At 61.7% G+C, this 97,025-nt stretch carries 94 protein-coding genes and 3 pseudogenes; 41 read left to right on the forward strand and 56 right to left on the reverse strand.

From position 1 onward, the window contains the following. Positions 1 to 155 precede the first annotated feature (155 nt). Both EYW42_RS20035 and EYW42_RS18380 read right to left on the reverse strand, forming a co-directional pair. The gene (locus EYW42_RS20035; protein WP_202613968.1) at positions 156 to 305 is read right to left on the reverse strand and encodes a hypothetical protein; all 150 of its coding nucleotides are present in this window, start codon (positions 303 to 305) and stop codon (positions 156 to 158) included. A 29-nt stretch (positions 306 to 334) separates the two neighbouring features. Further along, positions 335 to 1,369: a CapA family protein gene (locus EYW42_RS18380; protein ID WP_135536904.1), complete on the reverse strand. Its 1,035-nt coding sequence runs from the start codon at positions 1,367 to 1,369 to the stop codon at positions 335 to 337. A gap of 352 nt (positions 1,370 to 1,721) precedes the next feature. Here EYW42_RS18380 and EYW42_RS18385 point away from each other — a divergent pair, with 352 nt between their 5' ends. From EYW42_RS18385 to EYW42_RS18395, 3 genes are all read left to right on the forward strand, one after another. Further along, positions 1,722 to 1,991 (forward strand): hypothetical protein, encoded by a 270-nt coding sequence (locus EYW42_RS18385; protein ID WP_135536905.1) that lies wholly within the window; start codon positions 1,722 to 1,724, stop codon positions 1,989 to 1,991. A gap of 348 nt (positions 1,992 to 2,339) precedes the next feature. Next, a complete protein-coding gene (locus EYW42_RS18390) occupies positions 2,340 to 2,963 on the forward strand; it encodes a hypothetical protein (RefSeq protein ID WP_135536906.1) in 624 nt (207 codons plus the stop codon). A gap of 223 nt (positions 2,964 to 3,186) precedes the next feature. Further along, positions 3,187 to 3,849 (forward strand): helix-turn-helix domain-containing protein, encoded by a 663-nt coding sequence (locus tag EYW42_RS18395; protein WP_135536907.1) that lies wholly within the window; start codon positions 3,187 to 3,189, stop codon positions 3,847 to 3,849. Between the two features lie 162 nt (positions 3,850 to 4,011). Here EYW42_RS18395 and EYW42_RS18400 read toward each other — a convergent pair whose 3' ends face one another. Further along, entirely contained in the window at positions 4,012 to 5,064 is a 1,053-nt protein-coding gene (locus tag EYW42_RS18400) for a DUF2249 domain-containing protein (protein WP_135536908.1), read from the reverse strand. 231 nt (positions 5,065 to 5,295) lie between these two features. On the opposite strand from EYW42_RS18400, the gene EYW42_RS18405 reads away from it, so the two are divergent. After that, positions 5,296 to 5,769, forward strand: a complete 474-nt coding sequence (locus EYW42_RS18405; RefSeq protein WP_135536909.1) for a redoxin domain-containing protein — start codon at positions 5,296 to 5,298, stop codon at positions 5,767 to 5,769. 48 nt (positions 5,770 to 5,817) lie between these two features. On the opposite strand, the gene EYW42_RS20655 is transcribed toward EYW42_RS18405, so the two are convergent. Together EYW42_RS20655 and EYW42_RS18415 are read right to left on the reverse strand one after the other, a co-directional pair. Further along, positions 5,818 to 6,069 (reverse strand): glutaredoxin family protein, encoded by a 252-nt coding sequence (locus EYW42_RS20655; protein WP_135536992.1) that lies wholly within the window; start codon positions 6,067 to 6,069, stop codon positions 5,818 to 5,820. Positions 6,070 to 6,283: 214 nt separating this feature from the next. Next, a complete protein-coding gene (locus EYW42_RS18415) occupies positions 6,284 to 6,625 on the reverse strand; it encodes a HalOD1 output domain-containing protein (protein WP_135536910.1) in 342 nt (113 codons plus the stop codon). 305 nt (positions 6,626 to 6,930) lie between these two features. Between EYW42_RS18415 and EYW42_RS18420 the strand changes: the two genes are divergently transcribed. Further along, complete coding sequence (locus EYW42_RS18420) at positions 6,931 to 7,383, forward strand: hypothetical protein (protein WP_135536911.1); 453 nt, start codon at positions 6,931 to 6,933, stop codon at positions 7,381 to 7,383. Positions 7,384 to 7,722: 339 nt separating this feature from the next. Continuing rightward, the gene (locus EYW42_RS18425) at positions 7,723 to 8,565 is read left to right on the forward strand and encodes an aldo/keto reductase (RefSeq protein WP_135536912.1); all 843 of its coding nucleotides are present in this window, start codon (positions 7,723 to 7,725) and stop codon (positions 8,563 to 8,565) included. 12 nt (positions 8,566 to 8,577) lie between these two features. On the opposite strand, the gene EYW42_RS18430 is transcribed toward EYW42_RS18425, so the two are convergent. Then, complete coding sequence (locus EYW42_RS18430) at positions 8,578 to 9,003, reverse strand: hypothetical protein (protein ID WP_135536913.1); 426 nt, start codon at positions 9,001 to 9,003, stop codon at positions 8,578 to 8,580. Continuing rightward, a complete protein-coding gene (locus tag EYW42_RS18435; RefSeq protein WP_202613969.1) occupies positions 8,996 to 9,820 on the reverse strand; it encodes a ParA family protein in 825 nt (274 codons plus the stop codon). Before EYW42_RS18435 ends, EYW42_RS18430 begins: the two co-directional genes overlap by 8 nt. Before the next feature lie 565 nt (positions 9,821 to 10,385). Between EYW42_RS18435 and EYW42_RS18440 the strand changes: the two genes are divergently transcribed. After that, positions 10,386 to 10,805, forward strand: a complete 420-nt coding sequence (locus tag EYW42_RS18440) for a hypothetical protein (protein ID WP_135536915.1) — start codon at positions 10,386 to 10,388, stop codon at positions 10,803 to 10,805. A 10-nt stretch (positions 10,806 to 10,815) separates the two neighbouring features. On the opposite strand, the gene EYW42_RS18445 is transcribed toward EYW42_RS18440, so the two are convergent. Further along, positions 10,816 to 11,040 (reverse strand): winged helix-turn-helix transcriptional regulator, encoded by a 225-nt coding sequence (locus EYW42_RS18445; protein WP_135536916.1) that lies wholly within the window; start codon positions 11,038 to 11,040, stop codon positions 10,816 to 10,818. An 84-nt stretch (positions 11,041 to 11,124) separates the two neighbouring features. Continuing rightward, a complete protein-coding gene (locus EYW42_RS18450) occupies positions 11,125 to 11,712 on the reverse strand; it encodes a DUF420 domain-containing protein (protein WP_135536917.1) in 588 nt (195 codons plus the stop codon). A 294-nt stretch (positions 11,713 to 12,006) separates the two neighbouring features. Between EYW42_RS18450 and EYW42_RS18455 the strand changes: the two genes are divergently transcribed. After that, positions 12,007 to 12,201 carry a DUF7501 family protein gene (locus EYW42_RS18455; protein ID WP_135536918.1) on the forward strand — a complete coding sequence of 65 codons (195 nt, stop codon included), beginning with the start codon at positions 12,007 to 12,009 and terminating at the stop codon, positions 12,199 to 12,201. A gap of 42 nt (positions 12,202 to 12,243) precedes the next feature. After that, positions 12,244 to 12,669 (forward strand): acyl-CoA thioesterase, encoded by a 426-nt coding sequence (locus tag EYW42_RS18460; protein ID WP_135536919.1) that lies wholly within the window; start codon positions 12,244 to 12,246, stop codon positions 12,667 to 12,669. Between the two features lie 48 nt (positions 12,670 to 12,717). Here EYW42_RS18460 and EYW42_RS18465 read toward each other — a convergent pair whose 3' ends face one another. From EYW42_RS18465 to EYW42_RS20240, 4 genes and pseudogenes are all read right to left on the reverse strand, one after another. Beyond that, complete coding sequence (locus tag EYW42_RS18465) at positions 12,718 to 13,233, reverse strand: gamma carbonic anhydrase family protein (RefSeq protein ID WP_135536920.1); 516 nt, start codon at positions 13,231 to 13,233, stop codon at positions 12,718 to 12,720. Between the two features lie 204 nt (positions 13,234 to 13,437). Beyond that, positions 13,438 to 14,856, reverse strand: a complete 1,419-nt coding sequence (locus tag EYW42_RS18470; RefSeq protein WP_135536921.1) for a winged helix-turn-helix transcriptional regulator — start codon at positions 14,854 to 14,856, stop codon at positions 13,438 to 13,440. A 96-nt stretch (positions 14,857 to 14,952) separates the two neighbouring features. Beyond that, positions 14,953 to 15,969, reverse strand: a complete 1,017-nt coding sequence (locus EYW42_RS18475; protein WP_135536922.1) for a hypothetical protein — start codon at positions 15,967 to 15,969, stop codon at positions 14,953 to 14,955. Between the two features lie 681 nt (positions 15,970 to 16,650). Then, positions 16,651 to 17,110 (reverse strand): annotated as a pseudogene (locus EYW42_RS20240) (transposase); the annotation flags it as partial. Between the two features lie 401 nt (positions 17,111 to 17,511). On the opposite strand from EYW42_RS20240, the gene EYW42_RS18485 reads away from it, so the two are divergent. Together EYW42_RS18485 and EYW42_RS18490 are read left to right on the forward strand one after the other, a co-directional pair. Next, entirely contained in the window at positions 17,512 to 18,387 is an 876-nt protein-coding gene (locus EYW42_RS18485) for an ABC transporter ATP-binding protein (protein WP_135536923.1), read from the forward strand. Between the two features lies 1 nt (position 18,388). After that, a complete protein-coding gene (locus EYW42_RS18490; RefSeq protein ID WP_135536924.1) occupies positions 18,389 to 20,044 on the forward strand; it encodes an ABC transporter permease in 1,656 nt (551 codons plus the stop codon). Between the two features lie 201 nt (positions 20,045 to 20,245). Here the strand turns inward: EYW42_RS18490 and EYW42_RS18495 are convergent, their stop codons facing one another. The 3 genes from EYW42_RS18495 to EYW42_RS18500 all read right to left on the reverse strand — a co-directional run bounded on the left by EYW42_RS18495 (position 20,246) and on the right by EYW42_RS18500 (position 21,622). Then, positions 20,246 to 20,683 (reverse strand): TRAM domain-containing protein, encoded by a 438-nt coding sequence (locus tag EYW42_RS18495; RefSeq protein WP_135536925.1) that lies wholly within the window; start codon positions 20,681 to 20,683, stop codon positions 20,246 to 20,248. Between the two features lie 76 nt (positions 20,684 to 20,759). Beyond that, positions 20,760 to 20,921 carry a hypothetical protein gene (locus EYW42_RS19585; RefSeq protein ID WP_161972982.1) on the reverse strand — a complete coding sequence of 54 codons (162 nt, stop codon included), beginning with the start codon at positions 20,919 to 20,921 and terminating at the stop codon, positions 20,760 to 20,762. Positions 20,922 to 21,064: 143 nt separating this feature from the next. Then, on the reverse strand, positions 21,065 to 21,622 hold the full coding sequence (locus EYW42_RS18500) for a DUF5806 family protein (protein ID WP_135536926.1): 558 nt from the start codon (positions 21,620 to 21,622) through the stop codon (positions 21,065 to 21,067). 467 nt (positions 21,623 to 22,089) lie between these two features. Between EYW42_RS18500 and EYW42_RS18505 the strand changes: the two genes are divergently transcribed. Together EYW42_RS18505 and EYW42_RS18510 are read left to right on the forward strand one after the other, a co-directional pair. Continuing rightward, positions 22,090 to 22,509: a hypothetical protein gene (locus EYW42_RS18505; RefSeq protein ID WP_135536927.1), complete on the forward strand. Its 420-nt coding sequence runs from the start codon at positions 22,090 to 22,092 to the stop codon at positions 22,507 to 22,509. A gap of 77 nt (positions 22,510 to 22,586) precedes the next feature. Then, complete coding sequence (locus EYW42_RS18510; protein WP_135536928.1) at positions 22,587 to 23,870, forward strand: hypothetical protein; 1,284 nt, start codon at positions 22,587 to 22,589, stop codon at positions 23,868 to 23,870. A gap of 106 nt (positions 23,871 to 23,976) precedes the next feature. Here the strand turns inward: EYW42_RS18510 and EYW42_RS18515 are convergent, their stop codons facing one another. The 3 genes from EYW42_RS18515 to EYW42_RS18525 form a co-directional block, all read right to left on the reverse strand. Further along, a complete protein-coding gene (locus EYW42_RS18515) occupies positions 23,977 to 25,329 on the reverse strand; it encodes a glycosyltransferase (RefSeq protein ID WP_135536929.1) in 1,353 nt (450 codons plus the stop codon). A 54-nt stretch (positions 25,330 to 25,383) separates the two neighbouring features. Next, positions 25,384 to 25,695 carry a HalOD1 output domain-containing protein gene (locus EYW42_RS18520; protein WP_161972983.1) on the reverse strand — a complete coding sequence of 104 codons (312 nt, stop codon included), beginning with the start codon at positions 25,693 to 25,695 and terminating at the stop codon, positions 25,384 to 25,386. A gap of 85 nt (positions 25,696 to 25,780) precedes the next feature. Then, positions 25,781 to 28,243 (reverse strand): GAF domain-containing protein, encoded by a 2,463-nt coding sequence (locus EYW42_RS18525; RefSeq protein ID WP_135536930.1) that lies wholly within the window; start codon positions 28,241 to 28,243, stop codon positions 25,781 to 25,783. 710 nt (positions 28,244 to 28,953) lie between these two features. On the opposite strand from EYW42_RS18525, the gene EYW42_RS18530 reads away from it, so the two are divergent. Then, positions 28,954 to 29,382 (forward strand): universal stress protein, encoded by a 429-nt coding sequence (locus EYW42_RS18530; RefSeq protein ID WP_135536931.1) that lies wholly within the window; start codon positions 28,954 to 28,956, stop codon positions 29,380 to 29,382. Further along, a complete protein-coding gene (locus EYW42_RS18535; protein ID WP_135536932.1) occupies positions 29,379 to 30,212 on the forward strand; it encodes a hypothetical protein in 834 nt (277 codons plus the stop codon). The genes EYW42_RS18530 and EYW42_RS18535 overlap by 4 nt, the downstream gene beginning before the upstream one ends. Before the next feature lie 46 nt (positions 30,213 to 30,258). Here EYW42_RS18535 and EYW42_RS18540 read toward each other — a convergent pair whose 3' ends face one another. Next, positions 30,259 to 30,633 carry a DUF5789 family protein gene (locus EYW42_RS18540; protein ID WP_135536933.1) on the reverse strand — a complete coding sequence of 125 codons (375 nt, stop codon included), beginning with the start codon at positions 30,631 to 30,633 and terminating at the stop codon, positions 30,259 to 30,261. Between the two features lie 166 nt (positions 30,634 to 30,799). Between EYW42_RS18540 and EYW42_RS18545 the strand changes: the two genes are divergently transcribed. Together EYW42_RS18545 and EYW42_RS18550 are read left to right on the forward strand one after the other, a co-directional pair. Then, positions 30,800 to 31,504 carry an NADH-quinone oxidoreductase subunit B gene (locus tag EYW42_RS18545; protein ID WP_135536934.1) on the forward strand — a complete coding sequence of 235 codons (705 nt, stop codon included), beginning with the start codon at positions 30,800 to 30,802 and terminating at the stop codon, positions 31,502 to 31,504. Next, positions 31,501 to 33,168, forward strand: a complete 1,668-nt coding sequence (locus tag EYW42_RS18550; protein ID WP_135536935.1) for an NADH-quinone oxidoreductase subunit D — start codon at positions 31,501 to 31,503, stop codon at positions 33,166 to 33,168. Before EYW42_RS18545 ends, EYW42_RS18550 begins: the two co-directional genes overlap by 4 nt. A gap of 73 nt (positions 33,169 to 33,241) precedes the next feature. On the opposite strand, the gene EYW42_RS18555 is transcribed toward EYW42_RS18550, so the two are convergent. The 7 genes from EYW42_RS18555 to EYW42_RS18585 form a co-directional block, all read right to left on the reverse strand. Then, positions 33,242 to 33,928 carry a hypothetical protein gene (locus EYW42_RS18555; protein ID WP_135536936.1) on the reverse strand — a complete coding sequence of 229 codons (687 nt, stop codon included), beginning with the start codon at positions 33,926 to 33,928 and terminating at the stop codon, positions 33,242 to 33,244. Between the two features lie 211 nt (positions 33,929 to 34,139). After that, a complete protein-coding gene (locus EYW42_RS18560; RefSeq protein ID WP_135536937.1) occupies positions 34,140 to 34,685 on the reverse strand; it encodes a uracil-DNA glycosylase in 546 nt (181 codons plus the stop codon). After that, positions 34,682 to 34,855: a YHS domain-containing protein gene (locus EYW42_RS18565; RefSeq protein ID WP_135536938.1), complete on the reverse strand. Its 174-nt coding sequence runs from the start codon at positions 34,853 to 34,855 to the stop codon at positions 34,682 to 34,684. Before EYW42_RS18565 ends, EYW42_RS18560 begins: the two co-directional genes overlap by 4 nt. Positions 34,856 to 34,906: 51 nt before the next feature. After that, positions 34,907 to 35,488, reverse strand: coding sequence for a DUF7553 family protein (locus EYW42_RS18570; protein WP_135536939.1), 582 nt, complete (start codon positions 35,486 to 35,488; stop codon positions 34,907 to 34,909). Positions 35,489 to 35,543: 55 nt separating this feature from the next. Beyond that, entirely contained in the window at positions 35,544 to 35,927 is a 384-nt protein-coding gene (locus EYW42_RS18575) for a hypothetical protein (protein ID WP_135536940.1), read from the reverse strand. Between the two features lie 39 nt (positions 35,928 to 35,966). Further along, positions 35,967 to 36,161 (reverse strand): hypothetical protein, encoded by a 195-nt coding sequence (locus tag EYW42_RS19590; protein ID WP_161972984.1) that lies wholly within the window; start codon positions 36,159 to 36,161, stop codon positions 35,967 to 35,969. A gap of 278 nt (positions 36,162 to 36,439) precedes the next feature. Continuing rightward, positions 36,440 to 37,009 (reverse strand): hypothetical protein, encoded by a 570-nt coding sequence (locus EYW42_RS18585; RefSeq protein WP_135536942.1) that lies wholly within the window; start codon positions 37,007 to 37,009, stop codon positions 36,440 to 36,442. A 151-nt stretch (positions 37,010 to 37,160) separates the two neighbouring features. Between EYW42_RS18585 and EYW42_RS18590 the strand changes: the two genes are divergently transcribed. The 3 genes from EYW42_RS18590 to rdfA are packed head-to-tail and all read left to right on the forward strand — an operon-like array spanning position 37,161 to position 39,700. Beyond that, on the forward strand, positions 37,161 to 38,456 hold the full coding sequence (locus tag EYW42_RS18590; protein WP_135536943.1) for a cation:proton antiporter: 1,296 nt from the start codon (positions 37,161 to 37,163) through the stop codon (positions 38,454 to 38,456). A 43-nt stretch (positions 38,457 to 38,499) separates the two neighbouring features. After that, a complete protein-coding gene (locus EYW42_RS18595; protein WP_135536944.1) occupies positions 38,500 to 39,042 on the forward strand; it encodes a hypothetical protein in 543 nt (180 codons plus the stop codon). A 49-nt stretch (positions 39,043 to 39,091) separates the two neighbouring features. Continuing rightward, on the forward strand, positions 39,092 to 39,700 hold the full coding sequence (rdfA, locus tag EYW42_RS18600) for a rod-determining factor RdfA (RefSeq protein ID WP_135536945.1): 609 nt from the start codon (positions 39,092 to 39,094) through the stop codon (positions 39,698 to 39,700). Between the two features lie 289 nt (positions 39,701 to 39,989). On the opposite strand, the gene EYW42_RS18605 is transcribed toward rdfA, so the two are convergent. Both EYW42_RS18605 and EYW42_RS18610 read right to left on the reverse strand, forming a co-directional pair. After that, positions 39,990 to 40,304 carry a HalOD1 output domain-containing protein gene (locus tag EYW42_RS18605; protein WP_135536946.1) on the reverse strand — a complete coding sequence of 105 codons (315 nt, stop codon included), beginning with the start codon at positions 40,302 to 40,304 and terminating at the stop codon, positions 39,990 to 39,992. Positions 40,305 to 40,435: 131 nt separating this feature from the next. Continuing rightward, entirely contained in the window at positions 40,436 to 40,801 is a 366-nt protein-coding gene (locus EYW42_RS18610; protein ID WP_135536947.1) for a DUF7344 domain-containing protein, read from the reverse strand. Between the two features lie 225 nt (positions 40,802 to 41,026). Here EYW42_RS18610 and EYW42_RS18615 point away from each other — a divergent pair, with 225 nt between their 5' ends. The 9 genes from EYW42_RS18615 to EYW42_RS18655 all read left to right on the forward strand — a co-directional run bounded on the left by EYW42_RS18615 (position 41,027) and on the right by EYW42_RS18655 (position 53,382). Further along, entirely contained in the window at positions 41,027 to 41,479 is a 453-nt protein-coding gene (locus tag EYW42_RS18615; RefSeq protein WP_135536948.1) for a hypothetical protein, read from the forward strand. Between the two features lie 132 nt (positions 41,480 to 41,611). After that, positions 41,612 to 42,742: an alpha-D-ribose 1-methylphosphonate 5-triphosphate diphosphatase gene (locus EYW42_RS18620; RefSeq protein WP_135536949.1), complete on the forward strand. Its 1,131-nt coding sequence runs from the start codon at positions 41,612 to 41,614 to the stop codon at positions 42,740 to 42,742. Between the two features lie 745 nt (positions 42,743 to 43,487). Further along, positions 43,488 to 44,087 (forward strand): DUF7344 domain-containing protein, encoded by a 600-nt coding sequence (locus tag EYW42_RS18625; protein WP_202613970.1) that lies wholly within the window; start codon positions 43,488 to 43,490, stop codon positions 44,085 to 44,087. Positions 44,088 to 44,352: 265 nt separating this feature from the next. Beyond that, positions 44,353 to 46,170 carry a glutamine--fructose-6-phosphate transaminase (isomerizing) gene (gene glmS, locus EYW42_RS18630; protein ID WP_135536950.1) on the forward strand — a complete coding sequence of 606 codons (1,818 nt, stop codon included), beginning with the start codon at positions 44,353 to 44,355 and terminating at the stop codon, positions 46,168 to 46,170. 22 nt (positions 46,171 to 46,192) lie between these two features. After that, positions 46,193 to 46,438, forward strand: a complete 246-nt coding sequence (locus EYW42_RS18635) for a hypothetical protein (protein WP_135536951.1) — start codon at positions 46,193 to 46,195, stop codon at positions 46,436 to 46,438. A gap of 88 nt (positions 46,439 to 46,526) precedes the next feature. Continuing rightward, positions 46,527 to 48,143 (forward strand): right-handed parallel beta-helix repeat-containing protein, encoded by a 1,617-nt coding sequence (locus EYW42_RS18640; RefSeq protein ID WP_135536952.1) that lies wholly within the window; start codon positions 46,527 to 46,529, stop codon positions 48,141 to 48,143. A gap of 454 nt (positions 48,144 to 48,597) precedes the next feature. Beyond that, a complete protein-coding gene (locus tag EYW42_RS18645; protein WP_135536953.1) occupies positions 48,598 to 51,234 on the forward strand; it encodes a hypothetical protein in 2,637 nt (878 codons plus the stop codon). A 10-nt stretch (positions 51,235 to 51,244) separates the two neighbouring features. After that, positions 51,245 to 51,478 carry a hypothetical protein gene (locus tag EYW42_RS18650; protein ID WP_135536954.1) on the forward strand — a complete coding sequence of 78 codons (234 nt, stop codon included), beginning with the start codon at positions 51,245 to 51,247 and terminating at the stop codon, positions 51,476 to 51,478. 374 nt (positions 51,479 to 51,852) lie between these two features. Beyond that, the gene (locus EYW42_RS18655) at positions 51,853 to 53,382 is read left to right on the forward strand and encodes a flippase (protein ID WP_135536955.1); all 1,530 of its coding nucleotides are present in this window, start codon (positions 51,853 to 51,855) and stop codon (positions 53,380 to 53,382) included. 64 nt (positions 53,383 to 53,446) lie between these two features. Here the strand turns inward: EYW42_RS18655 and EYW42_RS18660 are convergent, their stop codons facing one another. The 4 genes from EYW42_RS18660 to EYW42_RS18675 form a co-directional block, all read right to left on the reverse strand. Next, positions 53,447 to 54,628 carry a glycosyltransferase family 61 protein gene (locus EYW42_RS18660; RefSeq protein ID WP_161972985.1) on the reverse strand — a complete coding sequence of 394 codons (1,182 nt, stop codon included), beginning with the start codon at positions 54,626 to 54,628 and terminating at the stop codon, positions 53,447 to 53,449. A gap of 103 nt (positions 54,629 to 54,731) precedes the next feature. Next, the gene (locus EYW42_RS18665; protein ID WP_135536957.1) at positions 54,732 to 55,709 is read right to left on the reverse strand and encodes a UDP-glucuronic acid decarboxylase family protein; all 978 of its coding nucleotides are present in this window, start codon (positions 55,707 to 55,709) and stop codon (positions 54,732 to 54,734) included. Continuing rightward, on the reverse strand, positions 55,706 to 56,698 hold the full coding sequence (locus EYW42_RS18670) for a sugar phosphate nucleotidyltransferase (protein ID WP_135536958.1): 993 nt from the start codon (positions 56,696 to 56,698) through the stop codon (positions 55,706 to 55,708). The genes EYW42_RS18665 and EYW42_RS18670 overlap by 4 nt, the downstream gene beginning before the upstream one ends. A 96-nt stretch (positions 56,699 to 56,794) precedes the next feature. Further along, positions 56,795 to 58,615, reverse strand: coding sequence for an MFS transporter (locus EYW42_RS18675; protein ID WP_135536959.1), 1,821 nt, complete (start codon positions 58,613 to 58,615; stop codon positions 56,795 to 56,797). 198 nt (positions 58,616 to 58,813) lie between these two features. Here EYW42_RS18675 and EYW42_RS18680 point away from each other — a divergent pair, with 198 nt between their 5' ends. After that, entirely contained in the window at positions 58,814 to 59,743 is a 930-nt protein-coding gene (locus EYW42_RS18680) for a hypothetical protein (protein WP_135536960.1), read from the forward strand. A 4-nt stretch (positions 59,744 to 59,747) separates the two neighbouring features. Here EYW42_RS18680 and EYW42_RS20740 read toward each other — a convergent pair whose 3' ends face one another. The 3 genes and pseudogenes from EYW42_RS20740 to EYW42_RS18690 all read right to left on the reverse strand — a co-directional run bounded on the left by EYW42_RS20740 (position 59,748) and on the right by EYW42_RS18690 (position 62,091). After that, positions 59,748 to 60,353, reverse strand: coding sequence for a glycosyltransferase family 4 protein (locus EYW42_RS20740; protein WP_449271878.1), 606 nt, complete (start codon positions 60,351 to 60,353; stop codon positions 59,748 to 59,750). After that, positions 60,333 to 60,812 (reverse strand): annotated as a pseudogene (locus EYW42_RS20745) (glycosyltransferase); the annotation flags it as partial. The gene EYW42_RS20740 and the pseudogene EYW42_RS20745, both read right to left, overlap by 21 nt. A 52-nt stretch (positions 60,813 to 60,864) precedes the next feature. Beyond that, complete coding sequence (locus tag EYW42_RS18690; protein WP_135536962.1) at positions 60,865 to 62,091, reverse strand: prenyltransferase/squalene oxidase repeat-containing protein; 1,227 nt, start codon at positions 62,089 to 62,091, stop codon at positions 60,865 to 60,867. A 353-nt stretch (positions 62,092 to 62,444) separates the two neighbouring features. Between EYW42_RS18690 and EYW42_RS18695 the strand changes: the two genes are divergently transcribed. Both EYW42_RS18695 and EYW42_RS18700 read left to right on the forward strand, forming a co-directional pair. Then, the gene (locus tag EYW42_RS18695; RefSeq protein WP_135536963.1) at positions 62,445 to 63,566 is read left to right on the forward strand and encodes a DUF354 domain-containing protein; all 1,122 of its coding nucleotides are present in this window, start codon (positions 62,445 to 62,447) and stop codon (positions 63,564 to 63,566) included. Between the two features lie 44 nt (positions 63,567 to 63,610). Continuing rightward, the gene (locus EYW42_RS18700) at positions 63,611 to 66,211 is read left to right on the forward strand and encodes a PKD domain-containing protein (protein ID WP_135536964.1); all 2,601 of its coding nucleotides are present in this window, start codon (positions 63,611 to 63,613) and stop codon (positions 66,209 to 66,211) included. 203 nt (positions 66,212 to 66,414) lie between these two features. On the opposite strand, the gene EYW42_RS18705 is transcribed toward EYW42_RS18700, so the two are convergent. The 8 genes from EYW42_RS18705 to EYW42_RS18740 are packed head-to-tail and all read right to left on the reverse strand — an operon-like array spanning position 66,415 to position 74,438. Continuing rightward, on the reverse strand, positions 66,415 to 67,419 hold the full coding sequence (locus EYW42_RS18705; protein ID WP_135536965.1) for a GNAT family N-acetyltransferase: 1,005 nt from the start codon (positions 67,417 to 67,419) through the stop codon (positions 66,415 to 66,417). 25 nt (positions 67,420 to 67,444) lie between these two features. Further along, a complete protein-coding gene (locus EYW42_RS18710; RefSeq protein WP_135536966.1) occupies positions 67,445 to 68,350 on the reverse strand; it encodes a polysaccharide deacetylase family protein in 906 nt (301 codons plus the stop codon). Further along, entirely contained in the window at positions 68,343 to 69,404 is a 1,062-nt protein-coding gene (gene wecB, locus EYW42_RS18715) for a non-hydrolyzing UDP-N-acetylglucosamine 2-epimerase (protein ID WP_135536967.1), read from the reverse strand. Before wecB ends, EYW42_RS18710 begins: the two co-directional genes overlap by 8 nt. An 8-nt stretch (positions 69,405 to 69,412) precedes the next feature. Next, positions 69,413 to 70,444: a glycosyltransferase family 2 protein gene (locus EYW42_RS18720; RefSeq protein WP_135536968.1), complete on the reverse strand. Its 1,032-nt coding sequence runs from the start codon at positions 70,442 to 70,444 to the stop codon at positions 69,413 to 69,415. A 2-nt stretch (positions 70,445 to 70,446) separates the two neighbouring features. Further along, the gene (locus tag EYW42_RS18725) at positions 70,447 to 71,811 is read right to left on the reverse strand and encodes a nucleotide sugar dehydrogenase (RefSeq protein ID WP_135536969.1); all 1,365 of its coding nucleotides are present in this window, start codon (positions 71,809 to 71,811) and stop codon (positions 70,447 to 70,449) included. Further along, the gene (locus EYW42_RS18730; RefSeq protein ID WP_135536970.1) at positions 71,811 to 72,785 is read right to left on the reverse strand and encodes a Gfo/Idh/MocA family oxidoreductase; all 975 of its coding nucleotides are present in this window, start codon (positions 72,783 to 72,785) and stop codon (positions 71,811 to 71,813) included. Before EYW42_RS18730 ends, EYW42_RS18725 begins: the two co-directional genes overlap by 1 nt. Further along, a complete protein-coding gene (locus tag EYW42_RS18735) occupies positions 72,778 to 73,857 on the reverse strand; it encodes a DegT/DnrJ/EryC1/StrS family aminotransferase (protein WP_135536971.1) in 1,080 nt (359 codons plus the stop codon). Before EYW42_RS18735 ends, EYW42_RS18730 begins: the two co-directional genes overlap by 8 nt. Next, on the reverse strand, positions 73,854 to 74,438 hold the full coding sequence (locus EYW42_RS18740) for an acyltransferase (protein WP_135536972.1): 585 nt from the start codon (positions 74,436 to 74,438) through the stop codon (positions 73,854 to 73,856). Before EYW42_RS18740 ends, EYW42_RS18735 begins: the two co-directional genes overlap by 4 nt. A gap of 391 nt (positions 74,439 to 74,829) precedes the next feature. Here EYW42_RS18740 and EYW42_RS18745 point away from each other — a divergent pair, with 391 nt between their 5' ends. The 3 genes from EYW42_RS18745 (at position 74,830) to EYW42_RS18755 (ending at position 78,444) form a co-directional block, all read left to right on the forward strand. Beyond that, positions 74,830 to 75,381, forward strand: coding sequence for a DUF7344 domain-containing protein (locus tag EYW42_RS18745; RefSeq protein WP_135536973.1), 552 nt, complete (start codon positions 74,830 to 74,832; stop codon positions 75,379 to 75,381). Positions 75,382 to 75,663: 282 nt separating this feature from the next. Beyond that, positions 75,664 to 77,286, forward strand: coding sequence for an alkaline phosphatase family protein (locus tag EYW42_RS18750; RefSeq protein ID WP_135536974.1), 1,623 nt, complete (start codon positions 75,664 to 75,666; stop codon positions 77,284 to 77,286). 153 nt (positions 77,287 to 77,439) lie between these two features. After that, positions 77,440 to 78,444, forward strand: coding sequence for a lipid II:glycine glycyltransferase FemX (locus EYW42_RS18755; RefSeq protein WP_135536975.1), 1,005 nt, complete (start codon positions 77,440 to 77,442; stop codon positions 78,442 to 78,444). An 80-nt stretch (positions 78,445 to 78,524) separates the two neighbouring features. Here the strand turns inward: EYW42_RS18755 and EYW42_RS18760 are convergent, their stop codons facing one another. The 3 genes from EYW42_RS18760 to EYW42_RS20750 all read right to left on the reverse strand — a co-directional run bounded on the left by EYW42_RS18760 (position 78,525) and on the right by EYW42_RS20750 (position 80,617). After that, a complete protein-coding gene (locus EYW42_RS18760; protein ID WP_135536976.1) occupies positions 78,525 to 79,106 on the reverse strand; it encodes a metal-dependent hydrolase in 582 nt (193 codons plus the stop codon). Beyond that, complete coding sequence (locus tag EYW42_RS18765) at positions 79,106 to 80,143, reverse strand: DUF1616 domain-containing protein (RefSeq protein ID WP_135536977.1); 1,038 nt, start codon at positions 80,141 to 80,143, stop codon at positions 79,106 to 79,108. The genes EYW42_RS18760 and EYW42_RS18765 overlap by 1 nt, the downstream gene beginning before the upstream one ends. Before the next feature lie 285 nt (positions 80,144 to 80,428). Beyond that, complete coding sequence (locus tag EYW42_RS20750) at positions 80,429 to 80,617, reverse strand: DUF7563 family protein (protein ID WP_135536978.1); 189 nt, start codon at positions 80,615 to 80,617, stop codon at positions 80,429 to 80,431. A gap of 649 nt (positions 80,618 to 81,266) precedes the next feature. On the opposite strand from EYW42_RS20750, the gene EYW42_RS18775 reads away from it, so the two are divergent. Next, positions 81,267 to 81,548 (forward strand): ArsR family transcriptional regulator, encoded by a 282-nt coding sequence (locus EYW42_RS18775; RefSeq protein ID WP_135536979.1) that lies wholly within the window; start codon positions 81,267 to 81,269, stop codon positions 81,546 to 81,548. 851 nt (positions 81,549 to 82,399) lie between these two features. On the opposite strand, the gene EYW42_RS20400 is transcribed toward EYW42_RS18775, so the two are convergent. Further along, positions 82,400 to 82,720 (reverse strand): HalOD1 output domain-containing protein, encoded by a 321-nt coding sequence (locus tag EYW42_RS20400; protein ID WP_259371306.1) that lies wholly within the window; start codon positions 82,718 to 82,720, stop codon positions 82,400 to 82,402. 1,506 nt (positions 82,721 to 84,226) lie between these two features. On the opposite strand from EYW42_RS20400, the gene EYW42_RS18785 reads away from it, so the two are divergent. From EYW42_RS18785 to EYW42_RS18805, 5 genes and pseudogenes are all read left to right on the forward strand, one after another. Then, entirely contained in the window at positions 84,227 to 85,438 is a 1,212-nt protein-coding gene (locus tag EYW42_RS18785; RefSeq protein ID WP_135536981.1) for an orc1/cdc6 family replication initiation protein, read from the forward strand. Between the two features lie 536 nt (positions 85,439 to 85,974). Next, positions 85,975 to 86,643: a halocyanin domain-containing protein gene (locus EYW42_RS18790; protein ID WP_135536982.1), complete on the forward strand. Its 669-nt coding sequence runs from the start codon at positions 85,975 to 85,977 to the stop codon at positions 86,641 to 86,643. A 234-nt stretch (positions 86,644 to 86,877) separates the two neighbouring features. After that, entirely contained in the window at positions 86,878 to 88,698 is a 1,821-nt protein-coding gene (locus EYW42_RS18795) for a DEAD/DEAH box helicase (RefSeq protein ID WP_135536983.1), read from the forward strand. Between the two features lie 136 nt (positions 88,699 to 88,834). Further along, positions 88,835 to 89,404, forward strand: a complete 570-nt coding sequence (locus tag EYW42_RS18800; protein WP_135536984.1) for a HalX domain-containing protein — start codon at positions 88,835 to 88,837, stop codon at positions 89,402 to 89,404. Positions 89,405 to 89,767: 363 nt separating this feature from the next. Beyond that, positions 89,768 to 90,392: pseudogene (locus tag EYW42_RS18805) on the forward strand (RAD55 family ATPase). Positions 90,393 to 90,731: 339 nt separating this feature from the next. Here the strand turns inward: EYW42_RS18805 and EYW42_RS18810 are convergent. The 8 genes from EYW42_RS18810 to EYW42_RS18840 all read right to left on the reverse strand — a co-directional run bounded on the left by EYW42_RS18810 (position 90,732) and on the right by EYW42_RS18840 (position 96,998). Further along, entirely contained in the window at positions 90,732 to 91,412 is a 681-nt protein-coding gene (locus EYW42_RS18810) for a TOBE domain-containing protein (protein WP_135536986.1), read from the reverse strand. A 160-nt stretch (positions 91,413 to 91,572) separates the two neighbouring features. Further along, complete coding sequence (locus EYW42_RS18815) at positions 91,573 to 92,319, reverse strand: amino acid ABC transporter ATP-binding protein (protein WP_375137138.1); 747 nt, start codon at positions 92,317 to 92,319, stop codon at positions 91,573 to 91,575. 17 nt (positions 92,320 to 92,336) lie between these two features. Next, the gene (locus EYW42_RS18820; RefSeq protein WP_135536988.1) at positions 92,337 to 93,086 is read right to left on the reverse strand and encodes an ABC transporter permease; all 750 of its coding nucleotides are present in this window, start codon (positions 93,084 to 93,086) and stop codon (positions 92,337 to 92,339) included. Next, complete coding sequence (locus EYW42_RS18825; RefSeq protein ID WP_135536989.1) at positions 93,083 to 94,009, reverse strand: substrate-binding domain-containing protein; 927 nt, start codon at positions 94,007 to 94,009, stop codon at positions 93,083 to 93,085. Before EYW42_RS18825 ends, EYW42_RS18820 begins: the two co-directional genes overlap by 4 nt. Before the next feature lie 162 nt (positions 94,010 to 94,171). Continuing rightward, entirely contained in the window at positions 94,172 to 94,426 is a 255-nt protein-coding gene (locus EYW42_RS18830) for a hypothetical protein (protein WP_135536990.1), read from the reverse strand. A 125-nt stretch (positions 94,427 to 94,551) separates the two neighbouring features. Beyond that, positions 94,552 to 95,571: an aldo/keto reductase gene (locus EYW42_RS18835; RefSeq protein ID WP_135536991.1), complete on the reverse strand. Its 1,020-nt coding sequence runs from the start codon at positions 95,569 to 95,571 to the stop codon at positions 94,552 to 94,554. A gap of 213 nt (positions 95,572 to 95,784) precedes the next feature. After that, a complete protein-coding gene (locus EYW42_RS20040) occupies positions 95,785 to 95,934 on the reverse strand; it encodes a hypothetical protein (RefSeq protein WP_202613968.1) in 150 nt (49 codons plus the stop codon). Between the two features lie 29 nt (positions 95,935 to 95,963). Then, positions 95,964 to 96,998 carry a CapA family protein gene (locus EYW42_RS18840; protein WP_135536904.1) on the reverse strand — a complete coding sequence of 345 codons (1,035 nt, stop codon included), beginning with the start codon at positions 96,996 to 96,998 and terminating at the stop codon, positions 95,964 to 95,966. Positions 96,999 to 97,025 lie beyond the last annotated feature (27 nt).

Consider the following 97,025-nt stretch of genomic DNA (forward strand, 5'->3'; position numbering starts at 1 on the left):
CCTCTCTGCGCTGTCTCGCCTTTTCGTTCCTCCCTCTGTCGGTCCCGGTTCGGTTCTCTCTTCCGGCCTTTACTCCCCGTCCGCCGAATTCGCGTCACCTCTCTTTCGACTTCTACTCCTCGTCCGCTGAATTCGCGTCACCTCTCTTTCGACTTCTACTCCTCGTCCGCCGAATTCGCGTCATCCTCTTCCTCGTCCGGTTCCTCCTCGTCGCCACGGTCTTGTTCTTCCTGTATCTCCCGTTCGCGCTGGCGTTGCTCCTCGTCGCGGGCCTGTTTCTCTCGCCCTTCCTTCGTGTCGCCCATAGTCCATCGATCTACCCCAACTGGCTTAATCATGTACCGTCGTTAGGCTCACCTGACGCGTCGCCGTCGACCGCCGTCACCAGTGCATCGCCGTCCCGATCGAACGTCGTACCGAACGGCGCGGAGAGATCACGCATCCGCTCGCGGCTCCAGTCGGCGGTTTCGTCGTCCGCCCGGTTGACCGTACAGTTCTCGATCTCGATCGGCTCGAGTCGCAGTTCACGCGGGTTCCCCTCCGGGGAGTCGACCAGTACTTCGAACAGGAAACTCCGGTCGTTACGCAGCGTCCGGTCGACGGCGTAGTCGTCGACGAAATCACCCGCGTCGTAGATGATCGGTGCGCCGTCGTACAGTTCGACCCCGTGGAAGACGTGCGCGCTGTGGCCGTGGATCAGGTCGACGCCGCGGTTGACGAGCCATCGGCCGAATTCACGGAACGACTCCGGCGGTTCCTCGACCATGTTCGGTCCCCAGTGGAGCGACGCGACGATCAGGTCCGGGTCCGCCGCGCGTGCGCGGTCGAGCGATTCCGTCACGAGACGACGGGTTCGATCGTCGTCAACGTCTATCTCGACGCGCGCCGTCCCGGGGCTGTCTTCGTCCGCAGCGTACTCCGGCGTGTTGTCAGTGAACGCGACGACGGCAACGGTCAACTCTCCGAGAGAGACTGTCGCGGGGTCCAGCGCTTCGGACCGAGTCGGGCCTGCGCCGGAGTGTCCGATACCGGCGGCGTCGAGTTCGTCGAGCGTGTCTCGAAGCGCCGACTCCTCGAAGTCGAGGACGTGGTTGTTGGCGAGACAGGCGTAGTCGACGCCGGCGGCTTCGAGGGCCCTGACTGCCCAGTCCGGATCCGCTCGGAAGTGGAAGGGGCGACGCGTACGGGTCCATCGGGTACCACGGCCCGAGAGACAACACTCGAGGTTGATACAGAGCGCGTCGAACGAGCGCAACTGTTCGAGCGTATCGCCCCACACTGCCGTCGCATCACGTCCGCGCTGGCGCTCGTTCACCTTTCGACCCAGCATCACGTCGCCGGTCAGACCCAATCGGCGGTAACGGGTCATAGTTCCACGTACGTTCGGTCAAAGCAAAACGACTCGGACACCTGTCCACACGCTGAGCAGTCGCTTCGACCGGACGGCGTTGCGGTCTGGACAGCGTCTGACCAGTCCGGCGTCTGATCGGTTCCACTGACGAGCGATATGCCCGGTGAAGTAACGAATATTTCATTTCGGCTTCGATCGGGTATTGCGGCCTTAGATGGGGTTATGAATTGTTAGAGGGTTTCTGAGGCTGTTATAAAACGACTAATACACTCTCTATTCTGGTAAATTCGTTCGAAATGGTCCGAAGCCTCGCCCCGTTATATGATGGTGTAGTGTCTACGGTTGAGTACACTCACCGAGGTGTCACACTATGTCCGCCCCCTCCGCACACAACGACAACATCGCCGCTGACGGCGACGCGACTCGATCCGTCCCGTCGCTGCTCGCACAGCTTGACGAACACACCCTCACCACGCCGTTCCAGATGCTCGCGTTCTGGTCGGCTATCGCTCTCCCGTTCTTGCACGTTCCCCTGCTCGCGACGGGGCTCTCCAACCCCTCCGAAACCGTGACGTTTCTCGCGTTGCTCGGGCTGAATCTGGTTATGCTCCTGATCGGCCACTCCCACAAACGCGAGTAGTGACGCACAGACCTTTCGCTCCCGCGCGTCACAGCCCTCCCTGCGCGGCTTATTCCCTTCTCGCGGCTCATCCCTTTACATCCGGTAGCCACCCCCCCCCACACGGCCCAGTCCTCTTCTCATTTGTTTCCTCTCTTCACGCGGCTATCTCCTCTCACGCGATCCGCCTCCCCGCACGCTGCCGTCTCCTCTCATTGGCTCGTCCGAAGCACGACATGGCCCTGGGGAAGTTGGGTTAGTTTTATACCGGGGCGGATGTGACTCGAACTGAGGGCTGTCCGTCAGTGTCTCTCGCCCGCGAATATCTCCGGCAACAGTAGTACCCCGATTGGCGGTTTATACCCGTGTATGCCGACCATTCCGTCCCCGTTCGGAGGGAACGACGACACGCTGTTCGATAGCTACGACGAGTTCGTCCCCGACAACGCTCCGAGGCCGGAGCGGTTTCTCGAGGGTCACGCCGTCCTCGAAGGGAGGGATCACGTCGCGTTCCACCGGTTGACTCGCGAGTTGTTCGAAGAACGGAAAGTCTACGACATGACGTTCAACTACAATCTCGCGCGGTTGAACCTCGATACGCGCCACAGGAACGCCGGATATCGTTACGCCGTCGAACGGGACGAAGTCGACGACGCCATCGACGAAGCCGGGTTCGACCGCGTGTTGCGCGCGGAGTTCACGCCGACGACGCCGTTTTGCCCGCAGACCCATACGCTGACGATCGGGTCGTTTCGCGCCTGGAACGGCCTCGCCGACCGCCACGAGTACGATCTCGTCCGAGTCCGCGCGGCACCCATGCACCACCAGAGCGATGCGATCAACGACCAACTCGCGGAACTCGAGGAGATGTATCTGGCGACCGGCGACGTGTCTGCCGACCCAGCGGACAGCGCAGCAGTCGGCTCTAATCCGATGGAGCGAGCCAGGGAGAACGAAAGCACTAGTCGGGGATCGCCGGACGCCCCGTTTTGAGATCCTCGGGAGAACCCGTTCTCGTACTGTGAGGGGGAATTGGACATCGAACCGGGACCGACAGATAGGACACTGAACTGAGGACGACGAGTGTGACGCAGTACTTCAAACAACCCCGAAGATATTCCCATCAATATATTTTTAGGCCGACCGAAAACCCGAGGGTGAAGGGAATCGGACCGACTCGACGGCGGACGGTCCGAGGACCGAAATACACGATACCATGCCTTACACAGAACTCGGGATTACGATCCCGGACTCCATATGGATCGGTGAGGTCTCTCGGGCGAATCCGGACACCGGATTTCGCGTTCTCGCGGCGACCGCAAACACCGCGACTAGAGTCGCACGGATCGAAATACTCGGGGACGACCCTACCACCATCTGCGAAGCGATCCGGGGGTACGACTCGGTGATCGATCTGACGGTATTTGAGGCCGACGCCGATAGCAGACGGATACAGGTCGAAACGACCGTTCCGCTGTTGATGACCTCGCTCCAGAGCTCTGGCGTTCCGCTAGATATGCCCTTCGAGGTCCGAGACGGCGAGATGACGCTCGAAGCAACGATCCCGCAGCAGAACCTCTCGGAACTCGGAGAAACGCTCGATGATTTCGGGATCGCGTACACCGTCGAACGGATCCAACAGGAGGTGGAGTCGGACTCGCTCCTGACCGACCGCCAGCTGTGGTTGCTTGACGAAGCGATCGACCGCGGGTACTACGACACACCGAGACGGACTTCCTTGGTGGCGCTCGCAGACGACTTGGACATCGCGAAATCGACGTGTAGTGAAATCCTCCATCGGGCCGAAGAACGCGTCCTGAAAGAGTACATGACTGACGTACGGGAGATCCAGCCCGGTGGCGCAGCGACTTCCGATTGATCACGCGAACGTGGTCTCCACGACTGACCTCCCTATCTGACTCTCCGTGCGTGGTGGACCCATCGGTTCCTCGACTTGTTTGGCCAGCGACTGCCGAGAGGCGAACGCGCTGTCGACCGTTCGGATCCGGGTCGACAGCGGTCCGAGTCGCTTCGGCTGCGGTTAAAACGGTGCGTTGGGGCTCTCGTTTCTGTCCGTCTCAGACTCGTTCGCTTCGTCTTTTCCGACCAAGACTCTGAACTCACCGGACTCTTGCTGTTGATACTCCCACCTGAACTCGTCACCCGTCTCCGCATCGAACTGGTGATAGAGTGGCTTCGGGTCGTGGTCGTTCACGAGAACGAACGCTTCACCGGACTGGAGGCTGTCATACTGTTCAAAGATCTTCTCGTGGCGCTGAGCGGGTGGCAGATCGCGAACGTCCAACTCCGTTTTCACGGTTAGCGAGCGATGCGGTGCCGACGATGCACTGCTTTCGTCCGTAGTTTCGGTTTCCGCGTCTCCGTCTTTGGTGATCTGTACGCGACAGCGGCCAGGCTCGTTCGCGACTACCACCCAGGTGAACGATTCTCCGTACCGGTCCCGAAACTCACCGCGTAACGGCCGCGGTTCGTGCGGAGCGACGATCTCCATCGTCTCTCCAACCGGTATCATCCCGTATCGGTGATGAATCGTCGGGTGACGCTCCTGTTTCGGAATCTCGCGCACGTCAAACTTCGTGATCACGTCATCGTCAGCCGGGTCCGACGGCTCCGTCTTGAGGATCTTGACCCGCCATTCCTGCGGTTCTCGGCTCAAATACTCCCAGTCGAACGTCTCTCCACGGGTTGACCGCAGTTCGTGATACAACGGTTTGGGGTCGTGGTCGTTCACGAGGACGAACCCCTCGTCCGGGTCGAGAGCGTCGAACGTATCGTTCAGGGTCTCGTGGCGGCGTTGCGGTGGCATCTCCCGAACGTCGAACTCGGCCAGTTCTGTTTCACCGATCCGGTCCGCTTTCGTGACCCGGATCTCTCCCGTTTCAGTAGCTGTTTGGTTCGTCTGCCACTCTAACCGGCACCCGCGTTTGATCTGGTACCAGTGGAGATACACATCCGTCTCCTGGCCTCCAACGATTGCCGCCGAATCACCGCTGTCGATGCCGTCAAGGGCATCAAATATCTGCTCACGGTGTTTTGCTTGCGGCTGATCGCGGAGATCGAGGTCGGTGGACATCGTCTTTTTGTTTCCGAGGGGACCCGAATAGGATCTTTGGCGAACCTCTTCGTGAGGTCTGTTCGCTTACGCCCGACTCGTCGAACAGGGGACATAGCAGTCGAGGTGCTTCTCCCGTCGCTCGTGTGCTGCCGGTGTTGGTCGATGACTTCAGACGAAAGGTTGGGAAAACAAACGGTGATATCATGTTCGTGTCCGACTTTAACTGGTACCGGAACGTACTCTCGGACGATGCTCTCCACCGGCGATTCCGCACCCGTATTTTCGGCGACGAAAGGAACGAGCGATCACGAGGACTTCGACCTCAGTGAGCACCTCGGCGACGGCCCGGTCGTCCTCGCGTTCTTCCCGGGCGCGTTTACGCCGCCGTGTACGAACGAGATGGTCGCGTTTCAGGAGCGCCTTGACGACTTCGAAACGGCCGGCGCGACCGTACTCGGCGTGAGCACGGATTCACCGTTCTCACAGGGGGCGTTCCGTGACCAACACAGCATCGAGTTCGACCTCGTCAGTGACATGAGCGGGGAAACGATTCGGGAGTACGACCTCGAAACCGACATCCCGGAACTCGGCCTGTTCGGAATTGCGAACCGGGCCGTGTTTATCCTCAATGACGAGGGTACTGTCACGTACTCGTGGGTCGCTGACGATCCGACGAACGAACCTCCCTATGAAGACGTGTTGGACGCCGTGAAGGCGGTGTAGGAAGGGCTAAAGCGATGTATTCGGCCTGACCTACTGCGCGTCAAACCCCTACGGATCCGAGAGTACACCGCGTAACTCCGACTCATCGACCCGGTATTTGAACTTCGGCGTCCCGTCGACCAGCACGTACGGGACGCGGTCCCCGTACTCCTCTCGGAGGTCAGCCCGTTCGTCGACGTTGACGACGTCTATCGTGACGGTTCGGGGGACCGACTCGGCGACGGATCGGACCGTCGTCAGCGCTTCCTCACAGAGATGACAGTTCTCGCGCGTGTACACCGTGACCGTCGACGCTGCCATGTAACAGCCATTCGACCGCGACCACCTTACAAACCGCGACTCGTTGACTTCGGCCGTTCGGGGTTCGGTGGACGAGACGTGCGCGAACAACGGCGTCCCGGTCTCGGACAGTAGCCGTCCTTTCCCGATTCCATCCGTGGGAACCGTCATCAGTTCCTATTTCATCCGCGGTGACTGTCATCCGTTCCTGTTCACTCCGTAGTGACTGTGCCAGCTACACGAGCGACGGGGGACTGCTGCCGTCCGGAAGGTTGCTCACGTACAGACGGCCGTCGCCGTGGATCCGGACCTGACACCCCTCGTGGACGAACGACAGGCACCCATCAGACCGAGCGCGGCCAGTCGCTCGGTCCGCGAACATCTGTTGGAGCGCATCGACGTCGACGCGATTGTGTAGCGGTTGCATCTCTTCGGGTCGTTCCCCCAAGAGCGCGGAGACAGCCAAGACGATCTGTTCGGTCAGTTCCTCCGGCTCAGCCGGATCCCAGCGATTGCAGTACACGCCCGGTTCCGGGTACGGTTCCCAGTTGTCGATGTCGTCCTCACCGTTTATCATGCGTTTTCCTCCGGTCCGTGTCGCAGTGCCGTGCGAACACGTGGAAGTATTCTCAAGACGGCCAATACATTAAACCCCTGTCAGACAGTAACAGGGGCGTTGTCGGACACTCCGAGTGAGAACTCAGCGCTTGCAGCGTCTCCGGACCTGTTCCCCGTAAGACATCCCGCCGTCCGTCGATTTCCGAGGGGAAACTCTCTCCGTATGGGGGATCGATCGTTCGAAACAACGCGCCGTGCGGTCGAGGCGGTCGCATGACGCGCGCTCGGGTAGATTAATTACTGACGAGTGTAACCGTACTGACCATGAAGAGCATCGAGGTGACCGACGAGCAGTACGAGGAACTCGACGCGTTACGCGAGTCCCTCGCGGCGGATGTCACGTACGGCCACGTCAGGCCCAGGGACGCCCTCCAGTACCTTCTGGATGCCGCCGAGGACGATAGTCTCGACGCCACCGCAGCGGCGGACGGAGTTCAGGGGGACGATGCTGACGAACCGGACGGTCACGACGCGAACGAGACGGGTGGATCGTCGACCGACGCTTCCGCCGACGAGGAAGTGGCCGACGACGATGCGTCCGAGGACGGCGGCGACGACAAACTCTCTGCGATGATGAACCTCCTCGATACGCACGACGACAAGTGGGAACGGGCCGACTCGGAGGAGACGCGGTACGTCGTCGACCTGCCCGACGGTGGTTCGGAAGAGGTACAGACTAAAGACGACGTGAAAGCCATCCTGTTCAAGAAGTACTGACGCAGAGGGCGGGTCGCCGCGTTTCCGGTCTGTTGTCGTCGGGGTTGTCCCAGTCGGCGAACGACTCCGTTGTTCATCTCCATGCCCGTCGACCGAATGGGTGTGCGGTCGCTCTCGTGCGAGCGTTTTCAGGCGCTCACTGACGAAGTGCGCGACCGAACTGCCGAAGTGCGCGACCGAACTGACGACGTAATCGTCCAGCAGTCTCCCGGCGGACGAGCGCGCCTTTCCGACGGGCCGGTGTACGCGACGCTCATACTCGGGCCCGGAACGCTTACCAGGGCCGCACTCCCTTCCGGTACTCCTAGGTCTTTTGCCGTGCGGTACTTCCCGGTGAACATGGTCGAAAACAGAAGCGACACGTTCGACGTCGGCGGCGAGTTCACTGTCCGCCGCCTCGGGTTCGGCGCGATGCGACTGACCGGCGAAGATATCATCGGCCCGCCGGACGACGAGGAGGCCGCGAAAGACGTGCTAGAGCGCGCCGTCGATATCGGCGTCGATATCGTGGATACCGCCGACTCCTACGGCCCGGGCGTCAGCGAACGCCTCATCGGCGAGGCCCTCGGCGACAGGGACGACGTCGTAGTTGCAACGAAAGGCGGCCTCCTTCGAAACGTCGACGGTGACTGGCTACCCCACGGCGACCCGGACTACCTGCGCAACGCCGTCCTCGCGAGTCTGGACCGCCTGCGAACCGACACTATCGACCTGTACCAGCACCACCGACCGGACCCGGACACGCCGTTCGAAGACTCCGTGACCGCGCTGGCCGAACTCAAAGACGAGGGCCAGATCCGTCAGGTCGGTCTCAGCAACGTGAGCGTCGAGCAACTTGACCGGGCCCGCGAAATCGTCGATGTCGCGACGGTACAGAACGAGTACAACGTCGGAAACCGCGAGAACGAAGACGTGCTCCAGGCCTGCCAGGAGTACGACATCGGGTTTATCCCGTATTTCCCGCTCGGCGCGGGCGACCTCGGCGAGAAAGAGTCTGTCGTCGACGATGTCGCGGCGGCGCACGACGCCACCACCCAACAGATCGCGCTGGCGTGGCTACTCGAACACTCGGATGTGACGCTCCCGATCCCCGGCACGTCGAGCGTCGACCACCTCGAACAGAACGTAGCCGCCACCGAGATAGACCTCACGGACGAGCAGTACGAACGCCTGACGGAGTAGGACGGCAGTCGGCTATTTTTCGCGCATCCGCAGAATACGCTCGACGAGGCGGTCAGTGTCGTCGGCAGCCTCCGCAAACACTGCGTCGAAAAACTCCCGCCGGGTGAGGTTTTTGACCTCGTGGTCAGTTCGCAACCGGGCGTCGACGAGCGCTTCGGCGTCCTCTAGCGCCTCGAACGTCTCCGACCGGACGTACACTGACTTCTGAACGGTGTCGTCGAACTCGAACGCGACGGGGCCGTCCGGTGTAGAGGCGTCGTCTGCCGACGCATCGCCCGACGGCGACTCCCCATCTATCGAGTCGTCTTCGGACGAGCGACCGCCGGCCACGTCGCTTTCGGCGGTCGATGACTCGTTTTCTTCCCCGGCCGCGCCGCTCCCGTCGCCCTCGTTCTCGACCGCGTCGGCGATACCCGCGAACCGGTTCTCGTCAGGCATCCGTCGTCCCCTCCTCGACGATGGCTGCGAGACGGTCGAACCGTTCGAGCATGTCGCTCTCGGAGTCGTACGCGGCGAGGGGCTGACCGTCCCGCCAGGCGCGTTTCAGCGCCACACGCTTGCGAATTCCCGGACCGGGCGACGACGGGTCGTCGAAGTGGTCGGAGCGTGCGAACGCCGGCAGCAGGTCGCCGAACTGCGATTCCTCGAGGTCCGCGATGATCCGCTTTTCCTCGTTGTCGCCCTCCAGCACGTTCGGAACGACGGCGAGCACGTCCAGTTCCATCTCCTGGCGAATCGGCGCGACCTGCTGCGTGAACATGCGCTCGAACCCGCTCGCGCTCTGTTCGCTCATCCGCATCGGCACGACGACGTTCTGGGTCGCGATGAGCGACGCGTCGGAGAGCGGTCCCATGTCCGGGGGCGAGTCGACGACGACGTAGTCGTAGTCCCCGCCGACGGCCGGTTCGACAACCTGGTTACGGATCCACAGTGCGCCGAAGGTGTTGCTCCGGATCGTGTTTTCCACCTCGTCGAGGTCGGCGTTCGCCGGTAGGACGTCGAACGCGTCCGTGGTTCGGATGATATCACCGAGCGTCGTCGGATCGTCGTCGTCGAGGAGATGACCCAGATGACGTTCGGCCTCGTACGCGTCCGCCAGTCCGACGCCTTCGGTCGCGTTACCCTGCTGGTCGAGGTCGGCCAACAACACCTCGTTGCCCCTGTTCGCGAGACGCTCGGCCAGGTTGATCGCTATCGTCGTTTTGCCGACGCCGCCTTTCTGCAGGGCGACGCTGACTGCGTTCGTCCCTACCATCGTGGACCCCCGCTCCGGCCATCTACACATTGTGGACTGTGTGGAGTGTTTAGAACGTGTGAACAGTCTGCACCGTGGGAAACGTTCGGAGTGTACGGACCGTCCAGCGCATTCAGGCGAGGTTTCATACGCCGTATTCACACATTCTGGGTATTTTAAACCACCGAGAATGTTAAGAAATTGTAGAATGTGTGGAAATTGTTGACTGGCCGGGGCGGTCTAACGAGAGAGGGCAAAACGCGTCGAAGTGGACTCCAGTCGGAGGATGCAGCCACACAGTTCTCAGAGTATAGGCAGTGGACAGTGTTTGGACTGTATAAAATGTTTGGAATGTGTGCACTGTCTAAGATGTGTACAATGTTTAAACTGTGCTCAATGCTCAAGTCTGCGTGGAATTCTCACACGGCTCTGGCGCACAGTGTGTACACTGTTCGGACGGCTCGGGGAAACCTGAGAGCACCCACAGAGCCAGGAACCGGGGAACCCGGTAGAGCGCGAATTCCGAACCGCCGTCCGGGCAACCACTTCCGTGAATCTGAACTACCTGCGGCGCGGATCGACAGGCATGGCGTCAGACGACCCGACAGCGATCCGTTCGATCGCCATCACTCGGGAGGACATCGTCGCCGCGCTGGAAGCGACGTTGCGGAGCCCACGAACGGTCGTGCTCCGAGTGACGCCGCCGTTTAGCGGTCGGATGCGAGCCCGGGTCCACGAATCCGATGCCGCCGAGTTCGTCGGCGAGGGCGATCCCGTCCATCTCGACCCGAGAGACATCGTCGCCGAGGTACCCCCGTATCCGAAACCCGAGGAGACGGAAGACGAACTCCGCGCGGCGGACGACGTCGAGTACACGCCGGACCGCCACCGGGACCGACACGTCGAAGCGGTCGAGGAGTGGCGGTCGGCGATAACGATGCTCGACCGCGTCACGCTGGAGACTGAGGACGGACCGCACGCCGTCGAACTGAAGCGGTTAGGGTAGTGCGGACGGGCTACTGTAAGTTGTACAGACGCTGTCTCGCGTCCGCGAAGTGGATCTGTTCCTCGACGACCTCGTTCGACTCGAGTTCCGAGAGCGCGTGGCGGACGGTGCGGTCGGGGAGCAGCGACTCCTCGGCGATCTGCTGCTGGGTCAGTTGGCCGTTGTGTTCGAGAACTTTGTAAACCAGTTTCGCGCTCGGAGCGAGGTCGGCGACGTCGTCGTTTGACTGACTCATTAGCAGATGTTCATTCGGATGCCACTAAACCACACCGCGGACGTGTCGCGAACGCACACGACCACCGCAGCAGACGAATTTCGCCTACGACGGGACGAACGTCGCGTCGTAGACGTGGTTGAGCATCACGTACGTGACAACGCCGAGAACGAGGCTGAGTATCCACGTTCCAGCCGCGATTCGTCCGACCCGGGCGTGAGGTGTCTCCCGGAGTTCTCTGGGAGAGTGAGTCAGTCCCAACACCACTGCGTAGATCACTACCGGGACCGAAACGGCGGACAGTACGATGTGAATAGCGAGCATGATCAGGTACGCGAGACGCACCGTCTCGGGCCCGACGAAGTGTTTCTCACCGCCTCCCCCGACCTTCGGCAGGTACAGCATGAGAAACAGGAGGATGAGGACGAACGCCGAAAGCATCGCCGCTCGGTGTTTCCGCACCTCGCCCTGACGGATCCAGTACCACCCGAGCACGAGCGACGCAGTCGCAAGCGTGTTGACGACGGCGATGGCGTGCGAGAGCAGATCGACGGTTTCGCGGCCGATGTCGGGGAAGATGGGGACGGCACCGGCAAACGCGCCGATCACGAGCGCGTATCCGAGAGCGGACAGGAGCGCCGTGACGACGAGCGGTCGTTCCTTCGCTCGCTGTCGAGCGCGGACAGTTGACATGACCACAACTTCGGACGGCGACAGGTAGGGGTTTTCGATCTGGATACAGGAACGACGAGAGCGTGCCTTCCGGTATCGGGTCGATCCACAGAGTGCACATAACCCTGACGTGGAGCATCATCTCTCGGTCCGACGGTTGTCTGTCAACGGGGATACGAGATCGAACGTCTACTGGTCGGGTAGTGATTGATCGTATGTCGTTATTGGTCATTGCATGGTATATTATCACATTATATCCAAGTAATACATAATAGACTAACCTTTATCAACTGGTTCGTTGGATCTACGACTACAATGTCTCAGAGCCAGCACGCCCCGGACGCACCCACGTGGAGCGACCCGAACACCTGTCCGTTCTGCGACGGTGAACTATCAGACCCCGGTGCGGGGTTTATTGACCACCTCGACGCGAGCGACGCCTGCGAGACGAGTTTCGACCTGTGGAAAGACCGCGTCAGCAGCGACATCGGCGGCGAGTGGAGCGGATAGGTTTCGATAGACGGAAATCTCCCGGAGCGGAACTCGGAACCGATGACCGAGTACTCGTACGAGACGGAGCTGGCGGTTCGAGTCCGCGACATCGATTTCATGGGGCACGTAAACAACGCTGTTTTCGCGACTTACCTCGAAGAGGCCCGAAAACACTACTTTTCGGACGTACTCGACGTATCACTGTCGGAGATCGAGGCCGTTCTCGCGCACGTTGAGATCGATTACAGAAATCGGATCACGATCGACGACGACGTGCGGGTCGCGGTGCGAGTGCCGGAGATCGGCGACTCTAGCCTCTCGATGGAGTACGAGATTCGGGCGGGCGACGAGGTCATGGCGACCGGCGAAACAGTCCAGGTGTCGGTCGACCGCGAGACGGGCGAAACCCGGCCTATCGATGACCGCGTGCGGTCGGAGATCGCCGAGTACGAAGGGCTGGATACATCCGCCACACAGGATCTGTAGAACGGGTGGAAAAGCGTCCGTAGCAGGCAAATCAGCACGGTGTGGGAATCACCCGAACAGGTCCCCGTGGCGACCTGCCAAGTCAGTGTACTCGCCCGACGAGTGGGCCTCGAATATCTCCTCCGGGTCGATCGTCGTCTCTTCGAGCGGCGTGACCTGGGCCGGAACGCCGCGGACGAACGACTCCGCCGGGATATCGTACCCATCCGGAACCGTCGTGCCGGAGGCGACGATACTTCTCTCGCCGACCGTCACCTCCGAGTTGAGCGTCGCGTTGAAGCCGATGAGAGACCCCTCGTCGACGGCGGCGTCGTTCAACACGGCACCGTGGCCGACCATAACTCTCTCCCCGACCGCGGAAGCGTGTAGCACTGCCGTGTCCCCGACGTGCGATTCCCGCCCGACGCGAACGGGCGCAACGTCACCCCGGAGAACTACACCCGGCCAGACACTCGCGTCTGCGCCGATATGTACTTCGCCCACCAGCGTCGCTTCTCGGCTAACCCGCGCCGTCGGATCGATGTCAGGTCCCGTTCCCTCGAACTCGTAGCGTCTGCTGTCCATGTGTAACTATCCGAGGCGAACCTGTATATCGTTAACTAATAACATACTAGAGTGGTACACGGCCGCGGCGGACATCGGACTGTCTCGACGGCCTTCACAGCCTGTCCGCACTCGCCGGCACGGGTCGCTGGCAGCGGGCGATGCCGGAGGAATCGAAGACTCACCGGTCGAGAGCCGACGCGAGCCGAGTCGGGGATGCGCCTCTCAGTCGTCGGCAGGTATCGGCGTCTCGCCCGTCTCGGCCGGGGGGACCGTCCGGAGAGCATCGCGTACCTCGGGCGACAGCGATGTCAGTACGGCCCGACCGTCGCGCTCGCGCTCGACGAGTCCGTCCTCCTCGAGGCGCTTGCAGTGGTGGGTGACCGTACTGGGGTCCCGGTTTAGCACGTCCGCCAGGTCTGTGACAGTGGCCGGCTCCTCGGCCTCTAGGGCGTGGAGCACATCCCGGGTGGCCGCATCGTCGAGTGCCGCGGCGAGTTCGGTAGCCTCGAAGCCCGCCGGAAAATACCGGCGCTTCCCGCGGATGACCTCCGACGTAACGCGCTCTTCGTGCCTGAGGATCTTCATGTGGTACCGCACCGTCGGCAGGGGAATACCGGTTTCGTCGGCGACTGCCGAGAGGTAGGTCCCGGGTTCGGCCTCCAGACGGTCGACGATGGCCGCGCGATTCTCGTGTTCCAGCGGATCGGAACTGTCGTAGCGGCTGTAGCCACCGACGACCGGGAGCCACCGGACCCAGTCCGGAAGCTCTCGCGCCCGGACCGCATCTGCAAGCAGCGAGGCGAACAATCGAGCCTGCGTGACGGTTGTAGCGGGCGCGGGAGCTGCGCTCGCTCCAGCGACAGCCCGCCGTCCAGCGTAACCGAGGCCTAGCGCGAGCGCACCGCCGAACGCCGCCGTTCCACTCCCGACCGGGCCGCCGCCGGGCAGCGGGGGCGTCCCTAGCGGCGTGAACGCCTGTGCCTGGTCGCCGTTCTCTCCCGAGGTGGGGCTCTCGGCGTCCGAGGACCCGACGTCACCTTCGTCCGTCTTGCCGACGGGCTCGCTCGAACCGCTATCACTGCTGACGTCGGCCGAGACCTCGCCGTCGATGACGCGCGCCACGGTTGCGTCGGCGGTCAGCCGACCGCCGTCCGGTCCGACGGCCGTAACCACGGTGATGTTCGACACCGTGGATTCGACGGTCTCCGGGGCCTGCTCGTCCGCCGTGTCGCCATCGAGCAGATGAACGTCCCCATCGACATCGACGACGAGGGAGCCGCGGTCTCCTTCGTCAGTGTCGCCCGTCGTATTCCCGATAGTATCTGCCGTCTCTTTCGCGTCATCGTCGACAGCATCAGTCGTCTCGTCGACGGTACCGTTCGTTTCGGCGGTCAAATCGATAGTGTTCTCGACGGTGGCAGTCGTCTCGTCGACGGCGTCAGCCGTATCGGTCAGCTCCGTCGTTTCGTTATCCGATTCGTTGTCGGGGAACTGGACGGATTCAGCGAACGAAGAGGGTTGCTCCTCGCCGGTCGCGTCAGCGGGGGCACCGGACGTGGGGGCTGCAGCACTGGCGACTCCTGGCGCCAGAAGGCTACAAACGACGACAGCCGCGAGCAGTGTTTCGGTGATACGTTGCATGGAAATGACCCCGTCCGCCGTTGCGCGCGTCGACGCGCTTCGTAGTCAGGAGGTTCAAACCGTCGATAATAGGTCTTGTGGACGTGAAGAACCGGTTTAGGCGAACCCAGCGCTGACCGTCGCGGACAGGTCAGTCCAGACGGTGACCACGCTGTTTTCCGCAGTGTCGTCCTCGTCACCGCCGTCGTCACCGTCGACCGCTGCTGAGGTGTCGACGTTCGCCTCGCCGTCGGCCTCGACGACTGCTTCGCTGTCGCTGTTAGACTCTGCACTCGACTCGCCCTCGGACTCCGCATCCGTCCCGCTCTCGGCGTCAGCCTCGGACTCGCCGCCGAGTTCCGCCTCTGTGCTCGCCTCGATATCGGCATCAGCGTCTGCCGAGACCGAGACGGTCGAACCGTCGTCGGAGTCATTCTCGACATTCACGTCGGCGCTACTTTCACCCGACGCGTCGGCGCTCGCCTCGGAGCCGCTCTCGGTGGCCGTCTCGCCGCCGTCGTCGCCGTCAGCGTCGTCATCGGCGTCCAAGACGGCGTCGACTCCGACCGAAACGTCGGCCGTGACCGCGTCAAGCAGGTCGACGGTGCTATCGAAGTCGGTGAATACCGAGGTATCGCTCCCGGTTTCGCCCTCGGCTCCGCCGTCGTGGCTCGTTTCACTCTCGTTTTCGGAGTCGTTCGCGTCGTCGACCGATGCTTCGCCGTCTCCTCCGGCGCTGGCGTTGGCGTCGAGTTCGACCTGGACCATCCGCTCCTCGCCGTCGTAGGCGGAGAGCGTGAGCGCGCCCGAGGCGGTTGCGCTGTCCGTCTCGACGGTCAGCGTGACCTGTGTGTCGGCGTCGGGCGTCGGTATTCGGACCGTTCCGTTGGCGTCTGTCCGATAGGTGCCCTCGGCGTCGGTTCCCGCCTCGCCGACTGCGTCGACCGTTACTTCGGCGTCCGCGTTAGCCTCCCCGTTTTGTTCGACTGTGACCGTTGTCCACTCCTCGTTCGTCTCGACGGTGACTGCGACTCCTGCGTCCGCGGCCCCGCCCGATGCTGCTGCCGCCGGGACGGCTCCCGCGGTGAGAACCAGGAGCGCGAGCAACGCCGTCGTGAAGTTATTTCGGAACATTGCACTCGGTGATAGCGGGGATACTTAAAAGCCAATTCTGGCAGATCCGTCCAAACAAACGATAGAGCTGATCTGAACACGAATATAGCTCGTATCACCGAACATCTAGCTCGCTACTCTGTGCTTGACGAGCGTGATCAGCAACCGAGCGAGGTCAGGGAAAGTTCGCGATACCCGAACGTACTCGAACTGCACGCGTACGAGAGAGGATGTTTCGGATCAGCGAGTATCCCGAGTTCGTCGACCGGCGATGTTTGTCGATAAGAGCACGCACGTCGCGTGTTCTCGTCACTGACTCCGGAGGTAGCTGTGTTCGACTCGTTGCAGCGTCCCGTACGGCGTCGCCCCGTAGGCGTTCACTGCTGTTTACCGCCCTAAACGTGAGTGGGCGGGTCCGGCGAACTTCTGGGCAAAACCACCGTAGGGCTGTACGATTCACTGTAATACGTAGCGTATATATTGAATAACGCTATACAGAAATTTCTCCTCGAAGGTTGAGACTACAGTTGGTACAGCGGGTCTGTGATGCGTGGTTTCGGGCGAATCGACGGGCAGTATCTACATCAGATCGCTCTCCAAACGGGCATTCTTGTTGTGGAGTCAACTAACTCGGAGTATTTTGAGATTTCGGATAGTGTATCCGCCCGCACGCCGTTCCAATTCGGCCTGAGTGTCTCTCGACCCGATTCCGGTTTCCTTCTTTAACAGCGCCAGCGCGTTATCAGCCGTCACGATGGGCGAGTGCTCGTACTCACCGGTCAATTCGACTTGCATACGCAGGTCCACCGTCCACCAGATTGAGTACAGCAGACACGCGACCGCGAAATAGCAGGGTAGCCCGAAATTCTTCGACGTTTGGTGCCCATGACCCGCTTGATCGATTTGTAGCCGCTCTCGATCCCCCACCTGTATCCGTACTCCGTGAGAAGGCCGCTGCCTCGGTTCGTCATGAACACCGACTACTGTCTGTGGTCGTCATGCTCGGAGTTCTCCTTTCGGCGGTAGGTCAGCGTCGTCGAGTGCCGCTCGTTCTCCCCCAGGTGCAACTTCCGGTTGCCTCCTACCGATCCTTGTTGCGTTACAGAAGGCGCTTGGCCTGGGCGTTCTCGCTGGTCTGCGTTCGCTTCGGGACGACGTAGGAGGGGGGATGTGCATTAGTAATCCTGTACCAGGACGCCCGGCGAGCAATACCTGTATGAGGACCATGAATTCTTCAACGGAGGAAACTGCGCCGTTTACGGCGCGGAGGATGTCATGTTGGGTCGAGTAGGTGTTCACTGGTTGTTTCGGGTGCTACCTCCGCATACCACCGGGGCTGGATTAGAAATCGGTGGCTGGATATTCAGGACGAACTCCCAGAGCCAGCTAGACAGAACTGCGTGGTTATTTCCGTGAGTATTATGATGGTAGTTTCACATCTTCCACTTGTGACTTCCCTCCAACACACGATCACGATTCGTCACCAATACTCCGATTACGATCTTCTCGGACGGATCAAGTGCTGCCAACTGCACGCTGCCGGTCCGCCCATGAGGGTCGCGTATGAAACTCAGCATTGAAAACCTCGGAAAACAGTACGGGGAGGAAACGTGGGGAATTCGAGACGTATCGCTGGAACTTGAAGAGGGAATTCACGGACTTCTCGGGCCAAACGGTGCCGGGAAGTCGACGCTGATGGGAATTCTTTCGACAGTAGTGAAGCCAACGACGGGGACGGCGTACTGGAACGGGACCGATATCGTCGAGTCGCCCGCCGTCGTTCGCTCGGTTCTCGGATATCTCCCACAGGAGTTCGGTGTCTACCCGGACCTGACGCTCGAGGAGTTCCTGGAATACGTCGCCGCGTTGCGCGGTCTCGACAGTGAGACCGCCAGCGCTCGTATCGACGAAATGATCGCGCTCACGAACCTCACGGACGTCCGGAAGCGGAAACTCAAGACGTTCTCCGGTGGGATGCGACAGCGAGTCGGGATCGCACAAGCCCTACTCAACGACCCGAACCTGCTCATCGTCGACGAACCGACGGTCGGATTGGACCCAGAAGAGCGCGTTCGCTTGCGGAGCGCGCTTGCAAACACCGCTACGGACCGGATCGTTCTCCTTTCGACGCATATCGTCCCGGACGTCGAGGCGACGGCGAACAAACTGGCTATCCTCGAGAATGGCCGTCTGGTGACACACTCGACAGTCGATCAGTTCATCGACCGAGTGTCAGGGACGGTCTACGAGTGCCTCGTCCCGAGGTCGGAGCTTTCCGAACTCAGAGAGCGCTATCAGGTGTGTAGCACCGTTCAGCGCTCGGACGGCGTCAAGGTTCGATTGATCGCCGAGAGTCGCCCGACCGAAACTGCCGAGGAAGTGCCGGCTACACTTGAGGACGCGTATCTCGACACGGTCGACCAACCCACTGAGGTGTGACATGCGACGAATATATCACGTTGCGCGGGCGGATTTCCTCCAGCGAGTGCGGTCACGCCGACTTCTGGTCGTCCTCGCTATCGTTGCACTCTTCGGTTATCTCGTCAATGTCGGACAGATCGAACTCGCATACCAGATCGAGAACGGAGACGCCGTGACGAACGTCCACGGGGCGAACACGTCTGCGTTCGTCGGATTGAAAGCGGGAATGACCGGGTCAATGGTGTTGCTGTTCGGGGGTTTCTATCTCATGAAAGGAACGCTCGAACGGGACCGAATTCACGATGTCGATCAGTTGGTCGCCTGCAGCACGATCACCGACCGGACGTATCTGCTCGGGAAGTGGATGAGCAATATCGGTCTCGGCGTCGTCATCCTTACCACACTCGGAGTTGCGACGGTCATCAACCACGCCGTCCACGGCGTCGGGCCGACCGAGTTGCTGACGCTGGTGGGGCCGATCATCGTCCTCGCGCTTCCGCTGAGCGCGCTGGTCGGTGCGGTTGCGCTCCTCTTTGAAACCGTTGACCGACTGAGTGGAACGCTCGGAAATATCGCGTACTTCTTCCTCGCAGGGTTCGCACTCGCTGGTCTGCAGTCGGCCGAGGGACACACCCCGAGCGAACTGCCGCTTTGGGTCAAGTCGATCGACATTATGGGGCACCTCGCCGTCTACTCGTTGACTGCAGATGCGCTGCACACCGTGGTTCCAGATGCGAGCGGTGTACTCCCGTCGTTCGGGGCACTCAACGGTGACGAACAGATGTTCAATTACAGTGGCCGGACGTGGCCGCTGTGGATATACGTCCAGCGAACTGGGCTCCTCCTACCGGCCATTGGAACCGTTCTCGTCGCAACGATACCGTTCACACGAAGATCGTCGAGTACCGATTCGGAGGGATCCGGTTGGCTGTCCCGTCTCGGGTCCCTGATTCCCGAAGTCAGTCAAAGCAACGAAGTAATCGAGAAGACGGCCGACACACCGACCGTCGATTCGATGTCGCTGACGCGCGTCGAAGACCGAACCAACTGGAGCTTCTGGCGACTGGTCGCCGCAGAGATGCGGCTTACAGTTCGTGGCCACCGTTGGTGGTGGTACGTCTGCGCTGTCGCTCTGGTCGTGGCTCCCATCGGCATTCTCGTGAGGCCCGGTACCTCGAGTACCTCGATTGAACTCGTACGAGGAGTGTTGCTACCGCTCGCGTTCATCTGGCCGATCTTTGTCTGGTCCGATCTGGGCGTTCGCGTCACAAAGCACCGAGTGGCTGACCTCGTACTGTCGTCGAACCACCCGGTCAAACAACTCGTCGCGGAATGGTTCGGCGGCGTCGTCGTGGCTGTCGGTGTCACCAGCGGGCTGCTCACGTTGTTCGTGGTTACCGATCAAATGGGGGTACTCGTGGGGATCGCAAGCGGTGCGTTGTTTGCTCCGTCGCTCGCAGTCGCAATGGGGATATGGAGTCGTTCATCGTGGCTGTTCGAGATGACGTACCTGCTGGTGTGGTACATCGGACCGCTCAACGGGGCGACACCCGTCGACTTCGTCGGTACGACAACTGCAAGCGTCGAGAGGGGTGTTCCGATCGTCTTCATCGGCCTCAGCGTCATACTGGTCGGTGCCGCGCTATCTCGTCGAACTCTGGACCTGCGGCGCTGACCGGTTGTATCTACCTCCACTGTCGAAACACACCCTCCCACTCAGAGAGTTAGTCTACGCAGCCATACCCACTCTGCTCCACGACTAAGAGACATCCAAACACGGATTCGGGGGCAGCGACAGTGAGTGATAGAGCGGATGGCGGCAAAATACCGGGTGGATATCACGGTTCAGAATCGATCCTCTCGGGCGTTCCTGTTTTCACAGCGCCGAGGTGTCGCTGTCGATCACACTCGCGAATGCGACGTTCTGTTGCACCTCTTCGATTTCGACGGTCGGTTCGTCCCCGGGTTCAGCGCCGGGGACGATCACGACGTACCCCCGTTCGACTTTCGCGATACCGTCTCCCTGGTCGCCGACTGACTCGATCGTTACGTCTCGGATTTCACCTTCGTCAACCGGCGGAGCAGGTGGTTTTGACGCGGGTTCCGTGGGTTCCGGTCGTGATTCGGTCCGCCGGTCGCTATCTGTCTCCGTCACGGATTCGTCCTGTTCGAGTACACCGACGCGATACGTTTCGCTCGGACTGATAGCGTTGTGATCGATCTCGCCTTTCGGTATCTCGATGACGTACGACCCGTCTCGCAGTTCGACGGTCGCGCTAAACAAACTCTGAAGCGAATCCGGAATCTCGACCATAACTTCGCTTATACCGCCCCCCGGATAATTAGTTTTCTTTATCGAAAGCCCCGTACCTCTCAGTGAGCAGCGTCAACTACGCCGACTGCGGCGTAGTTGCGCCGTCGACCCGTTCGAACGTGGTGTTCCCGCAGACGCAGTCGTCGTCAGACAGGAGTTCGATGTCGCCGTCTGACACCCACGCCGGAAACGGAGTGCCGCAGTCGGTACAGTAGACCAGTTGTTTTTGGTATCCCATCCTTCGTTCCCCGTTCTATGAATGACTCAGCGGTACAATCAGTTCTCCCCCTATTATTTTGGGTACTCCCCCGAAGTCGACGCCGACCGGAAGCCCTTCACGAGGCGAAATCCGAGGCCGAATTCGCTGATTGACGCCGGGTGTCAGTCGGATTCCGTCGGTTCGTCGCCGAGACGTTCGTCGCAGTGCGGACAGCGGTCGTATCGGAGTTCGAGGCTCGCCTCGTGTACCGCTTCCATCGCGGCGCGTATCCGGCGTTCAGCGTCCGTTTCCGCTGCGTGAGACACGGTCGCGCCTTCGACTTCGATCAGGAACCGCGCTACCTCCGTCGCCTCGTACGCGATGTCGTCGAACTCTTCGGCGGTGAAGAAGTCGGAGTAGGCTCCGTAGAGAAACGTCGCCCCCGCTTTTCGCACCGTATCCTCGAACGCTTTCCGCGCCTGGTAGACGGACTGGCGCGTGTACCGGTCGTTCATGAACGGGACGAGATTGGGGAGGTTCTCGCCGATCTTGGTCATTTCGACGCCGGTTCCCGTCCGGAAATCCGAACACAGACGGGCGATCGCCCACTGGCGCGCGGTGAAACCAACGCGCTCGCGGAGGAACTCGTTCACGCGATCGTACTCGGCACTTTCGAGTATCTCGAAACGGTCGTACTCAGCAGTACCGCTCTGAGGGGTAGTTTGCGTATCCTCGGGCATGGTGTTTCGTGCGGTTGCCCGCACCCGTACACGGTGCTGAACGCGGATAAAATTCTCTATGACGGCGTTTAAGCGTCGGTTTTGCCTCGTAGATCGGACAGTTCACGGCGGGATTGTCCGAAAACCACACCTTCAAGCCATTGAGCTCTTCGACGGACCCTTTTCTAACAGGCCCAGGCACTGTCAGAACAGCTCTGAACACCCATTGTAGAGTTACATACGGCCGATAAAAGCGTAAGAGTAGCTGTCATGTCACCGTTCTAGTTCCATGTTGCTCACCTCGGATTTAAAAGTAGCAGTGAGTAAGGGGGGACCGAAGTGATCGGCTCAGCGATCGCGACGAACGGTACCGGTTCGCACAAGGACGCCCCCGCTGTTGAGCGTGGCCGCCGGCCGTCGAGCGATCGGTCACCGTCTGTGACTACCGCTGCAACTGCCGGTCGCTTGAACTCTCTCCCAGATCACTCGTGAGCGAATTTCACAGTACGGACCGCGACAAACCGGTTGCGCCCGACACTGACGGATCCGCGGACCGCGACGAGGACGAGGAGACGATAGACCTCGCGGACGCGATGGGGGATCCCGACGCGGATACCGAGACGCACGGTGGCGAGCGTACTTCCCCTCGCTACTGCGCCGCCTGCGGCGAGACAACGCCGTCGTCCGGGCTCACCTGGCTGGCGATACGCGACGATAGCGGCGCATCGCACACAGCGATCTGCCGCGACTGCGTTCACGAGGCCGCCCGTCCTCCCGCCTGCGCGATCTGCCGAGCCACCGGTACCGAGACGTACTCCGTCACCTACGTCCGTAACGGCGAGCGGTTCGGTGCCGTCTGTGCGGCCTGTCGCGATGGTCTCAGTGACGGAGCGTCTGTGCGCAGATGAGGTCGTCGTGAGGAACTCACCGCGACCCGGCTATCGTGTTGTCCCATTTACGGATCTCCGGACGCTAACCACGTACTATGGGAGACGACGTGGACGACGTGCTGTTCCCGAATCACGGGGACGACGGCAGAGCAGCGGTTTCCCGGCGGACGCTGCTCGCCGGGTCGATGGCCGCCGGTGCGGCGGCAACCGCCGGATGTGCGGGGGCCGATACCGACGGTTCGAACGGAGACGACGGCGGGGACGAGAGTTCGGCTACCGTCTTCGTCTTCAACACGGGCGATAAAACGATCAGCATCGTCGACGTCGCCAGCGACGAAGTCGTCGCGACCACGCAGTCGCGCCTGACGGCGTCGTTCCCGTCGAACCAGTACGCGCCGACTCTCACTGCCGAGGAGACCGACCCGCTCTGGCTGAACGTCGACGAGGGCGTCCGGGCGCTCGAAGTCGGATCGCTCTCGACGGTCGCAGCGGTCGAGACCGGAACCGGAGCCAACTGGCAGGAGGTGACGCCGGACGGTCGCCACTTGGTCGTCAGTGCCCGCGAACCCAGCCACGCGCAGTATCGGGTCGACGCCGACCCCGGATCCGACTCGTTCGGCGACGTGACGGCGACGATCGACCGAACAGACGAAGGCGGACGGGGAGACAACGACGGACCGGGACCGTGCGATGTCACGATCCACCCCGGCGGCGAGTACGCCTACGTTCCGGACCTGTACGGCGACACGCTCACGGTTGTCGACATCGAGGCGTTCGAGATCGAAACGCAGGTCGAAGTCGACCCCGTCGAGTCGGGAACTGCTCCGGCACCGTGGATGGGGACTGCTGCCGGAGACGGCGAGACGCTGCTCGTGGAGAACAACGAAGGCGAGACCGGGACCGAGAGCATCTGGGACGTTAGCGATCCCGCGAGCCCCACAGAGGTGACGAGGCTGACGAGCGATGACGGTCTCGGTTCCCTCCCGCTGACCAGCGAGATCGGTCCGGATTCCGCGGTCGGCTACGTGTTCACGCCGGAGACAGAGGATATCAGCGTCATCGATATCGAGGCAGGAGCAGTCGCCGGGCGCATCGATCTGGGCGGGAAGGCGTTCGTCGGAACGTGGGACCCGGCCCACGAGAAACTGTACGTACCCGTCCAGACGGCCGACGAAGTAGCAGTCGTCGACCACGCGGCGCGTGCGGTCACCGAAACGCTTGATGTCGGCCCGGACCCGTACGGCGCAACGGCGGCCGCCGTTCGGCCCGAAGTCGACACTTCCGACAGTCGTCTGGAGCGACTGACCGCCCTCGGCGTCGATCCCGACTCCGGAACGTCTTACTGCATCGGCGAGTGCGCCTGCGGTCACGAGTGGTGATTTCATCGTTTAGAGCGCCGACGCAGTTCCCGCGCCTCTCGTCGCGGCGGACGGCGAGGACGCGCGTTCGCACGTCCGGTGCGAGTCCGCGGCGCGTCGCCGACTGCTAATCCTCGGCGCTTACCGCCGAGTCGTCGGCGCTGTCGTCGGTACTGCTCGTCACGTAGGTGACCGGTGCGTCGAGGACGAACTCGTCGGCGAACGCGGTCACGACCACGACACCCTGCACCGCGGCGTACGCCCACAGGGTGAACGGTGCTAGATACTCGCGACCGTCGTGAGGCCGGCCGGCGGCGGCGTCGAGCGAAAACACGACGACGGCGGCGAACAGGCCCACCACGGCCGGTGAGAGGCGGAGCGCAGCCCCGACGGGGTCCGCCGCGGGCGACGGTGAGGCGATCCAGAGGGCCGGCAACGAGAGAAACAGGATCGGGGCAAGCAGGACGTAGCCGAAGGTGAACGCGGCGTCGAGTTTCGCGGCGGGCGACACCGACGGCGACCGGAGAAGTCCCACAGCGTGCCGCTGCGCGACCTGGAACGCGCCGCGGGCCCACCGCCTGCGCTGGCTAACCCATGCTCCGAGCGACGCCGGATTGTCCTCGTGGGTGACGATTCCGGGGTCCACGCGAAGGCCGAACCCCGCCCGGTGTGTGCGACACGCCATGTCAACGTCCTCTATCAGAATCGTTTCGTCGAACTGGCCGACCGCCTCGATCAGTTCGCGCCGGAAGACGACCTGACCGCCGGTAAAAAGCGTGAATCCGCCGAACACGTCGCGAGCGTAAAACTCGGCCCGTTCGAGCAGGTGGCGCTCGACGGTGGCGTGGAGCGCGATGGGCGACGCGGCCGCGTTGGTCCCGTAACAGCGGCCCTTGACGCACCAGACGTCGTCGTCCTCGAACCACCGAACCGCGCGCCGGAGCATCCCGCGCTCCGGCCGCTGGTTCGCGTCGATGCTGGCGACGATGTCGCCCGACGCGTGCCGGAGCGCGTGGTTGACGGCCGCCGCTTTCCCGCCCGGCGGCGCGTCCCGTCGGACGGCGGTCACGCGGTCGTCCGCTCGATCCGCCGCCGTTGCGATCGCCGCGGTCCCGTCAGTCGAGGCGGACTCGTAACAGACGACGATACCGAGGTTCGGGTAGTCGAGCGCCCGACAGGCGTCGAGCGTCTCGCCGAGAACGTCCGCTTCGTTGTACGCCGTCACTACGAGGGTGACAGCCGGCCACTCGCCGACGGGCGGAGCGGGCGGTGACGGCGACCGTGCGGCGAGCGCGCTAGACCAGATCGCTCGGAGAGAAATCCCAACGAGCAGTGCCGTTCCGACCGTCGATACCGCGGCGGCGACGGGCGGGTACGCGAGCGCCGACGCGAGAACGAGGCCGGCGACGCCGACCGCGACCGCTCCGTACGTCGCGAGCGATGCCGCTGCCTCCGCGGACGACGGCGTCTCGACATTCATACCTTCGTTCACTACGGGACGGGGGAAAACCGAGGGGGCGTTCGCGCTGCCGGTTCACTCGTGAGCGATGGCAGATGCGGACGGACCGGACGTGGTCTCGGCCGGCGCTCGGACGACGACTCGCTGGTCGCCGCTGACGGTGACATCGCATCCTGCGAGTGTGAATACGACACGGCGTTCGAACGATCCGTCCGTCTCCCCGCTGAACAGCTGTTCCAGCGCGTCCGGGTCGATCGCGTCGTACAGGAGTTCGCCGAGTTCGAGCGGGTCGACGTCTTTGGCTTCGGCGACCGCCCAAATGACGGTTTCCGCGATAGATTCGTTCTGGGCGGTGCGTTCGACGGAGGTAGGTAGGGTCACGCTCATCAGTCTACTTCACGTTACACGAAGACCACTATGGGGAGTGTGGCTACAGGCATACGGGCTGTGTCAGACGCGGGGGTATATGTATTCACTTCCCCTCGTAGAGAAGCGTCAGTAGCTTCCGCTCGGCGGCGCGCAGGTGTCGGTTGACGGTCGGCTGCGAGATACCGAGCGAGTCGGCGATATCCTGTCCCGTCTGGTCGCGAGGCCACTCGAAGTAGCCACCGTAGTACGCCGTCTGCAGCACTTCCAGTTGACGGGAAGTGAGCGACCGTTCCACCATCGACCGAAACCTCCGCTGGATCCGCGCGGATCTGTCGAGCTTTCGGCGGCCGAACAGTTCGACCTCGGCGTACGTGTGACGCACCCAGTCGACGAACGGCTCTAGACCGACCTGGTCGGGAAATTCGACGAGGAGACGGAGAGTTGATGCGTTCGCGGTGCCGTTCCGAAGTACCACGCCGCGGTCGGACAGCGTTCCGAAGAACCCGTCGCCGTCGAACAGTATCTCCACGCGCGACTCCTCCGCCTCCCGGGTAACGACCGAAACGTCCCGGACGGCCGTGAGGTTCGTCAGCGCGTCGAGCGAATCGTCGATCTGGCCGGGGATCCGTACGAACGCCTGCACGCCCTCGTCGTTGCGGGCGAACCGTTCGAACTCGATTTCGTCGTCCGCGACGGCGGCCAGACGAACCGGATCGATGTCGTCCGTCACTTCGAATCCGAGTTCGACCGTCGACCCCGCGTCGGGGACCGGTGTCCGTCTGCTCGCGGTGAGTGCGAATCCGGCTAGTTCGCCGACCGACTCGAACGTCTCTCGCTCCCGCGTGTCGAACGCTTCGATTTCCGTCGCGTAAACGACCAACACGCCGTACTGCGTCTCTCGATGCGAGACGGGAACGGCGAGCACGGACCGGAAGCCGCGTTCCAGCGCGGTCTGTCGCCAGGGTTCGAACGGCGGGTCGCCGACGATGTCGTTCTGGACCTGTACCGACCGACTGTTGATGGCTGTTCCCGTCGGCCCCTGCCCTAAACTATCGTCCGCGGTCACGGACATCTCGTTCAGGTAACCGCCGCCGTGGCCCGCCGACGCCTCGGGCGTTATTTCGTCGGATATAGGGTCGTACTGGCCGAACCAGGCGAACTCGAACGGTCCGTTCGACGCGATCTGTTCGCAGACGTTCCGAAGTACGTCCCCCTCTGTGTCCTCTGCGATCACGGCGTCGATGCAACCCCGAACGATGGCATTCAGCGATTCGGTCCGCTGGAGCGACTCCGTCTGCTCCGTTAGCGAGGCCGTCTGCTTTCGCAACGACTCTTCTCGGTCCGCCCGCTCTAACGCGGCCGTTACGCTTCCACAGAGGATCCGAACCACGTTTCGCTCGCGGTCGGAAAGCGACCGCTCGGTCGTCGTCCAGACCAGAACGCCGTATCTCCCCAGCGGGACGCAAACACCCGTCTGCGGCGCGGGATCGACTCGTTTCGACAGTTCGGTGACTGTACACGTCACTTCGTCGTACGTCGTGAACGCCTGCCACATCGGAGCGCTCCCCTCGGCAGTTCTGAGTCCCTCACTAACCCCGGCCCCCGAGGGAAACTCCGCAACCGTCTCCAGTCCGCTGTCGCCGTCGTACAGGGATATCGAGGCGGCCGGCGCGTCTAACTGCTCTCCGATCGCGTTCACGACGACTTCGCAGATCTCGGCTCGCGTCTCGGCACCGGATAGATCCTGCGTTATCTGCGTGACAGCGGCGAGTTGACGCTGTTGTCTCGTCTGCGCCGTAATGTCGCGGATGATCCCGGTGAACAGCCGGTCGCCCTCGGCCCGGAACTCGCTGAACGAGACGGCGAGTTGGATCTCGCGTCCATCGCGGTGCCGCCCCGGGAGTACGGTGTAGTCCCAGTCTAGCGTCTTTTTGCCAGTCTGGAGGTACTCCGCCATGCCCGCTTCGTGACGGGCAGCCATCTCGTCAGACATGAGCGCCGTGAGCGGTTCGCCGAGGAGGTCGCTCGGTGGATACCCGAACACCTCCTCGACGGCGGCGTTGACGTACCGGATCGTACTATCGGCGTCGATAGTGACGATCGCCTCCGACGCCGCATCGGCGATCGCCTCCAGATGCGCATCGCCCCCCGCACCGCGCGGTTGCTCGGTGAGCAGTCGCCGGACGGTGCGAGCGAGAACGCGCTCGCTCGCCGCGCCGGTCCTATCGACCAGTTCGGAGACCCCGGCTTCGAACGACTCGTCGACGGACCGTTCGTCGTCTACCGTGTCGTACAGGACGATCGGAAGGACGGAGCCGCGGTTTCGAAGGGCTGCCACGACGCCGATACCGTCGCCCGCTCGCAACTGCTCCGTACAGACCACGCAGTCGGTTTCCTCGCTGCTGATACCGTTTACCGCCTCGTTCTCGGTCGCGAACGTTTGCACCGAGACGTCGGCATCGAACCCGGCAGTCGCCGCGGCGACGGTGTCGACGACCGCATCGTCGCACGTCACGACGGCGATCGACACTGTCGACGGGAGCAGTCCTTTCGTTTGTTGTTCCATATTCTACAGGTCGAACCGTAATCTCCGTGTCCGATGACGGCTTTTTGTTCTCGGTAATCGTTTGGTTACGCGGCTACTCTCAAAATAAGTCGCGTATTATAAAAGTTGAACACCCAAAAAATTAGGCCGGTAGCTGGATCCGCGTGTCATCGTCTCTCTGTCCGAGAGTGCTCTGGTAGCGACTGAAGGGCAATGTACGCCCGTTCCCACGACGGTTGTGCGATCAGAGCGGAAATCGTTTCAGTTGTTTGTGTAGTCGGAACTGGCTGTCTCGCCCGGCACGTCTCCGACGACGTTTCACCCGCACTTACTGGTGCGCTACCGAAAAGCACTCGTTGGGACCCCCAACACCGGCGACTGACTATGAGGACCGCACCGCGATCGGCGATTCCCCGCAGTTGATACAGACGTACCGTTCGCCGGTCGTCTCGACCACGGGGGCGTTACACTCTACGCATTTTATCCGGGCATTCCGTGCCTGGCGTGGATAGCGACCCATGTGTCTACACCGTCGCTCCCGACGACCATATCAGGTACGACCGTTGCAGTCGATTCGATATCGTAGTATCTGATAGCAGATCCCTTCTCGCTCCCCGACATGCGTTTACGGACGCAACGCTCGTGTAAGGTCGACCTACGTACTCCGAAAGGAAGTAATACTAATTGTTACGGGGCAACACGTTTAGAGCCACCACGACGTGTCGCAGTGTATGTACGACCGGATACTACTGCCGACCGACGGAAGCGAGGAGGCACTCAGCGCGAGCGAACACGCGTTCGACATCGCGGCGACCTACGACGCCGACTTACGTGCGATGTTCGTCGTCAACGATACGCTGATGGCCACGGACGCGTACGGTGGCGTCACGGTCGACCAGGTCGAACGCGCGGGCGACGAAGCCCTCGACGAGATCAAACGACGAGCGCGTAACCACGGCATCGAGAACGTGATAACCGAGGTAACGTACGGTATTCCGCATCAGGCCATTCGGGAGTACGCCGCCGACAACGACGTGGACCTCATCGTGATGGGAACTCACGGGCGGACCGGCGTCGAACGGTACCTCCTCGGAAGCGTCACTGAAAAGATCGTCCGCACCGCGGACGTACCGGTACTGACCGTTCGCCCCGAAGAATGAGCACGCCAACGATATCCGACGACGACGCATCGATACTCGAATATCTCGCGGACGGAGCGGCGGAGAGTGCGGCTATCGCCGACGCCGTGGGACAGGACGAGGGAGAGACCGTCGAGCGCCTCAACGGGTTGATCGAGGGGGGTCTCGTCTGTGAGGCCGAAGACGGATACGAGATAACCGACAGCGGCGAACGACTCCTCGCCGCCCCCGGGGATAGCACAGCGGACTCACGCGTTGACACACCACCTGCGGTCGACGAGGCGATAGACGAGATGGCTCTTGCGCCCGACCACGCCGAGGCCATCGAGGAGGCGTTCGCGTTCCTGCGTCATTGGGGCGAGGCGTCGCGCGCGGAGGTGATAGACGCCGTCTACAGCGAGAACCCCCTGGAGTACGCCGACGCCGAATCGTGGTGGGACGATGCGATCCGCGACGCGCTCGCAACGCTGCCCGACATCGAACCGCCAGACGCGTCGAACGAGGACAGGACGTGGCGGTACGCCGGAACCCCCGGACGCGAGAACGGTGACGGTCGCCTGCCGTTCGACGTTCCCGAAGAACGGACGTACGGGAGCGTCAAACACGCGCTCGAATCGCGGGACGTCACCGACCGCCAGCGCGAGGCAGTCGCCGCCGCGTTCGAACTACTGCTGTCGAAAGGCGGCGCGACCGACGAGGATCTGCGGGCGCACGCCCACGACGCTGTCGACGTGGAGGCGTCGGCCGGAACGTGGTGGCGGGACGCGGTCGAACCCGTTCTGGAGGCGGTACCCGGTATCAAGCGAACGGACGACGGCCGATGGCGATACAGCGGTGACAGACCGACCTAATCGTCGGTCGCCGCCGTCGCGTCCCCGCGTCGTGCGTTCGGCGGCGTCACTCGGGCGGACGCCCTGACGGTTCCTCGTCGTCTAGGTCGGACAGCGCTCGCTCGTCGTTGTACTCCTCGCGGCCGCTCGCTTCGCCGGTCAGTTCGTTGAACACCGCCTCGCGAACCTCGTCGGCAGACTCGAAGCGCTCGTCGACGAGGCGGTCGAACACGTCTCCCACCGTCTCGGTCTCGTTAGCGAGGTCAATCTCCTGGTCGCCGTACTCCGTGGCGAGTTCCTCGCTCGTGGCGGGATACTTGTACTCGTCGAAGAACTCCGCTCCCAGGGCAGCCGACATCCGCTCCGCGCTCTTGGCCCGCTCGCGTCGTCGTTCCTGTGCGCGCTTGCCCACGTCCTCGACGTCTGGCTGGTCGTCGGCCATGGTCGGACTTTCCTCCGTGACGCGGATAAGCGTGAATTCCAGTTCGATACGGAGTGGTTTCCAGATAGCATCGTCGTACTGCCGCCCGGCGGATATCAATACCATGACACGGCCTAACATACTTCTCTGTGCCACCCGTACCACACGACACCCTCGGGTGGGGACAATGAGTGATTCTGAGGACCAACACATAGAGAAACGGTCACCGGGACGAGGTGCACGGACGGAGGGTGGGAGTCAACTCAGGAACCGGTTCAACTCCCGGCTTCGGGAGGCGTTCGGGTCGTCCCCGTTCATCTTGACGAAGTTCGACAAGTTCATGAACTGGGTGCGGGGGTCGTCGATGTTCATGCTCCAGTTCGGCATCGCCTGCTGTAGCCTGGAGATGATGCACAGTTACACGACGAAACACGACCTGGACCGCTTCGGTGCGGGCGTCCCCCGGGCCTCGCCGCGGCAGGCCGACGTGATAATCGTTCCGGGAACTATCGTTTCGAAGTTCGCGCCGCGAATGAAACGAGTCTACGACCAGATGCCCGAGCCGAAGTTCGTCGTCGGCATGGGCAACTGCACGGCGTCGGGCGGCCCGTTCCAGAAAGGGTACAACGTCGTGAAGGGCGCGGAGGAGGTCATTCCGGTCGACATTCAGGTACCGGGCTGTCCGCCGCGGCCGGAGGCGCTCATCTACGGCGTCGCGAAGTTACAGGAGCGCGTCGCCAACGGCGAGAGCGCGCCAGTCGTCGTCAAGCCGTACGAACTCGAACGGTTCGGCGACCTGAAACGGGACGACGTGGTCGAGGAACTGTCCGACCGGATCGACGAGGAGACGCTCGTCATGCAGTACAACTGGGTGGAGGGTAACACGCCATGAGCACGCCCGAAGAGTCCGAACGGGAACTCCGTCCAGCGGAGTCAGCCGTCGACTACGACGCCGTCGAGGATCTGCTCGGCGACCGCGCGGTGGGCCGGGAGACCCACAGCAACGCCGAGGCGTTCGAGATACGACCGGACGAGGTCCAGGAAGTGCTGACACTGCTCAAGCGAGAAGCGGGTTTCGACCACCTCTCCTGCCTCACCGCGCAGGAGTACGAGGACCGCTACGAGTCCATCTACCATCTCCGGAAGTACGACGACCCGACGCAGGAAGTCGGCGTTATCGTGCCGACGCCGCGGGACGAACCAGTACACGAGTCGGCGGAACCGGTGTACCGGACGGCCGACTGGCACGAGCGGGAAGCCTACGACCTCGTCGGGACCGAGTTCGAGGGCCATCCCGACCTCCGCCGGATACTCCTGCCCCAGACCTGGGTCGGTCACCCGCTCTCGAAGGACTATGACAAGGAACAACCGCAGGTCGTCACCCTCGAAGAGCACAAGAACCCGCTGGCTGAGGACCATCGGAACAGGGAGTCCGATACGATGATGCTGAACATCGGACCGCATCATCCGGCGACCCACGGCGTCCTTCACCTGAAAACCGTACTCGACGGCGAGCAGGTGGTCGACGTCGAACCCGACGTCGGCTACCTTCACCGCTGCGAGGAGCAGATGGCCCAGAACGGTCACTACCGCCACGAGATCATGCCATACCCCGACCGCTGGGACTACTCCTCGCACTATCCGAACGAACACGCGTACGCGCGTGCCGTAGAGGACCTCGCGGACATCGAGGTGCCGGAGTACGCGAAGGTGCTCCGGACGATGACCTCGGAGCTCGGACGTATCCTCGGACACATGCTCGCCGTCGGCACGTTCTGTCTCGACATTTACGGCGACTTCACGGCTATTTTCATGTACTCCATGATGGAACGCGACCGTGTGTTCGACATCTGCGAGGACCTCGCCGGCGCGCGGATGATGCCGAACTACTTCCGCGTCGGCGGCGTCGCCTGGGACCTGCCGGAACCCCGCGAGGACTGGATCGAGAAGGTGCGGAACTACCTCGACGGCCTGCCGGGACGGTTAGAGGAACTCCACGACCTCATCTCCGGCAACGAGATCCTGCAAGAGCGGACGGTAAACGTGGGGATAATCGAGCCCGAAGTCGCCAAGCAGTACGGCTGTACCGGTCCGGTCGCCCGGGCGTCCGGGATCGACTACGACATCAGGCGGGACGACCCCTACAGCTACTACCCCGAACTCGACTGGAACGTCGTCACGCGAGACGCGGGCGACAACTACGCCCGGACCCTCGCCCGCCTCGGAGAGGTCGAGGAGTCCGCACGCATCATCGGGCAGTGCGCCGACCTACTGGAGGACTGGCCGGAGGACGAACGCACCATCCAGAGCAACGTCCCGCGGACGCTCAAGCCGCCAGACGGGAAAGAGACGTACAAGACTGTCGAGGCCTCGAAAGGCGAACTCGGCATCTACATGCGAAGCGATGGGACGGCCAAACCGGCCCGGTTCAAGATCCGGAGTCCCGACTACCACAACCTACACGCGCTTCCGGAGATGGCCGAAGGCGAGTACGTAGCCGACTTGGTCGCCGCGCTTGGGAGTCTTGACATCGTCCTTGGCAGTGTCGACCGGTAGCATGGGTCGCGTCTGAAGGCCGAAAAAAGAGGCGGATACGGTCGAATGACGGACGGTTACGGCGGTTCGGCTTTCACCACTGCTGGGGCTGTTGCATCTGCCCGCCCTGCTGGCCCATCTGCTGCGGGGGCTGCCGACTCATCTGTTGTTGTGGCTGCTGACCCATCTGTCCCTGTTGCCCTATCGGCTGGCCCATTTCGCCGCCCTGCATGCCCTGCGCCGACGGTGGCTGTACCTGCGTCTGTTCGAACTGCTCGTGTGCCTGGTGCAGTTGTTGCTCGACCTGTTGGATGAGCTGCGGTTGCCCGAACGATTCGAGCAGCTGATACGTGCTGTCCAGTGCGCGGTTGACCACGGCGACAGTTTCCTGGCAGTGGGGGTTCTGGTGGCGTTTGATCTCCTGAAGGCCGTCCTCGGCGACGGAGGCGAACAGCATCGCTGCCTCCAGTCCGTAGATAGAGTCACGAGCGATCATCCGGGCGTTCAGGTCGGCCAGTTCCCCGATGTCCTGGCAGACCCGAATACACGTGGCCATCTGCGGGCCTTTCTCGATCATCTTGTCGACGCACCACTGGGTGACGTCAGTCACCGTCTCGAAATCCTCGAGCGCCGTCCGGAGTTCGCCCGTCAGGTCAGCCTCGAAGTTCTGACCCGTCTGCTGGACGAGTTGGGCCTGTACCCCTTGTTGTCCCTGCTGGCCCATCGTCCCTGTCATCTGTCCGGTCTGTGCGCCTGTCTGCGGCAGCGGTTGTTGCGACATTGATATCACACCCTCGAAGGCGGGCGGCGCTACGCCTGAGACGGAAATAAACCGCCGCGGTCGTTTCTGTCGATTCACGACCGATAACGACTTGCTTCGACGGAGACGGGTCGAAATCAGGGGCTACAGCGGACGAAGGGCGGCCGCTAAGGAGAACGCGAGAGGCCGCGAAACGTGTATAACGACGCGTTTCCACGCGAGTAACGTATCGTTACCCCTCGCTCTCTATCAGCGCCTGGCGGAGGTCCTCGGTGATAGTGGGCAGTTTGTCCCGGTCGTACAGCGCAGCGGCGGGATGGAACGTGGGTCGGACGACTCTCCCGTCGAGTTCGACTGTCTCGCCCCGGAGGTCGGTGATCGTTTCGTCGGTGTCGACGATTTCCTGCGCGGCAAACGAGCCGAGCGGAACGATCACGTCCGGGTCAACCCGGTCGATTTCGGCGTCGAGAACCGGCCACCAGGCGTCGATCTCGTCCCGGTACGGGTCGCGGTTCTCCGGGGGACGGATCTTCACCAGGTTCGTGATATACAGGTCGTCGCGGTCGACGTTCAGGTCGTCCAGAATGCGGTCGAGTTGCTTGCCTGCCTGCCCGACGAACGGTTCGCCCTGTGCGACTTCGTCCGCTCCGGGAGCCTCCCCGACGAGCATCACGTCAGCGTCGAACGACCCGTGTCCGCCGACGAAACGGTCGCGGTCGTCGTGTTCGTCGGGGACGTCGTCGAGAGCGTCCGCGAACTCCTCTTCGAACCCGTTCATGCGTACTCTCCGGGCGACGCCTCGAAGCGATCCTTGCAGTCCTCGCTACAGAAGCGGTACGTTTCGCCCCCGTGTTCGGCCTGTGCGGGAGCGAACGTCTCGTCCTCGTAGTCGGTCTCGGACGGGTTGTTCACCTCGACGTCTCGCCCGCAAACGGGACAGGTTTCCATGCGTGTTCACCGCTCTGTCGTTCGACGGCTACGGAGTAGAGTCTTTGCCCGCTACGCGGACGTCGGCGCGTCGTCGGCGTCGACGACGGTGACGGTGTAGCGGTCCGTGTGCTCGGGGACCATCGCCGTCACCTCGACCGTCCGCTGGTCGTCCTCGCCGAACTCGGTCGGGGCCCCGGTCACCTCCTTCAGTTCGTCGTCGCCGCCGTAGAACGTCACGACCGGGATCACATCGCGAGGGTCGGCCTCGTTCAGGACGGTCGCCTCGACGGTTCCCTCCTCGTTCCTGACGCCCGCTGGCACCGCACCGGGACCGGACTCGCCGGACTGGAACGTTGTATCGAGAACTAACAGGTGTTCGCTCGACTCGCCGAGCGAGTGACGGTATATCTGGATACGGTTGCGAGCGGCGGCGACGTGGCGCTCGGCGTCGCCGCCGAGTTGCTCCTCGAGGCGGAGCAGTTCGTTGTCGATCTCGTCGATGAGACTGTCCTGCGTGCCGGACTCCCGTTCGGGTAACTCCTCCAGACGCTCGATCACGGACGCGATATCGTCGTTCACGTCCGTGTCGGCTGTCTGTCGCGCGCGTCGCAGGTCGTCGCGAACGTCGAGCAGCGGCGGGATCGAAGCCATGCGTGGAGGTTCGACGCCGCACCGGATGGGTCTAGGGGCGGCCGCCCGGACGAGGTCACGAGGACCGGACGTCGCTACTGCCGTCGCCGTAAGCGACTTCCCGCGTTCGCTCGACGTCGACGGCGAACTCGTCGGGCAACTGCTCGAACCGTTCGAGCGCGATCACGTCGGGGTCGTCTCTGAACGAGGCGTACGTCTCGTCGACCGGTTCGAGGTCACGTTCGGCTTCCACCTCGTCGAAAAAGGATTCCTCGATGTCCGCGAGGTAGACGTACTTGCCGCTGTCGCCTGCCTCGAACGACGCATCGAACAGGCGATTCGAATACGCTGCCGCCCGGACGTGGTCCGGCGCGTCGCTCCGGTCGGCGTCGGGGTCGTTTTCGAGCGTGAACTCCGGCAGGGCGTTCCAGTCGACGGGCGAGGTTCCGGACGTTCCCATGGATGAAGAGAACGACGCGGAGCTACGAAACCGTGCGGGTTACTCGGCGGACTCGTCTCCGTCCTCCTCGGGTTCCCCCTCTTCGGAGTCCTCCGTTTCGACATCGTCCTCGCGGCGTTCCGTCTGCTCGACCGCGTCGATGTCTTGGTCGCCCCCGCCGTACTGGTTCACGTCCTGTGCCTCGTCAGCGTCGTCCCCGGTTTCGCTGTTGCCGTTCTCTGTATCGTCGCCCATGATCTGACCTGCAACGCCGATCTACATAAACGCGGACGCGAGGAGAGGTCGGACATGGATCCGGGTACGGGAGCGAACGCAAAGGAAGTGCGGGTAGACCGGTCGGTACCGCATCGCGTCGCGCGGTAATTCGGGCTTAATCGGCGTGGTCGGGTCGACAGCGCCCACGTGAGCGGGGACCGTATCCGCTGTGTGTCGGGTTCAAACACGCGAAACGTCGTATTTAGACGGATGACACCGGTGCTATACCGTGAAACAGTCCGAACAGTGGAATCGGTTTAATCCGAATCAGGGAGTAGCGTTTTTCGACCATGCCGCATCATCAACACGAAGGGTCCGAAGGTATCGGCGAGTACCGACAGAGCGGTCAGGGACGAAGCGGACAGCAGGGAGATCAGCAGCGACGGACGCAACAGCGAGACCAGTACGGGAACCGAAACCAGGGACAGAACCCGCAGAGCCAACGGGGAAGCCAGCGAGGCGGCGGCACCGAAGGCAGGAACCAGCAGCACCGCCGACAACAGCGGCGCGGACAGCAACACCGGAGCCAGCAACGCGGCGGACAGCAGAGCCAACAGGGACACCGGCAGACACGGAGCGACCAGCAGACGGGCTTCGAGCGCGGCGGGCGAGGTACCAGTCGACGGGACAAGCGATACGGTCAGGGACGACAGTCGGAACGGACGAGAGGGACAGATCGTCACGAGCAGACGGGTCGCGGGCGGGGCACAGAGCAGTATCAGCAGTCCAGGCAACAGGGTAGTCAGCAGCGCTCCGAGCAGCACGGCCAGCAGCCGACGGAGCGCCACGGCGAAGGAACGACGGAACGAGGCCTCGCCCAGCACCACGTCGGATCGACGGGCGAGCGCGGGCAAAACCGCGGACGGCAGACCGGCGGTCGGCACTGATACCGGGGCGGTCGTCTACCGCGCCGTCTGTGGCGGAGCGCCAGCATGCGACGCCGGTATTCAAGTTTTTCTCTGTCGTATCACCGTCTACATGGTCGAGTTTCACGTCGATCTGTATCACGTCGGGCTGGTGATCGTCAGCATCGCCATCCTCGGAGCGGTAGTCCTGCCGAAGATGGTTTCGGACAAACCGCTCTCGTTTCCCTTACTCTACATAGGATTCGGCGCGCTCGTGTTCTCGATCCCTATCGGGCTGCCTCCTATCGACCCCGTCGGCAACGCGGAACTAACGGAACGGCTGACCGAACTGGTCGTCATCATTGCACTGATGGGTGCGGGGCTGAAACTCGACCGACCGTTCGACTGGCGGGCCTGGGCGTCGACCTGGCGTCTGCTCGGGATAACGATGGTCATCACGATCGCGATGACGATGGTCATCGGCTGGTGGGTCCTCGGAATGCTCCCGGCGTTAGCCATACTGTTCGGTGCCGTCATCGCGCCGACGGACCCGGTGATGGCGGCGGACGTACAGGTCGGCGAGCCGCAAGCGGACCAGGACGAGGAGATAGACCCCGAGCGACAGGAAGGGCGGGTCAGATTCGCGCTCACCTCGGAGGCGGGGCTCAACGACGGTCTCGCGTTCCCGTTTACGTACGCTGCTATCCTGGCTGCGACGGCACCGGGTCTGTTCGCTGTCAGTTGGGTCGGCGAGTGGCTGGCCTTTTACGTCGTCTACAAGATCGTCGTGGGCGTGATCGCCGGGTACGTCATCGGCAAAGTCGTGGCGTGGTTCGTCTTCGGAGCGCCGAGTACGACGAGGCTCGCGCGCGTGATGGAAGGTGCGGAAGCGCTCGCCGCAACGCTTCTGTCCTACGGGTTGACCGAGATCATACAGGGGTACGGGTTCATCGCCGTGTTTGTCACGGCGCTCGTACTGCGTCATTACGAATGGACACACGATTACCACGAGACGCTCCACGATTTCGCCGTGGTCGTCGAACGCCTGCTGATGTCAGCCGTCCTCATCCTGTTCGGGGGTGCACTGGTGAGCGGGCTTCTCGCTCCGCTTTCGAGAACGGGCGCGATAGTAGCGGTGCTACTCGTTCTGGCGGTCCGACCGTTGGCGGGGCTGATCGGGATGCTCGGGTCGGCAGCGTCGTGGAGCGAACGGTCCGTGATCTCGTTTTTCGGCATTCGTGGGATCGGTTCGTTCTACTATCTCGCGTACGGTCTGAACAACGCCCGTTTCGGTGCCCACGAGGAGATCTGGGCCATTGTCGCGGCGACTGTGCTGTTCTCGGCGGTACTCCACGGAGTGCTAGCGAACCCGGTGATGGCGAAACTCGACGAGATGCGTGACACGCGTCGGCCCGCGCCGACGGACTGATATGGACTGTTGTTTATTGCCGTCGCGATCGTTCAATCCAGTGATGGTGGAACTACACGACCACATCATCGAGGAGTTCGGCCACCGCGGAGATTCGTTGCTCGCCGACGAGTTCCTCTCTCTCATCGAGCGGTACCACTCGACTGACGGTCCGGGCGTCCCGTGGGACGTCGTCGAGGCGTACGCGAACGCGCTCGACCGGGAAGGACTCAGTCAACTGAACAGCGATGTCATGCTCGACCGGATCGAGGAGAAGCGCCGAAACAGCGAGACGTGGATCGGCGAAGACGCCGTGTACGATCTCGGCGATGGGAGAGTGAGCAACTACCCGGCCGAGTGGCACGACCGCCTGGGCGGGGCTGACGATATCGTCGACTTCGTCGAAGTGCTCACAGAGACAGACGTATCGATCGGCCAGGGCGGTGCGGGAAGAGGTGTCCCGGAGAACTTACTCCTCGATATCGTCGCTACCGTCGGCGGACTCGACCGCGAAGAGGCGAAAGCGCAACTCGAAGAGAAGCGTCGTGACGGTCCGATAGCGGAAGACGCCGACCAGCACCCCGACGCCCGAGTTCGCTTGGAGTAGTATCGTCCGGAAGTAAGGTTTAAACGAACTAGATTCGTTAGTACGAGTAATGAGTACAACAGACGCAGTTACGGTCGACTGCAACTGCAAGGTCGGCCGGGTGATAGACCAATACGACGTCTCGGAGTTACACGAGGAACTCGCGGAGCGGTGGGGGGAGGACAGTCTTCGAGACCTCGAACAGTACGTGAATCAACAGCTCCTACGGGCGGCGATGCACCGGGCCGACATGGAGGTACTTGACGGCGAGGTCGAGAACTTCTACAACCTCCTCGTTGGCGACGAGACGAGCGAGGGCGTCCGTGTCGAGGCCAGAAAACGCCTCGAACGCGCCTCGGTCGACGTCGAGGCGGTCCAGGACGATTTCGTCTCCCATCAGTCCATCCACACCCACCTGACGGAGTGTCTCGACACCGCCTACGAGCAAAACCGCGACGACGAGGAGAGGATAGAGTCGGCGACTAACACCGTGTTTGCCCTGCAGAACCGGACGGCAGCGGTAACGGACGGAACGCTCTCCCAACTTCGCGACGCAGAGGTTCTCGCGCTCGACGAGTTCGACGTGTTCGTAGACGTAAACGTCACCTGTGAAGCGTGTGGTCGACACCACGAGGTCGGTGCCCTCATCGAACGAGGCGGCTGCGAGTGCCAGCAGTGACTTACGAACATAGTAATGTAAATATATAGTTTCGAGTATTATAGCCGTACGGAGTGGACTGTATCCGTGGTCTCCGAGGAACAAGCCGTGAGAGCGGTGGTGATCGAACTTACAGAAACCTCGGTTCAGTTCACCGCAGAGACGCGTTTCTGGAGGTAACGGAACGAGCTACGCCGTCCGAGCCCAGTTAAAATACTGAGCTATGAAGTGAAAATTACCACAAACATGTTCGGTGGTAGGAATAGAGAACTGCAGAATAGTTGTCTCAGTCTGGGTCGTTTCGAACGGGTTACGGACGAACGACGATCTCGCCGTCCGCGTAAATGGTGACGTGGTAGCCGTCGATGGGAAGTTCGAGACGGCCGGACACCGGGGTACTGTCTCCCCCCTGTGTATCGAACAGCGAGTCGAGAGCATCAGGGTTCACGTGTGTACTGAGTGGGTCGATCGACATGGGATCCGCGTCCATGATATCAGCGAGTACCGTGACCAGCGTCACGCTTACCGAATCGTCGCTCGACCACTCGTGTTGTGCGTAGTAGGCGTTTGCTTCGGGGTCGTAGGTTACGTCATCGTTCGCGTCAGAGAACTGTGATCCGGTCATAACGGCGGTCAAACACCCTCCCTCTGCTCCCAGTTTCGAAACGTAGATGATCTCGGTTCCATCGCTAACTACGGTGGAAGTTCTGCATGAAGAAAAACATTAGGAAATTGAAGCGGGAAGTAGCGGCAACACTATCCCTCTATTTTGTCGGCCCAATCGAGAAACGTCTCGACAAACGGATCGCCCTCGTGTTCGACCAGTTGCTCCTGACGGTCGTATTCGATAACGCCAGCGTCCGCGAGTTTCGGGAGATGCACCTGGCTGAGGGAGATCGCGGTCTCCTGTTGGTCGTCGTCGGGCGCTGATTCGGCCGCTTCACGCTCCGCGACGCGGTCGGCGAGTTCCGAAAGGGAGAGCTGTCCGTCCGAGGCGCGGAGACAGTAAAGGACCGTCCGACGCCGTTCTCTAGCGAGGAGTTCGAAGGTCGTGTCGAGTACGTTCGAAACGTCACTCTCCTCCGAACACATCACGGTGGGTGAACCCGAATCGTTTGCCATCGGGGAATGACAGGGACTGCGGTGGGGATAAGTATAGTCACGTTACCGTACAGTACGAACTGTTTACACGATCTTCGCCCGTGTTTTTCGCGAAGGAGAGAGAACCGACAGTTAGCGTCGCCGTCGTGGAGTTTCGTCCGAGTAACAACTTCCTATCGAACGCAGTAGCGTCGTATCGAACGTTTACTTAAGACGGGGAACGGGGTAGAGTAACTGACAAACCGGATGGAGAACCAGATTACGCGGGTCGGATGCGGGACTGTCGAACCGGTCAGTCGACGGACCTTCGGCGCGGCGTACTGGGCGGCGCTCGCGGGGTGTCTCGTTAGTTCCGCACTCACGTACGCGTACGTCGGTGGAGCGGCGAGAGAACTGAATCCGGTTCTCCGGGCCGTCATCGGAACGGCCGGTCTCGAGGTGATGATACTCGTCAAGATAGTCGCCGCTGTCGGGGGGTACTGGGGGTATTACCTGCTCGGGCGAGTGACGGGGAAGGTACGCGTTGCGACGACGCTCGGTTGGGTGGCAGCGGTCGTATACGCCGCGGATGCACTGCACGACCTTCGAGTTGCGATGGCTGCCGGCCCGGCGGGACTGGGGGAAGTCGGACCCGGTATCGCCCTCGTTCTCGTCGCGACCTGGGCGGGCGTGGCGCTACGGCCGCCCGAGATAATATAGTGAGGACATAACTATGCAGGAACCGACTGTTCTCTACGCCAACCGACTCAGTCGCATGACCAGCATCGAACAACTAACGCACACAGCGGCTATTCTCAACCGTGGACGCATCACGGAGGATCGAACCGTCTAATGACGCGCACTATCGTCGAAAACGCGCGGATAGTGACACCCACAGCCGTCGAACGCGGTTGTCTCGTCGTCGAGGGGAACGATATCGCCGCAATCTCTCCGGACGACCCGCAGGTCGAGGCATCGAAGCGGGTCGACGCCGGTGGGAAATATCTCCTTCCGGGGCTGGTCGATCTCCACGGCGACGACATCGAACGGCACGTGTTCCCCCGGTCCGAGGCACGCGTGCCGACGTCCGCGGCCCTCGAAACGTGTGACAGAGCGAACCTCGCAGCCGGCATCACGACGAAGTTTCACGCTGTTGCGTTCGAGGAGACACCCACTGAGAACCGGTCGCTTCACCTCGCGCGCGAACTGCATCAGGAGATAGCAGCAGCCGAGTCTCTTCTGGGACGACACCACTTCCACGCGCGGTGTGAGGTAAGCGACCCTGACTGCGTCGACGCAGTCACGGACGCGATCGCAGACGACGGCGTGTCGCTCGTCTCGCTGATGAACCACGTGCCCGGAGACGGGCAGTTCGACGACGTCGACGAGTTCGAGCGACGGTACGCGGACGGAAGCGGCGACTGGAACGTGCAGTCGTTTGCGGACCACCGTGACTGCGACGAGTCGGTACTGCGCGAGCGGACGGGCCGGCTCACGAAGCGTGCCGCCGACGCCGGAATACCGGTTGCCTCTCACGACGACGACTGTCCGGCCACGGTAGACCGAATGTCTCGGCACAGTGTGGCGATAAGCGAGTTCCCGGTGACGATGGCTGCCGCGGAACGAGCGACCGAGCTAGGCCTGGTGACGGCGATGGGAGCACCGAATCTGGTGAGAGGCGGGAGCCTGTGGGGTAACCTCGACGCGAGAGCCGCCGCCGAGAACGGTGTTCTCGACGTACTCTGCAGCGACTACCATCCCAAGTCGCTCCTCGAAGCGGTGTTCGTCGATACTGGCGAACCGCTCCCCGAACGGGTATCGCGCGCAACGAGTGCGCCCGCCGATGCCGTCGGATTAAACGACAGAGGCCGCATCGTTCCCGGAGCCCGTGCCGACCTACTACTCGTCGATACCGATCCGAGACCCACTGTTTCGCACGCGTTCGTCGACGGGCAAGAGGTGTACCGGGTCGGCAGCTCATAAGGGAGAAATCCGCACTTAACCGAACGTTCCGACATGAAACACGACAGAACAGTAACGTCGTTTTATTCGTTTCAGGGCTGTAGGTATCTACGCTGGTGACGGGCCTCAGAACGACGGGGTTGGGGGGGGGATCCGTGGACGCGATGCGCGACAACCGTCACACCGTCGGCCGGGGGACCGACGCTGTGAATCGATAGCCGGCCGCGCGAGGGGGCGCGACCGGCAGTCAGCCGTCACCAGCGCGGATCATTTGGCGTTTCTAAGAACGAGATAGTGGAGACGGCTATTGTAGACACGGAAAGTCAATGTGCACATGATCGCACGACAGCTATTCGATCGGCATGTGAACCGTTTCAGTTGAGACTGTAGTAGCGAACGTCTCGTTGTATCCCGTCAGTGAGAGAATTCAACAGGTGAGCGTCCGTATTCATCTCTGCTGGCCCCGGAAATACCCAGAATGGAATGCTACACGAGCGCAAGTGTAACCTACCGTTATCACAGGTAGTACCTGACCGATCACCCACTCATCTTACATGTATAATTATATATTAGTTAACTTTATACAACGTGGTATCATCGTATGGAGTGCTACAAACACGAGGGAACGTACGAATCGCCCGAAAGGGTGGTGGGGAACAGACGAGCAAAAAACGGAATATTGCACACGCATGTCACGCATTGGGGAACGCAGCAGCCGGGGCGAACTGCTTACAAATGACTTGCAGAGAAGAGAGGTGAATGGAGAATGGGTTCGAGTAAGGTGAGCGTCTCTCAAGACACTGTCACGCCGGAGGAAGAGGAGACAGTAGAGGAGACTGAGGTAACACAAGAACCGCCCGAGGAGGAAACGGAGTCGGACCTGTCGTTAGACGTCATGTTCGAGGTGCTGAAAAACGAACGGCGACGGTTCGTACTGAAGCATTTCGACGAACACGAGGGTCCCGTCGCCCTGGGAGACCTGGCCGAACACGTCGCCGCAAAAGAAAACGACAAACCGAGACGTGAGCTGACGTCCGGCGAGCGAAAACGGGTGTACGTCGGGCTGTACCAGTGTCATCTGCCGAAGATGGACGACGCGGACATCGTCGATTTCAACCGCAACCGCGGACGGATCGAACTGGGAAAGAACGCGAGCCTGCTAAACGAGTATCTCGACACCGACGAGGAGACGAGTCATCCCTGGCCCTACTACTATCTCAGCATCGCCGCCACCGGGGGACTCCTGTTCGGCGTCGGAGAACTCGGCCTGTATCCGTTCGCCTGGATGTCTAGCTTAGTCGTTGCTCTCGTCATCGTCGCGTTCGCCGTCTGTGCGCTAGCCCACGACCAGTACTCCGAAGCGTAGTAAATCCCGACTCGTGCCGAGGCCGTTGCCCGCGCACCCGCTCTTTTCCGCTGAAGCGACTACCTACGATCGCTAAGCCCCGTCTGAATCCGGTGCAATACGTCAATAACAAAGGTCGCAGCACGGCAATCTCGTGTTACCACGTGTCATTCCGGCTTTCGAAGCCGTCTGGATCACACGGAGAGACGATATGACTGAAACAATGCATCAACGGGAGTCGCGTTTCGCTCGGGAAACGACGACTACCTCCAAACGACAGTGAACAATGTGTGGAATCACGGCCCACGTCGGGGCAGACGAGACAGTCGACGAACTGCTTGTCGGACTAGAGAACCTGGAGTACCGCGGCTACGACTCGGCCGGCGTCGCGGTGAAAAACGGCTGCGGGATCGAGGTGTGCAAACGCCAGGGCGAGATATCACAGCTAAAACAGCAGATACGGGCCGAGATATCCGGCGGAGGCGGCGTCGGAATCGGCCACACTCGCTGGAGTACGCACGGACCGCCCACGGATTCGAACGCTCATCCCCATACGGACTGCACCGGAGAAGTTGCGGTCGTCCACAACGGGGTCATCGAGAACCACGCCGAACTGCGTAGCGAACTCGAACACCGCGGACACGGCTTCGAGAGCGACACCGACACCGAAGTCGTCCCCCATCTGATCGAGGAGTACCGCGACGAAGGGCTCTCCCCCGAGTCGGCGTTCAGACAGGCCATCGATAAGGTCGAGGGAAGTTACGCAGTTGCGGTCGTAGTCGAAGGAACCGAATCCGTGTACGCTACGCGAAGCGGATCACCGCTCGTGATGGGACTTGACGAGAACGAACGGTTCCTCGCGAGCGACGCCCCCGCGTTCCTCGAGTTCACCGACCGCGTTATCTATCTTGAGGACGGAGACGTCGCCCTCATCGAGGACGGGGACCACCGGATCACCGACAGTGAGGGCGCGCCGGTAGAACGGCCCCCGGAGACCGTCGACTGGGTGGCCGAAGACGCCGAAAAGGGCGGCTACGACCATTACATGTTGAAGGAGATCCACGAGCAGCCGACGGCCCTGGCGCAGACGCTTCAGGGGCGGGTGACAAACGGCGACGAGGTGACGTTCGACGACTTCGCGCCCGGCGCGTTCGCCGGCGTCACCGACGTGCAGTTCGTCGCCTGCGGGACCTCGTACCATGCCGCGCTGTACGCGACCCAGTTCCTCGCGAGCAGGGGAGTTCGGGCACAGGCGTTCAGAGCGGGGGAGTACGCGACGAGTCCGGCACCGGTCAAGAGCGACACGCTCGTCGTCGGGGTCACTCAAAGCGGCGAAACGGCGGACACGCTTAGCTCGCTCCGGTCCGCTCACTCGCGGGGCGCTCGGACGCTCGCCGTCACGAACGTCGTCGGCAGCACGGCCGCCCGCGAGGCCGACGACTCGTTGTTCATCCGCGCTGGCCCCGAAATCGGCGTCGCGGCCACGAAAACGTTCTCCTCGCAGATAGCGTCGCTCGCGTTGCTCGGGGAGCGTATCATCCGAGACAGGACGGGTCTGGCGAGCGACGGCGTCAGCGAACTTCTCGAATCGCTCGAATCGCTGGACCGCGACGTCCGACGCGTCATAGACGAGAGTCGGGCCGAGGAAATAGCGACGGCCTATCTCGACGAGCAGTCGTACTTCTTCATCGGCCGGGATATCGCTCACCCTGTCGCGCTCGAAGGGGCTCTGAAGTTCAAAGAGATCACGTACGAGCACGCCGAGGGGTTCGCAGCGGGCGAACTCAAACACGGCCCGCTCGCGCTCGTCACCCCCGAAACGCCCGTCTTCGCCGTCTTCACCGGCAGCCACGACGAGCAGACGCTGAGCAACGTCCAACAGGTGCAGGCTCGCGGCGCACCCGTGATCGCTATCGCCAGCGAGGAACACGACGCGGCGATAGAGACCGCAGACGAGGCGTTGACCTACCCGGACGCGACGGCGGAAGTTGCAGCGATACTGGCGAACGTCCAACTCCAGCTCGTCGCGTATCACGTCGCAGATCACCTCGGCAGAGCGATAGACAAACCGCGGAACCTCGCAAAGAGCGTGACAGTCAAATGAACGAACCGGGAGAGGGACGACGATGAGCGGAATCGACCCGAACGATATTCAGATCGACTGGTACACCAACGGGTCCGAGGACCAGGTGGCGGTCGGTATCGAAGCGGACGACGTGAAGATCGCGGTCACGTTTCCCGTGTCGGCGTCGCGGTCCGAGCTGGAGACGGTGTTAGCCGAACGTGACCGGGAACTCGACCATTACTTCGAGGCGCTCGCGCGGGTACGAGATAGCGCCGGTCAGTCCAAGTTCAACAGTCACCGGCGATAGCGGGGAGTAAGGTGACCTTACCAATGCATGGCCAGGATAGTAGACGTATAACAAACAAACGGCTGTCCGTTCACCTAGGAGAACACACGTGAATCGACGGCGATACCTCCAGGCTCTGGGCGGGGTCGGGCTCGTAGCCGCAGCCGGTTGCAATAGTCCGGACCGGAGCGAGACGGAAGATGCTGGCAATACCCGAACGACCGACAGTGTTAGCCTCCAGAGAGCCGAGAGCGCGGAACGTGAGGACCTCGAAACCGCACCGATGGACGAGGACCGACGCGCGGTCGACAGAGCGGCGTTTGACACCGTCGTCGACATGGTAGACGACGCCGACTGCGACCCGACGGGCGAAGACGCGTGCGACGAACAGCTCCGTTCGGCCGCGTCCGACGGCCACCTGCTGGAGTTTCCCGAAGGGACCTACCGGTTGGACGAGTTCAGTCGGTTTCAGGACCTGGACCGGATCGGAATAGTCGGTGACGGCGACGTTACGTTCGCTATTCCGGCCGAGACGAACCGACTGCTGTTCGACTTCGATCAGGTCGGCGAGGTACTGATAGAAGGTATTGACATCGATATCACGGCCGACCAGTGTACCGTCGGGCTTCGGATGATGTGCGACGCGTTTCACGTTCAGGACGTCGAGTACGTCGGCCGCGGAAACCACGACGACACCAGCGTCATCGACGGGTTCGGCGTCGGGATAATGGACGAGAACGGAGAGGGGATCATCCGGAACGTCACCGCGAAAAAAGGGTCCATCATCGGGAACTACAAGGGCGGAAACGGCCGCGTCGGCGTCTGGACTACGAACAGCCACGCTGGGACGCTGTGGATCGAGGACTGCCACTTCGAGGAGTTCGGCAACAACGCGCTCTACTGTAGTCGTTGCGAGGGTGACGTCCGCGTGGTCGAGAGCTACTTCCGCAACAACAACGTGTGCGCGATCCGGATAAGCGGCAAAGGAAGTTACGCGACGAGGTCGACTATCGAGGTCGACATGGACGAGTACACGGGGCCGAGAGGTGGTTTCGAGACCGGGTTCAACACGAGGGCGGTTATCGTCGAACAGGGCAACGTCGGTCCGAAACCCCCCGGGGCGGAGATCCGCGACTGCGAGATCCACATCAAGAAGACGCCCCGCTGTCAGGCGGCCGTGAACCTTGGTCCGCAGGGCCGGACGCTGACAGTGAGAGACACCGAGATCCGAATGGACGTCGACGGGTCGCCCGCGGTTCTCCGCAGCCGACCGGGAAGCATTCCCTGGAAGCAGGACCAGCCCGTCCCGCCTACGCCACACTGGATAGCGCTCGAAAACACCGCTATCACCGGCAGCGCCCGCGGGGGGGCGGCAGTGTATCTCGTCGAGAGCTCCAACTCGGTCATACAGAACTGCAGCATCGATCAGACGGGAGCGAACAGATACGGCGTCCGCCTCGTAAACTCGACCAACCTCCTGATAGACGGCGGTACCGTCACCACGTCGCAGTTTCCGATCCTCGTGGACTCGAACCGCTTGCTGCTGTTGAACTCCGTCGAGGTGACGAACGAACCGGAGTTGAAAGCGACGGAAGTCGACCCCTCGCAGAGCGAAACGTTCGACCTGCGCCTGCGTCAGCCGATGCTGCGCGAGCAGCATCTCCAGATGGTCAGACTTCCCGAGACGCAGGAGGGACGAACCCTCATCGGAATGTTTCGAGAGTAGGTCTGGTTGCGCTGTTCGTTCCTGCGTCGAACTCTTGCACCTTCTGTCCGCTAGTAACAACTGAAACGGGTTTCTCACTGATCGACCAGCCGTCGTGCGAGCAGGCGTGTTGACGTTCGGTGACGACTGGATCTGATACTCCCGGCAGAGTTCCGTTCACACGTTGCTGCAAACCGCTTCGTAAGCGCGGGTTTGTTCCCCGTAAGGTGCTATTTACTCCTCATACGCGTTGGTTTGGATGGTATTACCGATACGAGCAGAGCGTTAGATAGGTCTTACAACAGAGATCAGCGTCCGGACCGCGGAGGTAATATTCCGTTACCGATGTAATCGGATCTTACCGACGGTTGGTAACTATCTGGTATGTATACGCGACGTAAGTAGGGATCAGTTACCACCTAATGGGGGGTATGGGGTGAAAATCATTATTTAAGTAAGGTTCGCCTGCCCTGATATGGCAAAGGACCATGACGACGTTCGCGAGGAGAAAGCTGATATTGCGGAGGAGAATGACTCCCTTATCGACCGGAGATCGTATCTGAAGCTGACGGGCGCGGCTGCCGTCACGGCTGGCGCGGCCACTGCCGCCGCCGGCACCGGTGCGGCCGCCGAGACGCTCCACGGGATCGAGTTCGACCGCGTCGTCGATGCCGTCGACGACCTCGGTCTCGACCCCAACGGAAACGGGAACGTCGAGGGAACGCTCGCAAACAAGGTCCAGTCCGGAACGCTCGTTCGCTTCCCCGAGGGGACCTACCAGTTCGGCGGTTCGTACGACATGCCGGACCGAGTCGGCTTCGTCGGCGAAGGCGACGTGAAGTTCCGTCCGCCGAACGGGTTTAACGACCCCTTACTCGACACCGGGCTCCGAGGTAGCAGCGACAACCTGCTCGTCGAGGGCATCGACATCGACCTGCGCGCGGACAACACGACGTGTAGTATTCGCTTCGTCGTGGACAACCGGTTCCACATCGAAGACATGGAGATACTCGGACGCGGGATGCACAGCGGATCTCGAACGGCGTACGCGTTCCTCGCCGGCGTCCGAAACGCGGACGGCGTCGGAGTCATTCGGAACATCACTGCGAAAAAGGGTTCCCGGATCGGGAAATACAAGGGCGGCAACGGCCGCGTCGGGATCTGGGGTGCTGTCGGTCAGGGTACACTTAAATGTCAGAACCTCGACTTCAGAGAGTTCGGTAACAACGGCATCTACGCGAGCAGGACGAAGATGAAGGTCCAGGTCGAGGACAGTTACTTCAAGAACAACAACGTCTGCGGCGTTCGTATCAGCGGCGACGGTAGCTACGTCGAGAACTGTGAGATGGTCATCGACGTGGACAACTACACCGGCCCGCGCCCCATCTCGACGGGCAGTTTCAACCCGCGCGGCATTATCGTCGAGCAGGCAAAGATGTCACAGACGAGCGACTGGCGGATCCCCGCCGGTGCGGAAGTCCGGGACTGCGACTTGTGGGCGAAGTCGTCGCCGCTCCTCCAGTCCGTCATCGAACACGGCCCGCAGGGTCGGAGCCTCCTCATCAAGAACACGCGCGTGCGGTGTGACGTAGACGGCACCCCTGCGATCCGGCGGGACCGTCCCGGCAATATCCCGTGGCGGAAAGACCAGGATACGCCTCCCGAACCGCACTGGACGCGGATGGAGAACGTGCAGGTCACCGGAAACGCGAACGGCGGTGCCGCAGTACAGCTAATGGGCGGCGACGGGTCCGAAGTTCGAAACTCCTGCATCCAGCAGAAGGGTTCGAACCGGACTGGCGTGCAGATCCTCGACGCGAACAACTGCGAGATCGCCGATACAAACATCAACGTCAGCGGTCAAGCGGTCGACCTCCAGAGTTCGAGCGCCGACACCAGCAACATCACCAACGGGGACTCCTGTCCGGTCCCGAACATCGAGAACACGACCAGCGACGAATACGAGGACACTCCCTCCGGCGACGATAGCGAACCCTTTCCAGGAAACGTCCTGACGGTCTACGGTGACTCGGGCGAGGCCAACTACGAGTTCGCCGTCAGTAGCGACGACCTCCAGAAGCTCACTGCGAACGGAGCGACGACCGACGATGACGACCTCATCGACGGGAGCACCGCGAGCGGGTCCGTCTGGGGCGGCAAGGACAGCTACGGATTCGAAGGCGACGTGTCGTCGTTCACGATCGACAACGACGCAACGATCACGCTCAACGGAGAGAACGTCAGCGCGGACAGCCTCGGCACGGAGGACGACTCCTCCTCTGACGACGGCGACTCGACAAACGCCGACCAGCACACGCTGACGATCGTCGGCGACGCCGGCGAGGCTAACTACGAGTTCTCCGTCGAGAGCAACCTCGAACAAACGACGGCGAACAACGCGACGGTCGACGACAGCGACGCGGTAGACGGCACTACCGCGAGCGGATACGTCTGGGGCGGCATCGACAGTTACCAGTTCGAAGGCGGAGTCACGTCGTTCACGATCGACAACGACGCGACGCTCGTCCTCGACGGCAAGGAAGTCACCTCCGACGACCTCGGTTCGAGCGGATCGGACGACGGCGCGTCGAACCCGGAGCGCTCTCTCATCATCTACGGCGACTCCGGCAAGGCCAACTACGAGTTCTCCGTCAGCAGTGACCTCACACCGTCCGACGACCAGTGGGGGATCAACTCCTCCGGCGGCGACCAGATCGACGGTAGCTCCGCGCGCGGGTACGTCTGGGGCGGCATCGACAGCTTCGCGTTCTCGGGCGACATCACGTCGTTCGACATCGACAGCGACGCGACGGTCATCGTGGACGGCGAGGAAGTCGATCCCGCCGAACTCGGAGCGACCGGGTCGTCGCTCCCGAACACGATCACCGTCGACGCCGGCGACGCCGAGGCCACCTACCAGTTCTCCATGACCGGTACGATCGAAAAATCGACGGCCAACGGCGCGACGATCGACGACGGGGACACCGTCGAGAGCGGAACCGCGTCCGGTATCGTCGAACCCGGCAAGAAAGACAGCTACGCCTTCGACGGGTCGGTGAAGACCTTCTACATCGACGGGAACGCCTCGGTCGACTTCGAGGGGGAACAGTAACGGGACCACAATGAGCTACACCGAAAAAACGCACCCCACGCGGTCGGAGTGGGCACAGAAGTCGGAAGACCCGGACCTCGAGGACGATCTCGGGTACGAACTCGACGACTGGGAGATGGTCGAAGCGCGGAACGCCGAAGGGGAACAGCTCATGTTCCTCCCGAACGACGAGGAGATGATCAAGGACGAAGCGTTCATCGTCGCGGAGCCGGATGCGGTCTGCGACCTCGTCGAAAGCGTGTAGAAACGGTCTACACGGTCTAACTCAGCTACGCGGTCAACTCCCTCGCTGATGCGACCCACCCTCCACCCTCTACCACAGGTTCTCTCCTCCCCCGCTGACGCAACCCCACCTCCATCCTCTGTCACCGGCTCTCGATCCCCTACTGATGCGTCCCGCCACGCGCACCGGAGCAGGCCGTCTGTCGTCCATTGGCGGTGCAGTCGCCTCCGACTCGGGTGCCCGTTATCCCGTCGCGTCGACGGCTACGGTAGGTACAGTATAACGAAACCCGGCGAGGCGCTGTAGTCGATAAATGGAGCCCTCCGACGGTCAGTGTCGTTCGTCCGGGCGTGCGTATAGTTTCGTCGTGGGAAACAGTTCGGCTACACCGACTGATGACGATGTCCGTCGAGGAGAGTGACCTTTCGTCACTGTTGTCGAGCGCGACGCTGGTGTTTTTCGGGAGCGTTCTGGGGTCGGTGTCGAAGCTCGTCGAACGCATATTCATTGCCAGAGTGCTGACGACAGACGCGTACGGCGAGGTCAGCCTCGGGATCGCTGTTATGAGCATCAGCGTGACGGTCGGACTGGTCGGACTCGACCAGGGGATCGCGCGATACGTCTCCCGCTTCGAGGACGACCGCGACGTTCGCGGCGTGTGGATCACCGGCCTCGTCATCGCGATCACGCTCGCTCTCTTGCTCACGGCTGCGCTCGTCGTCTTCCTCGACGAGACGCACCAGCTCCTGTTCGACCAGGCGAGGTCGCGCGGACTCCTGCTCGTCTTCGTGGCCGCGATCCCGTTCGTCGTCGGACTGAAGGTGACGGTCGGAGCGATCCGGGGACTCGAGAACACGATCTATCGGACCTACTCGTACGATATTATCTATCGCGGCATGCGGATCCTCCTCGTCGTCGGGTTGCTGTACGCCGGGTACGGCATCGTCGCCGCGGGCTACGCGTATCTCGCCGCGGCCATCGGCGCGCTCATCGCCGCCCACTACCTGTTGAACCGGCTGTTCCCGCTGTTCGGTCCGTTCAGAACGCACACGCGAGAGATGCTGACCTTCTCGGCACCGCTGGTTCTCTCTACGCTCCTGACGCTGTTGCTGACGAAGGCGGACACGGTCATGCTGGGGTTTTTCCGATCGTCCCATCAGGTGGCGCTGTACAGCGCGGCGTACCCGCTCGCGAACGGCCTTCCGGTTATCCTCGCGTCGTTCGGGTTCCTCTACCTGCCGCTTGCGTCCAGACTCGACGTCGACGACAAGACCCAGGAGATAAACGAGATCTACAAGGTCACGACCAAGTGGATATTCATCGTCACGTTTCCGCTGTTCGTGACGTTCGTGGCGTTTCCCAGCGATATGCTGACGCTCGTGTTCGGCGAGGAGTACGCGCAGGCGTCGCTGGCGCTTATAATCCTGTCGTCCGGGTTTTTCGTCCAGGCGGCGTACGGCCGCAGTCTGGATACGCTCTCCGCCCTCGGATACACGAACTACATCCTGCTCGCGAACGTCTTCGCGTTCACGCTCAACATCGTCCTCAACCTCCTGTTGATCCCGATGTACGGGTTCCTGGGTGCCGCGATCGCCTCGGCCGCGTCGTACACCCTGCTCAACGTCGTTCAGTACGTGGTGTTGCGGGGGCTATTCGGGATATCGCCGTTCTCGAAGTGGGTCCAGCGGACGTTTCTCGTCCTCCCGCTGACCGTCCTCCCCGCGGCGATAGCCGCGTCGACGGTCGTTTCGCTCACGTACGTCACGCTTCCGCTGGTGCCTGCCGTGATCGGCATCGTCTCGGTCGGTCTCGTCTCGGTCACGGGCTGTCTCCAGCCGGAGGACAAACTGCCGCTCGAACTCATCGAGGACGCGCTCGGGATCACGTTGCCCTTCATCTGGCGGTTCGTCCCATCCGAGCGGTGAACTTCGATAGAGGCGGGACGAGGATTCGCCCCATAGAAGGATATCTTGTACGAGAACCCGCTCTTTACCGGGACGACACCGCTATCGCGTCGAGCGAGCGACGCAAGTCGTCGAGGTCGACGAGCATGTCCGGACCGACCGGCTCAGCGACGTGGAAGCGGTATTCGAAGTCAAGTATCTCGGCGATCTGGAAGTACTGCCCGCGAACGTCGCCGTCGCGGAACAGTTCGACGACGGTGGCGTCGTCCGCGTAGGTCATGTTCGTAAGGTTCGCGCCGTGTGGAGCGACGATCACGTCGGCACCGCTAAACAGCGCCGCCTGCTCGGGGACGGAGAGGTCCGAGAGGACGAACCGAGAGAACCCGTGGTCTTCGAGAAGCGACATCACCTCGTCCTCGTTGTCGACGCGGCGGCGGTCGGCGTCGTCGCGAGAGACGTATATCCGGTCCGGGTAGTCGTCCGGTGAGGGAGAAACAGCGTCGGACAGCACGCGCTCGCGGACGCGGTCGTGAAGCCACTCGACGGCCGCCGGCGAGAGGACCGTCTCGCGGCGAACCGTCGGAACGACGAGCCTGTCGACCCGGACGTCCGGAGTCGACCACGTGACCCAGTCGTCCTCGTCGTAGCCGAGGAGTTCGAGCGTCTGTCGCTGCCACTCCGGCGGGTCGGAACCGAGGACCAGCGTCACGTCGCGGCCGGTCGCCTCCCGATACTGTTCGACGCCCTGGAGGCGGATGAGCGATTCGAAGGTCCAGTGGAAATACCCGCTGCTCCAGTAGTTGTACAGCAGACAGGCAGTCCCGAGCGACTCGTCGGTCCGCACGCCCTCGACGGCCGACCCCGGATTCGTCACGAGGTCGGCCCCGGAACAGAGGATGTTCCGGACGAGAACCGCGGGTCGGACGACCGCTTCGACCGGGATCTCGCCTTGCTCAGTGATGGGAACGGGGTACGCGCCCAGCAGACGGCAGTTCGGTAGCTCGCAGACGTACGGTTGCCGGAGAGTGAAGGTGCCGATGCGGTCAGCGATCTTTCCCTGGGGCGGTTCGTCGGTGTCGGGGCGGGTCAGTTCCAGTTCCTCGGACTCGCCGAACGGGTAGTACGTGCCCGCTTCGACCGCGACGGTACGGAGTTCGTCGTATTCGAGGAGGCGGTCGGAGAGCGCGTCGAGTATCGTCTCCGAGGCGTGTGGAAGAAGCGGTTGAAAGACTCGGTCACGCGCCAGATGTCGGAGTCGGTCCTCCATCTGCCCGGCGGATCCACCGCCCAGAGAGGACCGTACTGTCCGGAACATGATTTAATCAGATCGTCCGACGGTATTAGTTATCCTGCGACTACACGCCAAGCGGTCAGTCTTCCGGCGTGGACCCGACTATCTCGTGTCGTCGCGTGCGGAAGTGGTCCGCGGTCTGGGCGAGTCCCGCACGCAGAGGCACCTTGGGTTTCCAGTCGAGTCGCTCGCGAGCGGTGGACACGTCGGGGCACCTGAGATCCGGATCGTCCGTCGGTCGCGGTTCGTAGGTCACTTCGGACGGTGTATCGACCACGTCTCGGACGACGGTCGCGAGCTCCCGTATCGTGATCTCGTTCGTGTTGCCGACGTTCATCACTGCACCCTGTAGTCCTGGCCGATCGGCGAGACGGCGGATCCCGTCGACGAGGTCGGTGACGTAACAGAAGCTCCGGGTCTGTTCGCCATCGCCGTACACCGTGAGGTCGTCACCGGCGAGCGCCTGCGAGAGGAAGTTCGGGATCACTCGACCGTCGTCGAGTTGCATCCGCGGCCCGTAGGTGTTGAAGATGCGAACGGTCCGAGCGTCCACGTCGTGCTTGCGAACGTACGCCATCGAGAGAGCCTCTGCAAACCGTTTGCTTTCGTCGTAGGGGGCGCGAGGGCCGCGGGGGCTCACGTTGCCGCGGTAGGATTCCGGCTGCGGGTGGACTTCGGGGTCGCCGTACACCTCACTGGTCGAGGCGACGACGACGCGAGCGTCGTGTTCGACCGCGGCCTCCAGAACGTGTCGCGTCCCGAGGCTGTTCGTCATCGCTATTTCGATGGGGTGGGAGTCGAAGTGAGTCGGGCTCGCGCGGGACGCGAAGTGATAGATGACATCGACGGAATCAAAGTCGGGCAGTGGGTCGCGGACGTCCCGCTGGAGGAGAGAGAAGCGGTCGTCGTCCGCGTGGTGGGAGACGTTCTCCGGCGTGCCGCTGGCGAAGCTATCGACGGCAGTGACGCGGTAGTCGTCCGCGACGAGGTCGTCGACGAGGTGACTGCCGACGAAGCCGGCACCACCGGTGACGACTGCGTGATCTCGCCCGCTCATAGTTCGACCGTGCTGTTGTCGCCGACGTCGAGTTCCTTCGACTCGCCGACGATAGTCGCGTTGTCGCCGACGATACTGCGCGCTACGTTACAGTCGGTGAGCGTCGCCTCGCGCCCGAGGATGCTATCGCGGACGACGCTGTTTTCGACGGTGACGCCGTCCGCGAGGCTGACGTGCGGACCGACGACGCTCCCCTCGACAGTGACGTCGTCGCCGCAGTCGACCGGCGGGACGATAGTCGGGCGGTCGCCGCCGTTCGTCTCCGTCTCGTCGAGCGTGACGCGGTTCGCTTCGAGGAGCGTTTCCGGGCGGCCGCAGTCGTACCAGTCGTCGACCTCGAACGTGGTCAGCGTGCAACCGCGGTCGGTCATCCCTTGCAACGCGTCGGTGAGTTGATACTCGTCGCCCGCGCCGCGGACGTCGTTCTCGATCAGGTATTCGAGTTCGTCGAACAGGGTCGCAGTGTCCTCGATGACGTACACACCGGTGATAGCCAGGTCCGACGGCGGTTCGGACGGCTTCTCGATGAGATCGACGACGGCTCCCTCGTAGGTGTCGACGACGCCGTAATGTTCCGGTTCGTCGACGGGCTTGACGCCGACGCTGCCGGCGCTCGACCCGTCGTGAGCGGCCAGAAACTCGTCGTACCCGTTCTCGAACAGCATGTCTCCGAGGACGATGATCGCGGGGTCGTCCGCAACCACGGGTCGAGTCTGGTAGACGCTGTGTCCGAGCCCTTCCGGGTCGGCCTGTTCGACGAAGGTGAGGTCGAACGCGTCGCCGTAGGCGTCGCGAGCGTACTCCACGACCTGGTCGCTCATCGGTCCGCCGACGACGATGACGACTTCCGAAACGGCAGTCGACTCGAATCCGGAGAGGATGTGGCCGAGGATCGGTTTCCCGGCGATACGAACCATCGACTTCGGCTTCGTGTGGGTGTGTGGGAACAACCGCGTCCCTCGACCCGCCGTTGGGACGATAGCTTTCATGATCTGACTTCTGAGCGATAGTAAGAGACAAGGAGTGTTTGTTATGGACAGTCTGAATGAGTCCCCGGCCGCCGTATAGACGGCCTGAATCGCCGATCAGGCGGCGGGCTCGGATCCGTCCCCGTCGGCGGACTCCTGGCTGTCGGCGTCGCTAGAAGAGACGTAGTACAGTTCCACGTCCCCGTTCGAACTGACCCGGTGAACGCCGGGCTGAGACCGGACGGCGCTGAAGTCGGACTGCGAGTACCGGAGACCCTGATAGGCCCCCACTTCGCGTTCGACGTCGAACTGCGAAAAGGCGAGATATCGGGGCGCTCCCTCCGTCTCCGGCAACCGACTCATGTTCTCGCTCGTCACGCCGCGGAGATACTCCTCTTCGGCCGCCGCGACGCCCTGAATACCGTCGCTGTACCGGTAGGGTCCCCCCCGAACCCCGACGAGATCCAGACTCTGATTGTGATAGGTGAACGCGGTATCGTACCCTTCCATCTGCGTGTCAGTTACGTGCTGACTGGGCATGTAGACGTACGGGGACGGGAACACCGTCAGGAGAGCGAGCGGTAGTAACACGATCAGGAGTCCAACGGTCGCCGCGCGGAGCGTCGGCGTGGAGAACCGTCCCGAGAGACCGTCGAGCAAGCGATAGAGCGCGATCGGAGCGAGAACCGATACGAGCAACATCATGAAACCCCAGTGGCGGAAGTACTGCTCGGAGATGCTCCCGACGAAGTAGACGACGAAGATGCCGGTGATAGGGACGAAACCGAGCGTGAGGTACAACACAACCGCGTTCCTGTTGCCGAGTCGCCCGTCTAGCCTGCCGGTGAGCGCCGCGAGCATCAGGGTGGCGGCGATGAGAGAGAGAACGAGGCTCGGGAACAGCAGTTTGAAGACGATCTCGTGAAGCCCTGCGCCGAGCGCCGAGAGCGAGGCCCCCTGTGATTGGACGGACTCGCCGATCGGGCCGGGCGACCCAAGCAGGAACTGGAGAAAGGTGGTAGTGACGTACTCAGTGGCGCTGAAAAACAGTTCGTACCGCGACGTCCAGAGGAAGAAGATGGCCCCGAACACGAGCGTCGGAACGTAGAACCGTCGCTGCGAGCGGATCGGTTCAGCGATCCCGAACGGCGTGCGCGAAACGACGAACTGCACGACCGAGACGGTGAGAAACAGCAAAAGGACGTTCGCGGCTTGCTGCGGGTGATACATGACGAGGGCGAACGAGACCACCGCCAGCAGGAGGTCGATCGGCGTAATCGACAGGGCGGAGGACGGCGAACGAGCCACGTAGACGAAAAAGACGAACAGCAGCAAACCGGTAAACATCGTCGCCTGCGTGAACGAATGCGCGTGGATGTGGGTGCTGAGGTTAGTGATCGGCAACATGAACGCGGCAGAAAAGACTGCGATCGCGACGGCGTCGTAACTGTCGGTGAGCGCACGGACCGATAGCGGGACGAAGACGAGAAAGATAGTGGTAAGCAGGAGGACCGCGAGCATCATCGACCGCTCCGGGGAGAGCCCGGTAAGTCGGTGGGAGACGACTGTCAGCAGATGAAGCGCCGGATAAAACAGCGTTTCCGGCTCCGTCGTTCCGGAGAGAACGTCCCGCGCCCACCCCAGATGCGTCAGCGAGTCGTTCGAGCCGTAGAAACGGTACCCCCGGACGAGCGGGAGGCCGGCAATAGCGACCGTCGACGCCCCCGCGAGCAACAGGGCGGTCGACCGCTGCCATAGCTGACCGGCGGTAAACGTGACGAAGAGCGCGACCATGAAAGCGACGCTGACGCCGACCCAGAAGCGGATCGACGTTTCGGTGTAAACGGAGAGTTCGTAGCCGTTCGGCGGGTCGTTCGCCGCGAAGAAGATCCCCGCTGCGAGAGAGAGGAACCCGAGAGCGAGCAGTCCGCTGTCCATAGTACGATACAGATGACTCCGAGAGCCGTTCGGCATACCGACAGTATCCCGCTCACATTCGCATTGTAATAGACCTCCTATACCGGCGACAGGCGGTAGAAACCACGAGAGGGGAGTTTCGGTGGAAGCGTTGCTCAGTGGTCCGCACAGGCGGTAACGTCCACTTTACTATGACCATGACAGAGGTACAATCAACCGATGTACTCCGCCGGACAGATTCGACGGGGACTCCGACGCGTCGCGTCGAACCCGTCGTTTTTCGGACGCGAACTGAATCGGCTCTACTACCAGCGGCTGTACAACCGGCCGTACAACACCGACGGCGTCGACGTGGTGATGGAGGACTGGGACAACTTACTGGTGTTAGACGGATGCCGATACGACCTGTTCGACGTTCGTCACGACCTGCCTGGAACGCTCGAATCCCGCCAGTCCCGCGGTTCCCACACCGTCGAGTTCCTCGAAGCGAACTTCGAAGGGAGAACGCTCCACGACACCGTGTACGTCACCGCCAGTCCGCAACTGCACCGCTGGCGGGACCGCCTCGACGCCTCGTTTCACGACGTCATCAACGTCTGGGACACGGACGACTGGAACGACGAACACGGCACGGTCCTGCCCGAGACGATGGTGCGGTACGCCCGCGAGGCGAACGACGAGTATCCGGACAAACGCCTCATCGTCCACTTCATGCAGCCGCATTACCCGTTTATCAACGCTCCCGAACTCACCGTCGACAATCGGTTGGAGGACGGAGACGGGACGGACATCTGGGGAAAGCTCATGCAGGGGGAACGAGACGTGTCGAAGGAGACGATCTGGCACGCCTACCGGGACAACTTCGACCTCGTTCTCGACGCCGTCCACGACCTGCTGGACGACCTCGTCGGGAAAACCGTCGTCACGGCCGACCACGGAAACATGATCGGCGAGCGGGCGGAGCCGGTCCCGATCGAGGAGTGGGGTCATCCGCCGGGCGTGTACACGGACTCGCTCGTGACAGTCCCCTGGCTGGAGTACGAAACTGGAGAACGAAAGACTATCAGAACCGAGCGACCGTCTGAAACGGAGTTATCTACGGACGACACGGTGACGGAACGACTCCAGCAACTCGGATACGCGGAGTAGCCGACTACGCGTTCGTCTCCTCCCCTATCTCCGCGTACAGATCGACAAGCCGGTCGCTGGCCGTCGACCAGGTGTACTCGTCGACGACGAGGTCCCGGTTCGCCTCGCCCATGCCCGTCGCAGTCTCGTGGTCCTCGACCATGGCCTTGAGCGCCTGCTTCAGTCCGTCGACGTCGCCAGGAGTGATGATTCGGCCGTTTCGGTCGCCGACAACCTCCGGAATACTTCCAACGTCGGTCGTCACGACAGCGTTCCCGCCGGCCATTCCTTCGAGCAAGGCGATCGGAAGCCCCTCCGCGTACGTCGGCAGAACGTAGACCGACGCGTCTTCTAACAGCGCCTGCTTTCGCTCCTCGGAGACGTAGCCGAGATACTCGGCGTCGTCGTAGGTTTCACACAGCGACGACGCGTGGTCCGAGAGCGGACCGTCGCCCGCGATGGAGACGCGAAACGGCGGCGTCTCGTTTCGCTTGAGGCGGTCGATAGCGTCGACGAACCCGACGATCCCCTTGCGTTCGATGTGGTTCGAGACGAAGACGAGATGCGGTTTCTCGTGGTCGAACGAGGGGGAGTACTCCGACGCGTCGACGGCGTTCGGCAGGACGAACAGTTTCTCTTCCTCGACTTTGAGAGAGAGCACGTCCTTCCAGTACTCCGAGAGGACGACGATCCGGTCGCTGGCGTCGAAGACGATCCGCTGAAGCGCGGCGACGGCGTACGAATCGGTTAGCGCGAACTCGTCGAACGAGGATCCGTGCACGTGTAACACCACGGGCCGACGCCAGAGGTACGAAGCGACGAGGACGTACAGCGACGAGCGGTAGAACGAGAACTGATGTGAGGTGTGTACGTGGACGACGTCCGGTCGGCGACGGAACGGGAACGCGAGGAAAGTCCAGAGCGACGCGAGAACCGCTCGAAGAAACGAGAGGGTTCCCCCGTCGGACGCCGTGTGCGTATCGTACACTCGGAGGTCGGCATCGTCTACGTGCCGACGTTGATCGGCGATGTACTGTGCGATCCCGCCGGTCCGTTTACCGGCAACTCCGACAATGAGTACGTCCATGTACGCGGAAGAAAGGGCTCGATCTCCTTATTAAATAACCGCCTAACCGGGCCCGTTATCCGATCTCGACGGTCTGGTCAGGAGACCCCGAAAGTCGCTGAGCGGTCAGATACTCCGACATCGCGTAGGCCATCCAGGCCTGACACCAGCGCATGAGCGTGATGCGCTTGGTGTAGAACCGCTGTTTCCGGTAGTAGAACTGTCCGTCACCCGCGTAGAGGTTGTCGAGCGTCCACTGGAGGATCCGCTCCGCGAACTCGAGGTCGCCGGCGTAGGTGAACACGAGGATCCCCTGCGCCACCGCGTGGATGTCCCGCGGGTAGGCGTTCGACTCGTCGAAGTGGGGCGCTCCGTCGGGGTCGAACAGGCCACGGTAGAACGTCAGCGCCCGGTCGATAGTGTCGTCGTACCGCGACGATCCGGTGAGCGACCGGTACTGCTGGAGCGCTTCGATGATGAACCCGTTGTGGTGGCTGTCCATCGAGAGATGTGACGCGGACGGGGGGTCACGGTACGTCCAGCCGCCGACGTCGGTCTGCTTTCTCGCGATGTGGTCTAAGATCTTCGTCGAGCGTTCGCGGAGTTTCTCGTCGCCGAAGTAATCGTACAGTTCGATGAGCAGACGCGCGCCCAGCGCACCGGCGTTTATCGTGTAGTACTCCTCGGAGTGGTTCTTGTGATAGTTGATGATAGCGCCGTCGCCGTTGTCCACCTCGCGATAGTTGAGGTCTTCGACGACGAAGTCGGCCGCAGTGCGGGCTATTTCGGGGTATCGGGAGTCCAGGTCGGTGCCGGAGAGCAGGGCTTTGACCGCGTACGACGTCGAGACGACGTCCGGATCGTTGGGAACGCCCCGTCCGTCGAGATGCTGGATCTGGTGTTTGTGCCCGCCGCAGAAACCGCTGTACCCCGTCGACTGGTTATCGATCAGCCACTGGAGCAGTTGGTGTGCCTCGTCGAGATAGTCCGTCCCGCCGACGATGTCGGTCCCGTAATCGATGTCCGTTTTCAGCCGGTGGAAGTTCAGGTTCGTCATCGCAAACAGCGCCGTCCCCTTGTAGTTACGGCGCTGCTCGACGAGAAACAGCGGCCTGACGTTGACCGGGGACCGCTTTATCGTCTCCTGAAAGGCGATGTTGACCCACTTGTTGTCGATCGGGAGCGCCTGCCGAATTTTACTCGACATCCCGTCGCCGTAGTCCCAGCCGGTGTAGTCCCGGTGTCGCGCGTACGCGACCGTCTCTCGTAGGATGCGCATGATGGTCGGCTGGTTCCCTTCCATGGATGGTGGCCCCGGGGATCGGTGCTTCTGTGTGCTGCCAGGTGAATTCAACGTCATACGAGGTTCGCTGAGTGTCTCCCGTGGTGTCTGTTCATTCGAGATCCGGCAAACATGAGTCGTGAAGCCTGCTACCGGTGCAGACAACATTGTAATAGCCCGCCTATGGGATATCAGGGACCGTTTCACGAACGAAAAGCTGAGCAAGAGTCGAACGCGAGAGCGCGACTATCCGAGAAATCGTAGACGGCGGGGTCGCTTGGATCGCGCCGAACGGGGTTACACGACACAAACTCCACCCGGGCGGTAGAACAAGCCCCACCTAACAAAGTTCGCCGCTGTCAGACTCTGATCCGATGAGACAGTTGTTTTTTACCAATACGCCCGCCCACGTGCACCTCTACAAGCACGCGGTGAGAGAGCTACGGAACCGCGGTCACGACGCCCGGATCCTCGCCCGGGACTACGGCTGTACGACGGAACTGCTCGACTGGTACGACCTGCCGTACACGACGTACGGTCAGTGTGATACGAGCAAATACTCGTTACTGCGTAACCTGCCGAACCACTACCGGAACATATTCAGTTACGGCGTCCGGTTCGACCCTGATCTCGTGTTCGGAATGGGCGCGTACTCCGCTCACGCCGGAGCGGTAACGCGTTCGCCGGTCGTACTCATCCTCGACTCGGAACCCACGTCGCTCGACCACAAGATATCGAAGCCGTTCGCGGACGCGATGTTGACCCCCGCCGCCTTCCAGAAGGATCTCGGCGAAGACCACTACGAGTTCCCCGGGTTCAAGGAGTGTGCGTATCTCCACCCGGACGTGTACGAACCCGCCGGGAACGTCCGCGACCGTCTCGGTCTCGACCCCGACGAGCGCTTCGTTCTGGTGCGGTTCAACGCCTTCGGCTCTCACCACGACGTCGGAGAGGGCGGGTTTACCCCCGGGCAACGGCGACAACTGGTGGAGGATCTGGCCGACGAGGCGACGGTGTTGCTCTCCGACGAAGGGGAGGAGATGGACACGGACTCGCTGCCGGCCCGGGAGTTCGACGTCCACCCGGCGCTGCTCCACGACGCACTGGCCGAGGCGGACTTGCTCGTCGCGGACACGCAGACGATGGTAACGGAGGCGGCGCTGCTCGGAACGCCCGCTATCAGGTCGAACTCCTTCGTCGGCGAGGACGACATGGGTAACTTCATCGAACTCGAAAACCGCGGCCTGGTTCGGAACCTCCGGGCGTTCGACCAGGTGTCCGAGACGGCGACGGAGTTACTCGCCGACGAGACGGCGACGGAACGGTGGGAGCGTCGGCGCGAGACGTTGATGAGCGAGACGGTGAACCTCACCGACGTTATCGTAGACATCGCGACCGACCCCGACTCAATAGAGACTAGGACCGAGATGGCCCGCCGGCACGAAACCGAGAGGGGACGGCTCACGGAGCCGAGCGCCGATATAACGAAACCGTAGGACAGCATTCTGAAAGAACACCGCCTCCAGTAGGTTTCGTCAAGATGCATTCTCAAACAACGCGTTTCGCGAGTATCTCGCTCGCGATGGTTCTCACGACAGCGAGCTTCGTGGCACTGATATCCGGCGTTCCCGTCGCTGCGGCGAACGAGGGAACCGCGTCCGTCGTACAGGACGGGGACTGCCGGGAACTAACCATGTACGGAGACGCCACCGAATCGGTCAGTTCCTACTACGATTACCGGTCGCACGAAACGGACGACGTCGGCGTGTACAGTTCCTATGGAACGAGAGAGCTACAGCGAACGGGCGAAAGTCAGCTCGTCGTCTACAACGGGAGCGAGAGAGCGAGCCTCGTCTTCATCCACGACAGGCTCGGAGACGGAGAGGGCGGCGGACAGATAAACGCGACCCTGACCGACCTCCCCGAGAACGGCGAGTGGGCCGTCGAGGACGACGACTACCCCAGACGGAACGATAGTTTCGTTCGCGACGGCGACGCAAGTGCCGTAGAGTGGTACTGGAAGGAAAACCGCACGGACGGCGGCGCGTTCCGCGGGGTTGGACCGGACGGTATAACCGTCGAAGCGGAGTTCAGCGACGGAGTCCGAGGCTGGACGGCCCGCGACGCCGACGGCGACCACGTCGACCTCTCGATGGACAGTTCGGCGACGGTTCGAACGGGCGGATGCGACCGCGCGTCGCCCTCGGCCTCGCTCGCGGCATCCCCCGGTTCCGTGGAGCTAGGAGACGAAGCCACGTTCGACGCCAGTGGTTCGGCGGGTGAGAACATCGCGGAGTACCGATGGGATCTAACCGGCGACGGAGCGGTTGATCGGATCACTGCGGAACCGTCGACCGGATACGGGTACGACACACCGGGTGAACGGACCGTAACGGTCACCGTCGTCGACGGGAACGGCAACCGGGATACCGCCGAGACCGCGGTCGACGTGACCGACGAGACAGCGCCGACCGTCGCGGCTGACGTTCCGGATAGCGGGAGTGCCGGCGAGACGCTGACGCTGAGTGCGAGCGAGTCGAGCGACGATCATCGGGTCGCCTCGGTCGGGTGGACCTTCGACGGCACCGAGTCGATGACCGGCGAGGAGATCACCCGCACGTTCGACGAGGCGGGTAGTTACAGCGTCACGGTCACCGTTAGCGACCCGAGCGGGAACACCGCAGAGGAATCGTTCGAGATCTCGATCGAAGCGGACGACGACGGCGGGGACGGGAGCGACGACGATACTGGTGGCGACGGCGGCGGGGACGGAAGCGATGACGATACTGGTAGCGACGGCGGCGGGGACGGAAGCGATGACGATACTGGTAGCGACGGCGGCGGTGACGGGAGCAATGGCGGTGGCGAGAGCGGTAGCGACGATGACAGCGACGGGTCGGGACCGGACGGCGGAAACGGCGATGCCGGTGACGGGAATCAGGACGATGACGGCGAGAGTCCGAGCGGCGGCGGAGCCGCCGGCAGCGCCCCGGTATCTGATACCTCCGGTCCGCCGGAGACCACCGTAGAGACGGTCAGAGATGGAGACAGCACACGGGTGACCGCCCAGAACGTTCGCGCGGGAGAGGCGGTCCAGTTCGAACCGGTGGGGGAAAAGAGTGAAAACAGGTCGGTTAGCGTCGAGTTCGTCCCCGCCGAGAGCGCCGAGAGCCTCAACGCGAGCGTGACTACCGAAGCGGCCGACGGTTTACGAGCCGATGCCGTGCCCGTAACGGTCTCGGTCAGTGACGGGCCGGCGGTCGAGATGGAATCGGTTACGTACTCCGTTCAGGTAGCGGAGGGATCGCTGGAGCGTCCGGCCGACGCCGCGCTGTACCAGCGGACGGGCGACGAGTGGCACCGGCTGAACGGGACGGCGGCCGATGAGTCGGCGGATCCGTACCGGTTCGAAGCGACTACGGGCGAGTTCTCGTCGGTCGCACTCGCGGTGCGGCGGCCGAACGTCAGCGTAACGGCCATCGAAACCGGCGGCGAACTCCGCGCCGACGAGACGAACAACGTGACTGCGACGCTGCGGAACGAGGGCACCGCCGACGCGACGGAAACCGTCTCAGTCGCCCTCGACGGCGAGAACGTCACGTCGCGGACGGTGTCGGTACCCGCGAACGGAACGGAAACCGTGACCGTGCCGGTCAGCCCCGACAAAACCGGCGAGGCGACTCTCTCCGTGAACGACGAACCGTCGCCGGTAGCGGTCGTCCCCGCCGAAACGGGCGGCGTCGTCCGAGAGGCCACGGTGACCGACCAGCAGGTAACCGCGGGAACGCCCGTCGAAGTGACGGCGACGGTGAGTAACGACCGGGACTCGGCGCTGACGCGGACGGTTACGTTCCGCACTGACGACGGTCCCGTCGCCACTGAGTCTGTCACGGTCCCGGCTAACGGATCGGCCGACGTGACCGCCACAGTCCGATTTAACCGGACGGGAACCTACGAGATCACTGCTGGAGAAGCCGCCGAGAGAGCGGCGACAGCAACGGTCCGGGTCGAGGAAGCCGAGAGCGGGGAGGAACCGCCGAACGCGACGAGCGAGAGCAACGGGATGTCCGGGTTCGGCGTCGGCGTCGCGTTGATTGCGGTCTGTCTCTCGGGATTCGTCGCCGTCCGCCGGCTCACCTGAAAAGGAGTGGCCGAGAGCCGGCGATACACTACTGGAGTTCCTGTTGCAGTTATAGTACACACTGAAAGTCAATGTACACCTGATCGCACGACAGCGATGCGATCAGCGCGTGAACCGTCTCAGTGGCTACGATAGTTCGTCAGCACACCGTTTCCGCACGGATCGAGCGCGGTAGCGATGGAACGAGTGCGGTGGGGAGGACGTTACTGCTTGACGAGCTGATAGGCCCGCTTTGCGATCTCCATGCTCGGACCGGCGGATTCCACGACGTAGTAGGGGTGCAACTGTGCGCCGAACTTCGCTTTGTACTTGCAGAGCCGCTCGGTGTTCGCGCCGACGAGATCGTACTGGTGGACCGAATCGAGCACCGGATCCTCGACGATGTCCTCGATGATCGCCCAGTGGAGCAGGCTGTTGACGCTGACGCCGTCGTAGTCGGCCCGAGCGCCGCCCTGCCAGAAGTAGGCGGTGTCGTTCGAAAAGAGCGTCACGATACCGCTCAGGAACTCGCCGTCCGGCGTCCGAACGACGTACACGCGACACCGGTCGTCGAGTGCGTCGACCAGGTCGCGCATGAAGGGCCACGTGATAGGGAGCGTGTCATCGTTTTCGTCGTACCGGTTGACCATGCGGTCGAACACCGTACGGGCCGCCGTGACGCCCTCGACCGAGATCTCCGCGTCCGACTCCTTCGCCTTGCGGATATCTCGGCGGAGGCTGCTACTAAACGAACTCATGACGTCGTCGAGCGACCGCCCGTCGAGATGCAACCGGTACGTGAAACCGGGTTCGACGGAGAGGTCGGCCCAGTCGAAGGGCCGTGGGTCGCCGTATCCGGGCGTCGTGACGACGCGGAAGAGCGTCTGTGCGGACGACGCGTCCAGTTCGTCGAGTACGCCCCGAGCGAACTTCCGGTTCAGTTTCTCCCGCTTGCGCTGTTTCGGCGAATTGGGGTTGATGATCGGTCCCATGTGTGGGACGCTCATCGACGGTGGCGGTGAAGTGACCGCCCGGCCGACAGACCGTTTTCGGACGAACGCGGGAAACAGTGCGACGGACTGCTGTCCCTTGAACCCGCCGAGTAGCGTCATAGTCCCGGGGGCGTGGTCGTCGAGTACTCGCAACGCTTCAGGAGTGTGAAACACGTCGAATCCGCCGGACGGTAGGGCGTCTGCCCACTGGTCCAACGTCAGGCGTTCGATGTTCATCTGGTTCGTTCCTCGGTGAGGTGGATTAGAACTTTGTTATCCTCTCCATACCCCGTTCCGCACGCTCCTCCGTCGACATCAGTTGCTGGTAGAGGTCGCCGGGCGGACCGACCCAGCCGTTCAGGTCGAGCGCCCGCTCCACGAGACGATAGTACAGCCGACGGTAGCCGGGGTATTCGTCCTCGTTGAAGTATCTCGGATGCCACAACACCGTCATGACCGCGTCGTTCGCCGCGGCCTCCAGGAGCAGGTCCTCGCAGGCTTCGAACGCTTTATCGAACTCCTCGTCGGGGTCCGGAAGGGAGGTCTCCATCGCGGTCAGCGGGAAGACGACGAACGAATCGCCGAACGGACGGAGCGGTTCGTACCCGTGCTGGAAACCGTACTCGTGTGACGACCCGAGGCTGGCGTCGTACTGGAGACCGAGGTCGTCGTGGTACCGCCAGGTTTCCGGAACGTCCAGATGCAGGTAATGTTGCCGACCGCCGACGATGGGGTGACCCAGAACGTTCTCCAGAACGTCCTTCTCGTATCGAAGCCGTTCCTTGTCGCGGTATGAGTCGAAGGACCCGTGGAGGCCGATCTCCCAGCCGTTTGCGTCCAGACACCGGATAACGTCGGCGATCTCCGGCGATTCCACGTCGTAACTCCCGATGTGTTGAACCCACCGTGCCGGTCGAAGCCACTCGCGGGGGCTGGTCCCCCTGAACAGGTGCGGTTCGTTCAGGAAGTAAAACGCCGAGCGCACGCCGAGTTCGGCTTCCAGCGACCGTATTTCGTCGAACTGCCAGTACGGGTTGGTCCGCCGGATCGCCGTTTTGAGATGGTACAACGGCCGCTCCTGCAACGCGTAATAGATCGACTGATAGGTTTTGAACGGCCTATCGACGTCGTGTGTCAGACACAGCGCGAACGCGTGGTCATCACGCATAGTCGAGGGCATCCAGTATTCTCGTGGCGGCAGTACCGTCCCCGTACAGGGGAGGATTCTCTTCCGGGGCGAACTGCTGGGTCAACGCTGTGCGGATATCCGACTCCCGCGCGCCGACGAGAACGTTCCATCCGCACTCGACGGTTTCGGTCCACTCCGTCTCGTTACGAAGCGTCACGCAGGGGGTGTCCAGATAGAACGCCTCCTTCTGAACGCCACCGGAGTCCGTGGCGACGCGTTCGGCCCCGTCGAGCAGTCGAACGAAATCGAGATATCCGACCGGTTCGATCAGTCGCATCTCGTCGGCGTACGTTTCCCAGAGTCCGTGCTGCTCGAGTGCTCCGACGGTCCGCGGGTGCGCCGGAAAGACGACGGGGGCCGGTGACGCCGACAGACCCGACATGATAGCTTCGAGGCGCTCCGGGTCGTCAGTGTTGCCGGCGCGGTGGACCGTGGCGAGGACGTATTCGCCGTCGTCGACGCCGAGGTCGTCGGTAATAGACGAGTAGTCTTGCGCCCGCGTTCGAGCGTGGAGAACCGCGTCGTGCATCACGTCGCCGGTCACGTGCACTCCGGCAGTGAGACCCTCTTCACGGAGGTTCTCCGCGGCGCTTTCGCTGGGGGCGAACAGGAGGTCCGACGCGTGGTCGGTGAGAACGCGGTTTACCTCCTCCGGCATCGACCAGTTCTCGCTCCGGAGGCCGGCCTCGACGTGCGCTATCGCGACGTCCTCCTTGGCAGCGACGATCGCCGCGGCCAGTGTCGAGTTCGTGTCCCCGTAAACGAGGACGACATCCGGGGACTCCTCGTCGATCAGCGATTCGATTCCAGTCATCATCTCGGCGGTCTGGGTCGCGTGCGACGCCGACCCGACACCGAGATGGTAGTCCGGTTCGGGGATCGCAAGTTCCTCGAAGAAGATGTCCGAGAGGCCTTCGTCGTAGTGCTGTCCGGTGTGGACGAACACCTCTTCGTGTGACTCTCGAAGCGCCTGCGAAACCGGAAACGCCTTGATGAACTGCGGTCGTGCACCGACGACGGTCAGTACTTTCATTGATGCTCTCACCAGGTTCTTCGTTCCAGATTTTCGTTGTGCTGCTTATCGAATATCATTGCCAGCGTACATAGTGTCCCCCCGAACAGGACGAGCAGTATCGACAGCGCACTGCCCGTGACTACGGAGTCCATCCCCGTTAACGTGACCCCTGCGAGGGCCACGCCGGAGAGCGAACTCAGCGCTCCGAACGTGTACAGGAGAACGAGGGGATGGAAGTCGTACACGAGATATTTCATCTTGAGACGCCACAGGAAGTTCCGGAAGAGCAACAGAGACAACCGCGGAATGAAGTCGGCGTATTTGATGTTGCTCTGTTCGTTCCCGTAGTGTGCCTCCATCGGAACGTCGGCGACCCGGAACCCGTGGGTGTTCAGTTTGACCAGAACGTCGTTCAGGAACCCGTACTCGTCGTACAGGTTATCGACGTCTAACCGTTCGAGCGCTCGGAGGGAGATGACCGTGTAGCCGTTCTGGGGGTCGACCATCCGCCAGTACCCGCTCGCTATCTTCGTGAGGAAAGTCAGTATCGAGTTGCCGAACAGCCGCCAACTGGACATCCCATCACGGTGGGAAGCGGAGAGCAGACGGTTCCCTTTCGAGTAGTCGGCCTCTCCGTTGACGACGGGGTCGATGATCCGGTCCAGAATATCCGGGTCCATCTGCCCGTCCCCGTTTATCACCGCGGTTACGTCCAGGCCGGCCTCCCGGGCGCGAGCGTAGCCGGTCTTGATCGCAGCACCGACGCCGCTGTTTTCGTCGTGGCGGATCGTCGTGACGCGGGAGTCGAGAGAGACGCCGCCGTCCGCTTCGACATCGTCGTTTGACCCGACGCCGCCGTCGGGGATCGGCGGGTCGCTTCGCCGAGCGTTCGCCTTCGCTGCGTGTCGCTGGACCTCCTTCCAGGTCCCGTCAGTCGAGCAGTCGTCGACGACGTACACCTTGTCGACGAACTCCGGCAAGGAGTCTATCACGTCACCCACGAACCCCTCCTCGTTGTAGGCCGGCACGACAACGCCGACTGTCTTGCCCCGGTACATTGTTACCCGCTCCCGATCGTGTAGACGTGGTGGTCGGTGTCACCGAGTTCGAGCGCGTCACGGCCGTCTACGACGACCATGTTCTCGTCGAAGGCGTTCCAGTCGAGCGTCTCGAACTCCTCGTGGTCCGTCACCAGTATCGCCCCGTCGATGTCCAGGTCGGTGACGGAGTCGATCGCCGCACCGTACACGTCGAACTCGGAGAAGTCGTCGATCATCGGGTCGGCCGCGACGACAGTCGCGCCGAACTGGTTCAGCTTCTCGGCTATCGGCCGTGCCGGCGTCTTGCGGGTCTCGGCGACGCCCGCCCGGTACGTCACGCCGAGGACGAGTATCGCCGAGTCCTCGATATGTTTGCCGGCGCGCTGTAACCCTTCGACGAGTTTTCTGACCGCGAAAAGCGGCATCTCGTCGTTCACGTCGCGCGCCGTCCGCAGCATCGGCGCGTCGCTCGCGAGTTCCTTGATCAGGAAGTAGGGGTAGTAGGGGATGCAGTGGCCGCCCACGCCGACCCCGGGGTCGTGGATGTCACAGAACGGCTGGGTGTTCGCCGTTTCGATAGCCTCGTTGACATCGACGCCTAGCTCGTCAGTGAACGTTGCGAGTTCGTTCGCGAGAGCGATGTTGACGTCCCGGTACACGCCCTCGAACACCTTCACGCACTCCGCCGTCGTGGCGTCGCTGACCGGAACGATGTCGTTGACGGTGAGTTCGTCGTAGATAGTCTCCGCGACGACCGTGCTTTCCGCGTCGACGCCGCCGACGATCTTGGGATACGCTCCGCGGATGTCTTTGAGCGCCCGTCCGCTGGACGTTCGCTCCGGGCAGAACGCGAGGCCGAACTGGTCGGCCGCGAGACCGCTCTCCTCTATCAGGACCGGCTCGATGACGTCTTCGCAGGTTCGCGGCGGGACGGTCGACTCGACGACGACCATGTCGCCCGGGTCGAGACCCGATGCGATGTCGCGAACTGCCGTCCGGAGGTTCGAAAGGTCCGGATGGTAGTCGTCGCGGAGCGTCGTCGGGACGATGACGACGTGAACGCTCGCGTCGTTCGCTACCGCGGAGGGGTCGTCGGACGCCCGGAACGCCCCCGCGTTGACCGCGGCGGAGGTGAGTTCCGGGAGACGCGGTTCGCCCTCGACGGGACAGCCGCCGTCGTTGATCCTGTCGACGACATCACGGTCGACGTCAGCCCCGACGACGTTGCCGGTGACGCCCGCATAGACGACCGCGAGCGGGAGACCCATCTTTCCCAGTCCGTACACCGCGACCGGTACGTCGCCATCGACGAACGCCTCGCGCCGGTCCTCTATCGCGCTCTCCGTCCCGTACAGTTTGGTTGTTTCGTTCCTGCTTAGCTCCATCAGTGACGCACCTCCCTCGGCCGGACAGTTCGGTCGGACGCCGTCCGGTCGATAGTTCTGGCGACCTCCAGGGCACGGATCCCGTCGTCCCCCGTTACCTCGGGCTCTTCGCCCGTCGTCGCGGCCTCGACGAACGACGCGAGTTCCTTCTTCAGTGGTTCCCCGTTGTCGACGGTCGGCCGCTCGATGACGTTCTCGTTCCGATAGCGGACGTCGCCGTTCGTCTCGACGTACTCAGGGAGGGAGTGACGGTGTATCTGAACCGTCTGTTCCATGTAGTCGACGTTGACCTGGCACTCGCGGGCCGTGATAGACAGCTGACGCACTCGCTCCTGAGTGACGCGGCTCGCCGTCAGCGTCCCGACGGTGTCGTTTTCGAACTGTAGCGACGCCGCCACGTACGGATCGTCTCCGGTTCGGAACGATTCGACGGTTTCGAGGTCGTTGTCGACGAGCGAGAGCACGATGTCGATGTCGTGGATCATGAGATCGAGGACGACGCTATCGCTGATCTCGCGGTCGACCGGGGGGCCCAGTCGCCGGGCGTCGACCGCGATCACGTCCAGGTCGGGGACGATATCCTGGAGCGTCTGGACCGCGGGGTTGAACCGCTCGATGTGACCGACCTGCAAGGTGAGTCCGGCCTCGTCCGCGCACTCGACGAGTTCGCGCCCTGCATCCGGGTCGTCGACGAGCGGTTTCTCGACGAGAACGTGCGTTCCGTGGTCGATCGCGTCTCGCGCGACCGCGTAGTGATACTCCGTCGGGACCGTTATCGACACCGCGTCGACCGCGTTAAGCAGCCCCTCGGTCGAGAGGACCCGCGCGTCGTAATCGTCGGCAACCTCCTGTGCGCGGTCCGAATCAGCATCGGCGACGGCGAACAGTTCGGCGTTCGGTAACTCTCGATACACCCGCGCATGGTGTCGGCCCATACTGCCGACACCGATGACTCCAACTCTGGTCTTAGTCATGATAAGTGTTGACGCAGTCAGTGATCTGTCTGATGTCGTCCTGGGAGAGCCCCTGATGCACCGGGAGCGAAACCACCTCATTGCTCGCTCGCTCGGCCTCCGGAGCGTCGGCGGACACGTCAGCGTACGCCGGTTGGTCGTGAATCGGCCGAGGGTAGTAGACGCTCGTGGCCACGTCACGGCTCTCTAGATGTGTCCGGAACGCCTCGCGGTCTTCGCACCGAACCGTGTACTGGTGGTACGCGTGTCGCCGACCGTCCGGTTCGGCCGGCGGGGTCAGCGACGGGGCATCGCGAACTGCTTCGGTGATCCGCGCCGCGTTCGAGCGACGGTCCGCGACGTTGCCGGGGAGTTTCTCCAGTTGGGCGCGACCGATGGCCGCCGCGATACTCGTCATCCGGAAGTTGTGTCCGACCTCGGCGTGTTCGTACGTGTCCGTGCGCCCGTGATTGATGAACCGCGCGGCGCGGTCGGCGACCTCATCGCGGTCGGTGGTTATCATGCCGCCCTCGCCCGTCGTCATGTTCTTCGTCGGATAGAACGAGAAGCAGGCGGCGTCGCCGAGGGAACCGACCGGTTCGCCGTCGTACTCGCCGTCGTGTGCCTGCGCGGCGTCCTCGATCAGAGCGAGGTCGTGGTCGTCGGCGATATCTCGGAGGTGGTCCATCTCGGCGGGCAGGCCGTAGAGATGTACGGCGAGGATAGCGTCGACGTCGCCCGCGCTTGCTATCTCTTCGACCGCGTGGGGGTCGAGGTTGTACGTCTCCGGGTCGATGTCGGCGAACACCGGTTCCGCGCCCGCGAACCTGATCGCGTTCGCGCTGGCGACGAACGAAAACGGCGTCGTGACTACGCGGTCGCCCTCTCCGATGCCGAGCCCGCGAAACGCGGCGTGTAGCGCCGTCGTTCCGTTCGACGTCGCGACTCCGCGGTCCGCGCCGCAGAACTCGGCGAACTCGGATTCGAACTGCCGGACGAGCGGACCGTCAGCGAGGTGACCGTCCTCAAGTACCTCGACGACGCGTTTCCGTTCCGCGTCGTCCAGGTCCGGGGAAGCTATCGGGACACTCATGCTATCTGATTCCCACCTTCGAGAACTCCCGGTAGCGGCCCGAACTCCGCTGGGACACCCATCGCCAGGGTATCCGGAGGAACGTCGCGGTCGACGACGGCACCCGCGGCGACGAACGACCCCGCACCGACGGTGACGCCCGGCAGTATCGTCGCGTTCGCGCCGATGGAGACGCCGTCTTCGATAGTCGGACCGTCGAGTGTCTCCTCCTGGCGGACGGGGTATGCGTCGTTCGTCAACACGGTCCGAGGTCCGAGGAACACGTTGTCGCCGATAGTGCTCTCCGGAGGGACGTAGACGCCGGTCTGAATACTGACGTGAGACCCGACATCGACGCGACCGTCGATCACCGTGTCGGTCCCGACGACGACGTCGTCGCCGAACGTCGACTCTTCTCTGACGAGGACCCCGTGTCCTGTGACGAACTCGTCTCCCGCACGAACGTCCCCGTACAGTATCGATCCGTGTCGGACTGTGGAGTCGTCACCCAGGACCGTCGGTCCGCAGTCAGTGGCGTACTCGTAGCCGACTGTGGCACCTTCGTCGACGTCAGTGCCGTCGCCGGTCACGAGCTCTGCCATGTACTCACCTCCGGAGTCGCGGTCTCCTCGGATGGAGGTCTCTCGATGGACGGTTCAGTGCGTTTTGTTCGTATATGCCGGGTTGTGGTCCCCCAGCCGTATCCCAGTGCAAGCGGCATGAAAGGCTACTCTCTGCTTATTATGCAGATGCCTTTGTTATTCAGCCCCTTGAGCCAGAGTATAAGACACCTTCACCCAACAGGCCGATAGACAGCACGCCAGCGCCGGCGTTTTCGGTCCGTAGGCACCGTCAGAGTGTGCATATCTAGTATTACATCGTTACCCTGACTGTAACCGGTATGTAACAAAGTGGTGATACCGGTATACCTCGCTCTAGGAGTCTACGTACGGGCAGGTAGCAATACCAGAGCTGACAAACCGCGTTCAATTAATGTCTCAATCCGACACTAGCGCGTTATCGCAGGACGTCGTGTTCGATCTCCTCAGCAGCCCTAGACGCAGGTTCGTACTGTACTACTTGCGCCAGGAAGGGACGCCAGTCGAACTGCGGGAACTGGCGGACGAAGTCGCTGCCTGGGAGAACGACATGGACGTCGAGGAACTCACAAGTCAACAGCGAAAACGGGTGTACGTCTCGTTGTATCAGACGCACATCCCGAAACTAGACGAAGCAGGCATCATCGAGTACGATCAAGACAGTGGGATAGTGACGTTGGCCGAGCGAGCGGACGAGCTCGGAAGCTATCTCAGCAGCGACGAGGAGACGCTCCCCTGGCAGATGTACTACCTCGCGGTCGCGGTCGCAGGCGCGGTACTGTACACGCTCGTCGCGTTCGACGTCTCCGTTTTCGCCGCGGTTCCGGAGTACGTCGCCGGCATCGCCATCATCGTCGCGTTCGGTCTCTCGGCCATCGCTAACTACCTTTACAACAGGTACCACGAACCAGAGATAGACGCAGACCTTGTGAACATGAATCGATGAATCGAGGCGATTACCGAAAGCCGGACCGACGTACGGGTCGGCGACCGACAATCGACGACGTGCACCGTTTTCAATCGACCTATCTCTACGACTGTTTCGTCTGACGAACGAACCGTCGAGACGAACAGCGGTCCCCTGCGACCAGATCGACAGGACAGGTTCTCAGATCTGTTCGTGAATTTCTCGGAGTCGGACAGTAGTATCACCGTACTCTACGCCGTGTCTCGGGTTTCCAGCCCTATACCCTGCATAACAAAGGGAAATTCGCATCACTGAACCGATATGGAGAGTCGGGAAACGACTGGACCGAAGACGGTTCTCATCGGCATCGACGCGGCGTGTCACGGCGTCCTCGATCCCCTCGTCGCGGACGGTGCCGTACCGAATCTCGCCGGGCTACTGGACGACGGAGCGAGCGGACCGCTCGAATCGCAGGTCCCGCCGTGGACGGCCAGTGCCTGGCCGTCGCTGTACACCGGAATGAACCCCGGCAAACACGGGGTGTTCGACTTTCTTACCTTCGACGGGTACGACTGGGAGGTCGTCAACGCGACACACGTCGACGAACGACCGCTGTGGCGGCTACTCGACTCGGTCGGACAATCCAGCGTCGTCGTGAACGTTCCGGTGACGCATCCTCCGAGCGAGTTCGACGGGGCGCTCGTTCCCGGATACATGGCCCCCGAGGACCCGAACTGTCACCCAGCCGGTCTGTTAGCGGACGTCCGCGATGAGATCGGGTCGTACCGCGTCTACCCGAACGACGTAGACGGGGAGACAGCCCAGCGAGAGGAGTACGCGTCCGTCGCCCGTTCCCGCGGCGAAGCGTTCCGATATCTCGTCGACCGCTTCGACCCGGAGTTCGGCTTCGTGGAGTTCCAGGTCACGGACACCGTCTTCCACGACCAGCCGGGAGACCAGAGAACCGTCCGCGCCGTGTACGAGGCCGTCGACGAACAGGTAGGCGCGATCTTAGACGACTGCGACCCAGACACCGTCGTGGTCGCAAGCGACCACGGAATGGGTCGGTACCGCGGTCACGAGTTCCGCGTCAACGAGTTTCTACGGGAGTCCGGCGACGTGACTGCGGTCAAAGGCGGAGAAGGCATGCCTAGCTGGGCGACCGTTCGCGACGGACAGTTGAAAGCGGGGAAGACGGAGACGGAACCGGACGAGAGAGCGCTCGCAGACGTGATGACCGGACTGGCTCGGTTCGGGGTGACGAGCCAGCGGATCGGGAAAGCGCTCGGACTCGTCGGCCTCGACGACTTCGTCGCGAAACGAGTCCCCGCGTCGCTCGTCAGCGCCGGAACGGAACAGGTCGACTTCCCCGACTCTCGGGCGTACATGCGTTCCCGCATCGAGTGCGGCGTCCGGATCAACCTCGAAGGACGCGAACCAGCGGGGATCGTCCCGCCGTCGGAGTACGAGGCCGTCCGCGACGACCTCGTTCGCCGGCTCTCCGGCGTCCGGACGCCGGACGGCGAACCGGTGTTCGAGGACGTCGCACGACGCGAGGAGTACTTCCACGGGCCACATGCTGACGAAGCGGCCGACGTGATAGCAGTACCGTCCGATTTCGACCACTTCCTCTCGGCGCGCCTCTCCGGGTCCAGATTCGGCGAACCGACCGAACCCTGGAACCACAAGCGAGACGGTATCGTCGCCGTCGCCGGAGAGGACATCGACGAGACAGTCGACCTGACGGACGCCCACCTGTTCGACGTAGCGCCGACGGTACTCGCGACGATGGGCGTGACGGCCGACGAACGAATGGACGGAACGGTCCTCCCGGCCGTCGAATCGTCCGGCGAACGGAGCTATCCCGAATACGACCGTCAGCGGTCGACGACCGACGAGGGCGGCGTCGAGGACCGTCTCGCGAACCTCGGGTACATCGAATGACCGACCGGGATGACACGAGCATTGGTACGTTAGACTCGCATATGAGAATCGGCACGCTAGACTCGCGCGCGACCAACGACACGCGACACTCGCGGCCGAACACCGAAGTCCGCATCCGCACTTCCGCATGACTATCAAAACTCGCACGTACGCATGAGCATTGAAATTCGCACTATCGACGACGCAGAGGAGTGGGACCGTTACGTCGACCGTTCCGACGGAACGAACCTCTTTCACCAGTTCGACGCACTCGACGTTCAGGCGGAGTACACGAGCGCGAACCTGTATCGGTTTGCTGGGTTCAAAGGACAGGAGGCTGTGGGGCTCTTTCCGGTGTTCGAGATCAAGAAAGGACCCGTGTCCACGGCGTTCTCGCCGCCGCCGGAGATACGAGTCCCCTATCTCGGGCCGGCCGTGTTGAACATGGAGAAGCTGAAACAACGCAAACGCGAGCGCCGTCTGAAGCGGTTCCTCGACGGGTGCATGGAGCGTATCGAGAACGATATCGGTCCGAAATACACCCACGTCCGGACAGACAGTCGGTACGACGACCTCCGTCCGTTCATCTGGAACGACCACGATGTGACTCCCGATTACACGTACCTCGTCGACCTCGAAGACGGGACTGAGGCGGTCAAAAGCCGGTTCAGCAGCGACGCGCGGAGCAACATCCGGGACGGGGAAGACGCCGACTACGTCATCGAAGAAGGGAGCCACACCGCGATAGAGCGGATCCTCGAACAGGTCCGGAACCGGTACGAGGCACAGGACATCTCGTTTCATCTGCCGACGCCGTTCGTGATCGACCTGTTCGACCGCCTCCCGGACGGGCAGTTACGCCCGTACACGCTGTACGTGGGCGGGACGTTCGTCGGCGGCATGCTCGTCCTTGACGACGGCGAACGAGTGTACCGGTGGCAGGGTGGCGTCCGTACCGATGCGGACGTCGACATCGCGACCAACGACCTGCTCGACTGGCGCGTCATGCGCGACGCGATAGAGCGCGGCCGGGCGTACTACGACCTGGTCGGCGCTGACTCGCCGCGGATCAACCGGTACAAAGCGAAGTTCGGCCCGGAACTCGAAGCGTACCACAGCATCGAAAACGGGACGCCCGTAATGAACAAGATGGCCCACCTCTACCAGAAGATCCGGTAGCGGCTATCGGAGGACCGATCGGTACGGCTGTTCTCTTCTGATCTCGGTCACAGCGATCTCGCTCGAAGAAGTCGAATACGTCAGTCTCCAGAACGAGAATGAGATCCGGGGGCGAGAACGTCCGTAAGCACCGGCCTGCCGTCTCTGTTCCAGACGAGCAGAGCGGCGGCTACGAGCGCGAGTTCCAGAACGAGGTACAGCTGTCCTCTCGGCGTGCCGAGGAACTGGACGAACTGTAGGAAGTACGTCTCGAACTCGAAGAGGAGCCCCCGAGGAGCGGTTTCTCGGCCGGGGACGAACGGCCACAGGAGAAACGAGGTAGCGACTCCACCGTCGGTCGCCAGAGGATACAGCATATCGCCAGGCAGGTGGCTGACATGTCCGAACGCGAGTGCGCCACCCCAGCGTGGAACGTCAGCGAACCGAGCGACCAGAAGCACTGTCGAGACGAATAGCGCAACGAAGGTAAGCGAATGTGCGAGAGACGATCCGTTCGGTAAGACGCCGAACGTCCACGCGAGCGGTTTGTCTATGAGGTCGGGGAGTTGCGTACCGACTGCGAGCAGCACCGATGTCGGCCCGTCAGGTGGTCTCCCGTACCGTCGACGGGTATACAGCGAATACGCGATGTATCCCACCGCGAGGTGTTCCCAGGGCCACATCAGTTCTCCGTGACGGAGATCCAGACGTACGCGGATCGGTACGCGTTCTCAGGACTGGGGTCATCGGGCGCGCCGTCCTTGTAGAGGAGATACTGAAGTCGCAGATCCTCCCCGATCATCTTCGGCGCGACGGCGTGTCGTTCCGTCCAGATCTCGTTCTGTCCGACCGTGTTTTGCAGTCGCGTCACCTCCTCCTGTTCGAGGACGGACGCCGAGCCGTCGGTGACATCGACGCGCTGGACGACGACCACGACCGTGTACGTCGTTTCCTCGCGTTCGTTGTTTTCCACTCGAACCGTCATATCCTGCTCCTCGCCGGAGGTGAACTGACTCGGATACCCCTCCGAAACCAGATCGCCGGAGCCGTTCTCAGTCAGTAGCGTTATCTCGGAGGTCGCCTGGCCGTCGGCAGGAGATGTGACTGCCCCACCGAGCGTGCCGAGCGCGATGATGACGCTGAGTACCAGTGCGACGTTCAGGACGGTTCCAGTCACCGAGCCAGCGCCGGTCAACGCTCCGTGGAGACCGACGAACCAGCGCCGAACCGGGAGCGTGAACCGCTGTTTCGGCGCGACGCGAAAGCGGCGGAACGCCGCCAGAACGGAGCCGATAACGGCGAACGCGACCAGCGTTCCGAGGATGTTCCGCGTCGACAGATCGAACCCGGCCACCGAGATTCCCAGAGCGAGTATGGGGACCAGCGCGACGCTAACCCCGAATCCGAGGGCACCGCGTTCCACCAGATCGATGTATCCGGCCGTCTCGTCTGTCACTCGTTCCTCAGAAAACGTTCGGAACCGTTCGGGCAAGCTGTGTCGTCTCGGGAACAAGAACGCAACGAGGACGTACCCTGGAACGAATACGATCAGAGGCAGGACAACGATCGGCCTCACCGTCGTCGCGTCTGCCGGTAACACCGTAATCACCAGGGCGGTCGCGACCACGTACAAATTGACGACTGAGAGGTCGACCGGAACCTGTCGAGCCACAGTGAGAAACTGCTCCCAGAACGAGCGCTTCGATGTCTCGTAATTCATAGTAATTGGTACGGTCTACACCGACCGAACAGTTCGTCCATCGCGCGGCGATACTCGACACTCGACATAGTAGTGCGGTTACTCCGGGGTACCCGTCCTTGGGGCATTGTTATTAAGATCCTACGGCTTGGATTTTCCGACGGCGTTGGTTTTCTCCTCGGTAGCTGGGTCTCAGCGTTCTCCTCGTAACTGGTTCCCAGAGTGCTCACATCGTCCGTGGCGAGCCATCGGCTGGCAGAGCTGTCGTGTGAGGGAACGGACCGACGCTGCGACGAATGCGACGGATCAACCCTCCGTAGCAACCCCTTCACGGAGGTCACGAGTCGTCGAGCAATCGAGGCATGCGTACACTCTGTTCTGATTGTTGCCGAACACGCGAGCGAACTGGTTCGAGACGTATGCCCCGCAGTTACGGCACTGTCTGTTCGTGATCGATCCGCGATTCCGTCCCGATCCGTCTGGTTGCGAAGCCATAGGCAGTCACGAACATCACTCCGTGAGAGTCGCTTTGTTATATTCCACTTAGTAAATTCTCCGATACTGCGGTCCTCAGTCGAGTTTAGCAAACCTCGGATTTCTCTCGGCGTTTCGGTGACAGTTGCAGAAACAGACGGGGTGAGATCGTTGAAGCTGAGCTGATACGCGAGAATATCTTACGGTCCACAATCGTCTTTAGGAGCCGCGAGCGTCTAACGCATAGAAACCGGCTCAAGAGAGAGAACATCTGCGTACCGTCTGACCGCGGGGAACTCCGTTGATCGTAGATGGCAAGTTCGAATCAACTCAGAGAGGTCAGTTCGGATGCAGCGATAGGTCGATCCGGATGGAACATCTGCTTAATAGTTGTATCCACGTGCAGTCAAATAGGGCCGGAGTTACAGAATCAGACCGGGGACTGTCTCAGGTCGCATGATAAAGCGGATGTAGTGTGGGGAACCACGAGGAAACACAATCGTATCGTGTCCTGGTGGAACAGCGCAGTATCAGGTAACAAACTGTGATGGAATTGGTCTGGTTCCGTAACTGTGGCACAATTACGTTTCGATTAAACTGGAAGTAAGCGGGTAATTCAAGGTTGACTATACACACGAATTAAGGATACCAGACGCTAACATCGGACAATATGACTGAAGTATGGGATGAGATCGGGTTCGTTATTAGCTCACGGTATCGCGTCGCCGTCTTAGAACGATTAGCAGAGGGCCCAGCAACGCCGTCCCAGATCGCCACTGACTCAGAGCTATCGATCGCGCATATCTCACGGAGCCTACGACGACTGCGGGAACGTGATCTCGTAGAACTTCTCGTTTCAGAGGACAGGAAGAAAGGACGCGTGTACGGGATTACGGACCGCGGCGAACAGATCTGGAGTCAGATCCAATCCGAGAACATGCTCGAAGAATAGAAGGCGACTGGAGGGTGGCTCCCGGTTCCCGTCTTGCTTTCTGCGTCGACCTGTCTATCGTATCGGAACACAGTAGCGACACGTAACCGGCAGTATCGTGACGAGTATCCTGTCAGGCGGGTTCGGGTCAGATATTTCGCGCGACATCGCGACAGTCTTCGCTGACGTGCGCCCGAATAGAGTTTCAGCAATGCATCAGCGACGTTCAACAATGGATAGCATCAGCAACGACCCTGCCCGTTCTCGAAGGAGACAGCATCGCATAGGCGGCGGTTTCTCGTGTCTTTCACGGGCGAAGAATTACCGCAGGAGTAGCGTCACTATCACTTGCACACTGATAGTAGTGCTTGCAACGATTTATACCACTGGCCATGCTCACGAATGAGATCTAAGTCGGTGTGGGATTGCAAGCACTACTAGAATTAGCGTCGTACCAGCGCGAGAGCACAGATAAAGATTAAAGAATAGTTTCTAGATTTCATCAGGGATTTAGATACAGATAGAGGGGCCCCGTTCAGTCTCCTGCCTCCTCGTCATCGGCATCAGGAACGAGCATTTCAGGTTCGCGCTTATAGGTTGGAGTCTCTGCAAACTGACGGATCCGTTCCCAATCGCCTCGTGACAATCGCTGCGTCATTAGACTCGGATTTCGCCCCTTCGGTAAAAAAGGGTAATGGTGGTTCAGGGTAGTAAGAGGGACAAACCCTCCACAGGGAGTTACTACTCGGACCGCGACATGGTACTTTCGTCTACCACCGGTATGACTGAAACGTCCTTCATCGGTGTGTCTGAAGCGTATTTGCGGTGCTACGGGTACCTATGAGCGAACGAGAGACCCCGTCTGAAGGGATTCATTCGTCGTGTTCGACGAGGATACGCCCGTCCGAGTAGACAGTAACAGTACAGTCCCATTCGGAGAACGTTAGCGAGGACATACTGTCTCCGTCCATAGAATCGAAGAGGGAGTTGAGCGCGTCCGGGTCGAGGATTTCGTTGAGAGACGGGGAGAGGTCAAGTGGATCGACGTCTAACGCCTCTGCGACAGTCATTACGACGGAAGTCCCGATATCACTCCCTCCAGAAACCGGGTCATACGATACAGTCGTTCGATTTCTGTCGCTCGAATCGTCAGCTGTTGTCTGTCGAGTATCGGCAGTTATGTCGTTAATCATAGATGATCTGGTCGTGGTCCACTCCTTGGTATTTTAGAGTGCTCCTATAAAACTTCCCCAATATATCTCGTCGAACCCCCCGAAATGGTATCAAAAAGAAGGTATGCGTTTCGAGAAGTGCCGTCCATAGTCGGGTAACCTTCACTTAAGCGAAGCGCGACTTCCTATGCTGATCATGATCTATCCGGATCCGCATGAGCGGACTGACCTTTGGTCTGGTTTGACGAAAAGGGATCCGAGCGGAGTCTATCCGTGGTACCGTCTGTAATGATGTCTTACCGGTGTAACGAGTTCTCCCCGGTACTGTAAGGTCCTCTTACTCAGAAAAACCGCGGTTGCTATCACGGGACAAACGGGAAAACCACGTTGAAGGACTCCGAACTTCGAACTGAACCGGAGGCAGCGTATTACAGTAATATATTTGTAAATATAACCATCCAGTAATGGGTGTCCGGTGTTCTCAGATACTGCCACACCCAGTTTCCGGTGAAATCCGTACTGTTCACCGCTAACCAGGTGTCAGATCAGAGACGCACACACCACGTTTCCGGTGAAAGGCGGATCTCCGTCGGTGCTGGTGTCCCGACTCGGCTACTACAGCATCGAATCGACGAGTCGAGTATCGACAGGAGTGCACCTGGAAACCGAGATAATCACGTGCCGCTTTCTCACGGAGACACACACACCACGTTTCCGGTGAAATAGGGTTTGGACGGGGGTGGGGTGGGGTTGAGTGAGGGGGATTGAAGGGGAGTAGAAATGGGGGTTGGTATGGAGAGAGTGGTATTGGATGGGCTAGGTATGGGCTTGGCTAGGGCGAGGTGAGGTTAGTAGCCGAAATGACGTTAGGTGAAAATACGATGCAAGGGACAAATGGAAAGTAGCTATCACAAGCTTTCTAGGTGTTGTCAACATCTTCAGCTAACTTAACCAAGTGATTATAAGTACCTGTATGACCTATAGTCCATTAGCTTAATCGATTTTAGAGAAAAAGAGACTTATAGTCGATTGACTGACTTCATTTCCACTCGAAAGAAACCCTCAGACAGTGACTCTAGGCAATGGGTGGATTCCTCGAAACGAACTTCCGGGTATGTGTCGTGGTCCGCGGTGTTTCAAACGGCCTATGGTGTTCTCTATCGACCTACGGTCTTTCAGAGCGGTCTCGGCTTACGGCGCTTCATTGTAGTTCTCGTAACGGACGTGCTAGCACACCTACGCGAGTTCGAGACGGTCTCCGGTCGCGTTCTCACACCACGTTTCCGGTGAATCGCTGCCATTGTCAAGAAAAACCCGGTAAACAGCGTGCGTTTGGGACTGATCAGTTCTCACTCCGGTGGTTTGACGCGGTTTTCTGATGAACAGACTTCGTTTCCGATGAACGAAAACCCCCGTTTCGGCTCCCCCACCCCCACCCAATACCCCATTTCACCGGAAACGTGGTGTGTGTGTCTCCCGGGATAACTATAAGTGCGTTTCACCGGAAACGTGGTGTGTAACTCAACTATGTCCGAATCTGCCGACGACCTCTTCACACGGGAGGACCCGATATTCGCCAACAAGGAACTGTTAGAGATCAATCACCTCCCCGAAGAGGGTCGAATCGTCGGCCGAGACGACGAAATCGCGGATCTCGCGAACGCAGTAAACCCGGCTATTTTCGGCCAGAGCCCGAGCAACGTTCTCATTTACGGCAAAACCGGGACTGGGAAATCCCTCTGTGCGAAACACATCTCTCAGCGTCTCGTCCGCGTCGCAAGCGACGAGGGCATCGGTGCGGCGTTTGCATACGTCGATTGTGCGCAGGACAGTACAGAGACACAGGCGGTCCAAACGATAGCGAGCAGGCTCAACGAACCCGACTCGACAGGTGTCAAGATCCCCGACAAGGGTCTCAGTACGTCGACGTACTACAAGCGCCTCTGGGGACTGCTCGACGAACAGTACGACGTCGTTCTGATCATCCTCGACGAAGTTGATAAGCTCGACGACGACGACATTCTGATGCAACTTTCCCGTGCGGGCGAGGCCGGCAAACTCGACCACTGTAAGCTCGGTGTCATCGGTATCAGCAACAAGATAAAGTACAAGGACCGGATGGACGAACGAGTCAAGAGCAGCCTCTGTGAACGCGAGTTCGTCTTTCCGCCGTACGACGCGACGCAACTTCGGTCGATCATGGAAGCTCGAAGCGACGCCTTCCGGGACGGCGTTCTCGATTCGTCGACGATACCGCGCGCCGCGGCGCTCGCCGCTCGCGAACACGGCGACGCCAGGAAAGCGATCGACATCCTCCGGTACGCGGGCGAGATCGCCCAGTCCGGTGGGTCCGAAACGGTCCGAGAGGAGTTCGTAGTGCAGGCACGAGAGCGGGCCGAAACCGACAGGTTCCGCGAACTCATCCGCGGTTCGACGCCACATTCCAGATACGTCTTGCAAGCACTCGCCGTCCTCGCGCTCAACCAGCCGGAAGCTGACGGGTTTCGGACTACGCGCATCTACGACGTTTACGAAGAGGTTTGCCGACAGGAAGGGTCGGAACCGCTGTCGCTCCGGCGCGTCCGCGACCTGCTGAAAGAACACGCCTTCCTCGATATCCTTGAACAGTCCCGGCGTAGCGGTGGAAGCGCCGAAGGAAGTTACACGGAACACCAACTTCTGGAGGACCCCGACGTGGTGAAGAAGGTCCTCATCGAGACGGATCAGGAAGACGACTAATAGTAAGCTGAGAACACAAGACGACTAATAGTAGAGTGGAGAACACACCACGTTTCCCGTGAAATGCCGTCCAGAACCCCCACAACGCTTCCTCTGTCGGTGCAGATCTGTACCAGTAGTTCTGTATGTCTCGATTACTCACCAGCTCTGAGAGCACTTCCCTGCGGTCTATCGTGCCCAGTTCGAACGGATCCAGTTCCGCGTCATCGGCTGAACTGGGGTTCGATCCGTATCCGAAATCTGCCGGGGTAATACCCGAGTGCGCCGCCGTCGTTTCGGGTCCCGACGCCCCACGCCCAACCGCTGTTCCGACCTCGGTTGTGAACTCGTCCGAGGCCCTTCGAATCCATACAGAGAGGTTTCCTGAGTTGCGTTGGAGTGGCTATCGCACCGGACCGACGTTCCCAGTCCGTGGGATATGACGGGTTCAGCGTGTGAAACCCAGCTACTTCCGAGGCTGAGGAACCTCGATGTTCCGAGTGTATGAGAATTCCGATGACGGTATTAGTGTCCCGTCACGTATCTTGGGATACACCATGACCGAAAACGGTACGCGCGGCGGTATGGGCCGCAGGGACTTGCTCAAGGCGACCGGTGCGGCCGGTATCGCAACGGCCGCGCCAGCGGCGGCCGGTCGGGCACGAGCGCAGGAGGACGGCTTCGGAAACTGGTTCGAGAACGTCGGCAACTACGACGGAATTCAGGACCAGACCGGAACCGACCAGGTGACCGTCACCGTCGGGAGCCAGGCGAACGGCGGGAACTTCGGTTTCGACCCGGCGGCTATCCGGGTCGACCCTGGAACTGAGATCGTCTGGGAGTGGCGTGCGGGGAGCCACAACGTCGTTCACCAAGACGGCGATTTCGAGAGCGAACTCACCAACGAGGAGGGGTTTACCTTCACGCAGACGTTCGAAGAAGAGGGTATCAACCTGTACTTCTGTTCCCCCCACCAACAGACTGGGATGAAAGGCGCTGTCGTCGTCGGCGACATCGAGGTCGACGAGGGCTCCGCGGCGAACGGTAACCAGGAGGGCGGCGAGGGAGGGAACGGTGAACAGGAAGACGGCGGCAATACGGATTCGACCGAAACGATGTTGATCGGCGCCAGCATGCTCGCCGCGTTCCTCTCGCCTATCGCCTTCGCGATCTTCCTGTTTTCCCGAGGCGATCGGACCGATAACGAGCCCACAGCGTACAGGTGAGCAGGTGACCTAGGCGAACAGCCGGTCGTTACGCCCCCGTCGAACAGCTGACTGTCACGACCCCGTCGAACAGCCGAAGCCAAACCCGTTTCCGAGGACGCTACGGATACATCCAGTCCGATCTCGGGATACTACACGCTAGGATACCTCACTCTGTGCCCTCTCGATTAGCGCGGTAGGGTCCGGTCGCCGCAACCCGCAAGCCGTTTGTTTCCGCCGCCGTAACGGACGGTAGTGACTGATTCAGCGGATTTCGACGCGGTGACGCTCGACGCGTTCCACGACGTGTTAGAGGACGCGGACCGTCCAGTCGTGACGGCGAGCGAGGTCGCGAAGACGCTCGACTGCTCGCAGGCCGAAGCCGTCGACGCCCTCGCGGCCCTCGCGGATGGGTCCGATGTCGAACGTCTCGACGTGGAGACGGACCCGGTCGTCTGGTTCCCGACCGACTGGGCGGCAGTGGCGGAGAGAGAACGAGTCGTGCTCTTCCCCGAACGTCGAGAGATAGTCGTCGACAACCCGACGCAGTTCACGCGGGCGCAACTGTCGCAGTTCGCACACCTCGCGGACACGAACAGGGAAGGCGGATACGTGTACGAACTCCGCCGCGAGGATATCTGGCAAGCGCCGTACGACTCGCTTTCCGACCTGTTGCAAACGGTCCGTCAGGTCGTCCCGAACTCTTCTTCCCACGTCGAGGAGTGGATCGAGGACCAGTGGAAGCGGGCCCACCAGTTCACCCTGCGGACCCACGAGGACGGCTACACCGTCCTCGAAGCCGCAAGCGACGACCTGATGGGAAACGTCGCACGCCAGAAACTCACCGACGACGAACTGCGCGCGCCCATCGACGACGACATCTCGTGGGTCGCGGAGGGGCGCGTCGCGGCGGTCAAGCGGATCCTCTACGAAGCGGGCTACCCTGTACAGGACGAACGCGATCTGGACGAGGGTGACGAACTGGATATCGATCTCAACGTCGACCTTCGGGGTTATCAGAGGGAGTGGGTTCGGGAGTTCACCGACGTGAAATCCGGGGTCCTCGTCGGTCCGCCTGGTAGCGGAAAGACGGTCGCCGCCATGGGGATACTCGAGGCGGTCGGCGGCGAGACGCTGATACTCGTGCCGAGCAGGGAACTCGCTACCCAGTGGCGCGACGAACTGCTCGCGCGAACGACGCTCACCGCGGACCAGATCGGCGAGTACCACGGCGGGAAAAAGCAGATCCGGCCAGTCACGATCGCCACCTACCAAACCGCAGGGATGGACAGACACCGACAGCTGTTCGACGAGCGCGAGTGGGGACTCATCGCGTACGACGAAGTGCACCACGTGCCGGCGACGGTGTATCGGCGTAGCGCGGACTTACAGACCAGACACCGCCTCGGCCTGTCGGCGACTCCAATCCGGGAGGACGACCGCGAGAAGGACATCTTCACGCTCATCGGTCCGCCGATCGGTACCGACTGGGACTCGCTGTTCGATGCCGGGTTCGTGCAGGAACCCGAAGTCGAGATACGGTACGTCCCCTGGGACACCGACGAGCGACAGCAGGACCACGCGAACACCAGCGGCCACGACCGCCGCCAGATAGCGGCGACTAACCCCGCTAAACTCCGGGAAGTTCGCCATCTGCTCGCGACTCACCGCGACGCGAAGGCGCTGATATTCGTCGAGTATCTCGACCACGGCGATGCGCTCGCGGAGGCGCTGAACGTTCCCTTCCTCAGCGGCGAGACCCGCCACGCTCGCCGCGAGAAACTGCTCTCCGAGTTCCGGCACGGAAAGCGAGATACGCTCGTAATCTCGCGGGTGGGCGACGAGGGGATCGACTTGCCCGACGCTGACCTCGTACTCGTCGCGTCCGGTCTCGGCGGGTCACGCCGACAGGGTGCCCAGCGCGCGGGTCGTGCGATGCGTCCGGCGGGCAACGCTCTCGTGTACGTGCTCGCAACGCGGGGGACCACCGAAGAGGACTATGCGAAGCGACAGGTCCAACACCTCTCGGCGAAGGGGATCCGTGTACGCGAACAGGACGCCGAAACGGCCGAATAAGCCGCAACCCGGGCCGAACAGAGTTTCGTCCGGTGAAAATGGTAACTCTATTTACCTGGGACTATATTTGAATGAGTGGTAATAAAGTTCACACTTTGCGAAAACAATATTTGTTTAGGATGTAATCATTGATGCCATGGAACCGGGCTCTCCGCGGCCGACTGTACTCGTCGTCGACGATGACGATCAGGTGCGAGATCTGTACACGACGTGGCTGGCCGAGGAGTACACAGTCCACACCGCGAAAAGCGGGGCCGAGGCTCTGGAGACAGTCGACGGCGGTGTCGACGTGGTGCTGTTAGATCGTCGGATGCCTGATATGCCTGGTGACGACGTACTGACAGAAGTCCGAACTCTCGGCCACGACTGCAGGGTTGTCATGCTGACTGCGGTCGATCCCGATATGGATATCATCGACATGGAGTTCGATGACTACGTTACGAAACCCGTCTCCGAGACGGAACTCGCCCAAACCGTCGAGACGATGATCGCACGGAGCAACTACGGCGAACAGCTACAGGAGTATTTCGCGGTCGCGTCGAAGCGGGCGACGCTGGAGACGGAACTGACCGAAGAGGAACTGTCCGCGAGCGACGAGTACGCACAACTGGTCGAACAGGCCGAAGAGCTTCGGGACAGTCTCGACCGTCTGCTCTCTGATTTGACCCGCTACGAGGACTTCGACAGCGCATTCTCTGAACTGTGACCCGGGAACGACGGTGTCGAGGACGGGTTCTCCGAAGCTAACAGCGGATACACGGTGTGTGTCTGTGGCTGGGTCACCGAGTTCTAGTCAGAGCGGATACGGCAAGCGCCCTTAACCAACATTTCGAACGAACGTTGGTTAAGACAGTACGGGTCACACCACCGTTTCCGCTGTCTCCCGGTCAAAACACTAACTGACCAACTGTGACACCTGAACGAATCTCTTCGAGTGCTAGTAGGGCCTCTCACTCGCTCAAAGACCCGAAACTACCCGAGAAGGGGATGTCGATATATCCGAACCGAATGCCGATAACAACGGTGAACCGTCGACACGGTTATATTTCGCGGCTGTGAAAGGCCATCGATGGCGAAACGGCTCTCGACCGGCGTAACGGCCATCGACCGGAACATCGGCGGCGGTGTGTTCGCGGGCAGTATCGTGGTACTGCTCGCGGACCCAGACAGCCAGAGCGAGCCGTTGCTTCACGAGTTCATGGAGGAGCGTCCCACCGCCTATATCACGACACTTCGCACGGAAGCGGCCGTTCGCGACGACCTGGACCGAAGCCTTCGAAACAACGATTACACGGTCCAGTACGCGGGTATCGACACGCCTATCGACAACGCCAACCGCGTCGTTCAGCAGGTCGACGGCCAGGCGAACGTGGTCGTCGATACCCTGAACCCGCTCGAAGCTACCGGCGAGCGGAACCGGTACGTTAACTTCCTGAACCAGTTCAAAACACATCTCGTCAACACGGGGGGGCGTCGGCGTGCTCCACTGCACCGGACTGGACGCACCGGCGCTGCGCGAAACAACGCTCACCATCGCCGACGCGGTCTGGCGACTTGAGATGACGGTGAAGGGTAACTCCGTCGAGAACTTCCTGCGGGTGTCGAAACTCCGTGGCGGCGACCCCGCCGACGAGACGATCAAACTCGACCTCGGCAAGGAGGTTGCGGTCGACACGAGCCGGGATATCGCGTGAGCGATCTGGCCTCATCCGCGTTCTGGCTCTCTCGGTTCCCCTCTGAAATAATGGCGGGCACGTACCACGCATTGGAATCTCTGGAACCCCACCGGTTCCGAAGCTATCTCAACTATCGCCCGAGAACGAAGTGAGATATCGTAACGCAGTTCGTGAGATTATCATGTCGGGTACCAGTTCGCGAAAATATGAAGTCGGACGGCAGTTCGTGAACGTGTCGTGAAAGAGAGACACCGACACTCCTAGTTTCCGGTGAAAACGGTTCTGGGGGCCCTCAACAATATCGGAAAGGGTAGTTACCGATAGGTATCGGCGTACCGGAACTTCCTTGCTCCGGCGTTACTCCGAGACGCCCCGGGTCGCCGTCGCCTTGAACGATGCGACGACCGTCCGTTCGGGCTCGAGTCCGAGTTTCTCGACGCTACCGCAGGTCACCAGCGCTAACAGGGGCGTTTCTGCGCCGATGTCCACCTCGACGCTCGCGACCGCTTCGCCTTCACCGACGGTTAGAACGCTCCCCGTGAACTGATTTCTGGCGCTCGTTTCCGTGGGTGCCGGCGTGTCGTCGGGCGCGGTGAGCGTGACCGCATCCGAGCGAACGCTTACCGCGACTGCCGTCACGTTCGGCGGCACCAGCGCACAGATCCGTCCCGCGTCGGTATCGACGGTCGCCAGTTCCCCTGTCCGCTCGACGACCCGGCCAGAAAACACGGACTCCTCGACGGCGGCGACGCCCGCAAACGCCGCTTCGAGGCGGTCGAACCGCGACAGCAGTGAGCGGGCGTTCTCCGTCAGTTCGCTGCCGCCGCCGTCAGCCCCGCCTCGCTGGCGGTCTACGAGGGGACCGATGGCTGCTTCGAGGTCGACGATCCGCTGTTGCATCCGGGCGTACGACCGTCCGAGTTCTCCCGAGGCGCGGTGGATCGACCCGTGTTCGTCGACACCACGGAGCAGTTCGACGTCTCGCTCGTCGACCGTCGCGCCGTCGACCGTCAGCCGCGTCTCGAAACTCCGCTCCATTCCTTCGGAGACTGTACCGCGCCGCCGTACATATTGCTGGCGTCTCCGGTGCCAGTCCGTCTGCTGTCCCGGTGTCGGTCCACTAGTCCGCTTGCCGTCCCAGTGGCAGTCCGCCTACCGTTCCAACGGTCAATCCGGCACTTCGTCTGCCGTACCAGACTCAGTACACCAGTTCGCCGTCGACGAACTTCGCCGTGCGGATATCGTCAGGGTTCTCGAACACCTGCTCTGTCGGCCCGACTTCGATTATGCGCCCGTCGAGCAACACTGCGACGCGGTCTGCGATCCGCCGGGCCTGGTGCATGTCGTGGGTCGCGACCGCCACCCCGATGTTCCGGTCGCTGGCCGCCAGGACCGCGTCTTCCAGTACCGACGTGTTACGCGGGTCCAGGTCGGAGGTCGGCTCGTCCAACAGGAGTACGTCCGGGTCGTACGCCAGTGCCCTGGCGAACGAGACGCGCTGGGCCTCGCCGCCGGAGAGCGAGGGAGCGTGCTGGTCTGTCTTATCGGAGAGCCCAACGACGTCGAGCGCCTCTCGGACGGCGTCTGGAGTTCCGTTCTTCCGGACCGCCCCGCGGACGCTGCTCCGCAGTCGTTCCCGCCACGAGCGCCGCACTCGGAGGCCGTACGCGACGTTCCGGCTCACGCTGGCGTCGAAGAGACTCGCATCCTGGAACACCATCCCGATGCGTCTTCGGAGCGCGAGACGCTCGCTCTCGGTCGCCGTCCAGACGTCTGTCCCGTCGTACGTTACCGTCCCCTCGTCTTGCCGTTCGAACAGCGCCAGGATCCGCAACAGCGTCGTCTTCCCGACACCCGACGGGCCGACGATCCCGACGACTTCGCCAGCATCGATGTTCAGGGAAACGCCCTGGAGGACGGGGGTCCCGTCGTATCCGTGTTCGATACCGGCGGCGCGGAGACTCACCGTACCGTCCCTCCGTCACCGAGACGCATGACTAGCGCATTCACGACCAGAACCAGCACCAGTAACACGGCCCCGAGTACCATTGCGGTGTCGTAACGGCCCTGGCGCGCTTCCTGTCGGATCGCCGTCGTCAGCGTTCGCGTCTTTGAGATGCCGTTCGCGCCGGCGATGTTCCCGCCGACGATGAGCACCGACCCGACCTCGCTGATCGCCCGGCCGAACCCGGCGAGTACTGCGGTCGCGAGACCGTAGCGCGCCTCCTTGACGACGACCAGGGCGACGTCGAGTCGCGTGCCGCCCATCGCGTAGGCGGCGTCGCGGACGCTCTCGTCGACGCTCGACACCGCTGCGAGACTGATCCCCGTGATAGGCGGCGTCGCCAGAATGACCTGCGAGATGATCATCGCCTCCTTCGTGAAAACGAGGTTCAGATGGCCGAGCGGGCCCTGATTCGACACCGTAAACAGGACGACCAGTCCGACGACGACGCTCGGAAACCCCATCCCCGTGTTGATGACAGCCGTCACGAGGCGCTTCCCGATGAAGTCGGTGAATCCGACGACCAGCGCGATGGGGAGGCTCACGAGCGTGCTGAGAAACACCGCGATACCGCTGACGTACAGCGAGACGCGGATGATGCTCGTGACGTACTGGCTCTCGAACGGGAAGTCAGCGAAGAGTGGTCCCTTTCCGACCGAGAGATCGACGATCAGTGGCCCGATATCGACGGCCGCCTCGACGCTCATGCACGCTCGTCTGAATCGTCAGCACTCCAACCTTCCGGAACGTACTGTTCGAAATCCGGGTCCTCGGAAAGTGCTTCGGGGAAGAACAGCTGTTCGCCATTCGCGGTGTACTCCGCGATGCGTTCTTGTCCCTCGGGACTGGTGATGTATCCGATGTACGCCATGGAAAGGTCGTAGTTCACGTTCTCGTGAACTGCGGGATTAACTGCCATGATCCCGTACGGGTTCGATAGCGAGTCCGGACCGCCTTCGATCGGTCCCTGGACCAGAATGACGAGGTTGCTATCAGCACGCCGCGAGAGATAGGTGCCGCGGTCGGAAAGCGTGTACCCGGACTGCTGGTTCGTCATGTTCAGCACTTGGCCCATCCCCTGTCCGGTTTCCTGATACCAGTCGCCGCCGGGATCGACGCCCGCCTCGTCCCAGAGCGCTAACTCCTTGGTGTGGGTCCCTGAGTTGTCGCCGCGGGAGACGAACGTCACTTCTTCCTCGGCGATAGTCGCTAGCGCCTCCGTCGCCGACTCCATCCCCGCTATTCCCGCCGGATCGTCCTCGGGCCCCACGATGACGAAGTCGTTGAACATGATGTCACGCCGGTTGACGCCGTACCCTTCTCGCATGAAATCGTCTTCGAGCGAACGCGCATGGACCATCACCACGTCGGAATCGCCGTTACGTGCCGTTTCGAGGGCGGCACCCGTTCCCTGCGCGACAGCGTCGACAGTCACGCCGTACATGTCCTGAAACGGCGCGTTCAGTTCGTCCAACAGCCCGGTGTCGTAGGTGCTCGTCGTCGTCGTGAGCGTGAGCGTCTCGCCGGTGACGCCAGCCTCTCCGTCGTCCTGTCCGAACGACGTACATCCCGCCAGTCCCGTGGTCCCGACTCCAAGTGCCGCGACGAACTCGCGTCGTTGTATCTTCATGGAAATATCGATCCCTCCGTAGGTAAAAAAGCGTTTAGGTAGCGTAACCGAATGTCGTTATCGTACAGCAGTAGTAAAGCACAGGTCGATCTAAACCCCACACAGCACTGAACCAGAGACGAATGGCGGAACCGATCCGTGAACCGCCGTAATCGATAGCGGTTACCTCGAAACGAACTCGAACTCGGTTGTATCGCCGACTGTCGTCCCCCCGTCGACGGCTTCGACGCGGAGTACAACATCTCGAACTGCCCCACACCCACGACTGACGAACTCTTTCCACTCGTCGCCTGGCGAGACCGGACCGTCTCTCGCTCGACGGAGATACGAGCGGTATGTGTCGGTCTCCAGTTCGTTGCGGCTCCGCTCGTCCTCCGGGTACGAAAGGGTGACGCGGTCGGCGATGATATCCGTCATTGGTTGATGCAATTCGTTAGCATCTATCGTAGCGATTCACGTCTTGGTTAGGCGACGTACTGGAAAAAGCACTGTCGTTGCGGGGTACGCGTAGTACTGACGCTTTTGTCGCTGCCGAAGTGCCGTCAGTCCCGATGCCCCCACCGACGGCCTTCCTCGTCGTAACGTGCCTCGGCGATACGATTGAACTGGTCCTGCGACAGCGAGATGTCCGTCGCGCCGGCGTTCTCCTCCAACTGATCGGTCGTGCGCGCACCGACGATCGGCACGCAGGTGAACTTCTCCTGGTCCATTAGCCAGCGGAGGGCGACCTGCGCGGGCGTCCCATCGGCCTCGTCGGCGACAGCGCGGATCTCGTCTAACACCTCCCATCCGCGGTCAGAGACGTAGTACTCCTCGAACTGCGGGTCGATGTCGCCGCGGGAGTCGTCGGGAGCGACGACGCTGTCGCCGTCGCGCTCGTATTTGCCGGTGAGAAAGCCGCCGGCAAGCGGCGAGTACGGGCACACTGCGAGGTCCTGGTCGGCACAGACGTCGAGATAGTCCACCACGTCGTCCCTGTAGGCGGCGTGAAACATCGGTTGGGTCACGTCGAAGCGCTCCCAGTCGTTGACATCGCTCTTCCAGAGCGCCTTCGTCAGCTTCCAGGCGGCCATAGTGCTCGCGCCGAGATGGTTTACCTTGCCCTCGCGGACGAGGTCAGTCAGCGTGGAAAGCGTCTCCTCGACCGGCGTCTCGTCGTCCCAGCGGTGGATGTAGTAAACGTCGAGGTAGTCGGTACCGAGGCGGTCGAGAGTCCCCTCGACCTGGGTCCGGATGTGCTTGCGGCCGAGTCCCTGGTCGTTCGGGCCGGGGTCGCCCCATCCGTCGAACGGGAAGTACACCTTCGAAGCGAGGACGAAGTCGTTACGGTCGTAGTCGTCTAGCCACTCGCCGATATACTCCTCGCTGGTCCCGTTCGGATCGCCGTACACGTTGGCGGTATCGATGAAATTGACTCCCTGATCCCAGGCGGCGTCGAGCAGTTCGTGCGCTTCCTCGCGGTCCGTCTCGACGACACCGTTTGACTCCTTGCCGAATCGCCACGTGCCGAAGCAGATCTCCGATACCTTCGTTCCGGTCGCTCCGAGTGAGGTGTACTCCATAGATAGCATTCCTCTCGGCTCCGGAATAAGGGTTGAGGCATCGGAAATCCCTCGCGAAAATACACCGACGCAGTCGTGTCCGTCCGCTGCTGTCTCGTTCTCCTCTCTGCGCTGTCTCGCCTTTTCGTTCCTCCCTCTGTCGGTCCCGGTTCGGTTCTCTCTTCCGGCCTTTACTCCCCGTCCGCCGAATTCGCGTCACCTCTCTTTCGACTTCTACTCCTCGTCCGCCGAATTCGCGTCATCCTCTTCCTCGTCCGGTTCCTCCTCGTCGCCACGGTCTTGTTCTTCCTGTATCTCCCGTTCGCGCTGGCGTTGCTCCTCGTCGCGGGCCTGTTTCTCTCGCCCTTCCTTCGTGTCGCCCATAGTCCATCGATCTACCCCAACTGGCTTAATCATGTACCGTCGTTAGGCTCACCTGACGCGTCGCCGTCGACCGCCGTCACCAGTGCATCGCCGTCCCGATCGAACGTCGTACCGAACGGCGCGGAGAGATCACGCATCCGCTCGCGGCTCCAGTCGGCGGTTTCGTCGTCCGCCCGGTTGACCGTACAGTTCTCGATCTCGATCGGCTCGAGTCGCAGTTCACGCGGGTTCCCCTCCGGGGAGTCGACCAGTACTTCGAACAGGAAACTCCGGTCGTTACGCAGCGTCCGGTCGACGGCGTAGTCGTCGACGAAATCACCCGCGTCGTAGATGATCGGTGCGCCGTCGTACAGTTCGACCCCGTGGAAGACGTGCGCGCTGTGGCCGTGGATCAGGTCGACGCCGCGGTTGACGAGCCATCGGCCGAATTCACGGAACGACTCCGGCGGTTCCTCGACCATGTTCGGTCCCCAGTGGAGCGACGCGACGATCAGGTCCGGGTCCGCCGCGCGTGCGCGGTCGAGCGATTCCGTCACGAGACGACGGGTTCGATCGTCGTCAACGTCTATCTCGACGCGCGCCGTCCCGGGGCTGTCTTCGTCCGCAGCGTACTCCGGCGTGTTGTCAGTGAACGCGACGACGGCAACGGTCAACTCTCCGAGAGAGACTGTCGCGGGGTCCAGCGCTTCGGACCGAGTCGGGCCTGCGCCGGAGTGTCCGATACCGGCGGCGTCGAGTTCGTCGAGCGTGTCTCGAAGCGCCGACTCCTCGAAGTCGAGGACGTGGTTGTTGGCGAGACAGGCGTAGTCGACGCCGGCGGCTTCGAGGGCCCTGACTGCCCAGTCCGGATCCGCTCGGAAGTGGAAGGGGCGACGCGTACGGGTCCATCGGGTACCACGGCCCGAGAGACAACACTCGAGGTTGATACAGAGCGCGTCGAACGAGCGCAACTGTTCGAGCGTATCGCCCCACACTGCCGTCGCATCACGTCCGCGCTGGCGCTCGTTCACCTTTCGACCCAGCATCACGTCGCCGGTCAGACCCAATCGGCGGTAACGGGTCATAGTTCCACGTACGTTCGGTCAAAGCAA

Source organism: Halostella pelagica (assembly GCF_004762015.1).
Taxonomy (GTDB): Archaea; Halobacteriota; Halobacteria; order Halobacteriales; family Natronoarchaeaceae; genus Halostella; species Halostella pelagica.

Coding starts and splice junctions, on each gene's coding strand:
- EYW42_RS20035 (WP_202613968.1), bottom strand. CDS start 305: ATGGGCGACACGAAGGAAGGGCGAGAGAAACAGGCCCGCGACGAGGAG.
- EYW42_RS18430 (WP_135536913.1), bottom strand. CDS start 9,003: ATGCCTGACGAGAACCGGTTCGCGGGTATCGCCGACGCGGTCGAGAAC.
- EYW42_RS18725 (WP_135536969.1), bottom strand. CDS start 71,811: ATGGAGCTAAGCAGGAACGAAACAACCAAACTGTACGGGACGGAGAGC.
- EYW42_RS19590 (WP_161972984.1), bottom strand. CDS start 36,161: ATGGGCGACGATACAGAGAACGGCAACAGCGAAACCGGGGACGACGCT.
- EYW42_RS20400 (WP_259371306.1), bottom strand. CDS start 82,720: ATGATTAACGACATAACTGCCGATACTCGACAGACAACAGCTGACGAT.
- EYW42_RS18570 (WP_135536939.1), bottom strand. CDS start 35,488: ATGGCTTCGATCCCGCCGCTGCTCGACGTTCGCGACGACCTGCGACGC.
- EYW42_RS18415 (WP_135536910.1), bottom strand. CDS start 6,625: ATGATAAACGGTGAGGACGACATCGACAACTGGGAACCGTACCCGGAA.
- EYW42_RS18740 (WP_135536972.1), bottom strand. CDS start 74,438: ATGGCAGAGCTCGTGACCGGCGACGGCACTGACGTCGACGAAGGTGCC.
- EYW42_RS18610 (WP_135536947.1), bottom strand. CDS start 40,801: ATGGCAAACGATTCGGGTTCACCCACCGTGATGTGTTCGGAGGAGAGT.
- EYW42_RS18440 (WP_135536915.1), top strand. CDS start 10,386: ATGGCGTCAGACGACCCGACAGCGATCCGTTCGATCGCCATCACTCGG.
- EYW42_RS19585 (WP_161972982.1), bottom strand. CDS start 20,921: ATGGGATACCAAAAACAACTGGTCTACTGTACCGACTGCGGCACTCCG.
- EYW42_RS20655 (WP_135536992.1), bottom strand. CDS start 6,069: ATGGCAGCGTCGACGGTCACGGTGTACACGCGCGAGAACTGTCATCTC.
- EYW42_RS18395 (WP_135536907.1), top strand. CDS start 3,187: ATGCCTTACACAGAACTCGGGATTACGATCCCGGACTCCATATGGATC.
- EYW42_RS18835 (WP_135536991.1), bottom strand. CDS start 95,571: ATGGAGTACACCTCACTCGGAGCGACCGGAACGAAGGTATCGGAGATC.
- EYW42_RS18450 (WP_135536917.1), bottom strand. CDS start 11,712: ATGTCAACTGTCCGCGCTCGACAGCGAGCGAAGGAACGACCGCTCGTC.
- EYW42_RS18645 (WP_135536953.1), top strand. CDS start 48,598: ATGGCAAAGGACCATGACGACGTTCGCGAGGAGAAAGCTGATATTGCG.
- EYW42_RS18775 (WP_135536979.1), top strand. CDS start 81,267: ATGACTGAAGTATGGGATGAGATCGGGTTCGTTATTAGCTCACGGTAT.
- EYW42_RS18500 (WP_135536926.1), bottom strand. CDS start 21,622: ATGCCCGAGGATACGCAAACTACCCCTCAGAGCGGTACTGCTGAGTAC.
- EYW42_RS18380 (WP_135536904.1), bottom strand. CDS start 1,369: ATGACCCGTTACCGCCGATTGGGTCTGACCGGCGACGTGATGCTGGGT.
- EYW42_RS18455 (WP_135536918.1), top strand. CDS start 12,007: ATGTCTCAGAGCCAGCACGCCCCGGACGCACCCACGTGGAGCGACCCG.
- EYW42_RS18670 (WP_135536958.1), bottom strand. CDS start 56,698: ATGAAAGCTATCGTCCCAACGGCGGGTCGAGGGACGCGGTTGTTCCCA.
- EYW42_RS18510 (WP_135536928.1), top strand. CDS start 22,587: ATGGGAGACGACGTGGACGACGTGCTGTTCCCGAATCACGGGGACGAC.
- EYW42_RS18425 (WP_135536912.1), top strand. CDS start 7,723: ATGGTCGAAAACAGAAGCGACACGTTCGACGTCGGCGGCGAGTTCACT.
- EYW42_RS18840 (WP_135536904.1), bottom strand. CDS start 96,998: ATGACCCGTTACCGCCGATTGGGTCTGACCGGCGACGTGATGCTGGGT.
- EYW42_RS18400 (WP_135536908.1), bottom strand. CDS start 5,064: ATGTCCACCGACCTCGATCTCCGCGATCAGCCGCAAGCAAAACACCGT.
- EYW42_RS18710 (WP_135536966.1), bottom strand. CDS start 68,350: ATGCGTGATGACCACGCGTTCGCGCTGTGTCTGACACACGACGTCGAT.
- EYW42_RS18720 (WP_135536968.1), bottom strand. CDS start 70,444: ATGTACCGGGGCAAGACAGTCGGCGTTGTCGTGCCGGCCTACAACGAG.
- EYW42_RS18445 (WP_135536916.1), bottom strand. CDS start 11,040: ATGAGTCAGTCAAACGACGACGTCGCCGACCTCGCTCCGAGCGCGAAA.
- EYW42_RS18420 (WP_135536911.1), top strand. CDS start 6,931: ATGAAGAGCATCGAGGTGACCGACGAGCAGTACGAGGAACTCGACGCG.
- rdfA (WP_135536945.1), top strand. CDS start 39,092: ATGAGTACAACAGACGCAGTTACGGTCGACTGCAACTGCAAGGTCGGC.
- EYW42_RS18825 (WP_135536989.1), bottom strand. CDS start 94,009: ATGAAGATACAACGACGCGAGTTCGTCGCGGCACTTGGAGTCGGGACC.
- EYW42_RS18690 (WP_135536962.1), bottom strand. CDS start 62,091: ATGGAAGGGAACCAGCCGACCATCATGCGCATCCTACGAGAGACGGTC.
- EYW42_RS18605 (WP_135536946.1), bottom strand. CDS start 40,304: ATGACCGGATCACAGTTCTCTGACGCGAACGATGACGTAACCTACGAC.
- EYW42_RS18760 (WP_135536976.1), bottom strand. CDS start 79,106: ATGTGGCCCTGGGAACACCTCGCGGTGGGATACATCGCGTATTCGCTG.
- EYW42_RS18435 (WP_202613969.1), bottom strand. CDS start 9,820: ATGGTAGGGACGAACGCAGTCAGCGTCGCCCTGCAGAAAGGCGGCGTC.
- EYW42_RS18625 (WP_202613970.1), top strand. CDS start 43,488: ATGGGTTCGAGTAAGGTGAGCGTCTCTCAAGACACTGTCACGCCGGAG.
- EYW42_RS18810 (WP_135536986.1), bottom strand. CDS start 91,412: ATGGAGCGGAGTTTCGAGACGCGGCTGACGGTCGACGGCGCGACGGTC.
- EYW42_RS18525 (WP_135536930.1), bottom strand. CDS start 28,243: ATGGAACAACAAACGAAAGGACTGCTCCCGTCGACAGTGTCGATCGCC.
- EYW42_RS18735 (WP_135536971.1), bottom strand. CDS start 73,857: ATGAGTGTCCCGATAGCTTCCCCGGACCTGGACGACGCGGAACGGAAA.
- EYW42_RS18475 (WP_135536922.1), bottom strand. CDS start 15,969: ATGTTCCGAAATAACTTCACGACGGCGTTGCTCGCGCTCCTGGTTCTC.
- EYW42_RS18615 (WP_135536948.1), top strand. CDS start 41,027: ATGGAGAACCAGATTACGCGGGTCGGATGCGGGACTGTCGAACCGGTC.
- EYW42_RS18655 (WP_135536955.1), top strand. CDS start 51,853: ATGACGATGTCCGTCGAGGAGAGTGACCTTTCGTCACTGTTGTCGAGC.
- EYW42_RS18750 (WP_135536974.1), top strand. CDS start 75,664: ATGGAGAGTCGGGAAACGACTGGACCGAAGACGGTTCTCATCGGCATC.
- EYW42_RS18465 (WP_135536920.1), bottom strand. CDS start 13,233: ATGGACAGCAGACGCTACGAGTTCGAGGGAACGGGACCTGACATCGAT.
- EYW42_RS18550 (WP_135536935.1), top strand. CDS start 31,501: ATGAGCACGCCCGAAGAGTCCGAACGGGAACTCCGTCCAGCGGAGTCA.
- EYW42_RS18575 (WP_135536940.1), bottom strand. CDS start 35,927: ATGGGAACGTCCGGAACCTCGCCCGTCGACTGGAACGCCCTGCCGGAG.
- EYW42_RS18485 (WP_135536923.1), top strand. CDS start 17,512: ATGAAACTCAGCATTGAAAACCTCGGAAAACAGTACGGGGAGGAAACG.
- EYW42_RS18650 (WP_135536954.1), top strand. CDS start 51,245: ATGAGCTACACCGAAAAAACGCACCCCACGCGGTCGGAGTGGGCACAG.
- wecB (WP_135536967.1), bottom strand. CDS start 69,404: ATGAAAGTACTGACCGTCGTCGGTGCACGACCGCAGTTCATCAAGGCG.
- EYW42_RS18560 (WP_135536937.1), bottom strand. CDS start 34,685: ATGAACGGGTTCGAAGAGGAGTTCGCGGACGCTCTCGACGACGTCCCC.
- EYW42_RS18495 (WP_135536925.1), bottom strand. CDS start 20,683: ATGGTCGAGATTCCGGATTCGCTTCAGAGTTTGTTTAGCGCGACCGTC.
- EYW42_RS18490 (WP_135536924.1), top strand. CDS start 18,389: ATGCGACGAATATATCACGTTGCGCGGGCGGATTTCCTCCAGCGAGTG.
- EYW42_RS18385 (WP_135536905.1), top strand. CDS start 1,722: ATGTCCGCCCCCTCCGCACACAACGACAACATCGCCGCTGACGGCGAC.
- EYW42_RS18540 (WP_135536933.1), bottom strand. CDS start 30,633: ATGGCCGACGACCAGCCAGACGTCGAGGACGTGGGCAAGCGCGCACAG.
- EYW42_RS18595 (WP_135536944.1), top strand. CDS start 38,500: ATGGTGGAACTACACGACCACATCATCGAGGAGTTCGGCCACCGCGGA.
- EYW42_RS18785 (WP_135536981.1), top strand. CDS start 84,227: ATGTCCGAATCTGCCGACGACCTCTTCACACGGGAGGACCCGATATTC.
- EYW42_RS20750 (WP_135536978.1), bottom strand. CDS start 80,617: ATGGCTTCGCAACCAGACGGATCGGGACGGAATCGCGGATCGATCACG.
- EYW42_RS18405 (WP_135536909.1), top strand. CDS start 5,296: ATGCTCTCCACCGGCGATTCCGCACCCGTATTTTCGGCGACGAAAGGA.
- EYW42_RS18530 (WP_135536931.1), top strand. CDS start 28,954: ATGTACGACCGGATACTACTGCCGACCGACGGAAGCGAGGAGGCACTC.
- EYW42_RS18745 (WP_135536973.1), top strand. CDS start 74,830: ATGTCTCAATCCGACACTAGCGCGTTATCGCAGGACGTCGTGTTCGAT.
- EYW42_RS18590 (WP_135536943.1), top strand. CDS start 37,161: ATGGTCGAGTTTCACGTCGATCTGTATCACGTCGGGCTGGTGATCGTC.
- EYW42_RS18545 (WP_135536934.1), top strand. CDS start 30,800: ATGAGTGATTCTGAGGACCAACACATAGAGAAACGGTCACCGGGACGA.
- EYW42_RS18515 (WP_135536929.1), bottom strand. CDS start 25,329: ATGAATGTCGAGACGCCGTCGTCCGCGGAGGCAGCGGCATCGCTCGCG.
- EYW42_RS18675 (WP_135536959.1), bottom strand. CDS start 58,615: ATGGACAGCGGACTGCTCGCTCTCGGGTTCCTCTCTCTCGCAGCGGGG.
- EYW42_RS18680 (WP_135536960.1), top strand. CDS start 58,814: ATGTACTCCGCCGGACAGATTCGACGGGGACTCCGACGCGTCGCGTCG.
- EYW42_RS18695 (WP_135536963.1), top strand. CDS start 62,445: ATGAGACAGTTGTTTTTTACCAATACGCCCGCCCACGTGCACCTCTAC.
- EYW42_RS18535 (WP_135536932.1), top strand. CDS start 29,379: ATGAGCACGCCAACGATATCCGACGACGACGCATCGATACTCGAATAT.
- EYW42_RS18555 (WP_135536936.1), bottom strand. CDS start 33,928: ATGTCGCAACAACCGCTGCCGCAGACAGGCGCACAGACCGGACAGATG.
- glmS (WP_135536950.1), top strand. CDS start 44,353: ATGTGTGGAATCACGGCCCACGTCGGGGCAGACGAGACAGTCGACGAA.
- EYW42_RS18765 (WP_135536977.1), bottom strand. CDS start 80,143: ATGAATTACGAGACATCGAAGCGCTCGTTCTGGGAGCAGTTTCTCACT.
- EYW42_RS18820 (WP_135536988.1), bottom strand. CDS start 93,086: ATGAGCGTCGAGGCGGCCGTCGATATCGGGCCACTGATCGTCGATCTC.
- EYW42_RS18800 (WP_135536984.1), top strand. CDS start 88,835: ATGGAACCGGGCTCTCCGCGGCCGACTGTACTCGTCGTCGACGATGAC.
- EYW42_RS18660 (WP_161972985.1), bottom strand. CDS start 54,628: ATGGAGGACCGACTCCGACATCTGGCGCGTGACCGAGTCTTTCAACCG.
- EYW42_RS18470 (WP_135536921.1), bottom strand. CDS start 14,856: ATGCAACGTATCACCGAAACACTGCTCGCGGCTGTCGTCGTTTGTAGC.
- EYW42_RS18790 (WP_135536982.1), top strand. CDS start 85,975: ATGACCGAAAACGGTACGCGCGGCGGTATGGGCCGCAGGGACTTGCTC.
- EYW42_RS18390 (WP_135536906.1), top strand. CDS start 2,340: ATGCCGACCATTCCGTCCCCGTTCGGAGGGAACGACGACACGCTGTTC.
- EYW42_RS20040 (WP_202613968.1), bottom strand. CDS start 95,934: ATGGGCGACACGAAGGAAGGGCGAGAGAAACAGGCCCGCGACGAGGAG.
- EYW42_RS18730 (WP_135536970.1), bottom strand. CDS start 72,785: ATGACTAAGACCAGAGTTGGAGTCATCGGTGTCGGCAGTATGGGCCGA.
- EYW42_RS18565 (WP_135536938.1), bottom strand. CDS start 34,855: ATGGAAACCTGTCCCGTTTGCGGGCGAGACGTCGAGGTGAACAACCCG.
- EYW42_RS18620 (WP_135536949.1), top strand. CDS start 41,612: ATGACGCGCACTATCGTCGAAAACGCGCGGATAGTGACACCCACAGCC.
- EYW42_RS18520 (WP_161972983.1), bottom strand. CDS start 25,695: ATGAGCGTGACCCTACCTACCTCCGTCGAACGCACCGCCCAGAACGAA.
- EYW42_RS18665 (WP_135536957.1), bottom strand. CDS start 55,709: ATGAGCGGGCGAGATCACGCAGTCGTCACCGGTGGTGCCGGCTTCGTC.
- EYW42_RS18830 (WP_135536990.1), bottom strand. CDS start 94,426: ATGACGGATATCATCGCCGACCGCGTCACCCTTTCGTACCCGGAGGAC.
- EYW42_RS18700 (WP_135536964.1), top strand. CDS start 63,611: ATGCATTCTCAAACAACGCGTTTCGCGAGTATCTCGCTCGCGATGGTT.
- EYW42_RS18755 (WP_135536975.1), top strand. CDS start 77,440: ATGAGCATTGAAATTCGCACTATCGACGACGCAGAGGAGTGGGACCGT.
- EYW42_RS18635 (WP_135536951.1), top strand. CDS start 46,193: ATGAGCGGAATCGACCCGAACGATATTCAGATCGACTGGTACACCAAC.
- EYW42_RS18705 (WP_135536965.1), bottom strand. CDS start 67,419: ATGAACATCGAACGCCTGACGTTGGACCAGTGGGCAGACGCCCTACCG.
- EYW42_RS18460 (WP_135536919.1), top strand. CDS start 12,244: ATGACCGAGTACTCGTACGAGACGGAGCTGGCGGTTCGAGTCCGCGAC.